At 44.0% G+C, this 105987-nt stretch carries 84 protein-coding genes, 1 tRNA gene and 4 pseudogenes; 44 read left to right on the top strand and 45 right to left on the bottom strand.

Going from position 1 to position 105987, the window contains the following annotated elements; all coding sequences use genetic code 11:
- The first annotated feature begins 736 nt into the window (after positions 1–736).
- Positions 737–1384: a glutathione S-transferase gene (locus BTW00_RS08630; RefSeq protein ID WP_083603611.1), complete on the top strand. Its 648-nt coding sequence runs from the start codon at positions 737–739 to the stop codon at positions 1382–1384.
- A gap of 115 nt (positions 1385–1499) precedes the next feature.
- Here the strand turns inward: BTW00_RS08630 and BTW00_RS08635 are convergent, their stop codons facing one another.
- From BTW00_RS08635 to BTW00_RS08645, 3 genes are all read right to left on the bottom strand, one after another.
- A complete protein-coding gene (locus BTW00_RS08635; protein ID WP_075107065.1) occupies positions 1500–2315 on the bottom strand; it encodes an IS3 family transposase in 816 nt (271 codons plus the stop codon).
- Between the two features lie 152 nt (positions 2316–2467).
- Positions 2468–3076 carry an FMN-dependent NADH-azoreductase gene (locus BTW00_RS08640; RefSeq protein ID WP_075107134.1) on the bottom strand — a complete coding sequence of 203 codons (609 nt, stop codon included), beginning with the start codon at positions 3074–3076 and terminating at the stop codon, positions 2468–2470.
- Between the two features lie 17 nt (positions 3077–3093).
- Positions 3094–4158 (bottom strand): TIGR03571 family LLM class oxidoreductase, encoded by a 1065-nt coding sequence (locus BTW00_RS08645; RefSeq protein ID WP_083603614.1) that lies wholly within the window; start codon positions 4156–4158, stop codon positions 3094–3096.
- 150 nt (positions 4159–4308) lie between these two features.
- Here BTW00_RS08645 and BTW00_RS08650 point away from each other — a divergent pair, with 150 nt between their 5' ends.
- Positions 4309–5214, top strand: a complete 906-nt coding sequence (locus tag BTW00_RS08650) for a LysR family transcriptional regulator (RefSeq protein ID WP_197707684.1) — start codon at positions 4309–4311, stop codon at positions 5212–5214.
- 245 nt (positions 5215–5459) lie between these two features.
- Here the strand turns inward: BTW00_RS08650 and BTW00_RS08655 are convergent, their stop codons facing one another.
- The 5 genes from BTW00_RS08655 to BTW00_RS08675 all read right to left on the bottom strand — a co-directional run bounded on the left by BTW00_RS08655 (position 5460) and on the right by BTW00_RS08675 (position 11159).
- The gene (locus tag BTW00_RS08655; protein WP_075107066.1) at positions 5460–5885 is read right to left on the bottom strand and encodes a transposase; all 426 of its coding nucleotides are present in this window, start codon (positions 5883–5885) and stop codon (positions 5460–5462) included.
- Positions 5886–6266: 381 nt separating this feature from the next.
- Positions 6267–7361, bottom strand: coding sequence for an NADH:flavin oxidoreductase/NADH oxidase (locus BTW00_RS08660; protein WP_075107067.1), 1095 nt, complete (start codon positions 7359–7361; stop codon positions 6267–6269).
- 132 nt (positions 7362–7493) lie between these two features.
- A complete protein-coding gene (locus BTW00_RS08665) occupies positions 7494–8339 on the bottom strand; it encodes an IclR family transcriptional regulator (RefSeq protein ID WP_071001513.1) in 846 nt (281 codons plus the stop codon).
- Positions 8340–8620: 281 nt separating this feature from the next.
- On the bottom strand, positions 8621–9889 hold the full coding sequence (locus BTW00_RS08670) for an MFS transporter (protein ID WP_075107068.1): 1269 nt from the start codon (positions 9887–9889) through the stop codon (positions 8621–8623).
- 115 nt (positions 9890–10004) lie between these two features.
- Positions 10005–11159 (bottom strand): acyl-CoA dehydrogenase family protein, encoded by a 1155-nt coding sequence (locus tag BTW00_RS08675; protein WP_075107069.1) that lies wholly within the window; start codon positions 11157–11159, stop codon positions 10005–10007.
- A gap of 361 nt (positions 11160–11520) precedes the next feature.
- Between BTW00_RS08675 and BTW00_RS08680 the strand changes: the two genes are divergently transcribed.
- From BTW00_RS08680 to BTW00_RS08705, 6 genes are all read left to right on the top strand, one after another.
- Positions 11521–12297, top strand: coding sequence for an enoyl-CoA hydratase (locus BTW00_RS08680; RefSeq protein WP_075107070.1), 777 nt, complete (start codon positions 11521–11523; stop codon positions 12295–12297).
- 70 nt (positions 12298–12367) lie between these two features.
- Complete coding sequence (locus BTW00_RS08685; protein WP_075107071.1) at positions 12368–13948, top strand: 3-hydroxyacyl-CoA dehydrogenase; 1581 nt, start codon at positions 12368–12370, stop codon at positions 13946–13948.
- Positions 13949–14014: 66 nt separating this feature from the next.
- On the top strand, positions 14015–15217 hold the full coding sequence (locus tag BTW00_RS08690; protein WP_075107072.1) for a 3-oxoadipyl-CoA thiolase: 1203 nt from the start codon (positions 14015–14017) through the stop codon (positions 15215–15217).
- 61 nt (positions 15218–15278) lie between these two features.
- A complete protein-coding gene (locus tag BTW00_RS08695; RefSeq protein ID WP_075107073.1) occupies positions 15279–16982 on the top strand; it encodes a fatty acid--CoA ligase in 1704 nt (567 codons plus the stop codon).
- A 165-nt stretch (positions 16983–17147) separates the two neighbouring features.
- Positions 17148–17627 carry a thioesterase family protein gene (locus BTW00_RS08700; RefSeq protein WP_075107074.1) on the top strand — a complete coding sequence of 160 codons (480 nt, stop codon included), beginning with the start codon at positions 17148–17150 and terminating at the stop codon, positions 17625–17627.
- A gap of 198 nt (positions 17628–17825) precedes the next feature.
- Positions 17826–18821: a hypothetical protein gene (locus tag BTW00_RS08705; protein WP_256714041.1), complete on the top strand. Its 996-nt coding sequence runs from the start codon at positions 17826–17828 to the stop codon at positions 18819–18821.
- A gap of 145 nt (positions 18822–18966) precedes the next feature.
- Here BTW00_RS08705 and BTW00_RS08710 read toward each other — a convergent pair whose 3' ends face one another.
- Positions 18967–19881: a LysR family transcriptional regulator gene (locus tag BTW00_RS08710; RefSeq protein ID WP_075107075.1), complete on the bottom strand. Its 915-nt coding sequence runs from the start codon at positions 19879–19881 to the stop codon at positions 18967–18969.
- A gap of 428 nt (positions 19882–20309) precedes the next feature.
- On the opposite strand from BTW00_RS08710, the gene BTW00_RS08715 reads away from it, so the two are divergent.
- Complete coding sequence (locus BTW00_RS08715) at positions 20310–22646, top strand: FepA family TonB-dependent siderophore receptor (protein WP_075107076.1); 2337 nt, start codon at positions 20310–20312, stop codon at positions 22644–22646.
- 168 nt (positions 22647–22814) lie between these two features.
- Here the strand turns inward: BTW00_RS08715 and BTW00_RS08720 are convergent, their stop codons facing one another.
- Positions 22815–23441, bottom strand: coding sequence for a DJ-1/PfpI family protein (locus tag BTW00_RS08720; protein ID WP_075107077.1), 627 nt, complete (start codon positions 23439–23441; stop codon positions 22815–22817).
- Positions 23442–23892: 451 nt separating this feature from the next.
- Between BTW00_RS08720 and BTW00_RS08725 the strand changes: the two genes are divergently transcribed.
- The 13 genes from BTW00_RS08725 to BTW00_RS08785 all read left to right on the top strand — a co-directional run bounded on the left by BTW00_RS08725 (position 23893) and on the right by BTW00_RS08785 (position 36202).
- The gene (locus BTW00_RS08725; protein WP_075107078.1) at positions 23893–24684 is read left to right on the top strand and encodes a putative hydro-lyase; all 792 of its coding nucleotides are present in this window, start codon (positions 23893–23895) and stop codon (positions 24682–24684) included.
- A gap of 77 nt (positions 24685–24761) precedes the next feature.
- Positions 24762–25277 carry an acetyl-CoA carboxylase biotin carboxyl carrier protein gene (gene accB / locus BTW00_RS08730; protein WP_075107079.1) on the top strand — a complete coding sequence of 172 codons (516 nt, stop codon included), beginning with the start codon at positions 24762–24764 and terminating at the stop codon, positions 25275–25277.
- 60 nt (positions 25278–25337) lie between these two features.
- Positions 25338–26684: an acetyl-CoA carboxylase biotin carboxylase subunit gene (gene accC, locus BTW00_RS08735; protein WP_075107080.1), complete on the top strand. Its 1347-nt coding sequence runs from the start codon at positions 25338–25340 to the stop codon at positions 26682–26684.
- 70 nt (positions 26685–26754) lie between these two features.
- Entirely contained in the window at positions 26755–27408 is a 654-nt protein-coding gene (gene pxpB, locus BTW00_RS08740) for a 5-oxoprolinase subunit PxpB (protein ID WP_075107081.1), read from the top strand.
- Between the two features lie 39 nt (positions 27409–27447).
- On the top strand, positions 27448–28371 hold the full coding sequence (locus tag BTW00_RS08745) for a biotin-dependent carboxyltransferase family protein (RefSeq protein ID WP_075107082.1): 924 nt from the start codon (positions 27448–27450) through the stop codon (positions 28369–28371).
- Positions 28361–29098: a 5-oxoprolinase subunit PxpA gene (gene pxpA, locus BTW00_RS08750; protein WP_083603615.1), complete on the top strand. Its 738-nt coding sequence runs from the start codon at positions 28361–28363 to the stop codon at positions 29096–29098. The genes BTW00_RS08745 and pxpA overlap by 11 nt, the downstream gene beginning before the upstream one ends.
- Before the next feature lie 69 nt (positions 29099–29167).
- Entirely contained in the window at positions 29168–30355 is a 1188-nt protein-coding gene (locus BTW00_RS08755; RefSeq protein WP_075107084.1) for an NRAMP family divalent metal transporter, read from the top strand.
- Between the two features lie 54 nt (positions 30356–30409).
- Complete coding sequence (locus BTW00_RS08760; protein WP_256714042.1) at positions 30410–30832, top strand: biotin/lipoyl-containing protein; 423 nt, start codon at positions 30410–30412, stop codon at positions 30830–30832.
- 194 nt (positions 30833–31026) lie between these two features.
- Complete coding sequence (locus tag BTW00_RS08765) at positions 31027–31479, top strand: DoxX family protein (protein WP_075107086.1); 453 nt, start codon at positions 31027–31029, stop codon at positions 31477–31479.
- 136 nt (positions 31480–31615) lie between these two features.
- Positions 31616–32440 (top strand): class III extradiol ring-cleavage dioxygenase, encoded by an 825-nt coding sequence (locus BTW00_RS08770; protein ID WP_075107087.1) that lies wholly within the window; start codon positions 31616–31618, stop codon positions 32438–32440.
- Between the two features lie 323 nt (positions 32441–32763).
- Positions 32764–33891, top strand: coding sequence for a M14-type cytosolic carboxypeptidase (locus BTW00_RS08775; RefSeq protein WP_075107088.1), 1128 nt, complete (start codon positions 32764–32766; stop codon positions 33889–33891).
- Positions 33892–34177: 286 nt separating this feature from the next.
- Positions 34178–35047 carry an SDR family NAD(P)-dependent oxidoreductase gene (locus BTW00_RS08780; RefSeq protein ID WP_143506573.1) on the top strand — a complete coding sequence of 290 codons (870 nt, stop codon included), beginning with the start codon at positions 34178–34180 and terminating at the stop codon, positions 35045–35047.
- Positions 35048–35152: 105 nt separating this feature from the next.
- A complete protein-coding gene (locus tag BTW00_RS08785; RefSeq protein WP_075107138.1) occupies positions 35153–36202 on the top strand; it encodes a zinc-binding alcohol dehydrogenase family protein in 1050 nt (349 codons plus the stop codon).
- Positions 36203–36344: 142 nt separating this feature from the next.
- Here the strand turns inward: BTW00_RS08785 and BTW00_RS08790 are convergent, their stop codons facing one another.
- The 7 genes from BTW00_RS08790 to pqqA form a co-directional block, all read right to left on the bottom strand.
- Positions 36345–37301 carry an EamA family transporter gene (locus tag BTW00_RS08790; RefSeq protein WP_075107090.1) on the bottom strand — a complete coding sequence of 319 codons (957 nt, stop codon included), beginning with the start codon at positions 37299–37301 and terminating at the stop codon, positions 36345–36347.
- Positions 37302–37415: 114 nt separating this feature from the next.
- Entirely contained in the window at positions 37416–38468 is a 1053-nt protein-coding gene (locus tag BTW00_RS08795; RefSeq protein ID WP_371915064.1) for a dipeptidase, read from the bottom strand.
- A 2-nt stretch (positions 38469–38470) separates the two neighbouring features.
- A complete protein-coding gene (gene pqqE / locus BTW00_RS08800; RefSeq protein WP_075107091.1) occupies positions 38471–39628 on the bottom strand; it encodes a pyrroloquinoline quinone biosynthesis protein PqqE in 1158 nt (385 codons plus the stop codon).
- Positions 39625–39921 carry a pyrroloquinoline quinone biosynthesis peptide chaperone PqqD gene (pqqD, locus tag BTW00_RS08805; RefSeq protein ID WP_058025981.1) on the bottom strand — a complete coding sequence of 99 codons (297 nt, stop codon included), beginning with the start codon at positions 39919–39921 and terminating at the stop codon, positions 39625–39627. Before pqqD ends, pqqE begins: the two co-directional genes overlap by 4 nt.
- Complete coding sequence (gene pqqC / locus BTW00_RS08810) at positions 39918–40679, bottom strand: pyrroloquinoline-quinone synthase PqqC (protein WP_075107092.1); 762 nt, start codon at positions 40677–40679, stop codon at positions 39918–39920. The genes pqqD and pqqC overlap by 4 nt, the downstream gene beginning before the upstream one ends.
- 21 nt (positions 40680–40700) lie before the next feature.
- Positions 40701–41612 carry a pyrroloquinoline quinone biosynthesis protein PqqB gene (gene pqqB / locus BTW00_RS08815; RefSeq protein WP_075107093.1) on the bottom strand — a complete coding sequence of 304 codons (912 nt, stop codon included), beginning with the start codon at positions 41610–41612 and terminating at the stop codon, positions 40701–40703.
- 79 nt (positions 41613–41691) lie between these two features.
- Positions 41692–41766: a pyrroloquinoline quinone precursor peptide PqqA gene (gene pqqA, locus BTW00_RS08820; RefSeq protein WP_075107140.1), complete on the bottom strand. Its 75-nt coding sequence runs from the start codon at positions 41764–41766 to the stop codon at positions 41692–41694.
- A 246-nt stretch (positions 41767–42012) separates the two neighbouring features.
- Between pqqA and BTW00_RS08825 the strand changes: the two are divergent.
- Positions 42013–42646: pseudogene (locus BTW00_RS08825) on the top strand (IS3 family transposase); the annotation flags it as partial.
- Positions 42647–42685: 39 nt separating this feature from the next.
- Here the strand turns inward: BTW00_RS08825 and BTW00_RS08830 are convergent.
- The 3 genes and pseudogenes from BTW00_RS08830 to BTW00_RS08840 form a co-directional block, all read right to left on the bottom strand.
- Positions 42686–42874, bottom strand: a pseudogene (locus BTW00_RS08830) (IS3 family transposase); the annotation flags it as partial.
- A gap of 155 nt (positions 42875–43029) precedes the next feature.
- On the bottom strand, positions 43030–44499 hold the full coding sequence (locus tag BTW00_RS08835; protein WP_075107095.1) for an ATP-binding protein: 1470 nt from the start codon (positions 44497–44499) through the stop codon (positions 43030–43032).
- Position 44500: 1 nt separating this feature from the next.
- Positions 44501–45223, bottom strand: coding sequence for a heavy metal response regulator transcription factor (locus BTW00_RS08840; RefSeq protein WP_075107096.1), 723 nt, complete (start codon positions 45221–45223; stop codon positions 44501–44503).
- 238 nt (positions 45224–45461) lie between these two features.
- Between BTW00_RS08840 and BTW00_RS08845 the strand changes: the two genes are divergently transcribed.
- From BTW00_RS08845 to BTW00_RS08890, 10 genes and pseudogenes are all read left to right on the top strand, one after another.
- Positions 45462–45746, top strand: a complete 285-nt coding sequence (locus tag BTW00_RS08845) for a hypothetical protein (RefSeq protein ID WP_075107097.1) — start codon at positions 45462–45464, stop codon at positions 45744–45746.
- 177 nt (positions 45747–45923) lie between these two features.
- Entirely contained in the window at positions 45924–46220 is a 297-nt protein-coding gene (locus BTW00_RS08850) for a hypothetical protein (RefSeq protein ID WP_075107098.1), read from the top strand.
- A gap of 104 nt (positions 46221–46324) precedes the next feature.
- Entirely contained in the window at positions 46325–46918 is a 594-nt protein-coding gene (locus tag BTW00_RS08855; protein WP_075107099.1) for a cytochrome c, read from the top strand.
- Positions 46919–47073: 155 nt separating this feature from the next.
- Positions 47074–47709 carry a DUF411 domain-containing protein gene (locus BTW00_RS08860; RefSeq protein WP_075107100.1) on the top strand — a complete coding sequence of 212 codons (636 nt, stop codon included), beginning with the start codon at positions 47074–47076 and terminating at the stop codon, positions 47707–47709.
- Positions 47710–47826: 117 nt separating this feature from the next.
- Positions 47827–49527 carry a copper resistance system multicopper oxidase gene (locus tag BTW00_RS08865; RefSeq protein WP_075107101.1) on the top strand — a complete coding sequence of 567 codons (1701 nt, stop codon included), beginning with the start codon at positions 47827–47829 and terminating at the stop codon, positions 49525–49527.
- A gap of 25 nt (positions 49528–49552) precedes the next feature.
- Complete coding sequence (locus tag BTW00_RS08870; RefSeq protein WP_075107102.1) at positions 49553–50545, top strand: copper resistance protein B; 993 nt, start codon at positions 49553–49555, stop codon at positions 50543–50545.
- 27 nt (positions 50546–50572) lie between these two features.
- Entirely contained in the window at positions 50573–51058 is a 486-nt protein-coding gene (locus BTW00_RS08875; protein WP_075107103.1) for a DUF305 domain-containing protein, read from the top strand.
- 56 nt (positions 51059–51114) lie between these two features.
- The gene (locus BTW00_RS08880; protein ID WP_075107104.1) at positions 51115–53532 is read left to right on the top strand and encodes a copper-translocating P-type ATPase; all 2418 of its coding nucleotides are present in this window, start codon (positions 51115–51117) and stop codon (positions 53530–53532) included.
- A gap of 69 nt (positions 53533–53601) precedes the next feature.
- Positions 53602–53763: pseudogene (tatA, locus tag BTW00_RS14265) on the top strand (Sec-independent protein translocase subunit TatA); the annotation flags it as partial.
- Positions 53764–54394: 631 nt separating this feature from the next.
- On the top strand, positions 54395–56011 hold the full coding sequence (locus BTW00_RS08890; protein ID WP_075107105.1) for an NAD(P)/FAD-dependent oxidoreductase: 1617 nt from the start codon (positions 54395–54397) through the stop codon (positions 56009–56011).
- Positions 56012–56338: 327 nt separating this feature from the next.
- On the opposite strand, the gene BTW00_RS08895 is transcribed toward BTW00_RS08890, so the two are convergent.
- The 3 genes from BTW00_RS08895 to BTW00_RS08905 form a co-directional block, all read right to left on the bottom strand.
- Positions 56339–56414: transfer RNA gene (locus BTW00_RS08895), tRNA-Arg, on the bottom strand.
- A 70-nt stretch (positions 56415–56484) separates the two neighbouring features.
- A complete protein-coding gene (locus BTW00_RS08900; protein WP_075107106.1) occupies positions 56485–57318 on the bottom strand; it encodes a hypothetical protein in 834 nt (277 codons plus the stop codon).
- 73 nt (positions 57319–57391) lie between these two features.
- Positions 57392–57892, bottom strand: coding sequence for a hypothetical protein (locus BTW00_RS08905; protein ID WP_075107107.1), 501 nt, complete (start codon positions 57890–57892; stop codon positions 57392–57394).
- Positions 57893–58297: 405 nt separating this feature from the next.
- On the opposite strand from BTW00_RS08905, the gene BTW00_RS08910 reads away from it, so the two are divergent.
- The 3 genes from BTW00_RS08910 to recD all read left to right on the top strand — a co-directional run bounded on the left by BTW00_RS08910 (position 58298) and on the right by recD (position 69676).
- Positions 58298–62812, top strand: a complete 4515-nt coding sequence (locus BTW00_RS08910; protein WP_075107108.1) for an exodeoxyribonuclease V subunit gamma — start codon at positions 58298–58300, stop codon at positions 62810–62812.
- Positions 62813–62884: 72 nt separating this feature from the next.
- On the top strand, positions 62885–67399 hold the full coding sequence (locus tag BTW00_RS08915) for a UvrD-helicase domain-containing protein (RefSeq protein ID WP_075107109.1): 4515 nt from the start codon (positions 62885–62887) through the stop codon (positions 67397–67399).
- Positions 67400–67471: 72 nt separating this feature from the next.
- Positions 67472–69676 (top strand): exodeoxyribonuclease V subunit alpha, encoded by a 2205-nt coding sequence (gene recD / locus BTW00_RS08920; protein ID WP_075107110.1) that lies wholly within the window; start codon positions 67472–67474, stop codon positions 69674–69676.
- A gap of 82 nt (positions 69677–69758) precedes the next feature.
- On the opposite strand, the gene BTW00_RS08925 is transcribed toward recD, so the two are convergent.
- Positions 69759–70322, bottom strand: coding sequence for a hypoxanthine-guanine phosphoribosyltransferase (locus BTW00_RS08925; RefSeq protein WP_058024833.1), 564 nt, complete (start codon positions 70320–70322; stop codon positions 69759–69761).
- Positions 70323–70413: 91 nt separating this feature from the next.
- Positions 70414–71082 carry a hypothetical protein gene (locus tag BTW00_RS08930; RefSeq protein ID WP_058024834.1) on the bottom strand — a complete coding sequence of 223 codons (669 nt, stop codon included), beginning with the start codon at positions 71080–71082 and terminating at the stop codon, positions 70414–70416.
- A 307-nt stretch (positions 71083–71389) separates the two neighbouring features.
- Here BTW00_RS08930 and BTW00_RS08935 point away from each other — a divergent pair, with 307 nt between their 5' ends.
- The 3 genes from BTW00_RS08935 (at position 71390) to BTW00_RS08945 (ending at position 74589) form a co-directional block, all read left to right on the top strand.
- A complete protein-coding gene (locus BTW00_RS08935; protein ID WP_075107111.1) occupies positions 71390–73072 on the top strand; it encodes a carbon starvation protein A in 1683 nt (560 codons plus the stop codon).
- A gap of 115 nt (positions 73073–73187) precedes the next feature.
- Positions 73188–73499 (top strand): cory-CC-star protein, encoded by a 312-nt coding sequence (locus BTW00_RS08940; protein ID WP_093070887.1) that lies wholly within the window; start codon positions 73188–73190, stop codon positions 73497–73499.
- 52 nt (positions 73500–73551) lie between these two features.
- The gene (locus BTW00_RS08945; protein WP_075107112.1) at positions 73552–74589 is read left to right on the top strand and encodes an ArsA family ATPase; all 1038 of its coding nucleotides are present in this window, start codon (positions 73552–73554) and stop codon (positions 74587–74589) included.
- Here BTW00_RS08945 and BTW00_RS08950 read toward each other — a convergent pair.
- From BTW00_RS08950 to BTW00_RS08960, 3 genes are all read right to left on the bottom strand, one after another.
- Complete coding sequence (locus tag BTW00_RS08950; RefSeq protein WP_075107113.1) at positions 74584–76266, bottom strand: DUF3482 domain-containing protein; 1683 nt, start codon at positions 76264–76266, stop codon at positions 74584–74586. The genes BTW00_RS08945 and BTW00_RS08950 overlap by 6 nt on opposite strands.
- A gap of 125 nt (positions 76267–76391) precedes the next feature.
- Positions 76392–77366: a sterol desaturase family protein gene (locus BTW00_RS08955; protein WP_083603617.1), complete on the bottom strand. Its 975-nt coding sequence runs from the start codon at positions 77364–77366 to the stop codon at positions 76392–76394.
- A 121-nt stretch (positions 77367–77487) separates the two neighbouring features.
- Entirely contained in the window at positions 77488–78879 is a 1392-nt protein-coding gene (locus BTW00_RS08960) for a DUF2868 domain-containing protein (protein WP_075107114.1), read from the bottom strand.
- Positions 78880–79065: 186 nt separating this feature from the next.
- Here BTW00_RS08960 and BTW00_RS08965 point away from each other — a divergent pair, with 186 nt between their 5' ends.
- Positions 79066–79845, top strand: coding sequence for an SDR family oxidoreductase (locus BTW00_RS08965; protein WP_075107115.1), 780 nt, complete (start codon positions 79066–79068; stop codon positions 79843–79845).
- Positions 79846–79891: 46 nt separating this feature from the next.
- Here BTW00_RS08965 and BTW00_RS08970 read toward each other — a convergent pair whose 3' ends face one another.
- The 13 genes and pseudogenes from BTW00_RS08970 to BTW00_RS09030 all read right to left on the bottom strand — a co-directional run bounded on the left by BTW00_RS08970 (position 79892) and on the right by BTW00_RS09030 (position 95921).
- A complete protein-coding gene (locus BTW00_RS08970) occupies positions 79892–81433 on the bottom strand; it encodes a bifunctional 2-methylcitrate dehydratase/aconitate hydratase (protein ID WP_075107116.1) in 1542 nt (513 codons plus the stop codon).
- A 152-nt stretch (positions 81434–81585) separates the two neighbouring features.
- A complete protein-coding gene (locus BTW00_RS08975; protein WP_075107142.1) occupies positions 81586–82212 on the bottom strand; it encodes a GNAT family N-acetyltransferase in 627 nt (208 codons plus the stop codon).
- Positions 82213–82283: 71 nt separating this feature from the next.
- A complete protein-coding gene (locus tag BTW00_RS08980; protein ID WP_075107117.1) occupies positions 82284–84137 on the bottom strand; it encodes an ABC transporter ATP-binding protein in 1854 nt (617 codons plus the stop codon).
- Between the two features lie 21 nt (positions 84138–84158).
- Positions 84159–84884 (bottom strand): DUF4145 domain-containing protein, encoded by a 726-nt coding sequence (locus BTW00_RS08985; protein WP_075107118.1) that lies wholly within the window; start codon positions 84882–84884, stop codon positions 84159–84161.
- Between the two features lie 14 nt (positions 84885–84898).
- The gene (gene prpF / locus BTW00_RS08990) at positions 84899–86152 is read right to left on the bottom strand and encodes a 2-methylaconitate cis-trans isomerase PrpF (protein ID WP_075107119.1); all 1254 of its coding nucleotides are present in this window, start codon (positions 86150–86152) and stop codon (positions 84899–84901) included.
- 80 nt (positions 86153–86232) lie between these two features.
- Complete coding sequence (locus BTW00_RS08995) at positions 86233–86493, bottom strand: Txe/YoeB family addiction module toxin (RefSeq protein WP_075107120.1); 261 nt, start codon at positions 86491–86493, stop codon at positions 86233–86235.
- A gap of 113 nt (positions 86494–86606) precedes the next feature.
- Positions 86607–86855 (bottom strand): annotated as a pseudogene (locus BTW00_RS09000) (type II toxin-antitoxin system Phd/YefM family antitoxin); the annotation flags it as partial.
- A 218-nt stretch (positions 86856–87073) separates the two neighbouring features.
- Complete coding sequence (gene acnD, locus BTW00_RS09005) at positions 87074–89707, bottom strand: Fe/S-dependent 2-methylisocitrate dehydratase AcnD (RefSeq protein ID WP_075107143.1); 2634 nt, start codon at positions 89705–89707, stop codon at positions 87074–87076.
- Positions 89708–89802: 95 nt separating this feature from the next.
- Entirely contained in the window at positions 89803–90768 is a 966-nt protein-coding gene (locus tag BTW00_RS09010; RefSeq protein WP_075107122.1) for a restriction endonuclease, read from the bottom strand.
- A gap of 93 nt (positions 90769–90861) precedes the next feature.
- On the bottom strand, positions 90862–91989 hold the full coding sequence (prpC, locus tag BTW00_RS09015; RefSeq protein WP_075107123.1) for a 2-methylcitrate synthase: 1128 nt from the start codon (positions 91987–91989) through the stop codon (positions 90862–90864).
- Between the two features lie 61 nt (positions 91990–92050).
- Positions 92051–92944: a methylisocitrate lyase gene (gene prpB, locus BTW00_RS09020; RefSeq protein ID WP_075107124.1), complete on the bottom strand. Its 894-nt coding sequence runs from the start codon at positions 92942–92944 to the stop codon at positions 92051–92053.
- 359 nt (positions 92945–93303) lie between these two features.
- Entirely contained in the window at positions 93304–94590 is a 1287-nt protein-coding gene (locus BTW00_RS09025) for an NRAMP family divalent metal transporter (protein ID WP_075107125.1), read from the bottom strand.
- Positions 94591–94907: 317 nt separating this feature from the next.
- Entirely contained in the window at positions 94908–95921 is a 1014-nt protein-coding gene (locus BTW00_RS09030) for a LysR family transcriptional regulator (RefSeq protein ID WP_075107126.1), read from the bottom strand.
- A 246-nt stretch (positions 95922–96167) separates the two neighbouring features.
- Between BTW00_RS09030 and BTW00_RS09035 the strand changes: the two genes are divergently transcribed.
- A complete protein-coding gene (locus BTW00_RS09035; RefSeq protein ID WP_075107127.1) occupies positions 96168–97130 on the top strand; it encodes a hypothetical protein in 963 nt (320 codons plus the stop codon).
- Between the two features lie 185 nt (positions 97131–97315).
- On the opposite strand, the gene ppc is transcribed toward BTW00_RS09035, so the two are convergent.
- Both ppc and BTW00_RS09045 read right to left on the bottom strand, forming a co-directional pair.
- Complete coding sequence (ppc, locus tag BTW00_RS09040; RefSeq protein ID WP_075107128.1) at positions 97316–100102, bottom strand: phosphoenolpyruvate carboxylase; 2787 nt, start codon at positions 100100–100102, stop codon at positions 97316–97318.
- A gap of 231 nt (positions 100103–100333) precedes the next feature.
- The gene (locus tag BTW00_RS09045; RefSeq protein ID WP_075107129.1) at positions 100334–101608 is read right to left on the bottom strand and encodes an integrase arm-type DNA-binding domain-containing protein; all 1275 of its coding nucleotides are present in this window, start codon (positions 101606–101608) and stop codon (positions 100334–100336) included.
- 672 nt (positions 101609–102280) lie between these two features.
- Between BTW00_RS09045 and BTW00_RS09050 the strand changes: the two genes are divergently transcribed.
- Positions 102281–103015 carry a hypothetical protein gene (locus BTW00_RS09050; RefSeq protein ID WP_371915065.1) on the top strand — a complete coding sequence of 245 codons (735 nt, stop codon included), beginning with the start codon at positions 102281–102283 and terminating at the stop codon, positions 103013–103015.
- Positions 103016–103594: 579 nt separating this feature from the next.
- Here the strand turns inward: BTW00_RS09050 and BTW00_RS09055 are convergent.
- Positions 103595–103936, bottom strand: coding sequence for an MgtC/SapB family protein (locus BTW00_RS09055; protein WP_256714043.1), 342 nt, complete (start codon positions 103934–103936; stop codon positions 103595–103597).
- A gap of 445 nt (positions 103937–104381) precedes the next feature.
- Between BTW00_RS09055 and BTW00_RS09060 the strand changes: the two genes are divergently transcribed.
- Together BTW00_RS09060 and BTW00_RS09065 are read left to right on the top strand one after the other, a co-directional pair.
- The gene (locus BTW00_RS09060) at positions 104382–104585 is read left to right on the top strand and encodes a CsbD family protein (protein WP_075107144.1); all 204 of its coding nucleotides are present in this window, start codon (positions 104382–104384) and stop codon (positions 104583–104585) included.
- 178 nt (positions 104586–104763) lie between these two features.
- The gene (locus tag BTW00_RS09065) at positions 104764–105234 is read left to right on the top strand and encodes a CinA family protein (RefSeq protein WP_075107132.1); all 471 of its coding nucleotides are present in this window, start codon (positions 104764–104766) and stop codon (positions 105232–105234) included.
- Positions 105235–105237: 3 nt separating this feature from the next.
- Here the strand turns inward: BTW00_RS09065 and BTW00_RS09070 are convergent, their stop codons facing one another.
- A complete protein-coding gene (locus tag BTW00_RS09070) occupies positions 105238–105921 on the bottom strand; it encodes a DUF421 domain-containing protein (RefSeq protein WP_075107133.1) in 684 nt (227 codons plus the stop codon).
- Positions 105922–105987 lie beyond the last annotated feature (66 nt).

The following is a 105987-nucleotide window of genomic DNA, read 5'->3' on the forward strand; positions in this document are numbered from 1 at the left end:
GGGCTGATGCTAAAATTGCCCCATACTGCGTTACAAATCTCGCTAAGGCATCTGCATTATCGTCGCTTTGTGCCTTGTCTGGAACAATTTTAGCGATCAGCAGTGCCTATTTGCGAATGTTCAACACGCCCTACTTTTAATTATCTATGAATGTCAGGTAGATTATTCACTATTTTAAAGTTCGAATTCTTAGTTTCCTAAGCTCCTCTTAAGGTTTGTTTGTTGTAATAGCGGTAGAGCAGACGATGTGATGGCGAGTCTACTAGGGTGTGTTGACAATTACCGTAAATGGATAATCGTCGCTGCTAAATAGATATTAGCAGCAAACGACTCATCCGTTTTTCAGCACGCATGGCAATTTTCTTGAAATCTTTCAGCTTACAGAAGAAGTTCTCGATTAAATGACGCCACTTTTACATTTCTTTATCGAAATCTCGTTGCTTTAAACGAGAGTGTTTAGGGCGTATGACCGCTTTGCTACCACCCTCTTTTCAGTCTAGCAGTAGCCAATCTGTGTCAAAGGCTCTATCAGCAAGCAATGCATCAAACTCTTTGTCTTTAATTAAAGGTTTTTAGGTGCTGCAAACGCCGTCAACATCGAGAGCGAAATCGGTGTGAATCTCATCGCGCCTAATAATATTTATCTACTCCCTAATAAAATCCATATCAGTGTGTTTGAGCCTACTGGTTCTTATTGATATGCTATTTAGTTTTTATTCAATTGTGGAAGACAACTATGACTTCACCGCTTCACCGCTTGTATTCTTTTCGCCGCTGTCCCTATGCCATGCGTGCCCGTCTCGGTCTTTTATTTGCCGAGCAGTCTGTAGCGCTGCGGGAGGTTACGCTGAAGAATAAACCAGAGCAAATGCTAGCGATTAGCCCAAAAGGGACCGTACCCGTTTTACAGTTGGCGGATGGGACCGTCATTGAAGAAAGTGACGAGATTATGATGTGGGCACTTGAGCAGAATGACCCACACGGCTTACTTGATAAAAATACATTACCGCAAGCAAATGACTTGATTGCACAAAATGACAATGAGTTTAAATATTGGCTAGATCGATACAAATATGCAGATCGGTATCCTGAGATGACCCAGAGCGAGTATCGACAGCGCGGCGAGGTGTTTTTGCAGGTATTGGAGACGCTATTGACAAAAAATGTCTATCTATTAGGAGACAGTGTGACCACAGCGGATATTGGTATCATGCCGTTTGTTCGTCAATTTGCGCATGTTGATCGTGAGGTGTTTTATGGTTTGCCATACCCTAAATTGCAGCAGTGGTTACAAGATTGGCTTGCGCATCCGTTATTTTTGCAAGTCATGACTAAGTTTGAACCATGGCAAGAAGGCGATGAGGTGGTGATTTTTCCTTGTTAATATCTGGTATTTGAAGTTATTTATATGATCACATGAGTGGTGAGTGGTAGGTAAAGTATAGATTTGAAAGAACGTAGGAGAATACACATTGTATACTTGTAGTGGTCAAATATTTTTAGACAGTACTTAAGAGGTTTTTGTTGAAATAAAGTCTCTTTTTCTCGCTCGGTGTTAAATACTCATTAAAGCTGTGTGGTCTTACACTTTGATAATAGCCCCAAATATAATCATTTACTGCCTGCCGAGCCTCATCAATATTGTCATAGCCGTTTTTTGGCATCCACTCTGTCTTAAAGCTTCTAAAGAAGCGTTCAGTGAGGGCATTGTCCCAACAGTTGCCTCGTCGGCTCATACTATGCGACATACCATTGCACTTGGCTACGCATTTAGCATACTCTTCACTGGTATAATGACTGTCTTGATCTGAATGAAACAGCACGCCTTTAGGCTCAAGTCTTATGTGATATGCCATTTTTAGTGTAGATGTGGTCAGCTGGGTATTCGGGCTATCTGACAAGGCAAAACCAACAATACGTCGAGCATATAAATCCATAACGATGGCTAAATAACACCATCCGGCTTTGTTACGGACATAGGTTACATCACCTGTCCAGACTTGGTTTGGTGCAGTGGGCGCAAACTGACGGTCTAGTATGTTTCCATAAGCTTTATGGAATTCTTCACAACGCCTGTACTTATGTGATTTTATCTGTCGACTAATCAACCCCATTTGTGCCATCAGTTTAACTGCTCTGTAGCGTGTGAGTTTAATGTCATGTTGATGCGTGACGATAGCAGATACCGTCCTTGCACCAGCCGAGCCATTTGACTGCTCAAATACTTCTCTGATTAAGGCTTTGAGCCTTATAAGTTCAATGTTTATAGACCTAGATTTAGTACTGTTGTAATAGCTGCTTCTAACAACCCCAATGCGTCATAGGAGCAACTACCAAACGGTTTTTGATGACGATGCCATTATTAAGGGTAAAAGGTTGAAATAAAGGGTGGTATTTTGATTTCATAAGAAAATTCTCCTAACAGTATATTGAGTAACTTGAGCTTATGTATCAGCTATCTTAAAATTTAATTAACTTGCCATTGGTTAAAATTTTCTAGCGTGGCTTGTAAAATTGCCTCTTTATCACAAATGGCCGTGCCTTCTGCTCGAATCAAGGTGCGTTTTTTAAAGCCCATTTTTGCAAACATCATATCCAAATAACGGTAAGCAAATTCCATTTGTTGGCATTCTTTATCCAATGAGAACATCGACCCACTAATTTGTAGAAACAACACGGCTCTATTATCGGTCAATAAGGGTTCAATTTTACCTGCCTCGCTGTACTGGAAAGTCTCTCGTGGCACCAACACCATATCCATATAATCTTTGAGTCGAGCAGGGATATTGTAGTTATACATCGGATAGATAATAACGATTTTTTGATGCGCTTTAAACTGCTGTAACATCGCTTGCCGAGTGTCGGCGATAGCTTGCTCCGCCACACTCAAAGCCTCCCCTGCTTTTTGTTTATAAATGACCGTTAGGGTTGCCTCATCCAAGGTAGGTAAATCCATGTCATTTAATGGCAAATAGGTTGTGCTTTCAGCAAATTGCTGTTTGATTTGTTGTAGTAACTGAGCCGAAAATGACTCAGTATGGGCATTGATTGTGGTATCAATGACAAGCGTTTTCATGGTTTTATACCCCATTTTTATTGGTTTAATTTGGCTAACACATTTTCTGCTAAGTCTTGCAACGTTTCTTTAACAGGGCGTTTGGTAGGCTTTAAATTAATGGTGACATGAGATAAGCCTTGTTCTTTTTGCTCTTGCCAAAATTCCAGCAAACTATGTGACCCGCCTCGTAGATAAATATTGCGAGATAATTGAGCAGGCTCATTCGGATTCTCACTAAGTTCGACAAAATTGGCATAACCAAAAGGATGCCAAGCGTCATCTTGATTTAAATCCGCCAAGGTTTGCACGATATTTTTGGTATCTTTTGGGTTTACCCCATGCCAAATCCACGCATCGGCAGTATTAGCAAGCCAATCTAGTTCCTGTCTGGCACGACCAATAGCAACCATCGGTAAGCGTTGTTCAAGGATAGGGATAAAGCCAATATTGCCTGTTAAATCCCCATAATGTTGCCCTTTAAACTGCGGAAATTTTTGGGTGGTTAAGGCACGAATCATGTCCCAACTTTCTCGAAAACGCTCGGCACGATTGTCAAAGTTTTGCTGAAACACAGGGTATTCCACAGGTCTATCGCCACTCGACATCCCCAAAATAAAGCGATTATTGCTTAATACTGCCGTACTTGCTGAGGCTTTGGCGATATGAATGGGACTCCGCAAAGGTGCAACGATGCCTGCTGAACCTATCGCAATTCGTTGGGTTTTCGCAGTCAAATAGCCCATGGCAACCATGGGGTCAAATGCTTGTCCAACATCGCCAAAACTTGGATCGTAAAATGGCACATCTCGCAACCATAGTGCAGAAAATCCAAGCTGTTCTGCTAAGACAGCGGTTTCCCCAAAGTCTTCTAAGCTCGGAATCGGACTATTGGGATAGCCTTTAAACGGGGCAATCAATCCCAAGGTGAGTTTATCCGCTTGAAACACCTCACTAAATGAAGGGTGATTGGCAAGATGAGGGGGTAGTTGTTTTTGTTGCGGGGTTATATTTTCATTCGTCTGAGCGGTGTGAAATAATTGGCTATTGTCTTGTCCAAGAACAGAGAGGTTTGGTACAGCAGTTTGTGAGCTTGTGGTCATGGGAGTCACTCCGTTAAATTAAGCATTAAAAAATATAGCCCTAGTATAATGCTTTTATTTTTAATGATAATTGGGGTAAAATTAGAAACAGTTTTGCTTTTTTTGCAAAAATATGTTTATTCAAAAATACACTTAACTGCTAACAAACCCATGACCATCAATTACTTCTATGCCCTCACTATTTTTCACCATGTGGCGAATACTAATAGCTTTACTGCCACGGCAAGTCAGCTTGGGCTGGCGGTGTCGTCTGTCACTCGGCAAATTGATAACTTAGAACAATCCTTGCAAGTTAAGCTATTGAATCGCTCAACCAGACATTTGGATTTGACCCATGCAGGGATGCGTTATTTACAACAGACCGAGCCGATATTAGCTGAATTACAACAGGTAAATGAAGCGATTAAAGAGGAGCAAATTGAGCCACAAGGGCGATTGTGCCTTACTTTTCCCAGTGCCTATGGGATTGAAAAAATCGCCCCATTGCTTGCCGAATTTGCCCATTTATACCCAAAAATTGAATTGGAGCTATTTGCCAGTGATGAATTTGTAGATTTATTTAATGAGAAATATGATGTAGGGGTGCGGTTAGGGCGTGTGGAGGATGACCGCTTGGTAGCAAAATTTATTGCCTCTCAGCAACGGCTGTTATGTGCCAGTCCCGATTATCTACGATTGCATGGAACACCACAAATACCGTCACAATTAGCCGAGCATAATTGTTTGCCGTTTATGTATCAAGGCTATGCGTCAAAGTGGTATTTCCATCAAACGGGTAAAACGCAAAGTTTGCGGGTGACAGGGAATTTGATGGGTAATAATATAGAAATGCTGAAACAAGCCACGCTTGATGGACAAGGGATTAGCCATTTACCTAATTGGCTGATTGAGAAAGCGTTGCAGTCTGGGGCGTTGGTACAGGTGTTGTCTGATTGGCAAGTGACCCCGTCTTTGGCGACAGATGACGGGATTTATTTGGTGTATCCGCCCACTAGCCGTAATGTGGTAAAAATTGGCGTGTTGGTGAATTTTTTAGCACAGCGTTTGATAGGTTAAACTGTAGATGGTGATATTGTGAAAAGCACTAGAATATTATGCGTATCTAATTTAGGAAAGGCTTTCTTCATCATACTATTCTGATTTAAGTAACTGAACAAATTTAAATTATAAAAAACCGTTCGTGGTGAGCTTGTCGAACCATAACGGTTTTCCTACTCTTCAACAGGCTCAGGGTGAACGGAAAACCATATATAATTTTGTTTCATTACTTACTAGAATAATAGTGTAGTGGTCAACTAATTTTAGACACCTGATAAGAGGTTTTGATTAAAGTAGCGTCTCTCTGTCTCTAATGGTGTTAAAGAGTTGTTGAAGCTGTGCGGTCTCACAGCTCGATAATAACCCCAGATGTAATCACAGATATCTTGTTTAGCCACGGTGATATTCTCGTAACCGCCTTTGGGCATCCACTCTGTCTTAAAGCTTCTAAAGAACCTCACCTGTTTTTCAAGCTCTTGTATACGCCGTAATTCAGGCGTTAGGGCTTTGCCTTCTAATGGCATGACACCTTGCTGTTCTTTACGGTATTTATATACCCAATTCTCTAAGGTGGTTTTGCCGATACCTAATGAGTTGGCTACTTCTGGTATCTTCCTGCCTTGATCTTCAACCAGTTTAATGGCTTCTAGCTTAAATTCTTGGCTGTAGCGTCCACGTTTGGTGGTCATATCTTCTCTCCAGTCTTGGTGATAGTATAACCTCTTATCTACTGTCCTATTTCATTATGCCACTACAATGACACCTGCTGAGTACAGGCAGGTGGCTTAATTATTCTACGATGATGTTGTGTTAAGAATGGGGTATTTACAATGAGGTAATTCCGCTTATGGAACATTTAGCAGGCCTAACAAGACCATAAGTTGACCTCCCTGCGCTACACTTCAGCCGGTAAATTATGGCAGCGTTGATATCACTACCACTTGTCAAGTTGAATACACTGATGACTATCTAACTTTTAAGCCATAATTACTTTAGTTTGAATTAAAGTGAGTTAATGCATAGACTGAAGCAAGTAATGTCTTCAGTCTATGTTCGTAGTTCGATTACACTTATTCTATAGGAGACGGCTTACCGTGCGGGCTTGAGCGCAGGTACTGTTTGGGTGCTTTTACTTTTGCACCAAGCTCTGCTGCTGCATGCCAAGGCCAGTGCGGGTCGTAAAGTATGCCGCGTGCCAAGGCAACCGCGTCCGCTTGCTGCTCGGTGATGATGCTTTCTGCCTGCTCGGCCTCGGTGATTAGGCCCACGGCAATGACGGGTATATTGACCGCTTCTTTTATGGCGGCAGCAAAAGGCACTTGATAGCTCGCTTCCACAGGGATTTGCTGCTCTGGGCTCAGTCCTGCGGTGCTCACATGGATATAATCACAGCCTAATGCTTCTAAGGCTTTAGCCAGCTCGATCGTTTGGGTAAGGTCCCAGCCGCCTTCGACCCAATCGGTTGCAGAAACCCGCACGCCCACTGGCTTGTCACTTGAAAACTCAGCCCGAACCGCTGTAAACAAGTCAAGTAACAAGCGCATTCTGTTTTCAAGACTGCCGCCGTATTGATCATCACGTTGATTAGAAAGCGGCGATAAAAACTGATGCAATAGATAGCCGTGCGCACCATGAAGCTCAATTAAGTCAAGACCCAGCGCATCGGCACGTCTTGCCGCATCGATAAAATCACTGATGAGTGTATCAATGTCATTTTGATCCATTGCTGTGGGTACAGTAGAGTTTTCGTCATACGCCAGCGCTGATGGTGCCACCGTTTGCCAGCCATTTACCTCATCAGGGGCAATCGAGCCGTCGCCGTCCCATGGTTTTTTGGTTGACGCTTTACGCCCAGCATGGGCCAACTGGACGCCTATCGGCATCGGGCTGTACTGTCTGATTGCCGTTAGTGTTTTATCCAGTGCCGCTTGCGTCCTGTCATCCCATAATCCCAAATCAGCATAGCTGATACGCCCTTGCGGATTGACCGCTGTCGCTTCCAAAATAAGTAGCCCTGCACCGCTCAAACTCATTTGGCCCAAATGAATCGTATGCCAATCGCTTGCCGCGCCATTGTTGGCAGAGTATTGGCACATAGGAGCAATGATAATACGGTTATCTAATGTGAGTTGCCCAAGTTGCAAAGGCGAAAAAAGCTGGCTCATGGTAAATCCTTAAAAACGTGCCTAAAGGCATGGAAAATAAAATACAAAAACAATATAAATGACTTATACGATTAGCGCTTGAATACATGATGGGGATGAATGGTTGTTTTTATAGGTTACATTTAAGTGACGCTAGCTGATATATAGATTACTCTCAATCATGTTTTTCATATGTAGCAGGCGAGGGGCAATATCTTCTTCTAGCTTGGTGCGACTCAGGATAAAACTTGGCGCGCCGCAGTTAAACGTGAGCAAACCTTCCGTCGGGTGCATCAGCGCAATGGCGACCGCATTGACATCCTTTTGCCATTCACTGATAGAAAAACAATAGCCGTAATCTTCATAATCTTGAAAGGCTTTGTCCAGCCCTCGTCTGATCTTTAGCCAATCATCCTTGTACTTATTGCGAATCGCATTTAGGATAAATTCTTGCTCAGCAGGCGGCATGCTGGCGAGGCAAGCGCGTCCCATCGAGCTTAAATGAATGGGGAGATATGAGCCGATATTGCGCTGCATAGTCGTACTACCAGCCCCTTGCACCACATTGAGATAGACCATCATCAACCGATCGCGCGTCGCCATGGCCACAGCACTATTGGCATAATCTGCCAGCTCTTCCATATAAGGGGTGGCGAGGTTATTGATAGAGATGTTGGTCATCATGGTATAGCCAAACCCAAGCACACCGGTTGAGAGCTGATACTTACTGCTCGTGGTAGACTGTTTGAGATAGCCTAATTTGACCAAGGTATAGGTGAGGCGAGTGATGGTACCCTTAGGAATCCCTGTCAGTTGACTCAGCTCTTGATTGCCCAGATAAGGTCGCTTCGGGGTAAAACAGCGCAGTAGCTCAAGACCACGAGCCAACGCGGTGACAAACTGTCTGTCGTTTTTGCCCTGCATCTCTGCAATGGGTTCTAACAACTCCATATGCATCTCATTATTAGGGTCGTCATTGGCAAGGGTGTCGTTCGTCATAGGCGGTCTATTATCCCCAATTCAGTCCATACAAGCATAGTAAAATTATCACTACCTAGCGTCACCGTGAGCCAGTATTGCTATATAGAACAAGTGTTTAGCAAATACTTATTACAGGCTTTATCACTGACTCACAGTCACATGCCAAAGGCAGTTTATCTTGTTCATTATACTATATTACCGTACATTTATATTCTCAGCATAGCATGATGTGGGTAGATTGTTTCGCTATGCGGTATGAACGGTCGTAATATAGGGGGTCAACGGCGTTATAAAAGATCTTATGAGGCCTCTTGTGGATCATACTGCTTTTCTTTGATAAACAAGGTTGGGATCAGACCACATAAGAAGTAAGCACCTGCCATCAGCAGCAGACCTGCACCGATGGAGTTATGCATCGCCATGTAGCCGATAGCGACAGGGGCAATCACAGAGCCAAGTCGCCCGATATTAAAGGCACCGCCAATGGCTGTACCTCGGATAGCTGTCGGGAAGCTCTCGGTCAAGTAGGTGGCGTTTATAGCATAAGGGATACCATACAAGAAGCCAAAGGTAATCATTAGCCAGCCGATATTTTCTGGAGTATGCATATAGACTAAGAAAGGAATGAATAGAGCGGTGCCCATGGTGCCAAAAGCAAAGACTATTTTTCGACCGATTTTGTCCGCCATAAACCCTGCTATTACTTTAGCAAACATCATCGTTAGGTAAGTGCCTGCCATATATAGCGCCATTTCTTTAAACTTGATACCCAGCTCAGTTTCGAGATAAGACGGTAGCCAATTACTCACACCAAAATAGCCAAACAGTAATAACCCTGAGCTCATCGACCACAGTATAAACATAATGCGATGTTTGGGATTTTCAAAGATAGCCTTGTAAGGGTTTTCTGCCTTTTGCAGTGTGGTTTTCTCGCCGCTTAATTTACGGGCACGCGCCTCTTTCCAAGATTGTGGTTCAGGTACTAGAAAATACATGAATATTGAAAGGAGAATGGGCAAAAAGGTTAAAAGGTATAGGGTACGCCAGCCATAGCTGGGAATAATCCATGCTGAAATGCTTGTAATGACCAAAGATCCGAGCGTAAAACCAGTCATAAGCGCGGCGAGCACAGTCGTTCGATGCTTCGTCGGCACCATCTCAGACATCAACGTGTTGGTGGCGATATATAAGCTGCCAAGCCCTAAGCAAGCAATAAATCGTAGTGCCACAAACTGCTCATAGCTCTGCACAAGCCCACTAAAACCAGATAGGATAGAAAACATCCCAGTAGCCAAAACAATCACGCGTACTCGTCCAAAACGATCACAGGCCCAGCCGCCAAAAACCCCGCCAATAGCCATGCCAAACAATGACCAGCTACCCAGCGCGCCAGCTTGCACATTGGTCAAGCCAAACTCTAGTTTTAGGCTAGATAAGGTAAAGGCAAGAATACCGATATCAGCCCCATCACATAATAAAACCAAGAAACAAAAAACAAAGGCCAGTTTCCAAGGCTGTTTTTGGACCGTGCTTGCGCTTGGGTCTGACGTTATAGCGACACTTTTCACAATGTATATCCTTATCGTTGTGAGAATCAAAGTCTGAGTTATAAAGAGAAGGGAACGGCATCAGCATCCTAGCAAATACCGCCTTGTGTTTTGGTGAGCACGCCTGCGAGATAGATTACTCGCTGGCTTCTTTGATCATATTGCGGGCAATGATGACTTGCTGAATTTGGGTCGTACCTTCATACAGACGATAGAGACGCACATCACGATAAAAACGCTCAATACCATAATCTGCGATATAGCCTGCGCCGCCATGGATCTGTACGGCTCTATCCGCCACGCGGCCGCACATCTCGGTGGCAAACATTTTGGCACATGAGGATTCGGTCACGACATCTTTGCCTTCATCACGTAGACGCGCCGCATCTAGTACCATGGATTTGGCAGCATAAATCTCTGCTTTTGAGTCAGCGAGCATGCCTTGAATGAGCTGAAAACTGGCAATAGGCTGCCCAAATTGCTTACGCTCGACGGCATAATGTAATGCATCATTTAGCATGCGAGTCGCAGCTCCAGTACTGGCTGCTGCAATGTGCAATCGTCCTTTATCTAAGACTTTCATCGCGGTTTTGAAGCCCACACCCTCGACACCGCCGATGAGCGCATCGGTTGGCACGACGCAGTTGTCAAAGATCACATCACAGGTATGCGCGCCTTTTTGTCCCATTTTTTTGTCAATTTTGCCCAAAGTAATACCCGGCGTGTCGCTTTCAACAATAAATGCCGAAATACCGCCAGCGCGTTTGTTTTGTGGGTCAGTACGTGCCATGACAGTGAAGATACCCGCTTGCGGGGCGTTGGTGATATAGCGTTTGGTACCGTTGATGATATAAGTATCACCATCTCTAACAGCGGTTGTCTTTAATGAGGCGGCATCTGAGCCTGAGTCAGGCTCGGTCAAGCAAAATGAACCAATGATCTCCCCACTGGCGAGGCGAGGCAGATACTTCTGCTTTTGCGCTTCTGTCCCATCAATCACAAGACCAGAGGAGCCAATACCGTTATTGGTCCCAATCAGTGATCGAAAGGCAGGAGAGGTACGTCCCAGCTCAAATGCCAAGGTCACTTCTTCTTCCATCGTGACACCAAGACCACCGTACTCTTCAGGAATAGTTAGCCCAAATAGCCCAAGCTCGCGCATCTGCTCGATGATCTCTTCTGGTAGGCGATCGTTTTCTGCCACCCAGTGCTCCAGAGGAACGAGTTGGTCATTAACGAAGTTACGGATGGTATGAGTGATATGGTCGAGGGTTTCTTTATCTCTAATCATATGAGTCTTCCTTGTTGGATAAATGCCTGTTTGATTGATGACTGATAGTCATAACGGCTTTTTGACGATGTTAGTCATGTGACGTCCTTGGATAATTAGCATAATCGATGAATAAGTAAATTACAATAGTTTTGGTTTAAAAAACCGCATTGCGGTATTTTTATTATGAATATGATAATTATTCTCTATAATTTTTCTCATTTAACCAATTTTTTCCCTTCACAAACCAAAATAAACAGTATATATTGATATTAAATACCGCATAGCGATATTTTTATTTCAAAAATAATCGTTTTAATATGTTTTTGTACTTTATTATGTATTTGTACTTTATATCGGAATGATGTCTAAGGAGGGGATCATGGAAGAGCAATTCATTATTTGTGAAAAACCAAAAGAGGGCGTGAGTGTCATGACGCTCAATCGCCCCAAAGTGCGCAATGCACTAAACGGCGAGCTACGCCAACAAATGGCAGATTTGTTCATTCAGTTAAATGATGATCCACAAACCAAAGCGATCGTCCTGACTGGCGGTGACAAGGTGTTTGCTGCTGGTGCCGATATCAATGATTTTTTGACGATCAGTACGGCTGATATGTATCTGCGTCGTAGCGAGCGCTATTGGGATGCCATCACTCATTGCCGCAAGCCCATTATTGCTGCCGTCAATGGCTATGCACTTGGCGGTGGCTGTGAGCTGGCCATGCATGCTGACATCATCATCGCTGGCAAATCTGCCAAATTTGGGCAGCCCGAGATCAAAATAGGACTGATGCCAGGAGCAGGAGGCACGCAGCGTTTGTTTCGTGCCATTGGCAAACACAAGGCCATGAAGATGGTACTCACGGGCGATATGATCAGCGCTGATGAGGCGGGCACAATGGGGCTGGTCTCTGAAGTCGTCGACGATGAGGCTACCATCACTCGTGCCATTGAGATCGCTGAGCAGCTATCAAAGTACTCTCCTATTGCCTTAGCGCAAATCAAAGAGGTGGCAACACTGGGTGCTGATATGCCTTTAGAAGGCGCGTTGGCCTTAGAGCGTAAAGCCTTTCAGATTCTGTTTGATACGCATGACCAAAAAGAAGGCGCCAAAGCTTTTTTGGAAAAGCGCCCTGCAGAGTATAAAGGCTATTAAGGGGCAGATGCCGCTTATCTCTTTTGCCCACGCCGACCAAATCCTATCGCAAATTATGTAGAGAATGATTATGACCGTGAATACACTTGCCATTGTTGGCACTGGCATTATGGGTATGGGTATCGCCCAAATTGCTGCCCAAGCTGATATCCAAGTTCTTTTATATGACGCCAAAGCAGGCGCAGCTGAGCAGGGACGACATTCGCTGAAAACCATGCTTGAAAAGCTCACCGCTAAAGGCAAATTCAGCGATGACGAGCTACAAGCTATGCTAAGCCGTTTAACCGTCGTCCAAGAGTTAAGCCAAATCGCGACCGCTGAGATCGTGGTTGAAGCCATTATCGAAAATCTAGACATCAAAAAACAGCTTTTCGCCCAGTTAGAAGAGGTCGTCACCCCTGATACTGTTTTGGCGACCAACACCTCCTCATTATCAGTCACGGCAATTGCTGCTGACTGCGATCATCCAGAGCGCGTGGCAGGGTTTCACTTCTTTAATCCAGTCCCTTTAATGAAAATCGTAGAAATCATTCCGGGCCTTTCTACTCGGCAATCGGTCGTTGATGCGCTCACTGATTTGGCCAAGCGGATGGGTCATCTGGGCGTGGTCGCAAAAGACACACCCGGTTTCATCGTCAACCATGGTGGCAGAGCCTATGGTACCGAAGCATTAAAAATATTGGGTGAAGGCGTCGCAAGTTTTGAGCAAATAGACCGCATTTTACGTGATGGCGCAGGGTTTCGTATGGGGCCGTTCGAGCTGTTAGATCTGACGGGTATCGATGTGTCACACCCCGTGATGGAGTCAATTTACAACCAGTTCTATCATGAAGCGCGCTATCGCCCGCATCCATTAACCCGTCAGATGCTGGTAGGCAAAAAGCTCGGCCGTAAGGTTGGCGGCGGTTTTTATCAATACGAAAAAGGTCAAAAGGTTTCCGTAGATAGTGCTCAAAATCAATCGTTCGAAGCGCTCATATCTGATGCCACTATTAGCTCAGTGTGGATTGGCGCTGATTTGGCAGAAGATAAGACGCAGCTGATTGATTACTTAAATGCTCATGACGTCACTATCGATGACAACGACACACCACACCCTGATAGTTTGGTGCTACTCGCCATCTATGGTGAAGATACGACCAATGCCGCGATTCGTTATCAGGTTGATCCCAAGCAAGCCGTTGCCATTGATATGCTTACCGAGCTTACAAAGCATCGTACGTTGATGCCAAGCATCGTCACACAAGAACGATTCGTGGCGCAAGCTTATGCGTTATTTGGCAGTAGCACGGGTAATAAAGGCTCAGATAGTCGTGAAGCAGATGCGCAGGAGGCGAGCAGTGCCACGCTGATTGCCGAAAGTACAGGCTTTGTGGCACAGCGGGTGGTCGCCATGGTAATCAATCTCGGCTGTGACATCGCCATGCAAAAGATTGCCACGCCAGAGGATATCGATAATGCCGTCAAGCTTGGGTTGGGGTATCCATACGGCCCGATCTCTTGGGGCGATCATCTTGGTGCCTCGCGTGTGCTGCTCATTTTAGAGCGTATCTACGCGCTCACAGGCGATCCACGCTATCGCCCAAGCCCTTGGTTACAGCGCCGCGCCAAGCTGGCTGTGTCATTGTTCACTCAGCAGGCCATTTATTAGTACAAACAACAAAATATCGTTATAAAACCATTTATTCAAAGTTAAAAAATACAACAAGGACACGTTATGTTAGATGCCTATATTTATGATGGCTTAAGAAGCCCTTTTGGTCGCTATGTCGGTGCATTGGCAACGGTACGCGCTGATGATTTGGTCGCTACCGTGATGAAAGCGCTGGTCGAAAAGCACCAATTATCTGCTGATATCTTTGATGAAGTGTTGCTAGGTAGTGCCAACCAAGCAGGTGAGGACTCTCGCAATATCGCGCGTAACGCTGCTCTGTTGGCAGGGCTGGATGTCACCACGCCAGGTCAGACAGTAAACCGTCTATGTGCGTCAGGTCTGTCTACCGTGGTCGATGCTGCTCGCAGTATTACGTGCAATGAAGGGGATATTATTTTAGCAGGTGGGGTCGAGTCGATGACGCGTGCGCCTTTTGTCTTTGCCAAGACAGAGCAGCCGTTTAGCCGTGACTTTAAAGTATTTGATACGACGATTGGTAGCCGTTTTCCTAACCCAAAAATTATTGAGAAGTTCGGCAGTGATACCATGCCGCAGACGGGTGACAATGTTGCTCATAAATATGGTATTACTCGCGAGGAAGCCGATAAGTTTGCAGCAGCATCACAAGCCAAGTACCAAGCTGCCAAACAAGCAGGGTTTTTTGACGATGAGATAACGCCTATCTCCGTCCCACAAGGTAAAAAGTTGCCCGAAAAAGTCGTTACGGATGATGAGCATCCTCGTGCCAGCTCCGATATTGCAGCGCTACAAAAGCTTAAACCTTTAAATGAAAATGGCATAGTCACCGCAGGTAATGCTTCCGGTATCAATGATGGTGCTGCTGCGCTCATCATTGGTTCAAAGCAAGCAGAAAAAAAGCTAGGCTTTAAGCCGATTGCCAGAATTTTGTCATCGGGTGCGATGGGGGTTGAGCCCAATATCATGGGTATCGGGCCTGTTGAAGCGATTAAGCTGGCGCTAAAGCGTGCAAATTTAACCCTCGATGACATGTCTGTCATTGAGATTAATGAAGCATTCGCTTCGCAAGTGCTTGGCTGCCTAAAAGGGTTGGATATTGATTTTGATGATAAGCGTGTCAATCCTAATGGCGGCGCCATCGCGGTCGGGCATCCACTGGGCGCATCTGGTGCACGAATCGCTTTGAGTACCGCTCGAGAATTACAGCGTACGGGCGGCAAATATGCAGTGGTTAGCCTATGCATTGGCATCGGGCAAGGGCTTGCCATGGTGATAGAGCGCGTCTGATATTAAAAGCACGCGCCACATTACTGATTATCAAGGACAGTTTATTATCAAGGATGACACTATGACAACCATACTCAATCAACATGACAACTACCATCAGGCCGAAGACGCGTATGGGTTTCCGTTAATTATTAAGCAGCTACTCAACCGTGCCAAAGTCGCCTCCACCAACCAAACCATCAGCTATGCGGACAAAGTCACGTTTACCTATGCTGAATTTTTTAAGCGTATCAATCGCTTGGCCAATGTCTTAAAAAACATGGGCTTGCAGGCAGGGGATGTGGTCGCGGTCATGGATTGGGACAGTCATCGTTACCTTGAGGCATACTTTGCCGTACCGATGTCCGGCATGATTTTACAAACCGTCAATGTGCGCTTGTCAGAAGACAAAGTGCTCTATACCATCAACCATGCTGCACCAAAAGCGCTACTGTTAAATGCTGAGTTTGAGCCGATGATCAAAGATTATCGTGATGATGCACCGTCTATTGAGCATGTGATCTGGGCTGATGATGCAGAAGATGACAATGCAGGTAGTGAGAAAGCAGGTAGTGAGAAAGCTGAGCTGTCTGACTATGTTGACGGTGAATATGAGGCGCTATTAGCAGCTGCTAGTGACGAGTTTGACTTCCCAGATTTTGATGAAAACACCATCGCGACCACATTTTATACCAGTGGTACGACAGGCGATCCAAAAGGGGTTTTCTTCACCCATCGCCAGATCGTACTACAGACGATGGCAAGCACTTTGGCGTCAGCGCTCAATGCCGAAGGTCAAGGCGCGCGCTATAACGATGTCTACATGCCGATGACGCCCTTGTTTCACGTTCATGCATGGTGCTGGCCATATGGCGCCACCATGATAGGGCTAAACCAAGTATATCCGGGACGCTATCTAGCACCAAAATTAGTCGATTTGATTGAGCAGCATAAAGTCACGCTGTCGCATGGCGTCCCCGCCATATTGCAGATGCTCCTCAAAGAAATGGCAGAGCGCGGTCGTAAGTTTGAGAATCTCAAACTACTGCTAGGGGGCTCAAAGCTCAACGAGGGCTTAGCTAAAGCCGCTATCGAGTGCGGTATTGAGTTTATGTCAGGGTTTGGGATGTCAGAGTCCTGTCCTGTGCTGTCTCGAGCGGTATTCGATGACAAAACCGAGTCAATGACCCTAGAGGACAATCTCAATTATCGTTGTCTGTCAGGTTCGCCCATCATGCTGGTATCGATGGAAATCTGGAACGAAAATGGTCAACCTCAACCGATGGATGGTGAGTCGACAGGCGAGCTTGTGATACGAGCGCCGTGGCTAACGCAAAGCTATTTTAAAAATCCCGATGCAGGCAATGCGCTATGGAAAGGCGGCTGGATGCATACGCAAGACATTGCCTGCATAAGCGCCGATGGTACGCTGAGCATCACCGATAGACTAAAAGACGTTATCAAGTCTGGTGGCGAATGGGTGTCCTCGCTCGAGGTTGAGACGATTCTATCCTTTCACCCAAGCGTTGCTGATATCGCGGTAATTGGTGTTCCAGATACGCGCTGGGGCGAGCGCCCTCTTGCATTGGTCGTGCTAAAACCAGACTATGCCGATACAACGTCGACAGATATTTTGGCACTGGGTCATCAAGCGGTTGAGAGAGGTCATTTGCCAAAATATGGCGTGCCAAGTGAAGTGAGGTTCTTATCAGAGATGCCAAAAACCAGCGTCGGTAAACTCGATAAAAAACGCATGCGCTCGATGTATTCAGAAAACATTATCTAGCCAAATAGACCTGTCACCATCACAGCGAGTTTACTAACAGAAAAGACGTATATAAACCCTAGTGTCTGCATAAATGCTAGGGATGGGGGAGGTGTGTGTCATGAGTACCCTGAGTCACACGCATCATCTATATAACAAAACCTGCCTAATAAAAAGAGACAAGCTATGGAAGCGGTTCCTACATTTCCAGAAATACAAGAGGCTGTCATAAGTGATGACAGTCATCCATTACACGACTTTACGGTTATCTACCCTCAGCAAGTTGAATGGGGTGATATGGATACCTTTGGTCATGTCAATAATGTGGTCTATTACGAATACTCTCAAAATGCTCGTATCTACTACAACAGGCGACTTGGTTTATTTAATGAAAAAACGTTTTCGGTGATGGCGGCCTCGTCATGTCGATACCTTACTCCAGTTGCTTATCCTGATACGTTGTGGATCGGCGTCAAGGTCAAAAAAATCGGCAACTCAAGTCTGGTGCACGAATACACCTATTATAGTACCGCACTAAAAAAAGCCGTTGCAATCGGTGAGTCGGTGCTGGTCTATCTCGATAAATTGAGCGGACAAAAAAAGCCAATTGATGTATTGCAAAAAGAAGCCATTGCAGCATTAGAGAGTATCGACCAAGAAGCATAACACCCAATAGAACATCAATTGGTTACTGACTCTTTGATGAGACAGCAGGCAATAGGTAGGAGGCAATTTATAAAAAACGCATTCACGGTTATGAAGTAAAGAGCACGTAATCGCCATTGGCATTGATAAGGATATCAACATATAACAGGGAAGAGAGGAATGATGCTTTATACAAAAAGGCTATCTATAGGATTGGCTATGGTAGCAACCTGCGCATCTGCGCAAGCAATCGATATTGTGACAACGGGCGATACAACATTGAGTATCGGGGGTTATATCAAAGCAGAAGGGGCATTTAATTCGCCTGATGAGGGAGATTCAGAATTTAAAGGAAACTTACGCCAGTCACGTATTAATGTGAAGACGACCAAGTCTGTGGAGGATAAAAAGCTCACAGGTTTTATTGAAGGCGATTTTTATGGGGATTATGCCAAGGGCGGATCCAACCTGCGCTTGCGCCATGCTTATGTGCAAGTGGATGATCTGACAGTGGGTAAAACGTGGAACGGTCAGTTTTTGGCAGTCGCGCCACTCTCCACCGAGCAGCTTGACTTCTGGGGTACAGGTATCGGCACAGCCTCCGGTGGCGGCTCATACATTCGTCCAGATTTGACGGTGCATTACACTTACAAGGGGCTGCGTTTTACCGCTCAAGACCCTGTGTATGACGATGCCAGCCTGCCTGATATGGTGGTCAGTTACAAAGATAAGATAGCCAATCTCGACTATAATGTCGCTGTCACGGCGCGTGAAGCTGAGAACGGAGAGGACTCGGATGTGGGCGTCGGCGTGTCTTTAGCAGGCAAATTGTCGTTGGGTCAAGACTCGCTCCATGCGAGTGTCTATAACGGTAAAGGGATGGGTGCTTATTCTGCCATATGTGTGGGCGGGCCGCTTATTATGAATGGTGGTGCTGATTGTGACGCCGAACATGGCAAACTGATCTCTCAGACAGGTTATAGTGTTGGTTATAAGCATCAGTTCTCTCAAAAACTGCGTGGCAACTTGCGTTATGGTGAGGTCAATGTCGATGACGCGGCAGATACCTCTGCCAATGTCAAAAGCGCTAACCTTATCTATGAGTATCTGCCAGATTTAGACTTGGGGATTGAGTGGCGAGAGCAAAGTGCGACGACCTTTCCATGGATGCCAGCAGGTCAGCAAATAGAAGTGATGGCCAAATACGAGTTTTGAGAGTGATGAATTGAGAGGGGTGCTATTTTTAATGATATTTATAATATAGCTCACGATAGACTTGCCATGCTACCAAGTGTATTAAACAACATCCCAGACATTTATCAATGCATGGGGTGTTTTGGTGAGGGTCGCTAATAGTTATCTACAAGTGTTGTATCGATTCATCCCAATAGGGCGGTGAACCGTAATACCCTTCGATAAAATCAATAAAACATCTGATCTTGTGTGGCAACAGCTTTCGATGGGCATACACTGCATACAAACCTAGCGTCTCGGGTTCGTAATCAGGTAGCACCATCATAAGATCCCCTTTACTCAGTGCTTCGCTTGCAATAAACGTGGGCTGTAGTGCTATTCCAGCTCCAGCCACTGCCGCATTGACAAGCAAATCTCCGTTATTACTGCTCAGCTCTGAGTTTGGTTGATTGGTGGTATCTAGCCACTGATAAATATCTTCTTTGCCGTATTTTTCCATATAACTGTAATGCAAATACCGATGGTTTTTTAGGTCTTCAGGTTTGCTGGGCACACCATATTTATCAAGATAGGCAGGGGAAGCACACAAGATGACGCGGACAGGCGCAACTTGCTTGGCAATCAGTGACGAGCTTTTGAGCTGACCGATGCGCAGCGCCACATCAAATCCTTCTTCAACGATATCTACTTTGCGGTCGTTCAGCTGCAAATCGACATTGACCGAAGGATAACGTGTCTGAAAATCCGTGACCAATTTTGCCATATGTTTGAGGGCAAAGGACACAGGCGCGCTTATTCTCAATGTGCCTTTTGGGTTCTGCTGAAACCCACCTAATTTGGACTCCATATCATCGATACTGAGTAACACTTGCTGTGCATGCTCGAAATAGTGAGTACCTGCTTCCGTCAGACTGACTTTACGGGTCGTGCGGTTCAGTAAGCGTATATCCAGTCGCTCTTCTAGCTTTGACACATATTTGCTCACCAACTGCGGCGACAGTTGCATGGCTGTAGCGGCATTGCTAAAACTGCCTTCAATCACCACTGATACAAACGCCCGCATCGCATCAATTCTATCCATTATTCAGGTTTTCCTTCCAGCGGTTATCAATATTCTCTCGTCAGTCATCTTACGCTGTTGCTTCACCGATAGTAAAGTCGTGCGTTCTATTGACCTTGGATGGCAGCGTTGATTTTTCATCTAAATTGTTTCTAGTTAATGTAAATGATAATAATTTTCATTATTGTTTGTATTATTTTTATAATGTTGCTAAAGTGTGCATGCTTTATTACTAAGTAGCGAACCATATTTTACTATCGCTGCTTTTGAGATGTGATCTATATCAATACATTCGCCATTGGGCTTATATCAATTGAAATAAAGGCAGCTCGTCTTAGCTTTTTGACAAGCGTAATCAATGCGCTGTAAAAGCCTTTTTTTGGTAACGCTGACGATATTGATAAAACTGACTTTTTTGATAAAACCAAGTACTTTCAGGATTGTGATTTATGCCGATACTATCAACACCTTCTAATGATAAAAATCATTTTCGTTCACAAAAGCTGCCACGCTTAACAACCAGTCAAGCCCTATTAAGCATTGCCATTGCCTCTATCCTTAGCACGACTGCTGTTGCTGCTGAGAATGACGTGACACAAACCACCGATGAGCAAGCAGCGCTACCCAGTACCACGCTAGATACCATTGTCGTACGTGCCGCTAGGGATGAGTTGGTACAAGCGCCGGGTCTATCAGTGATTGGTGAAGAGGCGATTGAGAAGGCGTCGTTGTCTAATGATATCTCAGAGATCGTGCGCAAAATGCCTGGGGTTAATCTATCTGGCTCGTCAACTTCTGGGCAACGTGGCAACCAGCGCCAGATTGATCTTCGCGGTATGGGTCCGAATAATACCCTCATTTTAATTGATGGTCGTCCTGTTACTTCCCGCAATGCAGTTCGCCCGGGTCGTGCTAGCGAGCAAGATACCCGTGGTGACTCTCAGTGGGTGCCGCCGAGCGCTATTGAACGTATTGAGGTATTACGAGGCCCAGCCGCGGCTCGCTATGGTTCTGGTAGTATGGGCGGGGTAGTTAATATCATCACCAAATCACCTGACAAAAAAGAGTTTTCTGTCACAGGGCATTACGAGATGCCAGAGAGCGATCTTGAGGGCAAAAACTGGCGCACCAATATCAATATGGCTGGCCCGTTGAGTGATAAGCTGTCCTTCCGTACCACGCTGGGTTACCACGACAGTGAAGGCGATGATCCCTATATCAATGCCGAAGACGCCCAGATTGTTGATGGGCGTGATGGGCCTGCGGCTTCGGTTGCGGCAGGTGTTGAAGGGGTAGAAAATATAGACGTCCGCCAGCTTTTTGAATACGCTATGGATGCGATGAACACGGTAGGTTTTGAGGTCAACTACAGCACGCAAGATAACCGCTGGGTGGGTGACTCGCAATTCCAAACAGTCAATGATGACTTGGTCGAAACTTTAGCTGGCGAATCTACCAATAAGATGCGCCGCTATGGTGCCGCTTTAACCCATCGTGGTGACTATGAAAATTCCCGTAGTAACAGCTACTTAGAATTTAGCCGCACCAATAATGAGCGCTTAGCTGAAGGTGCTGGTGGTGGTGTTGAAGGTCAGATTGTCATACCTGACGACGGCGAGGATTTTGAATGGGTAGAGGCAACCTACGATACGTTAAATGCCAAATCAGAGTGGGATATCTTCTTTGACCGCCATACCTTGACGGCTGGCGCTGAGTTCCGTGGTGAAAAACTCAATAATCCTGTGGTTTCAGATATAACTTTTGATGAAGGCTTTGACTTTGGCGATGTGGAAACTGACCCTGCTAAGCGCGATCCAAAATCAGATGCTTATCTTGTCGGTGCTTATTTAGAAGACAACTACCAAATCACTCCAGATTGGTATGTGACCCCAGGGTTACGTTTTGATTATCATAGCGAAGCTGGCAGCAACTGGTCACCGAGTATCAATACCACGTGGGACTTTAGCCCTAACTGGTCAGTCAAAACGGGCGTAAGCCGTGCTTTTAAAGCACCATCACTTTATCAACTTGATCCCAACTATATCTACTATACCAGAGGTAATGGCTGTCCTTCTTGGATTCCGAGCGATCAAATCGGCTGCTATGTCTTGGGTAACACTGATCTCGAGCACGAGACTTCTTGGAACAAAGAGCTGACTTTTACCTATGACGATGGTACAGGACTGAACGCCGGTTTGACTTACTATCGTAACGATTATGATAACCGTATCGGTGCGGGTATAGATCGTGTGGGTGTAGTTGGTGTCGTAGATGCTGACAGTATTGCAAAAGACCGCTCTGTTTTTCAATGGGAAAACCAAGGTGAGGCCATCATTGAAGGCCTTGAAGGCTTTGTTCAAGTGCCAGTGACTGACACGGTTTCTTGGTCTACTAATGTCACGGGCAACATCCGCTCAGAGCGTAAAGATACTGGTGAGCCGTTATCGCTAATCCCTAAATTCACCGTCAACTCTAACGTTAACTGGGACATTACCCCACGTTGGAATACCGACTTTGGTGTTAGCTATTACGGAACTATTGAAGCACCTGAAGTTTCAGTTACTACTGGCGATGCGTTGGAAACGCTAAAGCTTGATCGTAAACCTTACGCCCTTGCCAATATTAGCACTCGCTATAACTTGACAGATAGTGTCACCGTTGGTGCCGGAATCAAAAACTTATTTGATAAGCAAATTAAACGCGAAGGCACTGGTACCAATGCAGGTGCTCGTACGTACAATGAACCGGGTCGTTATTACCTCTTTGATATTAGTGTGAACTTTTAAACGCTAAAAATATCTTTTTACTCAAAGTATTTTTTCTACTAAAAAGACGCTCACTTATTAACATAAAAAAAGGTCTAAGCTCATTGCTTGGACCCTTTTTTATGGGGCAGGGCGATTTTTTGAAGTCTGAGTACATACAAGGTTAACAAGACAATTGCCTCTATAGCATTAAGCACCATGAATACTATTGTCAAAAAAATCATCCGTTTGACTGTCTTCTTGCCAATGGTACTCGATATCTTTAGCGAGCTGAAGAGCAGTGGCTGACCCATGCTGGTCTGCGATAAACCCCAAGGCCATGTCCATACCCGCACTAACGTCCGATGACGTGTAAAACTTACCGTCAATAACCCACCGTGCCTCTGGTATCCATTTAACCTGATCAGACTGCGAAATCACCCATGCCCATGCTCGCTTATTAGATGTGGCGCGCTTGCCATCTAACAGTCCAGCTTTTGCAAGTAAGGCACTGCCTGTACATACGCTTAGCACCCACTTGGTCTGCTTGGATAGTTGTTGTAGCGTCGTCAAAAAAGCGGGCACGTGAACCAGTTGCCGTGTCCCTTGTCCACCGACGATTAATAAAATATCAGTATGCCATGGCAACTCATCGACTTTCACTGTATGTAAAGCCACACCATGCTGATTGTTGATAATGCCACCTCTTAACGAGGCAAATTGAATACGATAAAGGGTTTTTAAGCGACCGAACATTTCTATAGGGCCGAACAAATCCAGCGTTTCATAGTCCTCAAATACCAAAGCAGTAATCGTTCTTATATTCGTTGTCTTCATAAGCGTGATTATCTCTTATAGTAGAGCCTTTATAAAAGTGGTACAGTGGTTTTAAAACAAGTGAAAAGTAAAAAGGTTATGACTTACTCAGCAGATTTTCGAGCATAAGTGCTTAAAAGTGATACGCCACCTACCAGACAGGCAGAAAACAATAGCGATTTCATTTTTGTAGATAACAAGGGCTTATGAGAGTTAAACATGGTCATGCTTCTAAAGGTCACCGATATGTATGAGATGGCTTTCATATAATGGCTCTCATATATCGCACGCTGTCATTATTAAGCGGTCGTTATCATTGTAGTGGTTAACGCATGGCTCAGCACGATATAAAGCGCGGTGTTTTTTGTAACAGTTTAAAGCCAAATCAATCACATCAATTTATATTTGCTATGATGTTTTTATCAGACAATAGCTTACTATTTTTTAGTATGACGCATAAAAAGGAACAACCATGCCAGACATAGGGAACTTGTCGCCACAAGAAATCAGGGCACTGATCAGAAATAACAAAATAGACAAACCTACCTCTGGTATGTGCAAAGGTCACATACAAGCCAACTTGGTCATTGTGCCCAAAGATTTGGCCTATGACTTTTTGTTATTTGCACAGCGCAATCCCAAGCCTTGTCCTGTGTTAGACGTCACCGATATCGGTAGCGCAGAACCTAAGCTAATGGCTAAAGGAGCTGATCTCAGAACTGATCTATCGAGATATCGAATATACCAACATGGTGAACTGGTCGATGAAGTATCAGACTTAACAGACTATTGGCGCGATGATTTAGTCTGCTTTCTTTTAGGCTGTAGCTTCTCTTTTGAGACGGCTATGTTGAATGCCTCCATCCCCATCAGGCATATCGAAGACAACCACAATGTACCGATGTACATCACTAATATAGAAACAGAGCCAGCTGGAAAATTTCACGGAAAAATGGTGGTCAGTATGAGACCGATACCTTATCCGTTAATCACTAAGGCAGTGCAAGCCACTTCTAGGTTTCCGCAAGTGCATGGCGCACCCATTCATATCGGCGATCCCAGCCTAATCGGTATCAAAGACATCAGTTCTCCGGACTTTGGTGATCCATCCATTATAAAAGCAGGCGAAGTGCCCGTATTTTGGGCGTGCGGCGTCACGCCGCAGAGCATCGCCATGACCAGTCGCCCTGAGCTGATGATTACTCATGCACCGGGATATATGTTTATCTGCGACCTCAGGGATGAAGACTTAGCAGTCTTATAAACCATCATATTTGTTTTGATTTTACGCCAGTTGTTTCAAGCCAACTTTTTATAAAAACTAAAGGAATAGTGTCCAATATGAATATCAATTTTGATGATTTAGAGAAACTGATAAAAATCGCAGAAAACGCTGATATACAATCGTTAGAGGTGACCGACGGTGATGCACGCATCGCTATTGTGTGTCACTCTACTGCGCAAAATACGAGCCAGTCTTCTACCAGCACTGTCAGCACCGCATCCCATAAGCAACAGGCTGAGACTGCATCTAGCGATAGTGATAATAATAAATATGAAAATAATACCAGTGATAGGGCAAATGAGAATGAAGAGACAGTAAGCACACCGCAAAAAAATGACATATCAGCGCCGATGTTAGGCACGTTTTATCGGCGTTCTGAGCCTGATGCCGATGAGTTTGTCAGCATAGGCGATCAGGTCGAAGTCGGGCAGACGCTTTGTATCATTGAAGCAATGAAAATGATGCATGAGGTCAAAGCAGAGACGGCGTGCATCATCCAAGATATTCTGATTGAAGAAGGGGATATCGTCGAATACGGTCAGGCTTTGTTCGTCACTGAACCTGTAAGCTAGCCTAGAAAGTAACTAGCAGTGGTTTAATAAACATCTGATCTCTCTTTTTTAGGAAAATATATGTTCTCCAAAATATTAATCGCTAACCGTGGCGAGATTGCATTACGTATCATTCGGGCTTGCAAACAACTGGGTATTGGGTCAGTCATCGTGTATTCAGAAGCAGATAAAGATTCCTTACCGGTACGTTTAGCGGATGAAAAGGTCTGTATTGGCCCTGCTAATGCGGCAAAAAGCTACCTGAACCAAAGGGCGATTGTCTCTGCGGCCAAAATGACGCAGGCGGAAGCTATTCATCCCGGCTATGGGTTCTTATCAGAAAATGCAGACTTTGCGGCATTGGTGGAAGCATCAGGTATTTGCTTCATTGGCCCAACGGCTGAAAATATCAGCACCATGGGTGATAAGGTCGCGGCCAAAGCGCAAATGGTTGCGGCTGGCGTACCTTGTGTGCCCGGTTCTGAGGGCGCGCTGCCAACAGACTCTGATGCTGTCATACAGATTGCCAGTGATGTGGGTTATCCAGTCATTATCAAAGCCGCAAGCGGTGGCGGTGGTCGCGGTATGCGTGTCGTTGAAAAAGAAGCCGATCTGTTATCTGCTATCTCCTTGACCCAGAGTGAAGCTAAAGCCAACTTTGGCAGTGCTGTGGTTTATCTCGAAAAATACTTACAATACCCGCGCCATATCGAGATACAAGTGCTGTCTGATACCCATGGTCATGCCATCTATCTGGGTGAGCGTGACTGCTCGATGCAGCGCCGCCATCAAAAGGTCATTGAAGAAGCACCTGCACCCGGAATTACCGATGAGCAACGGCAGCAGATAGGCGAGGCGTGTGCCACGGCTTGCCAGCAGATGGGTTATAGAGGGGCGGGGACGTTTGAGTTTTTGTACGAAAACGGCGAATTTTTCTTTATTGAAATGAATACGCGGGTGCAAGTGGAGCATACCATCACTGAGATGGTGACAGGCGTTGATATCGTCCGTGAGCAAATACGCATTGCCGCAGGGCTGCCGCTAGCATACCAGCAGCAAGACATCACCATAAGTGGTCATGCCTTTGAATGCCGCATCAATGCTGAAAACCCAAAGACCTTTTTACCCAATGCAGGCCACATTAACTATTGTCATCTTCCTGCAGGCTGTGGCGTCAGAGTGGACAGTCATATCGAGTCCAATTATACCGTGCCGCCCACTTATGACAGTTTGATCGCCAAAATATGTGTACAGGATGAGTCGAGAGCGCAAGCAATCACCAAGATGCAAGGGGCATTGTCAGAAGCGCAGATCACGGGTATTGATACCAATATTGAGTTGCATCAGCGTTTGTTTGCCGATAAAGGCTTCTGTGAGGGTCAAATGAGCATTCATTACTTAGAAAAATGGATCAAAGAAAATATATAAAACAGCTGTCCATAGCACGTTATCAAGATGATAACGAGTACATCTTATAAAAATAATGGAGCGTACAAGGATGACCCTACAATGGCAAATTGGCAGCGAAACCAACCTTGTGTTGTTTTTCCCAAAGCCTATCAGCCTAGACAAACAGAAAAAATGCTGGGCGCTGGCGGATATTATTGAAACCATGCCCGAAGTTATCGAAGTCATTATCGGTATGAATACACTCAGTGTGTTTAGTCACCCGCTAGCATGGGATGAGTTTAAAGCGCTACAAAACAAACTGACTGCGCTGCTTGAGGAGATGCCTGAGAAAATCATCGACGGCAAGCATATCGAGATACCCGTGCATTATGGTGGCAAATACGGTCCTGATTTAGCAGCAATGGCAGAAGCTTTGGGTATGTCTGTCGATGCTGTGGTCGATCTGCATACCAGCGCTATTTATACCGTTTATTTTATCGGTTTTCAGCCCGGCTTTCCTTATCTTGGTGGCTTGTCTGAGTCGTTACATTTTCCAAGGCATACTACACCAAGGACACAAGTCCCTGCAGGGTCGGTCGGTATCGGCGGCGAGCAAACAGGCATTTATCCTTTTGCCTCCCCCGGCGGTTGGCAGTTGTTGGGTCAGACAGACACCGCGTTATTTGACTTAGCCAAAGATTCGCCAACCTTGCTGAGTGCTGGTGATACTTTATGCTTTACCGCAATAGATATCCATGAATAAAACAAGACCCTGTAAAAAATGAGTCAATAGGTGGCAGCAATGAAGATTTTAACGACCAATGGTATGGCCAGTATTCAGGACCTAGGGCGTTTTGGTTATCGCAGTATGGGCGTGGGTAGAAGTGGCGCGATGGATCACTGGGCGCTGCAAGCAGGTAATGCTTTGCTAAAAAATGAGCGTGACGAGCCAGCAATTGAGCTGGCGATGGGTGAATTGACCATACAGTTTGAAGAAGACGTCAGCTTTTGTCTGACAGGCGCGCTTTATGAGGCATATTTGGATAACAAGCGTATACCCAGTTATTGGCGCATCAATGCAAAAGCGGGGCAAACCCTCAAGCTACTACGTCCGATAGAGGGCATGTATGCGTATCTTTGCATGCACGGTGGATTTGATATTGCGTCTATATTGCAATCGGGTAGTACCAATTTAAAAGCTGGTTTCGGTGGCTTTAACGGTAGGTACTTACAAGCGGATGACAGGTTAAAGGTAAAAGTACCGTCACACTTGCCCATTATCGGTGTGACTCCTCTTGCACCAACTAATACTATTCGTGTGATTAAAAGTAGCGAGTATGATTGCTTCACAGCATCTGCACAGACGGCTTTTGTCTCCCAATCGTGGCAGCTACAGACTAGCAGTAACCGTATGGGTTATCGCTTGGCAGGTGAGTTATCCCTTGAGTTAACAGAGCCCAAAGAGATGAGCTCGCACGGTGTCGATATGGGTATGATTCAAGTGCCGCCGCAAGGTCAGCCAATCGTGCTGATGGCGGACGGGCAAACTACTGGTGGTTATCCTAAAATTGCTACCGTTATCGATGCAGATATCGGATTAATGGCACAAATAAGGTTTGGTAAAACCTGTCAATTTACCCTCGTAGATAGCGAACAAGCGTACCGCGCACGCCAAAACCAACAACATTATATCGATCAGATACAGGAGTATGGTTATGAACATTGATTTGAATGCAGACGTTGCCGAAGGCTGCGGACAAGACGATAAACTGCTTACCATCGTCAGCTCTGCCAATGTCTGCTGCGGGCTGCACGCAGGCTCTTATGCGGAGATGATCGCGACCTTGCAATTGGCCAAAAAAAACAATGTTAGAGTTGGAGCACACCCAGGGCTTGACGATAGAGAAAACTTTGGTCGCACCAATCAGTCTTTGGGCGAAGAGGAATATCGGGCGCTGATGGCCTATCAGCTTGGTGCTACCAAAGCGCTGTGTAATCTGGTCGGTGTATCATTAGATTATGTCAAACCGCATGGTGCTTTATACAACCAAGCAGCTGTTGATGAGTCGCTCGCTGATATTTTGGTCAGTGAGATCAAACGCTTTGATCCCAATTTAAAAGTCATGGGGCTGTCAGGTGGTCATTTGGTTGCTGCCGCCAAACGTCAGGGGCTGGTGTCGATATCCGAGGTGTTCGCGGACAGAAGCTACGAAAAAGATGGCTCATTGGTCTCGCGCAGTAAAGACAACGCGCTTATCACCGATACCCAAGCGGCTATTGACCATGTATTGCAGATGATTACCCAAGGGACGGTGACCAGTGTCTGCGGTGAGGTGGTGCCCGTTGAGGCAGAGAGTATCTGTCTGCATGGCGATGGTGAGCATGCCATTTTATTTGCGCAGGAGATCAAAAAACAATTAGAACGAAAGGGTATCACGATATCCGCTCAATAATCATTTGACCGATAGCTGTGTGAACGTTAATGGCTAAAGTCAGTTGTTCTGTACAAAACAAGGATGTTTATGAGTACCTTAAAAAAGCACAATACCGCCATTTTGGGCGCGGCCTTTTTGATGGCCACTTCAGCGGTTGGGCCGGGTTTCCTAACCCAAACCGCTACTTTTACCGAAAGTTTAATGGCAAGCTTTGGCTTTGTTATTTTAATATCAATCATTATGGATATCGGCGTTCAACTCAATGTCTGGCGCGTGGTAGCGGTATCCAAAAAACGCGCACAGGAAATCGCCAACTTGGTGTTTCCTGGGGTCGGTTATCTGCTGGCCTTTTTGATCATTGCAGGCGGGCTTGCCTTTAATATTGGTAATATCGGCGGTGCTGGCCTTGGCATGCAGTCGATGTTTAATATCTCACCCATCACGGGTGCCCTGATTAGTGGTGTGATTGCCGTCGCGATATTTTTAGGCCGAGAGACAGGGCCTTTAATGGATAAGTTTGCTCAGCTCATGGGCTTTATCTTAATCGTCTTAATCATTTATGTGGTATTCAAATCAGACCCACCTTTGGCAGAAGCGGCGACCAAAACTATCATGCCCGATAAAATTGATGCGGTGGCCATCGTGACCTTGGTCGGTGGTACGGTCGGTGGTTATATCACTTTCTCCGGCGCGCATCGCCTGCTAGAGGCTGGCGTGACGGGTGAGGAAAATCTAGGCTCAGTGACCAAAAGCTCAGTCACGGGTATTTTGGTCGCCTCAGTGATTCGGGTATTTTTATTCCTTGCTGTGCTGGGCGTGGTATCACAAGGCCTAACTTTAGATCCGTCAAACCCAGCGATGTCACCTTTTGAGCATATCTTAGGTAACGTCGGTAAAGTGATCTTTGGTATCGTTATTTGGGCGGCATCTGTGACTTCAGTCATTGGCGCTGCTTACACCTCAGTGTCGTTTATGACCAATTTCCATCCCTTTATCGAAACCTATAAGCGCTACTTTATTATTGGATTTATCGTCACTTCAACCTTCGTATTTGCCACCATTGGTAAGCCTGCTCAGGTACTGGTATTGGTAGGTACATTGAATGGCTTGGTCTTACCTATTGCGATGGTGATTATTCTGATTGCCGCTTATCGAAAAAACATCGTTGGCAACTACAAGCATCCTATTTGGATTGCTGCTTTTGGTTGGCTAATCGCTATTGCGATGAGTGTGCTGAGTATCATGACCATTGCCAAATACCTTGGACTAAGCTAAAAATTGGGCCGGGCTAAAAACAGTATCGACTAAAAAATATAATATAAGGAGAATATGATGGATATCAAACAAGTCGAGCGAGTGGTCAAGCTCTTCGAGCGCAGCCAATTACAGGAAATGACGGTCGTAGAGGGTGGTCAGTCAATCAAAGTGGTTAATGCTATTTATTCGCAGCGCCATCGTCCACAGCTTGTAGCAGACAACGGTGAGAATATCTCTGAAAATGATAGCAATGAGTCTGCGCAAGTGCGTGCCACACATGTGGGTATCGTGCATCTAAGTGCTGACGCCGTGACGGATAATCTTATTAAAAAAGGCGATCGTATTGAAAAAGGCCAAACCGTTTGCTTTATTGAAGAGCTGACGCGCCTGCTCCCTGTCGTGAGTGAGCATGACGGTATTGTTAGCGATATGGTGGTTGAGGATGGGATCGGTGTGGAATACGGTCAGCCTATATTGGATGTAATAATACATTAATGAGTAATGCGGCGATGGCATTTTGTCTGTGTCTTTTGCATACTTATTAAGGTTTATATCCAACCAATTAACAACACTACGTTGATAATTATTCAATATAAATTGGCTTACTCTTCCATAACGATGATAGTAAAGTATGTTTATACCAATATCTAAACACTTTATCTTACTACTACGTTATGGAGTACTCATCAATGCAATCCTCATTATTCAATAGAGTTTTAACATCGAAAGCTGGCGCTGCTGCCTTAATCCTTCGTGTACCTGTGGGCCTAATTTTGATGGCACATGGCGCGCAAAAGCTTTTCGGCTGGTTCGGCGGCAATGGGCTGGCAGGTACGGCTGGGTGGATGAGTAGTATGGGTATGGAACCTGGCTACCTGATGGCTATCTTAGCAGGCGGTGCTGAGTTTTTTGGTGGTCTTGCGTTAGTATTAGGATTATTAACGAGACCTGCAGCATTGATCGCCGCTTTTACGATGTTAGTTGCTATTTTTTCTGTCCATATCGGTAGTGGCTTATTCATTGCCAATGGCGGCTACGAATATGCATTGACCTTGATGGTAGCGCTGCTGGCACTGATGGTACAAGGTGGCGGTGCGATAAGTATGGACAAGGTATTATCAAAAAATCTAGGGCGAGCTTAAGCGGATTGTGTAATAGTTACCTTTAATGGCTATCAGTAACGCTAAAAAAGTGTCACCTTCAAGATCGTCATGACTCACGTTAACCGCTTCATATCAACCAATAAAACCATCTTATAAAAGTGACAAGGAGAAAGTGATGAGCATATACGCATCTAACGGGGCAGTAAGCCTGCCTGTATTCTTTATACCGCATGGCGCAGGACCTTGTTTTTTTATGGATTGGCAACCTGCGGGTACATGGGACGGTATGGCAAGTTTTTTAGCGAGCATTACCACTCGATTACCTGAGCGACCAAAGGCTATTTTAATCATTAGCGGCCATTGGCAGACGCCTGAATTTCGTATCACCTCTGGCGCAAAACCTGATCTGATTTACGATTATTATGGCTTTCCTGAGCATACTTATGATTTGGCTTACCCAGCATCAGGTGCGCCAGTGCTGGCCGAACGGGTCAGTAAAATGCTAACTGAGGCGGGTATAGCGAATATGCAAGATGCGTCACGCGGTTTTGATCACGGCGTCTTTATACCGTTAAAGGTAATGTTCCCTGAGGCAGATATTCCTGTAGTACAGATGTCACTACGTAATGATCTCGACCCAGAAGCGCATCTGGCAGCAGGTCAAGCCCTGCAATCATTACGCCAAGAGGGGGTGTTGATTATTGGTAGCGGTATGAGTTTTCATAATATGCGCGGCTATGGTGATGCAAAATTTACCGCACCATCAGAGGGTTTTGACGACTGGCTGACCAATACTGTCGCAGCGGATTGGGAGACGCGATGGTCAGCACTAGCTAACTGGTCAAAAGCCCCTTATGCAACAGCCTCACATCCATTAGGCGCAGAGGAGCATTTGCTACCGCTGATGGTGGCAGCAGGTGCAGCAGGCAATGATAAGGGGGATAAAATTTACTCTGAGCAAGTGCTAAAAACGCAGTTATCTGCTTTTCAGTTTGGATAAATTCCAAGTAGAGAACGCCATTCAGCTGATCACTTGAAAAAGAGGACGTGATGACCAATAAAATAATACGCTACTGTATAGTGAAACCATTATAAAAATGGTATAGCAAGATTAAACGCTATTTTTCGCAGCCTCTGGAGATGCAGTCTCAGCAAGCAAGAAAAGTAGCGTTTAATCGAGCGCGTTTCCTATGCTGTATCAATTTTATTGAGGTTCTACTATATTAGATTGGCCCATATCTAGCATAAAACAGACTATCATATGTCTTTATGCCTCAATTGAGCTTATCAAATCCACTCATCACAACCCATCAAGGAGCGATCATGCGTATCACTGCCAATTTTGACGCAGGTAATATTGACGTACTTAATATAGAAGATAAAAATAATATTCAGCTCGCCATTCGTCCAGACGTTGGCGAAGAATTTTTCCAATGGTTTAACTTCCGTCTCTCTGGCGAGGTTGGAGAGAAGTACGTTCTTCATATTATGAATGCAGGGGAGGCTTCCTATCTCGAAGGGTGGGAGAATTATCAAGCAGTCGCTTCCTACGATCGTCAGCATTGGTTCCGTTTGCCTACTTCTTACCAAGATGGCAAATTAACCATCGTGGCAGAGCTGGCGTGCGAGACCATTCAAATTGCTTATTTTGCCCCTTATAGCTATGAGCGTCATCAAGATTTATTAGCCGCTGTACAGACACATCCGCTAGTGACATTAGAGCATTTAGGCGACACGCTTGATAAGCGTGACCTTACTTTGGTCAAAATTGGTGATGGAGATAGTAGTAAGCGCAATATTTGGATCACTGCGCGTCAGCATCCGGGTGAAACGATGGCCGAATGGCTGGTCGAAGGTTTGCTCTATAGCTTGTTAGACAGCGACAATGCCAATAGCAGGCTATTATTAGATAAAGCCAATTTCTATATTGTGCCCAATATGAATCCTGATGGCAGTGTACGCGGGCATCTACGTACGAACGCCGCAGGTACGAATCTAAACCGTGAGTGGGCAAGTCCAAGCTTGGACAAAAGCCCTGAAGTGTTTTATGTGATTAAGAAGATGGAAGAGACGGGCGTTGATCTGTTTTATGATGTGCATGGGGATGAAGCATTGCCTTATGCATTCCTTGCGGGCTCTCAAGGCACGCCAAGTTATAATGAGCGCCTCGCACATCTACGTGATCGGTTCTCAGACGTATTGAAATTAGCCAGTGCTGACTTTCAGACCGAGGTCGGCTATGAGATTGATGCGCCAGGTGAGGCGAACATGACACTGGCAACCCATTGGGTCGCTGAGCGTTTTAATTGTCTTGCCAATACGTTAGAGATGCCATTTAAAGACAACGATAATCTACCTGATGAAGAAATGGGCTGGTCACCAGAGCGTTCTATTCAGTTAGGGGAAGCATCGCTTATCGCCATGCTAGCCGTCGTTGATGATTTACGTTAATTGACGCTAACTGAAGATTTAGATAGACAGTCGTTGCTCAAACGCTAGTAAGTACTCACTTCCTAGCGTTTTTTATTTATCAGATATTTATGTGTATAGTTATGATTTTCCTATAGTAAACAATTATATAAAGCGTTCGCCACTTTTAAAATAATACTGAAAAATGATCAATAGTGTCTGTATGAAGTACAACACTTTCATAACAATGGATACCATGACGGCGGATAAAATGTAGCGTGTACCTAATAATATAACCATAAGTTAAATAATCAGGATGGTTGCAATCATGAGTAAAACTAAAACAATTTTAATTACCGGTAGCACGGATGGCATTGGTAAGTTGGCTGCTTTAAAGCTAGCAGAGGCTGGGCATCAAGTGTACCTGCATGGCCGCGATGCTGAAAAGCTGGCCAATGTGATTACAGAAGTCAAAGCAGTAGCGAGAGGCGAAGCAGTAGATAGAGTTGATGGGTTTGTAGCGGATTTCTCTGATTTAACTGCTGTACTTAAAATGGCATCAGACGTGAATGAAAAGTTGCCAAAGCTTGATGTCTTGATAAACAACGCGGGAATTTATACCACATCAGCGGCAACGACCAAAGATAATTTGGACATACGATTTGTGGTCAATTACTTAGCGCCTTATGAGCTGACCAATGCGCTATTACCGTTACTCAAACAATCTGGCGAATCTTATATTGGGAATCCGCGCATCGTCAATCTAAGCTCAGCCGCTCAGACGCCAATATCATATGAAGCATTTGCAGGACAAACCAGCTTGGAGGACAAAGCTGCTTATGCACAAAGTAAGCTGGCGCTCACGATGTGGAGTATGGCCTTGGCTGACAAGGTTATCAACGACGATATCAATGTGATTGCTGTGAATCCAGGCTCCCTTCTCAATACTAAGATGGTTGATGAAGCGTATGGTCAGTACTGGTCATCAGCAGACAAAGGCGCAAATATCCTAACAGAATTGGCTGTCTCGGATGAGTTCGCTAATGACACGGGTAAATACTTTGATAACGATATCAAAGATGGTGCACATGGTGATGCGAGAGGCGAATTTGGTCAACCGCATGCCGATGCGTTAGACAAAGAAGCCATTGCAGAGCTGGAGCGTCAAACACAGCAGGTATTACAGTCGTTGTATTAAAAATATATTACCTCCTGTTAATCGCTATGTATTTCAGTACTGCCCACATGAGAACTTTGCTCAATTTATTTATTATTAGGAATAAAAACAATGCAAAATCAGACAATAAAAGCCATTGGCTATCAAGACAATCTCGCCATCGATAACGAACAAGCGCTACAAGACATTACCCTTGATAAGCCAACTGCGACAGGCCATGACATTCTGGTAGAGGTAAAAGCCATATCCGTCAATCCCGTAGATTATAAAATCCGTCAATCGCGTCCTGCACCAGAGGGTGAGTACGCAGTGATTGGTTGGGATGCGGCGGGCATCGTGACAGCGGTTGGCGACGAAGTCAGCCTATTCTCAGTCGGGAATAAGGTTTATTACGCAGGGGATTTAACCCGTTCAGGTAGCAACGCTGAATATCAACTGGTTGATGAGCGCATCGTTGGGCGTATGCCATCATCGCTATCTTTTGCGGAGGCCGCTGCATTACCACTCACCACGATCACGGCTTGGGAGATGTTGTTTGAGCGCCTGCAAGTACCTGTTACTAATAATTCGGCAGACAAAAACGGTAGTGATGAGCGTGCTAATGACGTCTCGGTATTAGTTATTGGTGCAGCGGGCGGGGTTGGTTCTATCTTAACGCAGTTATTAAAAATACGAACTTCTGACACGATTATCGGCACTGCATCACGAGATGAGAGCGTAAAGTGGTTAAAGGATTTAGGCGCAGATCATGTCATCAATCATCGTAACCCATTGTTTGAAGAGCTACAGAAGACAGGTATCACTGAGGTGGATTATGTCATCAGTCTAAACAACACCGAAGAGCATTATGAAGAGATCATTAAATGCTTAAAGCCACAAGGTAAATTAGGGCTCATCGATGATCCTGACTCACTAGACGCCAAGCTGCTTAAAACTAAATGTCTGAGCTTACATTGGGAGTTTATGTTTACGAGATCTATGTTCCATGCACCAGATATGATTGAGCAACATCGCTTATTAACGGACGTTGCCAACATGATTGATGCAGGCAAGATCAAAACCACCGTTGCCTATCATCTTGGCACTATCACGGCTGAGCATGTACGCCATGCACACCAAATGCTAGAAAACCAGCAAGCACATGGCAAGATAGTGTTAGAAGGTTGGTCTGCGTAGGACTTAGAGCATTAGAAAGGATGAATTTAAAAACAAAATAGAAAACCACCCCCGCTTGAATGGCTAGGGTGGTTTTTTTGTGTGTAATGAGAGCACATGTTTTTAACGCATTTTTTACTTCTTTTAAGTAAAGTAGCTAACGTCATATTGATTGATGCTTTCTTTGTAATTTTAGCTTCACATTCGCCAGTAATAATCCAGATAAAATCAATAACATTGCTAACATCTTCCACCATGTTACGATTTCTCCTGTGAGCAGCACGGAGGTCACCATGCCAAACAAGGGTACCAGTAGGGCAAAAGGCATAACCTTGGACGCAGTATTTTGACTGAGCAAATGCGCCCATAGTCCAAAGCCGATGAGTGTTGAGATGTATACAATAAATGCAAGCGATAGCCAAGATTTTAGTGAGGCTTCGGTAAACGTTGCTAGTTGCCAGGCTTCGGGCTCAAAGATGAGAGAAGATAGAGTCAATATCACGCAAGCAATGAGACCGCCCCAAACTACTAATGCTAGAGCAGATAATGCAGATGCCTTGTTTTTGTCAGTGCTAGGCGAGACAATACTCATTTTTGAACCCTGTTGCGCAGTTTTTAAGGCTGCTTGCGCTGATGCTTGTTTTGATGCAATGTTGCCAAAGCTCCAACCTATTGCCGCAATCAATATGCAAACAAATCCAGCTAAAGGCATATCACCACCAAGGTTTAGCGCAATCACACTGAGACCAAGTACACCAATCAACATACCAATGATTTGCACTCGACTTACTGCCTCACCCAATATAAAGTAAGCCAGTAATACAGTGATAAAAATCTGAATCTGTAGTAATAGCGCCGTCAGGCCCGGTGATGCGCCCAGATGCATGGCAGTGAATACAAAAGCGTACTGCATAACAAATGTACCGATGGCGTATATTAATAAAGTACGGTTAAATTTAGGTGGCTTTAGAAATAAAACTAATGGCACAGCAGTAAAGAAAAAACGAAGCGCAGTGAGCATCAATGGCGGAAAGCTCTCAAGCCCCCATGCAATAAAAGTAAAGTTTACGCCCCAAATAAAAGTAACTAGTATAGCCAACGCGGTATATATGGGAGTCATGTAATTAACCTAGGAAGTTATGGCTGGTTATGATTTTAATAAACTATTTAGGAAGTATAGAATTGTATATGAATTTATAAGGTACCAGCCACTCTTATGGATTCCTTATATGACTTATTTCTGCCATATCTTACCCAACACCCTAAACCAATTCTTTGACGTGATCTTTTCAATAAGCGCATCAGAGAAGTGACGTTGTTGCATCTGCTCAATCAGTTTGGAAATTTGACTGATATCAGACAATTCATCAGGCAATAAACAGCCATCGAAATCAGAGCCAAAGCCAACGTGATCTTCGCCCAAATGGTCTATCAGATAAGCAAGATGATCGACGATCACATCAAGTGAGGTCTGCGTATCTCGCTGCCCATCCGCACGAATAAATGCCACATCGAAGTTCACCCCAACCATACCACCATTTTGTTTAATGGCAGCCAGTTGTCGATCAGTCAGGTTTCTTGCTTGCGGACATAAGGTGTGCGCATTGGAGTGGGTTGCGACAATGGGCTGATCGGCAATTTCTAACGTATCCCAAAACGCGCGCTCGTTCATATGCGATACATCAATCAGCATATGCTTATCACGACACGCCAAAATAAGGTCTTTGCCTTCGCGGGTCAGACCAGAGCCTGTATTTGGTGAGTGCGGAAAAGACGCATTTAAACCATCACCGAATAGGCTTTTCCTATTCCACAGTGGGCCAATACTTCTGAGTCCTGCTTCATAAAACACATCCAGTAATTCAGGCTCAATAGCCAAAAACTCAGCGCCTTCAAGATGCAAAACGATGGCCAGTTGCTGGTTCTGCTGACAGGCTTGAATTTGTGCAACAGACGTACAGATCTGAATCTGACCATCTGATCGCGCCTGTAATTGCTGAGCAAGTTCTAGTTGCGCACAGCAAATATCAACGATTTCTTGCGGAGTGAAATCTGAATGTGAAGGATTGGCTAATTTGTCAGGATGGTTGTTTTTCACATAAGCGTAGGGCGGTAAGAAAATAGAAAACAAGCCGCCCATCCATCTTGCTCGTCGGCAACGCTTTAAATCTAAATGTCCCGGTAGTGTGCCATAAATAAAATCATGCACCGGATCGTCAGCAGAGCTTAGCCATAGGCGGGTTAACAGATCATTATGACCATCAAAAATTATAGGCTGGTTATTCATCATTAATCCGTGACCATACGCGTGGGAATCAGTTGCTCTTGACTCATACTTAATCGTTTAGAATTTTTAGGGTTCCTAAAGCGCAGATCTTCAAACGGAGTTGGCGTCTCGCTATTAACACGTGCTTCCTCGATCAGGTAGTGATAAGGCGATTTGCCGCACACAGGATCGGCGTTTTTGGCATCGCCCGTCAGCATAAACGCTTGGCAACGACAGCCGCCATAATCGCGCTCTTTATCGGGGCAGCTTTGGCACATGTCAGGCATCCACTCATCACCGCGATACTGATTAAAGCTTGCAGAGTCATACCAAATATCTTTAAGTGGTGTTTGGCGTACATTAGGAAATTCTATAGGCAGCTGTCTGGCAGCATGACAAGGTAGGGCAGTGCCATCAGGTGCCACGGTCAAGAAAATCTTACCCCAGCCATCCATACAAGGTTTTGGACGTTCTTCATAGTAATCAGGCACCACAAAAATGAGTTTGCATTTGATACCACGATCTTCGATTTTTTGACGATATTCATTGGTGATGCGTTCGGCTCTGACCACTTGCTCTTTGGTCGGTAGTAGGCCTTCGATATTTGCAAACGCCCAACCATAAAACTGACAAATAGCCAGCTCAACCGTATCCGCTTCCAGCTCTAAACACAGATCAATAATCTGGTCAATCTGATCGATATTTTGCCGATGAATCACAAAGTTAAGTACCATCGGATAGTCGTACTGCTTGACCAGACGTGACATCTCATATTTTTGCTCAAAGGCATGTTTGGAGCCTGCCAAGGCATTGTTCACCGATGGATCACTGGCTTGGAAGCTGATTTGGATATGCTGCAATCCTGCGTCTTTTAAACTGGCAATGCGTGCTTCAGTCAGTCCCATACCTGAGGTGATGAGATTGGTATAAAAGCCTTTTTGATGCGCATAAGCGACCAGTTCTTCTAGGTCTTGACGCACCAGTGGCTCACCGCCAGAAAAGCCCAGCTGCACCGCGCCCATTTGCCGCGCCTGATCAAACACATCAAACCACTCCTGTGTCGTCAGCTCGTCTTTATAGCGCGCATAGTCAATGGGGTTGGAGCAATACGGGCATTGTAAGGGGCAGCGATAGGTCAACTCAGCGAGTAACCATAGCGGCAGTCCGACGGGTGCAGTCATACTAAATCAATCCAATGTTCACGCTGGGCGACCAGCATATATTCGATAATGTCTTGCTCGATTTCAGGCACGTCGCCAAACATGGCTTGCACCTTTTGGATAATATCAGCAACCGATGCGGTGCCATCGATATGTTGTCCAATGATGCTGGCGCTGTCATTGAGTTTTATCATCCCTTCAGGGTAGAGCAGGACATACGCGTCTTGCGCTGGCTCAAACTGAAAGCGATAGCCATGACGCCATGTGGGAACCAGAGATTGATCCAGCTCAGGTAAACTCGCGGGTATACTCATTTGAACAATCCTTTATGCCAGACATGGTCAGTGGTGACGCTTTGATAAGGCGCTTGGTCATGGACATAAGCGAGGCTCAAGGCATCCAATATCGTCCATAAAATATCGAGTTTAAATTGTAATATCTCAAGCATGCGTTCTTGCTGCTCTGCCGTTTTGAATGAGTCTAGGGTGATGGTCAGGCCATGCTCAACATCGCGGCGCGCTTGGCTGAGGCGCGAGCGAAAATAGGTATAGCCTTCTTCTTTGATCCAAGGATAGTGCTTGGGCCAAGACTCTAAGCGTGATTGGTGAATCTGCGGGGCAAACAGTTCGGTCAATGAGCTACTAGCGGCCTCACGCCATGAGGTACGGCGAGCAAAGTTCACATACGCATCGACCGCAAAGCGCACCCCTGGCAAGACCAATTCTTCCGAAATCACCTGCTCACGTGTCAGGCCAACCGCTTCCGCCAGACCGAGCCATGCTTCGCGCCCGCCGCCATCAGGATAGACGCCATCTTGATCAATCATGCGCTGGATCCACTCTTGACGCACGCGCTGATCGGGACAATTGGCCATAATCGCCGCATCTTTTAGTGGGATATTGATTTGGTAATAAAACCGATTGGCAACCCACGCTTGGATTTGCTGCTGGGTCGCGCGCCCTTCATGCATCATGATATGAAAAGGATGGTGGATATGATAATACTGACCTTTGGCCATAATTGCTTGTTCAAACGCTTCTGGACTGAGTGCGGTTTCTTCTGTTGTTTTCATTTTATTGCCTTACCGTTTGTCTTACAGTTCTATCTGCATACCATCAAAGGCCACTTCAACACCATGCTGTTTTAATGTCGCCGCTTGCTCTGATCGCTCGTTCAATATCGGGTTGGTGTTATTAATATGAATGAGCACTTTGCGAGCATTGTCGAGCTGATCGAGATAATGCAGTGATCCATCGTCACCACTGATATGCAGATGCCCCATGTCTTGGCCTGTTTTGATGCCGACGCCGCGCTCTTGCATCTCGTTGTCTGTCCATAGCGTCCCGTCAATCATCACGCAATCAGACGCTTTCATGATTTGCATCACTTCGTCATCAATTTTGCCCAAGCCTGGCGCGTAGAACAGCTGCTTTTGTGTTTTTAAATCTTTCACAATCAGCGCGATATTATCGCCATCATGAGGGTCATTGCGATGCGGCGAATACGGCGGCGCTGAGCTTCTAATGACCAAAGGCGTTAGCTCTAAATTGCTGTAACTGTCAATTTGAAAGCTTTGCTTTGGATCGATTTGATTATATTGTAGACCGCCATTCCAGTGCTTTAGCATATTAAAGAGCGGAAATCCTGTGCTGAGGTCGTCATGCACCATGTCCGTACACCAAACAGAGATGGGGCAGCCTTCACGTAGGGTCAACAATCCCGTGGTGTGGTCAAGCTGACTGTCCATCAATACCACATCGGTGATGCCCGTGTCTCGCAATTGACGCGCTGGCTGAGCCGCTTTAAAGTCAAATAGCTGCTGGCGAATGTCTGGTGAAGCGTTAAACAAAATCCAGTCAACACCATTTTCTGATATGGCGATCGAGGACTGGGTACGGGTCTTTGCTTCGATGGTGCCTTGGCGTACGCCGTGGCAGTTTTCGCAGTTACAGTTCCACTGCGGAAAACCGCCGCCCGCTGCTGAGCCTAAAACGTGAATATACATAGCGCAATATTTCCAAATGTCAAAAAAAGTAAAAGCCCTAATCATCTAGGGCTTTTAATGTATTCAGGTCTATGAGTTTTTAGCGTGCTTCAAAATACATAGTGATTTCGAAACCGATACGGATGTCTTGAAAAGCGGGTTTAGTCCACTGCATGGGATTGCTCCAAAAAATTATTATAGGACCATCGTTGAGATGAATGAAAGTAATTATCAATGGTATTATAAGCCGACCCTGAATGTCAATTTGTTAGATGTTAACTTTCAAACTCAACACACTCTAATATTTAGACTAAAAGCGATAAGTCACTCTACCGACTACATTTAAAGGCTCGCCATACGTTAATCCAAAAAAATTTTCGCCAGCAAGATATTTTTGGTTGAATAAATTGTTGACGTTAAGCTGTGCTTCTTATATCTAAGAAATGTACTCGGACTGCCTTATAACCATAAGCGTGTTTATCGTATCTACCGTGAGCTTGAATTAAACCTTAGAATAAAGCCTAAACGCCGTATTAAGCGAGCGAGACAAACCGCAAAAACTTGCTGTGCTCACTTGTATCAATCAAAGCTGGAGCATGGAATTTATGCACGATGCCTTAACTGATGGTCGTGCTATTAGACTGTTTAATGTCATTGATGATCATAACCGTGAAGCATTAACCATAGAGGCTGATTTCTCACTACCGGCTCAAAGAGTGATACGCAGTTTAAACCAGCTTATAGAGTACCGAGGTAAGCCTAATCAAATCAGGTGTGACAATGGCCCTGAATATATCAGCAATGATTTAAAGGATTGGGCAACTAAGCAAGGTATCGTTATCGAATACATTGAGCCTGGCAATCCTCAGCAAAACGCTTATGTTGAACGATTTAATAAGACAGTGCGTTATGATTAGCTTAATCAAGAACTGTTTGATAGTTTAGATCAAGTGCGGCACCAGGCTGAAGCTTGGCTGTATCACTATAATAACGAAAGACCCAATATGGGTAACGGTGGCTTTACGCCGATTCAGAAACTTAATATGGCAGCTTAGTTCTACTTATTTGGTGTTTTAAATTTGGGGGTATTTCCCTTGAATATTTGGAGGAATGGTTTTATCAATGTGCTTTTTATGCCATGATCGTAGGGTCTCAGGCGTGCAACCTATCTTTGGCGCTATGGCTTTGATGGCTGACCAAGTGGATGGGTAGTCGTCTTTAGCTTCAATTAGCATACGGACGGCGCGCTCTTTCATTTCAGGGATATAGTTTCGTGTTTTCATTGTCGTATTCTCTTGGAGCGTTGAGTCTCCGACAATCCCGGGGCGGTTCAATATTCAAGTCCTCACTAGGGTACTGTTATTACTATCTTAACATTCTATTAATTCATCGATCTTTAAAGTTCATAAAATCCAAGCTTCATAGAAGATAGTCAATACTAGGCCATCAATAACTCTACAGTGACCTCAAAATAATACTCATCTTTGATAGCAATATTTACTTTGCCTTTATGGGCATGAGCGATAGCCCGAACAATAGACAATCCTAGTCCTGTCCCTAAATGTTGACTGCTTGTCTTATCATGACGATAGAATCGTTCAAACAGCTTTTCAGCTTCACTCTGCTCTAGTGGTTTGTCTAAGCGATTAGTTAGGACGATTTTTAACAATCGTTGTTTTGCGGCTAGAGCCTCTTCTTTTGAACCATCAAGGCCGATGCCTGAGGTAATGATGGTAGCTGATACTGTGATAGTACTGGCACTAGCAGCGTAATAGATGGCATTTGACAGCAGATTAGCAAATAATCGCTGAAGCAAACCTTCATCACCTAATACTGTCACAAATTCACCCGATTTTTCAAAAGTGATCTCACGATCCTCGGCCAGCATTTCATAGTAGTCAACGAGCTTAGTAATTAAGCGCTCAGTATTTACATTACCAATTTGCGTGTCGCTTAAGCCTTTTTGAGTTTTTGCCAGCAGCAACATATTATTAATCATAGCCGATAGCTGCTCTAACGTGTCATGTTGATGATGTAGCTGCTCAATGTATTCATTGCCATCTCTTGGCTTATTCAACATGACTTGCGTTTGCGTACTAAGCGTCGCTATTGGGGTACGGAGTTCATGGGCAATATTATCTGAAAACCGAGACAAAGATTCAAAGTTACTCTCAAGTTTGACCATCATCGAATTATAAGATTGTGCTAGTGATCGTAGCTCTAAAGGCATATCACTGACGGTTATTCTTTCATCCAGTCTTTCAGGGTTAATTCTTTTCATTTTTTGTACGATAGTGGCTAAAGGTGCAAACCCCCAGTACACACTGAGTGCAGCTACTGACACCAGTAGTAAGGTGATCGCGAATAAAATCATACTAAGCTGACGATTAAAATGCATGAGATAGTGGTGATGGACATCGATGGGGAGGGCAATAAGTGCCAACAACTCTTGGTGTTCGATGATGATGGCTCGGTAATTTCTATTTTTTATCTCAACCGTGAATTGTTGATCACGATAGACTTGCCACAATTGTGGCAAGCTGAAATCTGAAGGTAGGTCGTTGGCAAAGCTGGTTGGATCGCTAGATAATAGCGCACCGTTTTTATTTGCGATGACAGTCTTTAAGTCATAATCACGCTGAGAAGAATGTAGATGATTGGCGCCAGTTAATGACTGAGATTTTGAAGCTGCTGCTGACTTTGTCTGAGCATCAACATTATTGATGCTTCTGCGCAGGTTAAAAGCTGCATGCGTGAGAATCTCAGAGTCCATTTGTTCAAAGTGCCCACTAACAGAACGTTGCACCCACGCATAAATAATCATTTGAGAGATAATCACGAATACAGTGAGTAGAAAAACGGTGCGCCACAGTAGAGGCAAGCGTCGATTATCTAATCGATGTTTCATATTAAATAGTGCCAGTGTCGTCAGATTGATTGCTATCAAGTGCTGTATCGATAGCCTCTAACCGGTAGCCCATCCCACGCACCGTATGAATCAGCTTTGCCTCATGGTCATCGTCTATCTTTATGCGCAGACGTCTTATCGCCACATCAATCACGTTCGTATCATTTTCAAAGTTCATATCCCATACTTGCGAGGCGATGACTGAGCGTGGAAGCACTTCACCTCGGCGCTCTAATAAAAACTGTAATAACGAGAACTCCTTTGCCGTAAGCTTAATAGGCTTCACTCCTCTATGCACCGTGCGCTTGGCAATGTCCATCTTGAGATCCGCTATTTGTATAATCGTACTTTGATAATCGGTTTGATTGGCACGTCGCAATAAGCTTTTTATTCTGACTACCAATTCTGCAAACGCAAACGGCTTGGTTAAATAATCATCGCCACCAATCTCAATCCCTTTTATCTTGTCACTCAAGTCATCTTTTGCCGTTAAAAATAGCACGGGAGTATGCTTACCTGCCGCTCGGTAATTACGCACCAGCTCAAAGCCACTAACATCCGGTAGCATGACATCCATCAGTATCACGCTAAACTCTTCTGTCATCAATGCGTGATAGCCATCTAGGCCTGTTAGATGATGATCCACAATAAACCCAGCTTCGGTTAAGCCCTTTTTTATATATTCGCCAAGTTTCAACTCATCTTCTACCAGCAGTACTTTCATTGTAATTCCTCAATACGGTCAAGATTGTCTAACGTTCTAACCAGCACAAGTGACAGCATTGATTGGTAGCTGACAAAGATGTCATGTGCTCGTAATCAAACTGTCAGTTTTATTTTGCTAATCTATATAAACGTTATATAGGTGCTCGTTTCCAATACCTAGCTACTATCCAATACTTAGCTACGATGAATTATTTTTATCGGTAATCAATGTAAACAACTTAAAAAAGAGGTTTTATATGAAAATTCACGGTTCATTCAAAAAAGTAGTATTGCTGTCGGTATCTGTACTTATCGGTACTACCACTGCCAATGCGCATACGACTGATCTAAGCACTTCAATCATCAATAACTGCGATGCTGTGACTGAGTTTGCAAAAAACTTGGATCATAACGATGCTCAGCTCTCAAATTCACAAATGAAAAGCTATATCGATGCGAGAGTGGCTTGTGAGATTGAACACAAAGATCAACATCTACAGTCTGAAAAATACTTCATCAACAAATATGGTAGCGATAAGTAACATCAGCTCTGATGTCATACTAAAGGATTACTGACAACATTAAAAACCATAAATAGTAAGATGACAGAATTGTAATCTTACCGTCATCTCTCTGTCAGAATCACTAAAGTATGCTTTAAAGTAACTTAATATCTTAAAGTCTTTTCGACTACATACCAAATCAAATAAGGATTTACCATGTCACTATTCAAATCAATGCAACTGCTCAAATCAATGTCACTGTCTAAATCGATCGTAGCAACAGCTATAGCATTGGTCGTTTCAACGTCAGCCTTGGCACACGATCCAAAGATGCATGCTGAAAAAGACCAAATGAATTGCGAAAAAATGGAAAAGCACATGCAGATGATGGGCAAAATGGATCATAGCAAAATGGATATGAACGATCCTGCTATGAAAGCCATGATGACTAACATGGACAAAATGAAAGCGATGTACCAGAAGCACTGTGTTGCTAGCAAAAGTGACTCTTAGACATTGATCTTATAGAAGTGGATCATAGAAATTTAATATTATTATTAGATGGTTTTGTCGAGCCGTAATTGGGTATTAATAAAATGGATTTTTAGGACAAACCTATGAAGTTTTTACTAGGAATACTGTTTACTGTCTTTGTCGCTATTGTGGGCATTTTTATGGTGGTGACCAGTGGTGTGATAAATGTCGGCGCTGATCAAGCCCATAGTCCGCTGGTTTACGATTTTTTAGAGACCGCTCGCAATCGTTCGATAGCAAATGCTAGTAAGGACATTGCAGTTCCAAACTTAGAAAAGACAGACATGATCAGCTCGGGCGGGGCAGACTACAAAGATATGTGTGCAGGCTGTCATTTGTCTCCTGAGGTAGAAAGCACTGATTTTAGTGCAAGTTTATATCCAAAGCCGCCCAGTTTTACCAATACTGAATTGGTTGAACGCTATAAAACAGAAGCAGGTGCTCAGCAAGCCTTTTGGGCCATTAAACATGGCATTATGGCGTCTGGCATGCCCGCTTGGGGCGCTACTCACGATGATGACAGGATATGGGCAATGGTCGCTTTTATTAGATCGTTACCTGACCTAAATGAAAACCAGTACACCATGCTAACGACTCGGTTAGACGATAGTATGTTGGATATGTCGTTTGATGGTGAGATGGATATGTCAGGTGATGGATCCGAAATGCAACATTGATTTTTTGTACAAAATGCAGTGCTCAATAGTGCTGCTTTTTGCGATTTGAGTTTTAAGCTTTGCTAGCACTATTTTGTCCAGTGCTATTTTATCCAGTGATGTGGCTTTAATTTTTATAATATTTAATCGTCAGACAGACGCTCGGGAGTGGTTTCATGAGACGCTATACTAATAGATTTATTAATGAACATAATCTGATATCTGGCCGTGTGCTCTCGGCGATCGTGGTATTGCCATTATCGTTAACGATTGCCGCTTGTAGTCAACCTAACTCCGCTGCTACTGACTCAGCACCAGCTACTGAGCCAACTATTGCTACGCACACGGAGCAACCAACAGCTGAAATGACACCTATCAGCGCTCCTTCAGATACACCATCAACTATCCTAAAAAAAATCTCAGCCACCGTCTACAAAGATGCTAATTGTGGCTGCTGCAAAGAATGGATCGGTTATGCCGAAGGTCATGGTCTAAACGCAACCGCACAGAATGTCGAAGACGTGTCCTTGTTCAAAGAGCGATACAGCGTACCGCAGCAAATGCGCTCATGCCATACCACCGTCACTACTGATGGCTACGTTTTCGAAGGTCATGTGCCTGCTAAGTATATGGCGCAGTTCCTAAAAAACCCGCCAAGTGATGCAATCGGACTTGCTGTACCGAGTATGCCAGTCGGTAGCCCAGGTATGGAATACCAAGATAAATTTATGCCCTATAAAGTGATGCAGCTTAACAAAGATGGCTCAACAGCTATTTATGCAACTATTGACACACCGCAGCAGCAAATCTAGCTTGGTTATCGTTTAAATAGCTTATAAAGCTCTATTAATAAGCGGCCAAAGGCATAGACTTAGCTGATAAATATAGACTCAACTCTCACTTTATGGATATAAATCAGGTGAATAATTATGAACAAAACTATGCTTAACCGCAGGCGTTTTTTGACAGGATCTTCTACCTTGTTAGGGGCATCCATGTTGTCCACCCTACCGTCTATTGCCAATAGTGCGCTCGGTAAAGGTCAACAAAACGTCGCCGTCAATAGTGACAAAGCCGACCATGTCGTACCCATCTTAACCGGTAATGAGTTTGACCTTTATGTCAGCAAAAAGCCGATTACCGTCAATGGCAAGTCGAGTATAGCGACACTGATTAATGACTCGCTACCAGCGCCAACGCTAAAGATGCAAGAGGGCGAGACTGTCACCATCCGTGTCCATAATCAGATGAATGAGTCGACCTCTATTCACTGGCATGGTCTGCTCGTACCTTTTGAGATGGATGGCGTACCAGGCATCAGCTTCGATGGTATTCCCGCGAACAGTACCTTTACTTATAAATTCAAACTTAAACAATCAGGCACCTATTGGTATCACTCACACAGTGGCTTTCAAGAACAAACCGGTATGCTGGGCGCTATTGTCATTGAGCCAAAAGGCCGTGAGCGTCACCCAGTCGCAGAAGACCATGTGATCGTGCTGAGTGATTGGACGCACCGCGATCCGCATAATTTGTTAAAGCTATTAAAGCAACGTGCTGACTTTGATAACTACCACTTGCCAGATTTCAAAAAGCTACTATCTGATATTGCCGCAACAGATTTAGAAGCCGCTTATGACAAGCGTAAAATGTGGAATCAGATGCGCATGATGCCAACGGATTTTACCGATCTATCTGGTGAAAAGACCTTTACGTACCTGATGAATGGTAAGACGACAGCCGCCAATTGGACGCAGTTAGTGAAAGCGGGACAGCCTGTTAAACTGCGCTTTATCAATGCCTCAGCACAAACCATCTTTGATGTGCGCATACCTAGTCTCAAAATGACTGTGGTGGCAACCGATGGTATCGACGTCGCACCAGTCCCGATTGATGATTTCCGCATTGGCGTGGCTGAGACCTATGATGTCATCGTCACGCCTACTCAAGATGCACATACGATATTTGCCCAAAATATCGATCGTTCAGGCTATGTCGCGACCACGCTTGCGACCAAAAAAGGTGCTCGTCCTGCGATACCTGCGATGGATCAGATCGAATGGCTGACCATGGCCGATATGATGGGTGCGATGGGTGATAAAGGCTACAAAGCAAAGCATGCCAAGACCGAATATGACTTTAAATCTGATATGCGTGTCGACAGTCCACGTATGAACCTTGATGATCCGGGTATCAACCTGCGCAATATCAATCGTGATGTGCTGAATTACAGTCAGCTGCGCTCTGTCGATGAGGCAATATTTGCGGAGCAGCGCAAGCCTACCCGAGAGATTGAGCTACATTTAACGGGTAACATGGAGCGTTATATTTGGGCTTTAGACGGGGTGATGTTTAAAGATGCGACGCCTGTCAATATTAAGCCGGGCGAGCGCGTGCGTATCACCTTAGTCAATGACACGATGATGAACCATCCTATGCATCTGCATGGAATGTGGAGTGACTTACGAACGCCATCCGGAGACTTTCAGGTACGTAAGCATACGATTGTGGTTCAGCCAGCGCAAAAGATTAGCTTTGATGTGACAGGAGAGGCTGGACGATGGGCTTGGCATTGCCATCTGCTATACCACATGGAAGCCGGCATGTTCAGAGAAGTTGCCGTCGTTTAACAAACTTTTGGATATGAGGCTTATTATGAAAACATCTAAGAAAAATCTGCCATTCATTGGTTTGTCATCGTTAGTTTTGTTCGCATCATCGCTTGCAACAGCTGCTGAAACGTCTCATATGGATCACAGCGGTATGGACATGTCTGGCATGGATCATAGCAGCATGGATATGTCTGGCATGGATCACAGCAGCATGGACATGTCTGGTATGGATCACAGCAGCATGGATATGTCTAGCATGGATCACAGCAGCATGGACATGTCTGATATGGATCATAGCAGTATGAACATGTCTGGCATGCAGGGTGGTGAACCACCAGCCGATGCTCGTAGTCCAGACTATTCAAATGGGGTTCCCTACGGGCAGTATGGTAAGCCAATGATGATGGGCAGCATGCCGTTATGGGGAGTGTCAGTAGACGACTTGGGCTATCAGTTTGATGACGATCAAATCAACTTCGAAGCGACGGGTTGGTACGGTACGGATAGTAATCGTATAAGGCTACGTACCGAAGGTAGTGCTCAGACCAAAGATGATAAAGAAATCGATAGCTTGAGCTCGCTCGCTTATTGGAAACCACTGAGTATCTTTTGGAACGGTGAGGCCGGTGTCGCTTACGATACTGAAAACGACAAATCTGCAGTGATGGCAGGTATTGTCGGTACCGCGCCGTATTTCATCGAAACGGACGCTAGGGCGTACTTATATACGGATGGTCAGATTCGTCTTGATTTGGGCGCAGAATACGAGTGGCGTTTGGATCAGCATTGGGTAGTTATACCGGAGGTGGGGTTGACTGCCTTTAGTAAAGATGACCATGATAATGACATTACCAAGGGCTTTAATGAGATGGAAACTGAGGTCAGGCTTACTTATGAGACATTCAGTCGCCAACTCGCGCCTTACATCGGTGTGAGTTATGAGACAGCGCTTGGCAAGGCTCGTGGTCAACGACGTCAACATAATGAATCGGTTGATAGCAGTAGTTTGACAACGGGGGTTAAATTCTGGTTTTAATATTATTAAAATAATAGGAGATATACTATGAATGCTTCAGATCAAAACAACATGAATCATCAACAGGGCATGAACCCTTATGTAAAGTTCACTCTGATGATCGTGACGTCTACGATTGTGATGTATATCATGATGTACTTCAATACCTACCAGTGGGATCACATTTACTTTAGTGAAACCAGGGCTTATATGGCGCTCTACATGGGTGCCGGTATGGCAGTCGTCATGTTGGCATTTATGACTAATATGTATAAGAAGACCAAGATTAACTTGATGATTTACGGTCTGAGCGTATTGATATTTGCTGTCGGCATTTGGGGCGTGAGATCGCAAGCAACGGTTAATCAAGTCGATTGGATGCAGGCCATGATACCGCATCACTCGATTGCTATTCTCACCAGTAGTCGTGCTGATATTGAAGATCCGCGTGTACAACAGCTTGCTGACGATATTATAAAAGCACAAAAGCGTGAAATTGATGAAATGAAGCAGTTGATTGATGAGCTGGAATAAAGGGTATTGATATCACTGTTTGAACCTTTACACATTGTCCTTAAGGAGTCGTTTTTATGAAACATGTGGCCAAGCAAGCGCATATCACAAGTAGTAAATACGACAAAGTGCCAGAAGGTTATAACGGTGCGGTCTATATTTGCCCAATGCATCCTAAAATCAGAGATGTTGAAGCTAGTGATTGCCCAATATGCGGTATGTTTCTTAAACCTGAAGATGAGGTTGCTGATTCAAACGATAACGATAACAATCATGCACATTGTCATGGAAGTGATACGGAAACTACCAGCACCGAAGTAAAATCTGTCAAAGGTGGCAAATACGACAAAGTGCCAGCTGATTATGATGGTACGGTCTATACTTGTCCTATGCATCCTGAAGTTAGAGATGTTGAAAACAGTGGCTGTCCTATTTGCGGCATGGCACTGGAGCCTGCAACGCTCACTATCGGTGAGGAAGACACTTCAGAGCTTGACGATATGCGCCGTCGTTTTTGGATCTGTACGGTACTTACTATTCCGCTATTTTTATATGCCATGAGCGATATGGTTGGAATAAGTTTAGACACTATTGGTCAGTATGATATCTCATCACAAGTCGCTCAGTGGGTACAATTGGCTTTAGCAACCCCAGTTGTTGTATGGGGTGCAGCGCCATTCTTTGTACGCGGTTGGCAGTCAATAAAAAGCCGCAATCTAAATATGTTTACCTTAATCGCCATAGGCATTGGCGCGGCCTATGGTTTTAGTATCGTAGCTACTTTCCTTCCCAGTATTTTCCCCGATAGCTTTAGAGACTCGGCTGGTCAGGTCGGTGTCTATTACGAAGCAGCCGCAGTTATCACCACTTTAGTCCTATTAGGACAAGTGTTAGAGCTGAAAGCCAGAAGTCAAACTTCAGGTGCGATTCGAGCATTACTTGAGTTAGCACCGCCAACAGCAAGACGCGTGGATGAAAACGATGCTGAGGTAGAAGTGCCTCTAGAAGAGGTCGTCAGTGGCGATAAGCTACGAGTCAAACCTGGTGAAAAACTCCCCGTAGATGGCACAGTCATTGAAGGTAGTAGTAATGTTGATGAATCGATGGTCACTGGTGAACCGCTTGCTATCTCTAAAGTGACAGGCGACTCTGTGACTGGAGGCACTGTAAATGGTACTGGTACCTTATTAATCGAAGCGGTCAATGTTGGTGATGACACGGTTTTGTCCAAAATCGTCAAAATGGTCGCCGAGGCTCAGCGTAGTCGTGCGCCAATACAAAAGATAGTCGATCAAGTAGCGGGTTGGTTTGTACCGATTGTTCTTATCTGTTCCGTCATCACCTTTATCGTTTGGGCGATCTTTGGTCCTGAACCAGCGATGACCTTTGCTTTAGTGAATGCTATCGCCGTATTGATCATAGCGTGTCCTTGTGCGCTTGGGCTTGCCACACCTATGTCCATTATGGTGGGGACGGGCCTAGGCGCCCAAAACGGCGTGCTTATCAAAAATGCTGAAGCGCTTGAGAGTATGGAGAAAGTCGACACCATCGTCGTTGATAAGACTGGCACATTGACCGCAGGTAAACCTGAGTTAACCGCAATCGATGCGATGGCAGGTCAAAATGAGGATGAACTGCTAGCATTAGTTGCCGCAGTAGAAAGTGCTAGCGAACATCCTTTAGCAGAAGCTATCGTTAGAGCTGCTGAGGACAAATCACTGACTATTCCCAAAGCCCATGACTTCAATTCAACGACTGGTGAAGGCGTGCAAGCTATCGTCAATGGCAAGCAAATCGCTATTGGCAACTCAAAACTGATGCAAAGCTTAAACAGTTTTGATAGTGAATTGTCGAGCAAAGCTGATATCCGCAGAAAAGACGGTGAAACGGTGATGTTTATTGCTATCGATGACAAAGCCGCGGGTCTGGTCTCAGTGGCTGATCCAATCAAGCCAAGCACTTCCGATGCTATAAAACTTCTACATGACGCAGGGCTAAAAGTAGTCATGCTAACGGGTGATAATGAAAAAACTGCTCAAGCAGTCGCTAATAGATTAGGCATTGATGAGGTACACGCTGATGTATCACCAGAAGATAAGAACCGCATTGTCAAAGAGATGCAAAACAGTGGCAGAATAGTGGCTATGGCAGGGGACGGGATTAATGATGCTCCTGCACTGGCGCAGGCTAATGTAGGTATTGCTATGGGTACAGGTACCGATGTGGCGATGGAAAGTGCAAGCGTCACTCTCGTTAAAGGAGATCTGATGGGTATTGCAAAAGCCCATAAGTTGAGCCACTCAACCATGCAAAACATTAGGCAGAACCTGTTTTTTGCCTTTATCTACAACACCATTGGAGTACCGATTGCTGCTGGTATTCTTTATCCTACTTTTGGACTGCTGCTTAGTCCTATGATAGCAGCGGCTGCGATGAGCTTATCGTCAGTATCAGTTATTGGCAATGCTCTAAGATTGCGTCGCTTAGATTTGTGATACTAACAGATTGCTAAGGCGCCGTTGTAGGCATTGGTTTTACGGAAATTTCAAAATAAGGAGGGCATTATGGGTAGTTTTTCTATTACGCATTGGCTAATTTTATTAGTGGTAGTGGTTGTCGTATTTGGTACTGCCAAGCTTAAAAATGCAGGTAAAGATTTGGGCGGTGCGGTAAAGGGATTTAAAGAAGCAGTCAAAGACGAAGAGGTTGAGATGTTACGAAAGAATTGAGGGCTAAAATATTAAAGTAGCATGCGATTGGTAAGTAGTGACTTAAATAGGTATGTAGGCATTTAGATGGAAGATATGAAAATAAGACCAGTTACCACTGGTGATTAGCTCAAACTCCGATATTAAGAAAGTCACCTAAATAATTTTAAAGATAATAAGTTTTTGGTAAGCTATAATATAGTAGAACCTCAATAAAATTGATACAGCATAGGAAACGCGCTCGATTAAATGCTACTTTTCTTGCTTGCTGTGACTGCGTCTCCAGAGGCTGCGAAAAATAGCGTTTAATCTTGCTATACCATTTTTATAATGGTTTCACTATATCAGCGGCTAGCGATGACTCTGCACTCAAGATTTTATCTCTTATATCACCAAAACTACAAAACAAGATTTATAGCGATTAACGATATCATTGGGCATATCTAGCTTGATTATAATGAGGAGCGATCAGCAAAGGACTGCTTTGCAGCGACGCAAGACAAGAGCTGTGCTCGTAGTGGGACTAGAATTAAAATAAGTGTGGCCTGACCTTTACCATCAGACTGCGTAAGCAAAATATTTATTCGCTTATTTGTATCAGTACCAGTAAAATGCGAGACTGTTTTCTACACGAGTTTATGAGTAACCAATGATACGTTTAACTGAAATTAAATTGCCATTAAATCATGCACCTGAAGATCTAACGACTGCTATAACGACAAAACTTAAAATTTCTGCTGAGCAAATGGCGTCATTTGTGATGTTTAAACGTGGTTATGATGCTCGTAATAAAAGAAATATCCAATTAATTTATACGCTAGACATCATACTGACCGACTCAGATTTGGCCAATGATTTACTGGTGCAATTTGAGTCAGACAACCATGTTAAACCAACGCCAGATACCAGCTACAAGTATGTAGGTGAAGCGCCAAAAGAGTTAACTGAGCGTCCTGTTGTTATTGGTTTTGGACCTTGTGGTTTATTAGCAGGACTTACTCTTGCTCAAATGGGTTTTAAACCTATTATCATTGAACGTGGTAATGAAGTAAGACAGCGCACCAAAGACACCTTTGGCTTTTGGCGTCAGCGTAAATTAAACACAGAATCAAACGTACAATTCGGTGAAGGCGGCGCGGGTACCTTCTCCGACGGTAAATTATATAGCCAAGTGAAAGATCCAAATCATTATGGCCGTAAAGTAATGACAGAATTTGTAAAAGCTGGCGCACCAGAGGAGATTTTATTTGTTAGTAAACCGCACATAGGCACTTATAAGTTAGTCAGCATGGTAGAAAAAATGCGTGCCCAGATCATAGAGCTTGGCGGTGAAATCCGTTTTGCTACTCGCGTAGACGACTTACATATAACTGACTCAAAAATAACTGGGGTAACGCTTAATAATGGCGAAACCTTAAAAACTAACCATGTTATTCTTGCTGTTGGTCATAGTGCCCGAGACACTTTTGAGATGATCCATGATAAAGGCGTGTATGTTGAAGCAAAACCTTTCTCAATTGGCTTTAGGATTGAACATAAGCAGTCAACCATAGATAAAGCACGCTTTGGCGACAATGCTGGAAACGAAATACTTGGCGCTGCGGATTACAAATTGGTTCATCACTGCAAAAACGGTCGTTCTGTTTATAGCTTCTGTATGTGTCCAGGCGGAACCGTTGTTGCCGCCGCATCAGAAGAAGGCCGTGTAGTCACTAACGGCATGAGCCAATATTCAAGAAACGAGCGCAACGCCAACAGTGCTATTGTTGTAGGTATCGACCCAGAGCGAGATTACCCAAATCACCCTCTTGCCGGTATCGACTTACAAAGACAACTAGAGACTTTAGCGTTTGAATTAGGCGGCAAAGACTACAGTGCACCAGCGCAAACCATTGGTGATTTCTTAAAAGGTAAACCAAATTCAGAATTAGGCGATGTAAAACCCTCCTACACACCGGGCATTACCTTAACCGACTTAAGCAAAGCACTACCAGACTTTGCCGTAGATGCCATACGGGAGGCCATTCCAGCATTCAATAAAAAAATACAAGGATTTTCATCTGATGACGGTTTGCTAACTGGCGTAGAAACCAGAACATCGTCACCAATAAGTATAAAACGCAATAAAGACTTTCAAAGCATTAATACCAAAGGCTTATTCCCTGCAGGCGAAGGCGCTGGCTACGCAGGTGGCATATTGTCAGCAGGGATTGATGGCATTAAAGTAGCCGAAGCTGTGGCGAAATCGATGTTGAATATAGAGTAAGAGTGGCTTTAGGCAAACCACAATATTAACCCTATTACCCAGATAAAAATATGTGATCGAAAAAGCCTTTCAAGCTATTAAGTATAAAGCTTGAAAGGCTTTTTTTATTTTGAAGATGGAGAATCATTCTCATGCTTTCAATAAGTTTGGACATCCTAAAAGCATGAGCTGATTAGGTTAATAAGCGATGCCGGATATTTTATGTTTTGACGATATGCTGTACGAAAATACATCGTAATTTATGCAATGTTATGATGCGATAAGAAATAAAAAAGCCTCATAACCAAAAGGTTATGAGGCTTTAAAATAAGCTAAAAATACAATGATTGGTGCGCCCACAGGGACTCGAACCCCGATCGATCGCTTAGGAGGCAACTGCTCTATCCTGTTGAGCTATAGGCGCATTATGGAGTGCCATTGTAGGAAAAAGCAGTCATAAAAGCAATCAACAAAAGACAAATAGAGACAATTTATCATTTATCTCCATTGCTAAGAGCATCAGCGACATCTACTGGATTATCGCCTGATGCTTTTTTTGCCCGTGATGTTGGTTGAAACAAGTCGTTTACGCTATTCTCATAACCATTAATATTATAATAATCGTATTTCTCTAAAATACCTTGGCCCGTACTTGAGAGTAAGAAGTTGCGAAAACTAACGGCAACCATACGGTCTGTCAAAATAACGCCTTCGAGTTCTTGCTTATCCTTCAAGGCATAATTAAAGGAGGTTAGTGTACGTGCCTCTTTATTATCGTTCTCGGCAGTTGCCTGTTCACTATTAGCATTTTCACTATCAGTATTTTCGCTATTGGTTTCATCCTCTGTAATAACTGTATTGGCGTTTGCCTTACTCTGGTTATCTTGGTGTTGAGACGCTGTCAGCTTTGCTTGTAGTTGCGCGAGACGTTCTGCCGATAGCCTATCATTTGCGATAATGACGTCTGTACTAAAAGCGGCGTCGCTGTCGTTGTTAGCATTGATATCATTATCTGATAAGGTTAAAAGTGTGTTTGGTGGCACATAGCTTGCTAACACTTGAATATGAGGATAACGAGATTCAAAACTGACAATGATATCGTCCAATGGCACTTGCAGGCTTTTTGCTGCACGGACATACAGGATGCTATCAGGCACAGCTTTGGCAGTCTTATCGCCTTTGGCAGCGGCAGATTCATTCTCACTTGCCATGATAGGTAGCGGATCTATACTTTTACGATTGTGGGTCCACAACCATGCAATCAGAGCGATAAAAATTGCTAGCAGCAATAAAATTAGCCCAGCCAGTAGCAGCTTGTAGTCTTTCATATATTACCGCTCTTTTATTAATGGATTCAGTTCAAAATTTACATAAGACACTATAGGTGATATATGGCTTGAGTCAAAGCTTTTGATCGAGTATTTCATTGGTTAACTCTGTCAACATCTCTGCAAACACATCTGTATTCACAAAAGAAGACATAGACGCTGGAGTTTTATTCTCAGTACGGTTATTACCGGGCGATGCAGGCTGGCTATCAATCGCTTTTGTATAAGCTATTGCTTGATGTGCAGCCAATGGCGACTGACCGATCATAAGCTTGTCTTTTAGCCATTTAAACCCATGCGCCTCCCACCACGCTTCAAAACGCGATAAGGTGCTACCACGCACTGCAACAGGCAAATCTAATGTACGTAATTTTTGTGCCAACACAGGATCGCTGATGGCTTGGTGAATGCTCAGATAAAGGGAGCTACTATCGTCAGTATAAGGACGTCTGTTTTGCCATGATTTATCATCGATTTTCATACGCGGTAATTGCCATAGCTCACCACGATAGTAAACAACGTATAAACGCTGTTTCGGATGAACAAAGACGGCATCAATAGGACGCAAAGGCATAATGTTAAATCATCTCGTGATAATGGATATTAGGTCTAGATAAGGTATAGAAAATAACTTAAAAGAGCGGCAATGTATATTTTATTATCATAATTATAAGCAGTGCCACAAAACGACATTAGATGTCGCAAGATAGTATAATGCTGATATCTATACTGGTAAACATCGAACATCAGTGGCACACTGACAGAGCATATACGTGGCTTATGAAAGCGTATTGTACATCATATAATGCTAGCAGAAATGCATTACAGTGACGACTGCCAAAGATGTATTGATGAGTATCAATTCGGGCTTCACTGCTACTTTCTGTGGCACTTTTATTACAAGTGTAGTGATTGACAGGTTAGCTGTAACCAACAGTAGCCCTCAGCGCTTACGCTTATTCTAATCAGATTATTATCTATGTTTACTATCATTCAGTCACATCGTACCGAAAATCTCGTTGACCAACTACTGGTGCAATATCAGTCAAAGAGTCAGAACATTTTTGAACCTTTTATTGTTATTGTACCGTCAATGGTATTGGGCGACTGGTTGGATAAAACCATTGCTAGCCGTGCTGGCATCAGTACATTGGTGCGTACCAAATTTTGGGGTCAGTATCAGTGGACACTCATGCAGGATGTGCTAACTCGCCATAATGCTTATTTGTTAGAGGTTAATCCTGAAGCAGCAACCTTGAATGTACCTGAAGTTGCCGTGCTGTCGCCAACGGTGATGCAGTGGCGCCTGTTCGGCTACCTAACTTACTATCAAGCGTTGATTGTCAATGATGACACGCATCCTGTGAACCCATTGTTGGCATCTTTGATTGACGAGCCGCAAGAAGGGGTCAAGCAAGATAAGGCGCAACAAGACGCGCGCATTTGGCAGCTGGCAAGTGACTTGGCAAGGGTGTTTAACCGTTACTTGACTCATCGTGAGGATTGGCTGGCGCTATGGTCGGATAACAAGCCACTTGATGTAGACAAGCTAATCGCAGATAAAGATGCGTTGTCCCTACGTTTTGATCAGTATGCACGCGGTACGCCTGAGTGGCTAGTGGCGCACTATGTAGAGTTAGAGATTGCGCAGCGCTTTTTGTGGTCGCATTTATTTGCGGATGTACATCAGCACCGTGTGGCCATTGAGAATACTTTTTGGTCAGCCTTAGAAGATAACAAAGCAAATGAACGTGAGCAGTTGCCCAAAGTATTGCGTATTTTTACTATTCAGCAATTGCCACAGACTGAGCTTGATTTTTTGCAGCGCTTGTCGAAATATATGGACATCACGTTACTACACTACAATCCCTCAAAGTTATTTTGGGCAGATATTGTTGATAAAGCGTGGCTACAGCGTCAGCAGATTATTAATCCCCAAAGCGTGTTTTTACGTGATTACGGGCACAGTTTACTGTCGCGTTTAGGCAAACAGTCTCGTGATACTTTTGCTATGTTGGCCAATTTGTCAGGTAATGAGCAATACCAAGAGGCGCTGGTGGAGTGGCAAGATAACTTTAGTGATAGGTTTGATGATGAAACTGGTAGCGTCATCGATGGCAGTGCCAATAACAGTGATGACGATGATAGGTTGCAAGCAGCAGAAAACGGCCCAAGTTTATTGCGCCGTTTGCAAAACGATGTGTTGATGCTTGATGAGCAATCAACACAACAAGCGACAGCGGCAAAAGTCTCAGAGGCCGTCAGCAACCAAATAGCATTGGATTTTGAGCAAGAAACGTCATGGTACGACGATGAGGTACTAGAGAATAAGCGCTTTGAAAAAGACCGTTTTTGGGCTATCTCTTCTCAAGATAATAGCCTAAGCATTCATTCTTGTCATAATTTACAGCGCCAACTTGAAGTACTGCGCATTATGATTGGACGCTGGCTCAATGAGCCCATTAAAGCTGGTGAGAAAAAGCGCCATATATCAGACATTGTGGTGTTGCTACCTGATGTTGAGCGTCATCATGCGCTAATTAGCTCTATTTTCGTCAATGGTAGGGGACAAGATGGCCTGACCTTGCCTGCGAAGGTGACTGGTGTTGTCGATGCTGATATTCGCCAGTTATGGGAAGCGATTATTGGTTTCTATAAGCTGCTTGGCAGTCATAGCGCTCGTTTTGAAGCGGCTGAGGTGTTGGACTGGCTGATGCTGCCACCCTTATTTGAGAGTTTTGGGTTGACCCATGAGCAAATGAGCCGTGGTTGTGATTTGTTGGTGGAAGCTGGATTTATCCGCGGGTTTGACGAGCTGCATCTAAAGCAGACCCTAGACGTCAATGACTATGATTATCGCTTTAGCTTCGCACAAGCGTTAGACAGACTGACTTTGGGATTAATCATGCCAGAGGCGGGTCTGAGTGATTGTTTATACCCTTTGCATGAAGATGAATGGCCAAGTACGGCTGTACCTGAGATGAGCTTACCACTCGCGCAAGTGAGTCTAAATGACGCCATGATTGTAGAAGCGCTTTGCCGTATTTATACTGGCTTGGTGGCAAGGCGTGATGACCATACACAAAAAATGAAAGCGGAAGATTGGCTAGATCAGATTGAGACCCAAGTTATCCATCGATACTTTGGCGATGTCGATCAAACGCGTACGATGCGCGCTATCTATAATGCGATGAATGGCTTTAAATCGAGCTTACGTGCCAATCGTCATTATAGACAGTATTCTAGTGGTGATAGCAGTAGGGTAGAGGTGGAGCAAAGGCTGGCAGGGGTCGAGCAATTACCGCTCAAGCTGAGCTTTATGCTAGACAGTATCGAAGCTGAGCTTGAAAGCCAGCAAGTCAGTGCTGAGCCGACTGGTGTAATTACTTTTGGTCGATTTGGTGCACTACGGAACGTCCCTTTTGAGCTGGTGGTCATGCTTAATATGGATCTCTCTGAGTTTCCTGGGCGCGACCGAGACAACCGATATGATTTGATGAAAGCGACCAATTCACGGCGCGGTGATAGAGTCAGCGAGGATGATGATAATGGGGCGTTTTTGGATGCGCTACTATGTGCGCGTAGTGCATGCTGGATATTCTACAATGGTCAAAGCTTGACTGACACTCACGAGCATCTACCAGCGAATCCTGTGAGTGAGCTGCTACAGTTCTTACAAGGTGAGGTGCAGTGGCAGGTCAACTCGCTTGATACTTTGCCTGAAAGTATTGATTCAACGGCAGAAAGCCTTAAGCGTTATTTACCAAAGCTCATAAAGCAATGGCTGGTTACTGAGCATCCAGCACTACCTTTTCACAAGAGCTTGTTTGAAGCAGATATTGAAGAGGCTTCTGAGCAAAAGACTAACACGTCTAATACCAATATTGATCCAAGCAATACGTCTGATGATGTTAGCGATAGTAACCTTGATACTGCTGTAGCCGATGAGCTAGATAGGTTGCTAAATAAAGCCATGCGCAAAACCAAGCTGGCTCAGAAAAAACAATTTCCTCCAGCGCCGCTATGGCAGGCTGTGTTTGAGACACTACAGAAAAGAAGATCTAGCGAGCATCCACAACTGATTGGCTTACCCACAAAAACACAGTACGAAGCCATTGCTCAAATGCTGGGTCATCGCTTGGGTGGACTGGGGAACGTAAATCATCAAATCGTGTCTACATTAGCCAATATGCTGGGACTTGATACTTCTACTGCTGCTAATGATATGAGTGATAGGACTCAGGTGCTCACCCGAATGGTGCGTGATACCGTATTTAATATTGGCGAGATAGATATTGAGGGTATGCTGGTGTATCAAGTGCGCCATCCTGCCAAAGCGTTTTTACGGTCTCAAAAAGTGCATGTGGTACAAGGTGAGGAAGCGATGGCGCATCAAGAGCCTTTGTTTTTGGATCACCTGACAACTTATCAGATTAAAGATCATTTGATTAAAGGGCTGGCCGCCGATAAGCGTACTGACAATACGGTCCAGCAAGATAGCTCAACGTTGATGTATCAAAAAATTATACCAGCAGGGGTAGCGCGCCAAACCACGTTACCCAATCAACAACAACAATTACAGCAGCAGTGCCTAGAGTTTGAAGAGCAGTTGATCACTAATGGTTTCGGTGAGCGTGTTATGCCTAATGCAGGTAGAACAGAGGACATGCCAGATTTGCAGTTACTTACCCCCACCATAGAAAAACCCGTTGAATTGTCAGATTTGGCGGCTGTGCTCAGTCATGTGAATAACGACGCAAACAGCCAGATAGATACAGACGCATGGCTTAAAATTCTGCCAAAATCTATCAAAATAAAAGGCCTAGTGCCGCTGTTAACGCCAATGCTATCACCCACATCAGTACTATTAGATACCCATAATAAAAATGCTCATATTCAGGCAGGCATGACCTATGCCGAGCAATCACCTAAGCAATGGTTAAATATACTGCCTAATTCTGCCAGTCCAAAACATCTCCTTAAGTTTTGGTTGTCCCATCTATACTGGCAAGTAGCCAGATGCACCACGGCTGAGCAAGTGGCAGCAAATGATGGCGTGAGTATCTGGCGCTTTAATAAATCCAGCTCAAAAGTAGATGCCTACAAAAATGTCATCGCATTTAAACTAAGCCCAATCGTCTATGAAGATGCGGTACTGGAACTAATAAAGTGGGCGATTTTTGGCAATCTATCGGGTCAAACCCCCATCACATTACTGCCTGAGTATGCGCTCAATTATCTGGCTAAGTGCTCAAAATCGCAAGCAGATGATAATGAAAATAGCTGTTATTGGCCAAAACGAGCAGACTTCTCAGATTGGTTAAGACCTAATTATAACTCAGACACGGTATACGATACTTGCTCTCAGCATGCCATCTGGCAATATGTACTGCGTGACCAAGATGCCTTTAGAGCCTTATCAGCAGCGTTGACCACCTTGGCGCAACCACTGTATAGGCCGATGTTTATCGCATTAGATGGGTTAGACAATTAGCTATAGCAGTTGTTTTTAGTTTTCTTTTTATCCTCTAGATTTTATAGATAATAATTAAAAGTATGCGCTTATATGACAGATTTTACTGACACAACCGACATTATCGAACCTACTGTACAACCAAATTTATCTGACGATCATCCAGATGTTTCGGGTGACTCAGGGGCTATAGTTGAGGAAAAAGAAGAAATAACACCGGCGGTTGCGGTTGCATTAACGGGAAGGTATCTTATCGAAGCCTCAGCAGGTACAGGCAAAACGTGGACGCTGACAGGCATTGTGTTGCGTCTCCTGATTGAAGCGCGACGTGCGCCAGAGCAAATCATTGCCACCACCTTTACTCGAGCCGCCGCCGCCGAAATGCGTCAGCGCATCCACGACCGTCTGGTAGAGTTCTATCAGCTATTACAATGGGTCAATAATCTGAGTGCAGATACCAATAATAAAGACAACTTATATCCCAACCTATTGCAGGTACTGCCTGATAGTGGCGATAACAAGAATAACAAGGATAAGCCAACAAGCAACGACTCAAGTAACGAATCAAATGCTAAAACAGAGACTGATGAGTTTAATCAAGATATTGACCATGACCATAAACATGCTCAGCAGGTGGCTCGAGAAAAGCGCGCGCAAGTCAAAAAATATCGTGAAAAATGGTTGATAGAGCAAGCCAAACATGCACGCTTAGATACCATCATGCAAGATCCTGTGAACCTACACTTGGTCGGTTATTTGCTCGATCATGTGTATAGCTATCCGATGGCAGAGGCGATTCGGCGCACCGCATTAGTATTAACCACGTTGGATAAGCTGTTTGTCGGGACACTTGATAGCTTGGCGCAAAAGTGGTTGACCGAGTACAGTAGCGAGACGGGTCATCAGCAAGGTATGGCAATCATTGAAGACAGCAGTATCGAGCAGATCACCGATAGTATCATTCACGATGAGCTGCGTCAGTTTCAAAGCCGTTTGTATCATGAGCAGCCCAAACTGTATGCGCTTATGGATCAGCAAGGTAAGCTGACTGCAGTAGGGGATCATAAAAACTTTGTTTCTCGCTCGCTGAATTTTATTTCTGCGCCGATTGATGAGATTGTGATGAGTGACTTTTCACTCGAGGGTTACGAGCGGCTTATAAATACTATTATTGAACGCCGCGATGAGCTTGATATTTTCTTCAAACCTGACGGCGAGTATTATGAAGTTCCAAAAGGACAGCTGCAAAACAATAGAGATTCGTGGCCTAAAATTATTCAAGCATTAGAAGATTTTGGTCCAGCTGCTTATAGGTTTATATCAGACTCGAAAAATTATACGGGAAAGTTGATTGAAGCTTTTCAGAAGACTGATGATATAGGAAAGCAATTCTATAAGCCAAAGGATGGTGAAAGAGTTAATTTAATATTTAACGAGCTGCAAGTCGTTCGTGATTTTAAACGATACATCGAACAAAGCAAAAAGTTGGATGAATACATAATCACTGTCCTAGCCAACCTTAACCGCCATATCGTGCTTGCGGTACGCAATAGACTGCCAGTGATTTTAGAGGAGCGAGGGGAGACCACCTTTAGTCTGCAAATGGTACGCTTAAACCAAGCACTAACGGGTCGGCAAGGCGATAAGCTAGCACGTTATATACGTCACCATTACCCCATTGCATTAATTGATGAGTCGCAAGATATCAATGGCGAGCAGGCCATTATGATCGAGAGCATTTATTTGCCAAAGCGTAAACGCAAACAGTCGGATAATGACAAGCAATCCACCACCAAAAAATCCAGCCATGAGTTTTTGCTACTGGTTGGTGATCCGAAGCAGGCGATCTATGGGTTCCGTGGCGGTGACGTGACCAACTATAATTATATGAAAGGGCAGTTTGACAAAAGTACCATTTGGACGCTCAATACCAACCGTCGCTCAAATGCAGGGGTGATTCATGCACTAAACTGCTGGTTTGGTATGCCGACAGCAACGACTGCTGAAAACAAGCTGGCACAGTTGGGCAGTGATATTTATTACCAGCATACGAGAGCTAGGAAAGAAAAAGAAGGTGAGGAAGCCAAGAGCAAACTATCTTGGTTTAGAGATTCAGACGCAAAAGATAGTAGCTTGGTGACAGACGTGCTCTCTGCTCAGCCAGTGAGTGTATTGCACCTGCCTAATGGTAAAGATGGTGAGCTTGATTATGATGAGTATGAAATCACCGCTCGTCATATTGCTAGCTTGCTCAGCAGTGGTCAAACATTAAACGATCAGCCGATTCAGCCCAGTGATATCGGGGTGCTGGCACGAACCAAAAAAGATTTAAAGCAGGTTGAGGATGAGCTGGTCAAACTGGGCGTACCAACCTTGACTACCAGTGATGTCAGTATCTTCGAGACGATTATGGCAGAAGATATCGCAGCGCTACTTAGTGCCATGCTATACCCGTATCGTCATGACATGATTAATCGGGTTTTGACCAGCCATCTATATGGCCTAAGTATTAAAGATATCAAAGCGATGATGACGGATCATGAATCAGGTGTGGCTGAGAGTGACGATAGACTTAATAGTATCAACTCAAATAATAGCGATGTTCAAAATAGAGAACATAAAAAGAGCTATCAAGATTTTATTACTTATCTAAAAGAAGGTGCACAGCGTTGGCAGCATTTTGGTGTTTTGTCGGCGCTACACTATTTATTGGATAAAAGCCCCATACAGTCACAAGGCGTTTGGCAAGCACTGGCCGCTCATCCAGAAGGTGATCGACATATCGTGGATTTACGTCATGTGATGGACGTGTTGGCGCAGTATGGCCTAAGTATGGGTGAGCATGAGCTATTAGCTTGGTTTAGACAGCACATAGAGGCTGCTCCCAATAGTGATTGGGCGAAGCAATATCCGCTACCCACAGAGTCTGGCGTGCAGCTCATGACCATTCATAAATCAAAAGGGCTTGAGTTTCCGATAGTCTATGTACTGGGTATGGGAGATGCCAGTAGGAAATCAGGTAATAATGAGAAGTATGGTCTATATTTATATAACGTCCAGAAAGCGCCTTCAGCGTTAGTGCAGCAATCAGCAGAGGATCAATTTATAGGTAATCAGCGCCGCTTCTCACCATTGCAAGGCTCTGCTACGGTAGAGGACTATTATACTGATATCGAAACAAAAGAAGGCTTTGATGAGCTGCGCCGACTTGGTTATGTGGCATTTACGCGGGCTAGCGAACAACTTTATGTGGTGTTGCGAGACCCTAATGACACAAGAGATATGAAGCGCAAACCAGTATTTTATTGGTTTGACTCTCCAGAATCAAAGTTTGAATTACCTGATAGGCTAAAAGGCACGATAGGTATGCTTAGAGGGCATAATATTAATGAGTTCTACAATAGCAATTATGCTAAGACAGTAACGTCAACAGATACCAAACTTACCATAGAGCCCACGACACAAGTGATTGAGTACGTTCCTTTTTCTGATGTTATGAAAACGAGTTATTTTTATGGTTGGGCTAAGACCAGCTTTACGGCATTGGCTCGTCAGCTAGACGAATCAACGCAAGCAATGGCTGTTGTAGATGAGCGTATTGATGATGCGATAGATATTGATATGGCAGACGCTGCAATGTCGTTAGAACCTTATCCTAATAGTAGCCTTGATAGTAATACGTCTCTCGAAAAAATTGATGAGATAAGTCTCAAGTCAGAAGAGGATATTCGCTTTACCTTTATAAAAGGTGCTAATGCAGGTACGTTTTTACATGAGATATTTGAAAAAATCGATTTCACTAATAAATCCCAGTGGTCTGGGGTGATCGATAGAGCGGTAAGTAGTTATCAATTACCGCTGGTGTACAGCAGTGCTGAACATCAAAGCCGTAGAGCACAAGGCAACCGAGAAGAGAGTTCTGTCTCATTTAACGCTGATGCAATAGACACAACGAAGCATGAGGCATTGATTACTTGGGTTGAAGAAGTGTTGCGTACTCCGCTATTGGCCTCCAATCAACCCTTATATGCTTTGGATACAAATCAGCGATTTGCCGAATTAGAATTCAATATGGGATTGTCAGAGCGCTTTAAAGCAGAAGATATCAGTCAGTTATTTCAACAGTATCTACCTGATGAGACAGACAAACATGTCAATCTTGTGCCGCAAAATAGAACGCACTTGTATCGTTACTTACGTGGTGAGATTGATTTGGTTTATGAGTATGCTGGCAAGTACTATGTGGTCGATTATAAGAGTAATTTTTTAGGAAATAGCCTAAGCGATTACAATGAAAATACACTTAAAAAAATCATGTCCAAAGCAGGGTATTGGCTACAGGCAGCAATTTACCAAGTAGCATTGCATCGATTCCTTTCGATGAGAATTGCTGATTATGTAGGCAATGAGTCTAGGTATTTAGGGGCGGTAGAATATGTCTTTCTAAGAGGGGTATACAGCCCCGACGCTCAAGCAACTGCTACCGTATCACAAGAGGCTATTAAAACGAGCGAATCACCACATAACGGCCGTTATGGACTCGTGACGTGGGATATACCAATCGAATTTATCAAAGGTTTAGATACGCTATTTGGTGTACCTGATTAGTAAGCTTATATAGCGAATATTATTAATCAAAGATTCTAAAAAGATCAAACAAATCAAAACAGAGATAAATATATCATGAGCAATAATAATAAAAACAGTGCAGTAATTGGATGGCAAGAAAGCTGGGCCAGTAATATCAGTGATTATATTTTGCTACGCCGTGAGCAAACGCGTATAGCGTACGACGCAACGTATGCAAAAGCGAATAATGAGAGCAAACAAGCCGATAAGAAAGAAGACGATTATTTATTTAACGCATTGTTCATGATGTTAGCGACGCATTTGGAAGAGGGCCATACCGTACTGACCATTGAGTCCTCTGAGAATGAAGAGGTATTGCAAGGTGAAATCAATAATGAGTCGGTCACATTATACACTTGGCAGCAAAAGTTATTAGAGATGCTAGCAATGCCAATCTTTGCGCTCATAGATACCAAATCAAATACTCAACCAGAAGATCAATCTACCGCCGAAACGTCGATATTTACATTGCTAAGCACATTATTTGATAAGCGGAATCAGCTATGGACACAGTTGGCGCTGAGTAATCATGAAAAGGACATGCTAACCAAGCGTTTTGATACAATTGCCAAGGTATTTCAGCTACTAAAAAATACCGATTTTAATTTTTTCATGAATCTAGTTAATAAGCATGCTTTGTTTGCTGAGGTTAAGGCTAACACTAATAATAACAATAAAGAAAATAGCCTAAGCAATAATAACCAACCTATCATTTACGACATAACTAACAGCCAAAATTCAAAAGAATCTATTACTTTTTGGCTACATCGCGCATGGCAGGCCGAATTTAATTTGGCAAAAAATATTAACAATATCTTGAATCAAAAAGTAAAGCCTTTACCAATAACAATACCTGAAAGTCTTCACGAAAATCAAATAAAAGCAATTAATGTCGCTAATAACAACGCGTTTAGTATCATTACCGGTGGTCCAGGGACAGGTAAAACATACACCGTTGCTCAGTTAGTTATTGCACTGCAACAAGCGACAGAGAGTGGAGGGGAGGGTTCTGAAAATATTAGATTTAGTACGGATAGTGCGAGTCTAGCACTAGCGGCGCCTACTGGTAAGGCTGCACAGCGTATGCAGGAGTCATTACAGGCTGCTTTGGATACAGCGGGCATTGATTTGCAGCTGCAAGAAGCCAAAACCATTCACCGTTTGCTAGGTATTGGGCTGACGGGCAGACCTCGTTACAATGCCGATAATCCACTTGGCGAAGATATTATCATTGTTGATGAAGCGTCGATGCTAGGGGTTGAGTTGGCTAATTACTTGGTGAGTGCAGTGAAACCAGGCGCAAGGCTCATACTGTTAGGTGATGCTAACCAGTTGGCAGCAGTCGATGCAGGGGCGGTATTGGCGGATTTATGCCGCATACCATTGCTACAATCCATTCATGCAGAGCTGACTGAGAGTCGCCGATTTGGCGCGGACTCAGGTATTGGCAAGCTGGCTATCCAAATCAATAGAGCAGAGACAAATCTTCAAACTATTTGGCAATTATTAAGGCAAGACGATGCCTTGAGTTTCCAATACGTTAATACGTTGCAAGTAGACTCTGTACCAAGCAATCAGATAAAAAATAGCCTAAGCAATAAAAAAAATATCTCAAAGATCTCCCAAAATTATCAACCATATATGAAAAGAGTTAAAAATTTGCCAAGAAATCCAGTAGAAAAATCTATGCCAGAATCAATAAAAAGCACTATTGCATCATTGATGGAAATATTTAGTGAGTTCAGAGTATTAACCGCTGGTCACAATGGTGAGTGGGGCGATCATTACATTAATAATTATCTCACCCAATGGCATCTCACTGAACTAAAGCTCCCGCTGGGTCAAAACGCATGGTTCCACGGTCGCCCTATTATGATTTTGCAGAATAACTATGAATTGGGGTTATTTAATGGTGATATTGGTTTTTGCTTACAGACATCAGATGACAAAAGTCGATTGGAAGTGTTTTTTGAAAATAAGACCCAAGGGATTGCGGTCAATCTACTCAACGAGGAGGTAGTTGCTACTGCGTACGCTATGACGATTCATAAGTCGCAGGGATCTGAATTTGATCATGTCGCAATTACGTTTGATGATAGTCATGCAAGATTATTAAGCAAGGAGCTTATTTATACAGCGGTGACTCGTGCCAAAAAACAAGTGACTATATACAGTACAAAACACGCTTTTGAGAAAGCTGTCCAAACACCGACCGAAAGACATACCGGTTTGTCTCTACAGTTTGAGTACTTATGATTATCATTCTGAGCATAAAAAAAGCATCCAAATTGGATGCTTTTTTTGAACTTAGATATTGTTAGTCACTTAGAGGTAAGACTTAAACCTTATCTTCTTTGATAGCATAGATACCTGGCAGGTGACGCAAGTAACCATGGAAGTCCATACCACAGCCATAGACATAACGATCTGCGACATTAATACCGACGAAATCAACATCAAAATCGGCAACTTTGCGGTCATGCTGCTTGTTTAGCAGCACACAAGACTCGAGAGATAATGGTTTTTCTTTATTTAGCTCTTCGACAACAGCCTTTAGAGTGATGCCTTCATCAAAAATATCATCAATCAACAAGACATGCTCGCCCTCGATACTCACATCAGGCTTGAATTTCCAATCAAGATCGCTAGTACCTTCATTATCACGATAGCGTGTCGCATGGATATAATGCATACGATGATAGAATGTCAGATGCGTCAATAATTGACCAGCTGGAATTAATCCACCGTTCATAACAACCATCACAATTGGGTTCAAACCAGCGTAGTGTAGGTTAAGCTGAGCGGCCAAGCGCTCATAAGCGGCAGCAACTTCAATGCTGCTGATCAGGCACTCTGAGTTACGTAATGTTTTTTCGATTTCTTGATTGCTGATTTGGGTCATCGGGCGCACCTTTGGTGAAAAATGCCAAGTATTTTAACAAGTTTTGGTAAGTTTTCCCAATGTTATATAACCATTTGTCAAAATTTAGCAATTACTCTGGTTTTTCAATGATAAATGGACGGTAATAATTTGCCAAACGATTGAGCGAGTCATTTGGTAGATCAGGTAGTAGCTTGTTAAGCGCCATATTCATTCCTTTATCAATCGCAGATTTGGCAACTGGCACTGATTTGCGTTTGATCATACCTAATTTTAACGTTTCAGCGTAGCGGCTGACGAAGTGGGTTAATGTCGCATCATTCATGGTTTCGAGCGCTGTTTTAAACTTGGCTCTATCTACGTGCTCTGGTGTGATAGCAGCAAAGCCTTCAACGATAGTTCTAGCATCTGCTTCTGACAATTTAAAGCCAATACGTTTTACGCCTTCATTATCAATAAAAGTTGCCTGATCTTTTAGAAAGTGAAAGCTTGGCAGCACTTCTTCGTTACTTTCTTTACCAAGTAAGATATTAAGCAGGGTATCGGTTGAGCGCTCTATCATGGTGACGATTTTACGCATCGCGGCTTGGCGCTCAGGGTTGGGAATAATCTCTACCAAACCGACTAACAAATTGTCCGTTAGATCACGAGCTGTCTGATGAGTGAGCGCGTCTCGGTAAGGGTAATAATCTACTTGCTCATTTGAAGCAACGACTTGTTCGGCCTCGCTGATTAATACTTTTAATTTATCTGAAGGTACGAATCCAAAATAATGTGCCATTGTGCTTCCTTTATTTGTTGTTTTTCATGTCTCACTTGCGTTACATTTGTCGTGAAATCGGTTACCATTTAACCAGAATTTGAAACAAAGACTCACCACGCTATATGCTACTTAGTGACGCACCATCATTGTGTAATGCAAAAATTTATTGGCTAATACTCATTTCACATGATTTTTACAATTTATTCGGTGACGGGTCAGGTTATATGAATGACTCGCTGCACACTAATTTAGCATATTTTTTATATTTTGATTTAAAAAGCTTGAACTTATAAGACTACCTACTACTTGTCTAGGGAGAGATAAGATGAATAGTGCTATTGTACTGATATTCGGCGTTGCTGCTATGCTTTGTGGCTACGTGTTTTACTCAAAATTCATTGCTACCAAAATTTTAGCATTGGATGACAGTCGTCCCACGCCAGCGCATACGATGAAAGATGGGGTCGATTACGTTCCTACCAATAAATATGTACTATGGGGGCACCATTTTACCTCGGTGGCAGGCGCTGCACCGATTATTGGTCCCGCAATTGCGGTTATTTGGGGCTGGGTACCTGCTATCATTTGGGTGGTGCTCGGTACGATTTTTATGGCTGGTGTACATGATATGTCGGCCATTTGGGCAAGTATGCGCAATAGGGGGCAGTCAATTGGCTCTATTGCGGGTACGGTCATGGGCACACGTGTCCGCAGTTTGATGATGGTTGTGATTTTCTTATTACTATTGATGGTCAATGCGGTGTTTGGTGTTGCTATCGCTAATATGATGATCAAAACGCCATCTGCTGTACTGCCTGTTTGGGGCGCCTTGGTGGTTGCCTTTATCATCGGTCAATGTATTTATCGCTACAAGATGAATTTGGTTTGGGTATCTATTCTCGGGGTAAGCGCTTTATATGGGCTGATCTATCTTGGCCCTATGTTCCCGATTGTGTTACCTGAGACCGTGATGGGCTTACCTGATAACGCTGTATGGATTCTTATTTTATTCGCCTATGCGGCGATTGCTTCGTTGTTGCCCGTATGGATGCTGCTTCAACCTCGTGATTATATTAATGGTTTGCAGTTATTTGTCGGTTTGATTTTATTATACGCAGCTATCTTTATCGGCACGCCAAATATTGTCGCGCCAGCAATAAACACAGCACTGCCAGTTGGCACGCCATCACTAATGCCGCTGTTGTTTGTGACGATTGCTTGTGGGGCGATATCAGGATTCCACGGATTGGTTGCGACAGGGACGACGTCTAAGCAGATTGATAAAGAGGAAGACGCGCGTTTCGTTGGTTATTTTGGTGCGCTAGGTGAAGGTATGCTGGCACTCGGCGCAATTCTAGCAGCAACCGCAGGTTTTGCTACCCTTGGTGATTGGCAAGCGGTCTATCAAAAATTTGGCGACGGTTCTATCGGTGCCTTCATTGATGGTGGTGCGACCATATTAAATGCGGGTGTTGGCATCGACATGGTACTGTCACAGACGATGCTTACGGTCATGGCTGCCTTGTTTGCAGGTACCACTATGGATACTGGTGTACGCCTGCAACGCTATATTTTCCAAGAGTTCGGTGAGTTTTATAACCTGCCAGTCCTCAATAAAAGCGTGGTCGCAACATTGCTTGCTGTCGGCAGCTGCTTGCTATTAGCATTCGGCGCGGGCGGTATTGATGGTGCTGGTGGTATGATTATCTGGCCACTATTTGGTACGACTAACCAGCTAATGGCGGCGTTAACACTAATGATCGTAACGGTTATCTTGTTACGTAAAGGCAAACCAGTTTGGTACACTTTAGCGCCATTGTCGTTCTTGCTAGTCATGACGGTATTTGCACTACTTATTCAGCTTAAAACTTTCTTCACTGATGGCAATTGGCTGCTGATCATTATGGATATCATTATCTTGATAGCAACCATCTTAGTAACGTTTGAGAGTCTGTCTGTATTACGCAAAGAATGGTCGATACACAAAGGCAAAAGCGGTGACATTTAAACGCTAAACCATATTAAATATTTATCAACTCAAAAACGCTAGCAGCAATTGCTGGCGTTTTTTGTATCACATAGGCATGATAGGCAATAAGAAATAAGTAGGGTATAAGCGAATTATGGAAAATAAAAACACATCAAATGATATAGAAAACGCCCAACCACCAGAGAGTACTCAACCATGGTGGCAACGATTTGTGGCTGGGTTGAATGAGTTTTATCATGCACCTTATCGCCAAACGATGGCACGTGCTGCCCGTGATGAAGAAGATTTCTTTATGCTGCTGATGTTTGCTGAAAGCTTAGGCATTGATAATCCTGCCAGCTTTTATACCTTAGAGTTACAGCCGTTATTTTTAGAAAACTTTCACGAATGGCACACGCGCATGGGTATGGATAGATGCCCATTTGACCATGTTGGCTGCTGCTAATCGTTTATTTATGATTGAAAAATAAAAATAATATAAGAAATGAGATGAAAATATGGCATTACATCCTCTACATACATTAGTAGAACAACTAAAAGCACAGCCAATTATATTTATCGGCGGTAAGGGCGGTGTGGGGAAAACCACCACTGCCGCCGCACTTGCCAGCTATTACGCAAGCCAGCAGCAAAAGACGCTGATTGTCTCAACCGATCCAGCACATAGTTTGGGCGACGTGTTGGATACACAGCTTAATAACGCAAAAACAGCAATATCACCTTATTTAGATGCCATTGAGTTAAATCCTGATGTAATCGTTGACGAGCATTTTTCTCAAGTTGAGCGTACGATTAAATCCTATGCCAATCCAGATATGATGCCCAAAATTCGTGAGCATCTGAGGCTATCAAAATCAGCACCCGGCGCCCAAGAAGCAGCGATGCTCGAATCCATGTGCCAGCATTTAGTCGAAGCGGCAGATGCAGGCTATGAGCATATTATCTTCGATACTGCACCGACAGGGCATACGCTACGGTTGCTAGTACTACCAGAAATGATGGGTGCATGGACAGATGGACTGCTTGCTCAGCAACGACGGCAAGCCAAGCTACGCTCAGTAGCGACGCATTTGGACAGTCACAATCAAAAAAGCAGTCAAACGGATAGCGCTCAAAAGAACCATGTGGCCAATCCGTTTGCCGCAAAAAAGCCTGATCGCTGGGAGCAAGCGGTATCCGTGCTAGAAAAGCGCAAGCATTTGTTTCGCCAAGCAGGACTGCTGCTGCATGATCGTACACAAACAGCAATTGTGTTGGTTATGACGGCTGACGTGTTGCCGTTGGCTGAGACCAAACGGGCTATCGAACAGCTAGAGGACAGCAAGCTCACGCCCGCAGCAATCGTCATTAATCAGTTGATATCAACAACGCAGTCGGATGAGTTTTGGCGCCGCCGTGCTGAGCGTCAGCAGGATTTACTGCAAGATATTGAAAACAATTTTTCTAAATATCCGCTGTATCCAATTTATCTGCAGCAAACAGACGTACGTGGCACAGAGGCATTGAGTGCGTTGTTAAATGATAGCAACTCATGACTCACGCTTGTAGGACTGTAATTTGCCCGACAGCGACCATGCCATATCTGCACGAAGTAGTTGCGCCTGTTCAGACTTACCACTGCTAAGCGATGACCATTGCGGTTTGCCGCGAGCCTTTTTTAGCTCACTGGGTAATTTATTCGCAGGCCATACGGTGATTGGATTATTGTCTTCATCGGCATTGTCATTGCTATTATTATGGTAACTGCCATCATTTGACGATGTCTCAAGGCTGCTTTTCTCGCCTTTATATAATAGCTGGGTGGCATCAGTCGCAGCATGGCCGCGATGGCGTAGGGCAGTGAGTAAGTCGATCGCTCGCGTTGCTAGCAATGTCAACGTCGCAGGATCGATATATAAGCGTTTTACCCCAGTGAGCCTATCGGCAATACTACTGGTGTTAGATAGTAACCCGCCTGCGATACCACCTATCGCTGCACCCAAACCCAATGTCGTACCTAGCGCTGCTGCATCAATACCCAAGCCTAACAGCGCACCCGCTGCTGCGCCAGAAGTGGTACGGATACCATAGCTCTTGAGTAACTCAGGATCAAATGGATCTTGCTGATAGGCTTGTAATTCAAGCGGGGTGGCTGCAACGGCATTATCATAGAATTTATACAAATTAAGTAAATTGTGCTGCATTGCACGCTCACTTTGCCTCACCGCTTCTTGCATTTGCGCTAAGACAGGCATCGGGTCATCATCTTCATTAATCTCGCGTACAAAAGAAGCGACATTCAATAAAAAGTCAGCAATAATAATATTGGCCTCATCATACAACTGCGCCCAATCTTCAGTCCGGCGCTGCATCAATTGCTCAAGCATCTCAGAATGAGTGAGCATGGTCGCTAAGTTCTGCCAAAGATGCATCTCATCTTCAAATTCAAAAGCGACGGAATCAAAACGTGTGGAGATATGTAGATTACGTCTTGCCAGCATGGTTTGCCAATCATCAATATTGGCATCCTGACTGTCGGTAAAGTTAAAGACAGGCATCACCGGAATGGCAGCCCACGATAAAATCGCTAGCTCATCTTTATACTTGCCCAATACCGGCTCACGCGCATCTACCACATAAATGGCCATATCACTTGCCAACAGCTGACGAATCACTTTTGCTTCTTGGCTATAATCATAGCTGTCTAGAACACCGCTATCTGCACCTTGAGCGATATCTGATGCCAAAAACTGCTGCAATCGCTCAATACCATCACGGCGACTGGCGGTGTTGTCCTCCAACCAGTCCATGAGTCCTGAAGCGTCCTCTAGGCCAGGGGTATCATATAGTACGACCAAGTCTTCACCGGTTTGGCTGTCTGTGAGTTTGGCTTGCTCCACATGACGCGTGGTGGCCGCCTCATTTTTGACTTCACCAAAATAGACATCACGCAGTAACGTGCGCAATATGGAGGTCTTACCGGTATTGGTGTGTCCCACGACCGCCAATTTTAGCGCCTCACCACTGGCGATGGTTTTTTTTGTCACATTTGTGGTGGCTGGCGGTACTGATTCAGTTGATATGGATTGATTATCATGAGTCACTTTCGAATGAGCGGCCGGTGATTGCGAGGTGTCAGAGTTATTATTTGAGTCGCTGGGCAACGCCTTGTCTGCAAAAAGACCTGTAGGCGTGTGATGCTCGTAATTTTCTTTTTTATTGTCATTATTCATAGTCGCGTCTTATTGTTATTGATGATCAAACTTTAGCCATTTATTGTAAAACAAATCTGGTGGCAGGTTGGTTCTGGATGCGTAGTGTCCATATCGTAAACTGTATTTTATGTATCCATGATACGCTATGAGATTGCTGTAGGTGGTCGCAGCAGTACCTTGATTTTTTTCTTAATGCCCTTGGCACGAAAAAACCGCTGCCACATTCGGTAAAACACCCCAAATATCAGACCAATAATATTATCGTGACTGGTCTCACCAACAGCCCCATATTTGACGGGATTATTGACCGCGTCTTCTTCTACATAAGTGCCAAACCAGCGATCAAAAATAATAAGAACGCCGCCATAATTTTGGTCAATATATTCACTATTGGTAGCATGATGAGCGCGGTGATTGGATGGGGTGTCAAAGATATACTCAACCCATTTTGGAAATTTCCCCACCGTCTCGGTATGGATAAAGAACTGATAAATCAAATCTAACGCATAAAAGAAAAATACCCAGACAGGATGCACACCCAATATCATCAGCGGGACGAAAAATAACCACCAACCTGTCACCGAGTACAGCAGGCTTTGGCGCATGGCGGTGGATAGATTCATCTTATCATCTGAATGGTGCACAACATGCGCTGACCAAAACCAATTCATGCGGTGTGAGGCACGGTGAAACCAGTAATAGCTGAACTCAACCGCGACAAATATGGGTATGGCTGTCAGCAATGTCACCTCAATAGTGAATAGTCGGTATTGATATAGCCACAGGCAAATAGGCAGCACAATAAGTGCTTGGACCATCAATTCAAATCCGAGATAAGAGCCGCCCAAGCTAAAATTGGTCATCGCACGGCGCCAGCTAAAGCTTTCATTTTTCCCACGCTTAGACTGATAAAACCACTCTGCCAAAAACAATAAGAAAAATGGACCACCAGCCAGCGGTAACAGCCATTCTTGCCAGTGAGCAGGTAAGATACTTGCCAGCATTGGCTGCCATGACTCTGGTGCAGCGGTTAAGATACTTTGGTTTAACGCCTCTTTGTAATTATCCAATATCTGACCATACTCACCTGATGTTAAGAGGGTGTTGTCTGTTGACATATTTGGCTCCTAGCCACTATAAAACATCCTTGTTACCCAAGAGATAACTATTTTCTATATTACTGGTTTATTTTGTCCCTTTTATAAAAATAATTATTATTAAGTATCGCATTCAAAAACTTTAAGAATCAATATCTACCAAGCCAATTTTTCGCGCAGAGAGCGCTGTCTGCCACTGCTGATAGCGAACGGCTTGTTTATTTACTGGTTCATCATCCGTACGAGCGTCAGTCAAGCCAGCAGAAGGGGTGGTATCACTAAGCAGCTGTACAATAAGACCATCTTTTGCATGAGCAGCGATTTGATCAAGTTTGCGTAGCGTACCGCGGTCAGGCAGTGCTTTGCTATGGATACCTAATAGGACTTGTACAGGGTGCTCGTCTAAGTAGTGTTTGAGCCGTGCCATATCCTCACGGTCATCGACGATACCAAAATCCTCAACCTCACTTGATTGTTGAAAACCATGATGACTGCCATCAAGCCCTGACTGCCACCATTTATCCTGATTTGAAGGATATTCAAGCAAGGCGACCAGTTTCTTGCCTGCACTCACCGCCGCTTTGGGCGCGACAGGTGCGGGTGCTTCCGTAAAGTCATCTGCATCAACCACCTGACGCTGCCAAAAATTTATGATCTTTTGGTAATACGGTTGTTTGATGTCTAAGCGCATCTTTTTGCGGCGGAACATCAAGGCACAAAATACCCACGCTATCGCACGCGGGACAATACCGTACATCAGCAAGCTACCGACTAGCAATCCTGCCCACTGCCGCGCCACAGACAATGGCATCGCTTCTGTGACCAGCCTGCTTTGTGCAATCGCTGTACTATCTGGCACATCAAAACCAACCATGCCTGGTAGCCAGCCGAGTATTTGCGTTAAGCTCACCAGCGCCTGATCAGAGAGTAGGGTCGACTCCCAGCTAAAGCTATACTGACGCACAATCAATAAAAATATAATCGCAAGCAGCATGCCAGTCAACGTCGCAAGCCATAACTGATGGCTAAACCGGCCCAAATACCAGCGCATACCGCTATGCTGTAATTGGCGCTCATACAGATCGACGGCCGCCTTGGTCACATCGTCTTTACCGCGTATGAGATAGCTGGGACTGGCAAACCAACTGGGCGCTTGCTGGTCTCGATTGATAAGTGTCATGACCAACCAGCCACCAAGCATAATAGTATGAAAACCAAGCAAGCAAACCAATACATAAAAGAAGTTCACCACATTGGACTGCAATAGCGTGAACAGTCCTAAAAATCCCGAGATGCACCACACCACACTCATGACGATCATGATGCCTTTTATGCGGCCATCTATTTTGCCCAGTACCCGCGCAAGCGCCCCATTGCTATCGATGCGTGAGGCCCGTCGATGCAGCTTTTGAATAGGTGTGCCATCCTCACTCTGTAGCTTTTCCGTGATCAGTAACGGGTCAGTGGCAAAGACGTGCTGATCAGTCTCTAAGGCACGTACCAGCTCGGTCAGTTGGTCTTGGGGTGATAGCATAAGGCGCTGATATCCGTATAAGAACGTCAATATAAGTAATGGAAAGCAAAAAATGCGGGTTTAATCGCTAAAAAGTATTGTAGCGTATATAGAATGAGAATAATGTCTATTATTTTTATCATAGCAAACGCTTATAAAATCAGCCAAAATGAATCTATCAAGGTTTGTAAAAAAGGACGCTTCTAGATGAATAATAAAATCTATCTGATCATCGGTGGCACAGGCGGTATCGGTCAGGCCATGGTCAAGCAGCTGGTACAAGAGTCAGTTGCCGATCAAACTGACGGCGCATCTGCTAAAAAACATAGTACACAAGTATTCGCCACTTATCATCGCAATGAGCCGAACTTTGAAGCAGAAAATCTACACTGGTTACCCATGAATATCAGTGACGAAGAAAGTATCCAAAAAGCGGCCGACACCATCAAGCAGACAGTGGGTCATGTCGATTGGGTAATCAACTGCGTGGGACTATTACATACCAAGACTGCGCAGCCAGAAAAGGCCTTGAGGCAGATTGAAACGGCGTTTTTTTTACAGAACATGCAAATCAATGCACTAGCAAGCTTGCTGATAGCCAAGCATATCAAACCGTTGCTCGCCAAAGCTGAACGCAGCGCTGAGCATCCAGCTATTTTTGCGACCATATCAGCTCGTGTCGGTAGTATCACGGACAATCAACTTGGCGGCTGGTATAGTTATAGAATGAGCAAGGCGGCGCTCAATATGGGGATGAAAAACTTGAGTATCGAATGGGGCCGATCACTCAAAGAGGTGTGCGTAGTCGTTATGCAACCGGGAACCGTGAATACCCAACTGTCCGCGCCGTTTCAAGGCAATGTCGCTGAAGGACATCTATTCTCGCCAGCGTATAGCGCCGAGTGTTTATTGGAAGTGCTATCAGGGATGACGGCTGCCCAATCAGGCAGTTTTGTCGATTGGGCAGGAGAGTCGATACCTTGGTAATGATACAAATGATAGGGTGGTTTAGGATGGCTATCCTGTTAAAACACTAATAAGCCATAAATAAGTCCATAAACTCATTCACTGGCGTTTGCTCCAATTTTTCTTGATCGTCACACAGCTCAATGATTTGCTGACACCGACTGTCGATAAAGCGAGTAGCCAAGCTGGCTCGGAACTTAGCCTCAAGTATAGGAATGCCCTCGGCACGGCGGCGTTTATGACCGATAGGATACTCGATGGCGACTTTTTCTGTGCTACTGCCATCTTTGAAGAATATTTGAATGGCATTGGCAATAGAGCGCTTACTGGGGTCATGGTAATCTTTTGAATACTGAGCGTCTTCTTCTACCACCATTTTTTCGCGTAGCTCATCGATTGATAAATGCTCTTCATGATAGTCATCCTCGTAGTTCTCCGCCATCAAATCGCCTGTCAATAGTGGCACAGCCACCATATATTGTAAGCAGTGATCCCGATCAGCTGGGTTAGCAAGCGCGCCTTCTTTTGAGATGATGCGAATCGCTGAATCATGCGTGGTTAGGACAATTTTTTCGATCTCATCAATTCGACCTCTCACATGTGGATGCAAAATAACCGCCGCTTCACAAGCAGTCTGCGCATGAAATTCAGCGGGAAAGCTGATTTTAAATAAGATGTTTTCCATCACATAACTGCCAAAGTCACGCTGAAAGGTAAATCGACGCTCGTCTTCGGGTTTGGTCGCAAGATCCTTATTGGTATGGCTAAACAGCACATCATAAAACCCCCATTGCGGTGCAGTTAGTGCGCCAGGGACACCCATTTCACCACGTGCAGTGATATCTACCAGACGTACCGCACGGCTGGTTGCATCACCTGCCGCCCATGATTTTCGGCTGCCCGCGTTGGGTGCATGACGATAGGTACGTAGTGCCTGACCATCGACAATGGCTTGTGAGATGGCGGCCATGATGCGCTCGCGTGGCAGCTGATAGAGTTTGGCGACGACCGCAGTTGAGGCTAATTTTACCAAAAACACATGATCAAGACCCACGCGGTTGAATGAGTTTTCGAGTGCCATGACGCCTTGAATTTCATGCGCCATGATCATCGCCTCGAGCACGGCCCTCATGGTTAGAGGTGCTTGCCTTTGGCCGATATTTTTTTGACTGATATAGTCGGCGACCGCCAAGATGCCGCCCAAGTTATCAGACGGATGACCCCACTCAGCAGCGAGCCACGTATCATTATAGTCAAGCCAGCGTACCATACAGCCGATGTCAAAAGCGGCTTTGATGGGGTCTAGTCTATAGGAGGTGCCAGGGACGCGAGCGCCATGCGGCGTTATTTGATCAGGGCAATCAGGCCCCAAGTGCTTGGTACACTCAGGGAAGCGCAGTGCCAGTAGTCCGCAGCCGATGGTATCCATGAGACAGTGGCGTGCAGTACGCCATGCATCAGTGGGATTTGGTGACTCGTTATCTATGGAATAATTGAGCACATAATCGGCGATTTTTTGGATTTCATCGTCATATTCTGGACGGATATTGCTCTCTACCGTTGCCTCATTTGTATTTGAATGGGCTGTATCTGAATTGGTATTTGACATGGTTGTTTCCTCTTCCTTGAGTGTGCTAACTTTTCGCTTTTTTGACCCATGCTCGCAGTCATCCTTTTAAAGCGGTTATCATTCAAAAGTAGCATACTCAATATGGAACAACCAGACTGAATTGTGTTAAGAAGTAAAACTTTGTAGGCCGTTTAAATCATCAAATAGAGCAGACCTAAAATAAACAGCGCTGCTATAATAAACAGCAGGAAGCTTAAAACTTTGGTCGTGGTTGACGCAGTATCCACACTTTCTTTTCTTACTTTGTTTTTCTTAGCAACGTATAGCACCATCTTCACGTGCTCAATATTATCTTCAAGATAATGCTCACCTTCAGGTACAAAACCCAAAGACTCATAAAAACTAAGCAGGTAAGCCTGTGCCGAGATAATAATCGGACGTTTTTTACCGTATTTTTTGCGGCAATGAGCAATAGCCTGAGTCATTATTTGACGTGCTAGGCCGTCACCTCTGTGCTCTGATAACACAAGCACTCTACCGATGGCAGGCATGGCAGTGTGGTTGATCTTGATCGTAGGGTCGGCGACCGATAGATTGGATTTTAGTTTATTGAATTCAGGCGGAACAATGCGGCAATAGCCCACTAACGCTGCGTTTTGATGAGCAATCAAATGCAAGCAATCAAAATCGACTTCATCCATATCTTGATAAGCACAGTTTTGTTCGACGACAAAAACCTGCGAGCGTGCTTTTAGGATATGGTAAAGGTCAACTGAGGTCAGCTCATCAAAGGTTTTGATAGAAAATTCACAATTCATAATGGGCAAGCTTCTGGCAATAGGCGGTAAAATAGGGGCATTATAACGATTTAGGCAGTCATTAACCATTCCTAACCCTTTAGGGTCTGACTGATTTTGTCTAAATTTAAGCTATCAGACATGGCACTAAATATCTCAAAGTATTTGCCGCGTTGGGCATAGAGCGCCTCGTGTGTGCCTGTTTCGACGACTTGGCCGTTTTCTATCACCACCAAATCATCGGCATCAATGATTTGAGCGATATTGTGCGAAACCATGATGACGGTACGATCTTTTTTGATCAGATCAAGGCTTTTTTTGACCTGTTGACTGGCGATAGCATCGAGACTGGCGGTCGGCTCGTCCAAAAACACAATCGGCGGATCTTTTAAAAACATCCTTGCCAGCGCGATACGCTGCTGCTGCCCACCTGATAACGACTTGGCAGTACTTTCGTAGCCATCAGCTAACCCCATAATTTGATCGTGTATCGAAGCTTTTTTTGCCGATACAATGATGTCATCAATGCTAGCATTCATATTCCCATAACGGATGTTTTCACTGATCGTGCCCGAAAATATATGATTGCTCTGTAGTACTAGGCCGATGCGCTGGCGCAACTCGTGGGTATCACAGTCAGCCAAATCACGCCCGTCTAGGCATATCGACCCTGCGTCTGGCGCATAGAACTTGACCAATAGATTGATAATCGTGCTCTTGCCAGCGCCAGAGAGGCCAACCAGCGCCGTGATACGGTTGGGCTTGATGGTAAAGCTAACATCTTTGAGCGCTTGCGTCCCATTCGGATAAGTAAAGTCGACATGTTTAAGCTCGATATGACCTTTTAAGTTGTCGCTACTGATACCAGCGATGCTCTCGACTTGGCTGTCATCTTCTAAAATATCAAAAAAACCTTCGGCATAGGTCAATGCATTATTTATCTGGTCGTAGATGCGGTGCAGCTGTCGAATAGGGGCGGCGACATTTTGAAACAGCATGACATGAAACAAAATCATACCAATGGTCATCTCACCTTGTAGGACAAAATAAGCGGTGAGCAAGATAATAACTACCACACCAATCTGCTCGATAAAGGTTTTGATGGCATCATACACAAACCCAATACTGCGAATACGCAGCTGATTATCGGTCATTTCCTTTTGAATGGCTAAGTGCTTTTCTGCTTCTATCGACTCACGGACAAAGGATTTCACCACGCTGATCGAATTGATCAAAGATATTACCAAACCGCTTTTGGCTTCTCTATAGCCACGCATCTGCCGACGAAACCCTTGTAGGCGCTGCGCTTGTTTTTGACTGATAAAAAAGTAAATGGGAATGATAATAAGACCGACCAAGCCTATCCAAAAATTGGTCGAAAACATAATGATAAGCGCCACGATCGCATTGGCAAACAGCGGTAGCATATCGATAAAGAAGTTTTGCACTAAACTGGTTAAGCTGCTGACGCCATAATCGATACGGGTTTGCAACTTGCCACTGTCGTTTTCGCTACTGGTATAAAATGCCATCCGATAGGTCAAGATGCGCTCAATGATTTTTTGCGATAAATCACGTGATAGATTGATACGAATCTTTTCGCCGAAGAAGCGTTGCCCAAACGAGATGAATATCGATAATATCTCTTTGGTTAAGAGTACCGCACTGATAATGGTCAGCATGCGCACGCCAGCTTCCCAAGGCTCAGCGAGGGTAGCGATTTCGGTCAAGGTATCAACGGCATAGCGCAGCACAAAGGCATTAACTTGCGCGGTAAAGGAGCCTAGAGCAGTCAGCGCTAAGGTGGCGATGATAAGCAAGCGATAAGGCTTAGCAAATACCGCCAGTTTTTTGAGGATATCCCACAGCAGGGCTCGCCGTTCTTTCTTTTCGACGGGAGGTTTTTTGTCTAATTGTACGCGGCGGGGTTGGGGAGATGTCGGCATTTTTTCATTTTACCAAAGCTATTATTTCTTTGGACCTTTCAAGGTATTTATTTTATTTGCTAGCATGTTCAGCTCATCATCTTTTGAGCTATATATCTTTAACAGTAAATCTTCGACTAACTCATAAGCATCCATAGCATCATCATCAGTTATGCTGTCACCAGAATGACTTCCAGCATTCCCCAACCACTTTAATGCAAAAAACTTAGTTTTTAAGCTCTCATGCTTTTTTGGTAGCTTTTCAATTCTTCTATGCAAATTATTTATCTTCTCAACACCTTGGTTTGTAAGGATTTCTTCGATAGATACTCTTACTAGATTGGCCGCTGCGGAAGGAGAGGTAAAAAATAATTCAAATGATTTGTTTAACAATTTTTTGATATTATCAGGAGTGTCTTCTGGAATAGTGATTAATTTGAGGTTTGGATAGAAAAATAAAGGTTTGTAATAAGTATAATACTCATTAGGCTGACTAAAATCATCGTAATCAATATCTACGCCTGCATGCCCAGTACAAGCAACAATCTCACCACATTTATCATTGATGCATTTAAACATACAATTAAAAGTTATTTGCACGTCCTGAAATTCAGAATATTCATTACGTTGATATATTTTTGAATCAACTGTTTCAACCGATTTTAAGGTATCCTTATTTAGTCGCAACAACCCTTTATTACAGCGGGGGCACAAATAGTCAGGTACATACTCTTCTGTGAAGGTGTTTTTATACAAATCTCTTTCCATTTATTAACCCCTAATTAAAAAGCATCTGCTGGCACAAAAACTTCACCGACCATGATACGCCTTGCTGAGCGGCTCATCGACACTTTTTTGGCTTGCCAGCGTCCATCGACCAGTTCGGTTTTTCCACCGACAAGTAACGTCCCTGATGGATGACCAAAACGTACCTCTGACAAGTCGCCACCACCAGCAGCTTTGTTAACAAGCGTGCCTTGCGTGGTTGCTGCTGCAGCAATAGCGACTGCTGCTGTCCCCATCATGGCGTGATGCAATTGCCCCATACTCATGGCACGGACGACTAGATCAATCTCTTCTGCATCGACCGATTTACCACTAGAGGCGCTATAGCTCTGTGCTGCACCAACCCAAGCGAGTTTGGGAATATGCTGACTGGTTTGCGCCTCACTCTCATCTTTAAACAATCCCATCGCCACACCGCCTGTGGCACGGATTTTTTCAAGCTTGGTAAGTAGCTCACTATCACTATTGATGTCGCCTTGTAGCTCAGTACCCGTAAAGCCCAAATCTTCTGCGTTCATAAAGATGGTTGGGATGCCTGCGCTAATGAAGGTCGCTTTGATGCTATCAGCATTTAGACCGCAGCCTGATACATCGAAATCATCGACCAAATTGCCCGTCGGGAACATGTCGCTGGTGGCATCAACAGGGTCGATAAACTCAATTTTGACTTCAGCTGCTGGGAAGGTGACACCGTCTAATTCAAAATCACCTGTCTCTTGAACCTGTACTTTGTCATTTGCATCTTTATAGACTGGCACATGGGCAATAATGGTTTTACCAATATTTTCTTGCCAGATACGCACTTCACAAATCCCGCTTTCAGCATTGTCATCGATACTATTAGCAATTTTGTCGGCATCAACTAGACCCATATTAATGGCACAGGCACCGACGGCTGCAGTTAAGTTACCACAGTTACCCGCCCAATCAATCATTGGCTTTGCAATATTGACCTGCCCGAACAGATAGTTCACGTCATGATCTGGTCTGTCAGAGGCCGATAAAATAACCGTTTTTGATGTGCTAGAGCTGCCATTGCCGAGACCGTCAATTTGCTTACCGTAAGGATCAGGGCTACCGATGACACGTAATAGGAAGTTATCCCGCGCAGAGCCTGCGACTTGGCAACGCTCAGGTAAATCAGATAATTTAAAGAAAGTGCCTTTTGAGGTGCCGCCGCGCATATAGGTGGCAGGGATGGGGATTTGCGGGGCGAAAGAAGCTTTTGATTGAGAGTTGGTTTGGGTCACTGTATTGAGTCCTTTTTATATTGTTATAAGATTGGGTATGGCGTCATCAGCAAGTAAACACGAACGACTAAGAACGCTCATTAATAATGATAGCGACAAGAGATAATCGTCAGATAGTTATCATCGACGGCATATACCAATCGATTGGCGTCATCGATGCGTCTTGACCAAAATCCAGATAGGTTTTCTTTTAAAGGTTCAGGTTTACCAATCCCTTCAAACGGATTACGCTTACAGTCGGTGATGAGTTTATTAATACGCTTGAGTGTTTTTTTGTCTTGCGTTTGCCAGTACAGGTAGTCTTTCCACGCAGCGTCTGTCCATGCTAGTTGCTCACTCATTGTTAGACCCTTTGGATTGATTAAAGCCTTTGAGTTCAAGCACTCTCAATATCGCTATCCGTGTGCTCATTGTTATCGCTGCGACCGTCACTTTTATCACTATTTTCTGCCGTATCAATTAACTCACGCGTCACGGTCTTGCCAGCTTTATATTGGGCAATAGAGTCCGCTAAGTGCGCCGCATTGGCAGGGGATTTTAGCAGATAGACGGTTTCCATCAGGCTATTGTAGTAATCAAGTGACATCACAACGGCATCATCAGCGTCACGGCGGGTTACGATAGTGGCATTGGCATCATCGTTTACCGTATCTAGGACAGATTTTAGATGCTTTCTGGCTTCTGAAAAACTAACGACTCTCATGGTTTACTCCTTTCATAATACGCTTCATGAATTGTACAATATATAGTACATATTACGCCATTGGTTAAGCAAACTCAATATTTAGCTGCTATCTAGTACTTAGGAGTAAGTAACAAAACTCAGTGTATAGAACGCAAAAGCAAATAAAAGCCGATGTCATATAAGGCTATACAACATCGGCGTCTTCAGAAGAGTTGGTTAATCAGAACAAATGACACTTAGACAATATCCAGCGTACCTTCGATAAACTCTTTAGCAAAGCGTTGTAGCATACCGCCAGCATTGTACATTTTTACTTCATCAGCCGTATCTAAGCGGCAGATAATAGGCGTCTCAGTGGTACTACCATCGGTACGATGGATTACTAGAGTCATCAACCCGCCAGCCGAGACTTCACCTGTGACATCAAAGGTTTCCGTGCCATCGATATTTAGCGTATGACGAGTCACGCCTTCCTCGAACTGTAGCGGCAGCGCGCCCATGCCCACTAAGTTTTGACGATGAATACGCTCAAAGTCTTCAGCGACAACCGCTTCCACACCAGCGAGACGGACGCCTTTGGCCGCCCAGTCACGGCTTGAGCCTTGACCATAGCCATCACCTGCGATGATGATCAGCGGCTGCTCACGGTTCATGTAGGTTTCAATCGCTTCCCACATGCGCATGACTTGACCTTCTGGCTCAACACGCGCCAGTGAGCCTTGGATAACTTCACCATCTTCATCGCGTACCATCTCGTTCAATAGTTTAGGGTTGGCAAAGGTGGCACGTTGCGCGGTTAAATGGTCGCCGCGATGGGTCGCATATGAGTTATAGTCTTCGGCAGGCAAGCCCATAGTGTCCAAATACTCGCCAGCTGCTGATGAACCAAGAATAGCATTTGATGGCGACATATGATCGGTTGTGATGTTATCACCTAATACGGCAAGCGGACGCATACCTTTTAGTTTGTTCATCGCTGCCATTTGACCTTCCCAATACGGCGGACGGCGAATATACGTGGTCATTTCACGCCAGTCGTACAATGGGCTTAACGCTTTGCCCGTATCTTTTTTGGCCTCATCAAACATGGGGATATATACGGCATTAAACTGCTCAGGCTTAACAGCCGACGCAACAATGGCATCCACTTCTTCGTCATCAAACCAGATGTCTTTTAGATAGACATCATTGCCGTCTTGGTCTTTACCCAACGAGTCTTTTTCAATATCAAAACGGATGTTACCAGCGATGGCATAAGCGATAACCAGTGGCGGCGATGCCAAAAATGCTTGCTTGGCATACGGATGGATACGACCGTCAAAGTTACGGTTACCAGATAGCACTGCCGTAGTGAACAAATCATTGTCGATGATTTCTTGCTCGATGTCAGGGTCAAGTGCACCGCTCATGCCGTTACATGTCGTACAGGCAAAGCCTACTACATCAAAACCGATTTCTTGTAGCTCTGGCATTAGACCTGCTTCTTCTAAATACATTTTGACCGTTTTTGAGCCGGGTGCGAGTGAGGACTTAACCCACGGTTTACGCAATAGTCCCTTGGCATTCGCGTTACGGGCAACTAAGCCTGCAGCTACCATATTTCGTGGATTTGAGGTATTGGTACAGCTGGTAATCGCCGCGATAATCACTGCGCCATCTGGCATGAGACCATCTTTTGGTTCAGGGAGTTTTTGATCAGGCGCGTGGGCGATGCCTTTGGCCACCAAATCATCAGTAGATACACGCGCATGGGGACGCGACGGGCCTGCCATGTTACGACCGACTGATGACAAATCAAACTCAAGGACGCGTGCGTATTCGGCTTTTTCCATGCCGTCAGCCCATAGACCTGTCTGCTTAGCATACTGCTCAACCAGTTTAATCTGTTTTTCAGAACGACCCGTCAGACGCAGATAGTCAATGGTTTGCTCATCGATATAGAACATCGCAGCAGTGGCGCCATATTCAGGCGTCATATTGGAGATAGAGGCGCGGTCACCAACACTTAGCTGACGGGCACCGTCACCAAAGAATTCAATATAGGTAGAGACCACACCTGCATCACGTAAAAATTCCGTCATCGCCAGTACGAGATCCGTACCAGTAATGCCTTTTTGCAGTTTGCCTGTTAATTTGACCCCCACATAATCAGGTAGGCGCATATAAGAGGGGTTACCTAGCATGACGCTTTCGGCTTCTAGACCGCCCACACCGATTGAGATCACACCTAGGGCATCGACCATCGGCGTGTGACTATCCGTACCGACCAACGTATCGGCAAACGCGACTTCTTCACCCGCTTTATTGTGTACGACTTGTACAACAGGTGACATTTTCTCTAAGTTAATCTGATGCATGATGCCGTTACCAGGCGGTACGACGTTGACATTGTCAAAGGCATACTGGCACCAGTTGATGAAGTGAAAACGGTCATCGTTGCGGCGCTCTTCAATCGCACGGTTTTTCTCAAAGGCGTCGTCTTCGAAGCCTGCGTGCTCAACGGCCAATGAATGGTCAACAATAAGCTGAGTGGGCACGATAGGGTTTACCTTGGACGGATCACCGCCTTGCTCAGCGATGGCATCACGCAAACCTGCCAAATCCACAAACGCGGTTTGACCCAAGATGTCATGACACACCACGCGGGCAGGATACCAAGGAAAGTCAAGGTCTTGCTTGCCTTCGATGTGCTGCTTGAGTGCAGCGGTCAAGTCCTCTGGCGGACAACGGCGGACAAGGTTTTCGCACAATACTTTGGAGCAAAAGGGCAGTTTGTCATACGCGCCAGCCTCAATGCTGTCAACGGCTTCACGCGCGTCAAAATAATACAAGTCAGTATCTGGTAGCGGCTTTTTAAAGTCGTCATTCATAGGTTGTACGAGGGTGTTGTCCATAAGTCACCTTTGGCGGTTGGCTGGTTGGAATGGGAAATTGGTTTGTAGTATGAGGATTAGAAGTTTAGACATTAATCTTCATACCCTAGTCCCCCTAAATATGAAGGGATCATGCTCAGCATTTTTATTCGCTCTTGTTCTTTGCTTGTTAAATGGCGTGACACATATGGAAATATCTGTATTAAAAATTCTTTAAAGTTTTCAAATGCCTCATCAGAATGAGTCTTACCGTTACGCTGTTCATTTAAAGTAGCAAAAATCCACCTAATAAAAATTGTCGGCATTATCACATCAGAAATATCTTCCCATCCAGATTCAACAGCATCATTATTGTATTGACTAATTTTATACTTTAATTCGTTATCGCAACTACCTTTACAAACCCAATGTATATACTCATAATGTTCTTTTTCTTCTATAAAATCCGTCCTTTCTTTAGAGTAGAAAACGACTATGCCTTCGTAATTGTTTTTTACTAAAAGCTCTTTTTTACAAATCTCACATTTTAAAGTAGAGTCATTAATGAAAAGTCTTGCTGGTTCAGGATTTTCTACTTTCCAGCTTAATAGAGATTTAGGAAAGTATCTTTCTGCTAGTTCTATGCCTCTTGAAGTATGAAGCAACTGGTTCTCTATTTTCTCTTTATCAAATATTTGATACTCGATTAAGTTTCTCAAACCTTTCAAACTATTTGATAAGCCAGAGCTGGCGAGTGTAGAGTAAAAACCAATGAAGCCATGGCAACTATTGGCATCAACTCTATCTCTAATATTGTTATCATCTGAAAAAGTTACTGAATTTCCGCTAAAAGCTTTATGTTTACAGCTGACTAGCCAACGAATAACAGTTTCACCTCCAACTCCAGTTCTTCGTTCTTCAACAACTAAGTCCACACCTCCGTCAGCACCTCTGTCAGGGTCCGTAATAACGTGATAGCCCATAAACTCTAAGAAGTCTCGAGCAAAAAGCTCAAAAGTATCTTGTAAGCCATTAGATTCATGAGCTTTTGGTATTTCTTTAAAATCTAATACAGGCATTTCATACTCCTAAAAAAGCTAAGATAAGCAAGTTCTTTGAAAATTACTCATCTTGGCTGGATGGAAACATAGTCTAAATTTTAATTAAAACGATTAACGCGCACTCATATCTGGTACAGGGCGCAGCTCTTCACCGGTATATTCTGCACTTGGGCGAATAATGCGGTTATTGGCACGTTGCTCAAATACGTGAGCGGCCCAACCAGTCAAGCGTGAGCAGACAAAGATAGGGGTGAATAGTTTGGTTGGGATACCCATGAAGTGATAGGCAGAAGCATGGAAAAAGTCAGCATTACAGAACAGTTTTTTCTCACGCCACATCACTTCTTCACAGCGTACCGATACTGGGTATAGCACTTCATCACCTACGTCAGCCGCTAGCTTCTCAGCCCAGCCTTTAATCACCACGTTACGTGGATCTGATTCGCTATAGATGGCATGACCAAAGCCCATGATTTTGTCTTTACGTGCCAGCATTGCCATCATCTCTTTTTCGGCTTCGTCAGCTGAGCTAAAGCCTTCAATCATATCCATTGCCGCTTCATTCGCGCCGCCATGCAATGGACCACGTAGTGAACCGATTGCGCCAGTGATACAAGAATGAATGTCCGATAAAGTAGACGCACACACGCGCGCAGTAAAGGTCGAAGCGTTAAACTCATGCTCTGCATAGAGGATAAGCGAGACGTTCATGACTTTTTCGTGTAGCTCGTTTGGTTTTTCGCCTTTAAGCAGATGCAAGAAATGACCGCCAATCGTTGCGTCATCCGTATCGGTATCGATACGAACATTGTCATGGCTGAAGCGATACCAGTAGTTGATGATCGATGGGAAAGCGGCCAGCATACGATCGGTTTTATCGTTTTGCTCAGCGAAATCCGTTTCGGTCTCAAGGTTGCCCAGCATCGAGCAACCAGTGCGTAGTACATCCATTGGATGCGCGTCGCTTGGGATACGCTCAAGCACATCTTTTAACGCTTGTGGTAGGCCGCGCAGGTTTTTGAGTTTGCTTTGATAAGCATCAAGCTCACTTTGGGTCGGTAAGTTGCCATATAGCAGCAAATACGCCACTTCTTCAAAGATGCACTTATCCGCCAGCTCTGATACGTCATAGCCGCGATAGGTCAGACCAGAGCCCGATTTGCCAACGGTCGATAATGCCGTCTTACCAGCAACTTGTCCGCGAAGTCCTGCGCCTGAAAGTTCTTTCTGTGCTGCCATGTCTACATTCCTTTTGTGGGTAGCTTTTTATATTGTTAAGTGAAAATACTGCTTATTATGATTATTTATTATCTGCAAACAGCTTGTCTAAGGTTTGCTCAAACTCGTGATAGTTTAAGAAATCATAAAGCTCCATGCGCGTCTGCATGGTATCGACGACTTTTTCTTGCGTGCCGTCATCTAACAGATGTTGATAGACATTCAGTGCGGCCTTATTCATGGCGCGGAAAGCGGATAGTGGGTACAGCACCATATCGACGCCCACACCGTACAGCTGGTCAGTGGTATACAGATCGGTCTGACCAAACTCGGTCATATTGGCGAGGACGGGAATGTCGAGTACATCGGTAAATTTACGATACATCTCAATATCCGTCAGCGCTTCTGCAAAGATCATGTCTGCACCTGCTTCGGCAAAGGCAACGGCACGTTCAACAGCAGCGTCTAAGCCCTCGACTGATAACGCATCAGTACGAGCCATCACCACAAAATCAGAGTCCGTTTTCGCATCCAATGCCGCCTTTAGGCGATCAACCATTTCTGAGATACTGACGATTTCTTTGTTAGGACGGTGACCACAACGCTTTTGCGCGACTTGGTCTTCGATGTGCACCGCTGCCACGCCTGCCTTTTCCATTTTTCTGATGGTTTGAGCAATATTAAACGCACCGCCAAAGCCGGTATCAATATCGACAAGTAGCGGGGTATCGACTGCATCCGTAATACGGCGCGCGTCTTCTAGTACATTATCAAGGCTGGTCATGCCCAAGTCAGGCAAACCAAATGACGCGTTTGCCACACCGCCACCAGAGAGATACAGCGCTTGGTGACCGACTTGGGTCGCCATCATCGCGGTGTAGGCATTGATCGCGCCTGCAATTTGTAGTGGCTGGTTATTATCATTTTTTTGTTTAAGCGCACTGCGAAAGCGTGCACCTGCTGAGAGTGAGGTCATGTGAGTATCCTTTCATGAGCTTGTATGGATAGAAAATAATCTTATTGTTGTCACTGATTATACCCAATTATCCACGTCTGCAAAGGTTGGCTTATAGATCATTGTTTATTATTTTTAATAGTTAATTGTAGTTAATTTAATATTATTCATAAAACAAATAGCATTATGTATTTTTCAATACTTCGCTATGATAAGTATTCATATTACCCAAATATTCAAATATTAAGATGTTTTATAACTTACAATTAGTTACAATTACAATAGGCGTATTGCTCTACAAATTGTCCTTTTTCCACCAAAAAGCCCTAACAGCTAAGCTATTAGGGCTTCATTTATCATGAGCTTAAAAAAGACTAAGTTTAAGCAAATAAACCTGCCAAATTGGCCAAAAACAATAAGGCAAATCCTGCCAAGAATACCAAGCCTGCGATAGACAGAGCGTTCATACCTGCGGACAGTTTTTTATGTTTCTTAACCAATGAGTAGTTGAGCCAACCAAAGATAGGCGCAGAGACAAACGCAGATATCATGGCAAACTTAAGCATCGCGCCCAATTGTCCCGTAAAGAACGTAATAATCACAAGCCCGCCACCGATAGCGTATGTCGTCCAAAAAGCGATTTGCTTTTTATTGATTTCGCTTTCGCCTTTTAGCAGACGCCAGCACTCAGCATTGGCACGGCCGTAGCCGTCGGCACAAGTAATCGTGGTGCCAAACATACACATGAAAGCGACGAAGGCTACCAGCAATCGTGACCATTCACCGATAGTTGCCGTATACATATTGATTAACTGGTTGATATAAGCACCGCCGACCAACTCAATCTCTTGTCCTGAACCATACTGGACAAACACACCAAGCGATAAGAAAAACAAGGCTAGAAACGCTGAAACGGCATAACCGACATTAAAGTCGAGCAAGCCTTGCTTGTGCGTGGTGTGATCGGCTTTGACTTTGGCAGAGGTCCACATAGAAGTAATCGCGGCAAACTCAAGCGGTGCTGGCATCCAGCCCATGAGTGCGACGATGAAACCGAGTGTCGCTAGGTTCCAAGGAGACACAGCAATAAAATCTGCTGCCATAACCGTGGGCTTGCCAGCGGCAATCATGACTGCGGCAACGGTAGCTGCCGTCAAAGCAATCATAATCCATTTAGTCACGCCATCGAGCAATTTATAATGACCGGCTATCAAAAAGAACCAAGAGACGGCTACGATGAGCATAGACAGCACCATCGTCGATAACTCAAGAGAGGCGGGTAGCATAAAGCCTAAAATCACCGCTGCAATTAGCGAGACCGCACCCGTACTGATGACCGCTGATAAGATAGAGAGGATAAAATATACCCAAAGATACACCTTTGAGCGCTTGGCGTAGCCTGCAATCAAGCTCTCGCCCGTATCGTAAACATAATCAGTTGCAAAGCGAAAAAACGGATATTTAAATACGTTGGCTAAAACAATCATAATCGCCAACTGCCAGCCATATATAGCACCAGCCTGCGTCGATGAAATCAGATGCGAGCCACCGATTGCAGCGGTCGCCATCAAAATACCTGGGCCAAAGATACGCCAACTAAAGCCTTCTTGTTGCTCAGTAACGATATCGTCAGTGGTACTTGGGTTGTTGAGTGGTTGTGTGGACATGAATACCTCGAAATGGTTAAAACGGCAAATCATCACTTACCTGTGTCAGTTTGCCAGTGATCATTAGACAACCGCTTTATACGTGTTTATACGTGATTTTTTATAAAACGATTAATCTTGTATCGACTTTAGCACACCAATACGATTCAGGAGAATGATTATTCTATTTATTAACAGTGATAGTTATTACTATTTGTTTGCATTGCCATTCTTTTTGGTTAGCATATTAATCTGATAATATCAAGTATTAGTGCAGATTATTTTTTGGCGTTTCTTTATAACACAATATCCACGCAATATCTGGTCATTTAAGGACGTTACACAAATTTTTGTCGCCGGTAGGTGATGCCTCGTTCTTCATAGACCTGATAGATAGCATTCAATAACTCAGAGATACTTGGATGCACAAAATCTTTGAGAGTATGCAAATAAATAGGAGAGGTGACGTTTTCATGTACCAAACGCTGGTAGCTGATTTGTTCTGTACGTACCGTGGTTAAGCTGGCAGGTACAAGTGTGATACCTTCGCCCGCAGCGACTAAGCCTAGAGCTACTTGCAAGTCACTCACCGTGGTGGTCATAAAGGGTGAGATACCGTATTGTGCAAACAAATGTAGTAACGGCTCTGTAATCGGCTCACTGAGTGCAGATTTTTCATTGGTGACACGTCTGGTTTTTGTATTAGCTTCCTGCTTTGCGCTAACTGACTCTGATGTTGGCAGTGTGGTGGCAATCGGTAAATGCGTTTGATGGTACAAAATCAAGCGATTGTTCGCCAAATCTATTAATCGCTGCTCCTTTACATAGGCGAGAGGATGCGACTTTGGCAAGGCCACCACGTAGCGCTCATGACGCAGTAATATTTGTTGAATCCATGGATCTTGATGGGCAAAACGCCCAAACCCGATATCAATCTCACCAGATTTGAGTGCCTCCATTTGCTGATAAGAGCTGATATCTTTGAGGTTGACCTCTATATCAGGATTGGACAGCTTGAGCATGGCGATGATTTCAGGGAGTAACCCATATAATACTGATGGCACAAAGCCGATATTTAGCGCACTACTTGGCGCTGATAAGCGCTGGGTCATACTCGTGACGGTCTCGATTTCTGTCAGTATGGTGCTTATCTTATCGTAAAAAAATTCGCCCGCTTCAGTCAGATGTAACGGCCTGTGGTAACGATCGATAAGCACGACATTCATATCGGTCTCGAGCTGTTTCAGCAGGCGGCTCAAACTTGGCTGTGACAGTCCTGTCTTTGCTGCGGCTGCACTAAAGCTGCGTAAATTCGCGACAGCAATAAATGCATTGAGCTGTTTTAAATCCATGTTATTAAGCCTGTTATGGTATATGTTGTCTCTATACAAGCCGTTTTTGATAAGCTTCTACCTCATTACTTAACTTAAGACGAGCTGTGCAAATATTAGCGACCTAAAATAAATTGTGCTTGAAGATAGGGGTGTGAGCAACTATATTGGGGACTAGTGATGCTGTTACATTTTAGCAATAAAAATCACAATTTCATTTTATCAGTCATTTACTGTCAGTAGCATAAACTGGCTTGGTTTTATTTTATGAACGACGAAAAAAAAGACATCGGTACTGATTTTGACGAAGAGTTGTCTCAACTCGTTCATAAAAAATCGCGTAAGCGTGTCAAAAACAATATTTACGAACGTTTTATCAGTCGAGTCCAAAGCGCTGAAAATGATACCCAAAATGATAATGATGATTCAACATCCTTAAAAACGGCCAGTAAGTTACCTGCTTTTGAGCCTCTAAGCGTAGAAGAGTTGCAACTATTCGAAGATGAAAATAACGATAAAGAGCCAAGATTAGAGTTTGCCGACATCGTCACAACAAACGCTACTTTTGATTTTCCAGGTCAAAATGCATCGACACAAAACAAGGTGTCAGATACACGAATGGATAATTATGCTGGTGTTGAACATAACTTAAATAGTGATTTAAGTAAGAATAATGAAGAAAAAAAGCCATCTTCTGTCGTTCTCGATCAAGCGATGCCTTTATCTAACACAACGATCGATAACCCTTTAGATACTAAATCCAACCCATTGGAACCAGATCATAGGGATGCTATAAAACCACAAAAGACAGTGGTCAGTAGTAAAAAACCTCTCATTATTGGTATGATTTTTGGTTCACTACTCATTGCTATTGTCGTACTTACCCTTATTTTTACAGGATTTTTATCGACTTCTATTTCTGATACTACTGTTAGCAATGATAGTGGCTTAAATGGGACAGCGCCTGCGCCGACCACTAGCACGCCAGTGGTCGGCGCCGAACCTGTAGTGAATAGCGATGACGATCCATTACCTAATGACGCCAATACGGTCGAGGAGCCGTTAGTGTCAGCACAATCGATTAATGCAGACAATAGCGAGCAAAACGTGCCCGCAGCTGAAGTTGAGCCTATAGAACCCTCTCCAGCTCCAGAGAGTGATGCTGCCATTACCTATGAAGACTTTAGGCAAGAGTCACAAACCACGTTGTATCGTGAGACTAACGATTAGAATAGTTAGGTTTAGGCGCATTTTAATTACAGCAGAGGCATATAGTACCTTGTACCGTGCCACAGAAAAATAATGGGCGACGGTACATTTTTTTATCACCATCGTGCTGGCAAGCACACTGAAAATAACTATGACAGTAGCAATCTATCAGAATATTCTCGTTGGTTGGTCAGTCGTATCGTCTCTTACCCCGTATTACGTAAACCCGCTGCCAGCGCATTGATACTACGGATTAATGGATCTTCTACGTTGAGATCGCCATCTGTATGGTTATCTGCCGTATTGTCATCTTGCTGTCTGGCACGTTTTAACAGCTCGATTTGGATATAGTTGATAGGATCCAAATAAGCATCTCGCCACTGCAGTGAGGCAGCCAGATTTTGCTGGCTAGCTAGCAAATCCTCTTGATCTAGCAAAGAATTCAGGCCAGAGGAGGTTAGCTCATGCTCATCGAGTACTTCACTCATGATCTGCTCACGTAGCGCGTCATCTTCACACAGCTGACTATAAGCACGAGCGATACTCATCTCAGATTTGGTAAAAGCCATCTCAATATTACTGATAAAGACACTAAAAAATGGCCAGCGCGCATTCATCTCTTTCATCAAAATCTCGTTGTCTCTGACACTATGCAGAGCACTACCAACGCCATACCAAGCAGGTAGGGTAAAGCGTGCTAACGACCAGCCAAATACCCAAGGAATCGCTCGCAATGTGGTTTTACTTGGCAAGCCTTTTTTGCGATGGGCAGGACGTGAGCCAATGTTCAGTAAAGAGATTTCTTGTACTGGGGTCACTTGTGAGTAGAATTTATAAAACCCTTCCGTATGATCGGTCAGCTCTCGATAACGTTGTTCGCCTGCTTCTGCTAACCGTGCAAACAAGGCTTCATACTCTGGCAACTCAGTCGGTTGCACGACAAATCTTGTCGAGCAGGCTTTGAGTGTACCCGTGATTGCCATGGTCAGCTCAAACACGGCAGTATCCGTATTGGCATATTTGGCATAAAGCACTTCGCCTTGTTCGGTCACTTTAATCTGACCATGCAACGTGCCAGCCGGCTGTGCCGCAATGGCTTTGTGCGTTGAGCCGCCGCCGCGACTCACCGAACCGCCGCGACCGTGGAATAATCGTGTTTTTATACCATATTGCTCAGCAATACTATTAATGGTTTGCTGCGCACTATACAGCTGCCAAGCCGAGGTGATGATACCGCCATCTTTTGATGAGTCCGAATAACCTAGCATGATCTCTTGCGTATTATCTGTATTCTGTAGCAATCCGCGATATAGTGGATTGTCTAACACAGCAGGCAAGATTTTATCGATGTTTTTAAGATCTTCGATGGTTTCGAACAACGGTGCGACAGGTAGGTCAGCAGACAATTGACCGTCAGCATCAATCGTACATAAGCCTGCAAATCGCATTAACAGCAACACTTCTAGTAGCTGGCTGGCATTGTTCGTCATTGAGATAACATAGCTGCCAAAAGTCGCCTGTCCCACCAGTTTGCGTAAGGTGGCGACCGAATTCATCAGTGCCAATTGCTCACGCGTTTTGTCTGTTAAGTTATCGGTATAGATGAGCGGCGTACCCGGTTTTTCTAACAAGCGTGTGAGCCACTCTTGACGTTCGGTTTCGCTTAGCGTTTGATAATCAGGCAGGTTGGAGGCACTCGCAAAGATATCTGCAATCACTTCACCATGGTATGACGACTCTTGGCGGATATCGAGCGCTGCCAAATGAAAGCCGCAAGTTTTTACCAGGCGAATCACATCAAGCAATAATCCATCTGCATGCGCCTTGTCGTGAGTAGTGACACTTTGACGGATAATGCGTAGGTCTTCTAATAGATCTTCTGGATTGGCATAGGCGTCTTTTTCAGCCTCGATGTCAGTCCCTTTGCTTTGAATGCGGCGATTGGTGGCATTAACCTTGGTAAGTATTAAAGAAAGCAATCGACGATATGGCTCGTTGCCATAGTCATCGAGGTTATAGTCAAACACCCGCTGATCGAGCTCATCATAACTTTTGATCTTGGCATATACGTCGGGAGACACGGTGACAATAGTGTCACTATGAATGAGCTGTCGGCGCAGTTTTTTGAGTAGTACTTGATAGTGACGCAGTACGGTATCCGCATGCATTAAGACGGCAAGTTCTGTGGTCTCAAACGTCACAAAAGGATTGCCATCTCTATCACCGCCAATCCATGAACCGAAGCTCATAAAGGCAGGCAGTGGATAGTCGGTGAGCTCTGGATAGATATCGACAATGGCTTTTTTGATATTGCGATATACTTTGGGAATGGCATTGAACAAACTGGCATTAAAGTAATGCAGGCCGTTGTTAATCTCGTCATAGACCAATGGCTTGCGGGTGCGCACTTCATCTGACGACCATAATAAGTCAATCGTTTGCGCGGTTTGCTCTTTGGCTTGCTCGTAGGCGAAACTGTTTTCAGACACGTTGTTTAAGGCATCGCTATGTGTGAATAGGCTTTGTAAAATATTCATCGTGGTACGGCGCCGCGCTTCGGTAGGATGCGCCGTAAATACAGGCGTAAACTTTAGCTGATCAATCAGCTCTTGCATTTGAGCGGGCTCGATATTGCGCTCACGACATTCAAGTAAAGTACGACGAAACGATCCTTCCCAGCTTTGCTCCGATTGCATACGCAGCTCATGACGTTGCTCACGCAAGTAGTTCTCTTCGCTTAGATTGGCAAGGAAAAAATAGATAGAAAAGCCGCGTATGACATCCTTTAAAGTTTGATTGTCCAAAGACGCAATAAAGTCGATGAGCTGCTGCTTGTGCGCCTCATTAGGTTCACGGCGCTGTTGAATGAAACCTTTACGCAAGGTCTCAATGGTCTTTATTGTCTGCTCTCCAGATTGGCGAGAAATGGCATCGCCTAGCAATGAACCCAATAAGCTGGTGCGTTTACGTAGTACGTTATTATCTAAAGTCATCCTTAACCTTCTTATTAAATGAGTGAGTACAGTGTTAACGAGTATAATATTAGGGCTATCATAGACTTTTTATCTCTACAGATATCCCTACCGTTTTTTTACAATTTAACATGAATGGGTAGTTATGTTTGACGCTCAAAGCAATTTTTTATCAATTGATGTTCATCATATTATAGTGTATTTAACGCCCCGTCTATTTTTCAAACGATTCTTAGCGCGAGTTCACTTGGCTTACATCTTAGCGTAATCTCGCAGCTTATCTATATAATCCGCCCAATCTTGCATCATCTGTACCCTAGTATCGATTTCATCAAGTCTGTTGTAAGCCCCGCCGTGCGTGTCTTTTATCCTGTGACCCAGCTGTAATTCTGTGACGATGTCTGAGTAGCGTAACTCTGGCTGTTCCATAAGCAAGGTTTTGGCCGATGCTCGAAAGCCATGCGCGCATTGCACGTCTTTGTATCCAAGCCGGTGAAATATCTGTACCAGTGTGGCTTTGCTGATATAAGCATTGCTTGAACCGCGCATTGAGGCAAAGACATACTCTTTATGTCCTGTGATGGATTGAATGTTTCGTAATCGCGCAATCACCTGTGTGGCTAATGGAACAACCAAGTGCGATACCATGTCGTCGCGACCTTCGCCTTTGGTCGGGGAGAATGCCCATGTATCATTATCCCAGTCGATATCCTGCCAGCGCATAGAGCGCAAATCAATACTACGTACAAACACATAAGGCAGTAAATTCATGGCTTCTAATGTGAGCTTGCTTGCCCCTTTAAAATTGGACATATCATATAAAAGCGTCGCAAACTGATCCGGCTTGGTAATAGCTGGCAAGTGATTGCCTGAATTGGCAGGTGCCAACTCGCCACGAGTGTCAATCGCTACATTTTTATCGCATAATCCTCGTGCGACAGCGAATGAAAATACTTTTTCCGTATAAAGCCGCGTACTGGCGCCAACGAAGGTCGCTTGATTGTCGTTATGTTGGATTGCTTCACACACACTTAATATCATCTCACTGGTGATATCGTTCATTCTCAGATCACCAATATCACGGCACATGTATCCCAAGCACAAATCCCAAAATTTGAGTGTCGACTCACTAAACGCAGTTTTTTTTGATTTGCTTTGCTGACGACTGGATGTTTTGTGATCTCGCCATGCTTGTGCAATATCAGCGAACGTGGCGTTCTTTAAGTGAGCATACTTATTCACTTGCTCTTTTTGCTGTATGGCTTTGGGGTCAGAGCCGTTTGCGACTATGTTAAGTATGGTCTCTGCTTTGTACTTGACCTCATATAGACTGATGTCCTCAACCTTGCCGAGCATCATTCTGGGCCGCTTGCCATCGACATGTGGATGAGAGTAGCGCAGGTAGTATTCTTTTTTACCGTTTGGATAGACGCGTAGACTTAGACCCGCGATGCCTGAGACACTGACCGAGTAATCCTTATCTCGACATTCAAGTTTATTGATATCATTTATGTTGTCGACAGCCATGTTCTTATCCGTAATTTTTATGAGGTAAATGCGTGATGGTTTATGCAAATTCGATAACTTATGAAAATACCCTCCTGTAAAAAGCCAAAGAGTATTTGGTCACTGATATGGACACCGATATTTATGATGATAATATTACAGGCCTTTTATATAAAAGGATTTATGTGCTAATTATCCCCAAGGCTCACTTGGGGATAATTGTAGCATATTGGGGAAATAAGAAGCAGATCATACGCTTATTGGGTTAGTATCGTTTTTTGCTCATCATTTCGGCACATAATTAAAGGGATTGATAAGGCGAATCGTCCATTTGGTAAGCGATAGAGCAGATTTATTATAAAAAACACGGTCGCGTACGCGCACAGAATATAAAAATCAGGGTCATAGTACTGTTCTATGCAAATCTGGAAGGTACTGTTTTAAGGTTTAATATCAGTGCAGGCACGTAAAACGACTAAAAGCCAATTTTCTAGGTATTCATAGAAACAAAACTCAGCAAGTCTATTGGCAAATTTAAAATAGGGCAGATAAATGATGCATAATAAGATAAACTGCCTCGCGAACGCTAATGGCGTTCAGTATCTGTCAAAATGCGTGAGCAGCTACCATTTGGCGACCAGATCAACTGTGAAAGAAAACTTATAAAAGACTATTGATATAAGGCACATCGTTATGGAACAAAGAAGCAACTCTATGGCAAAAAGCCAAAACGCTATAGAACATAAACCTGTATTTATGCCCAAGGTCAACAGTGATAATCTGGTAAAAACAGATATGGTAAGAGTTGAGCGGCATGTAGGATTTGCGAGTAGACAAAAGAAAAAAACGATCAATGATTTGCATCAAGTCATTCGCAAAAAGTATGGGTTTAAACAAGTGCTAGAGCTGTCGAGTAAATCGGGCAATAAACTGAGTTTTCCACTGAGCCCATTTAGCTTAAAGATCACTGATGAGCATGACGGTAATCAATATAGTGTCGAAAATGCTTTTCAATCTAGTATGGTTTTTGAAGATGGTGGCCCTTACATTGATTTGCTGACAGCACCGCCAAGACAAGCCAGAAAGGACGAGCGATTAATGACATCAGGAGAGCTCACTGGTTACAATTATTTTGGTATGGAATGGGGCGTAGAGCCATTGACGACGTTTTATGATTGGCTATATGTGAACGCGCTAAAGCAAAACCCTCACTTACATGAAGAAGTGATGCAATACCAAGCCTTTACTGATATTACTTTTAATCCTGCAAAGTCTATTCATAATGCAGCTTACGCACTGGCTCTATTTGTGTCCCTAAACAAACGTGAGCTGCTCGGCAATATTGAAGATCCAATGACATTTTATGACTTATGCAATGAGTTCAAAGTCAGCAATACTGAGCATCTGTTGGAGGAAGGCTGGGTTTAAGAGATAGGCTAGCGCTCGATTGGTTGTAAACAGTTTGAAATAAAGGTTTGGTTGCAGAGAGTAGGGCTAATCTAGATCTGAATCATTCCGAAAAATGTCATTTTCGAAACTGAGACTACCGAAGATTACTCGGTAGTTCATTAGTAGTGACAGCGATTACTTATTAGGTACTTAGAAAGCAGCTGTCGCAAAATTTGCGACAGCTCAAATGATAGGAAAGTTTCAATTTATTTGGTTTTTATGTGCTAGATATATAAAGAGCTGGAAACTCCCTCCTATAATGTATGCTTAGCTAATTACTCGCTACCGCTTCTATGGAATTATTTATTTCTAATCAGTTAAGTAATGAACTACCCACTTCAAGCCTAAAACAAATTTTCCTTAGAAAACACAACAAGTTACATTTATTGGTCTAAGTATCAAAGAGACTCGATCATTAATACTCTCTAAAAAACGAGTAAGTATGAGATTTTCGCTAAGGTAGCCATTCATTACTTATTTTAATGACTTTGAGTTGCAACATTAAGATTTTAGTTTAAAAGGTTTTGAGAAGTGTAGGCTTAAAAAGCCAACTATAGATCATATAATAGCAATCTCGTAACGGCTATAAGCTACTAATATCTCAATTGCTGCTGTATTCCACAGTCCAGCCGCAGTACCCTTTGCCTCATCCTCATCCTCATCCTCATCCTCATCCTCATCCTCATCCTCATTCTCATTCTTAAAGATAGCGCCACCGCCGATAAAGCCCATCCCAGTAATAATGCCGTACATAATCCTAGCCTCAGCATCAGAGCCATGGTAAATATCCCTACCAACCAGCATAAAAGCACATGAAACAATCGTCACCAATGGAGATGTTCTAAGTCCAGCACCATTGTCTTCAAGTTCACGATTGAGTGCAATTGGTAGCGACAGCAAAAAATCAATACTTAATTGAATTACATGGTAGAAAAAATTTTTAAGCTAATATCAAATTCAAACATAATTTTCGTCTGTTAATATGGGTAATGAGTAAGCAAAATATATATTTTAAGAAGTTTGATTAAATGTAAATTAAGAATAATAGTGCTATTTGGAGTAAAACTTAATTTATTCACATTGATTAAATATAAGAATTAATTTTGTTAGAGTATTAATGATATTATATAAACAAAAACACTCTTTATACAGAAAGTATTGGATAAAATGTATTATATTATTTTTATCAGTCAGTATTAATTATGGCTGATACAAAGTCTCTCACAAAAGGATAATTGTAATGGGTAATCCAAATACTAACGAGCAAAGTATGGACACGCAATATAAAAACAACCAAAGAATGGACGATACTAATATGGATAACACTAATATGAATGACACTAATATGAACAGTCAAACCTTAAAAGGCAACTGGAATCAAATGAAAGGGGCCGTCAAACAAAAATGGGCAGACTTGACAGACGACGATATGATGCATATTGAAGGTGATCGTGATAAATTGGTTGGACGTGTACAAGAGCGTTATGGCCATTCAAGAGAAGACGCTGAGCGTGACGTAGATGAGTGGCGTCGCGAAAATCAGTACTAAGGTCAGTTTTTTGACAGAGTTTTCTTATTTGTACATAGATAATGTATGGATAGAAGAACAAAATGATAAAAGACCGCATTGAAATAGGATGCGGTCTTTTTCTCTTTAAAGGGTTGATAGTAAGATGACAGATTAAGACACATACAGTATTTGGTTCTTTATTTTTTAAGGAGATATCATGTCTGACAGTTGCGCTAAGGTACTGGCTGATAAGAATTTAACGATCGTTTTTATTGAAAGTGCAACCGCTGGCTACCTTGCCCATCGTTTTTCTGTCAGTCCTTATTCAGGCGATGTACTGATGGGAGGATTGGTATGTTATGACGCGGTGATTAAGAAGAATGTGTTAAACATATCGAGTCAGCTGATTGACAAATATACGCCCGAATCCTTGGAAGTGACCCAAGAGCTCGTCAAACAGTCTCCAGAAAAGTTCGAGGCAGATTTACACGTGGCATGTACTGGGCTATTAAAGCCTGGAGGCTCTGAAACTGAAGAGAAGCCAGTTGGGACGTTTTTTTATTGCATTGGCTATAAGGATGAGGTGTATAGTTTTCGCAGCTTGTGTAATGGGCCATCCCAGCAAAAATTACGGAGTATCTATAGTCTGGTTTGTAAAGGTATTATCGATGTAGTGAGCAAGCATTGACGATTAGTTCACAATCTTATTATTAAGGGCTTTTGCCCAGCCCACAGTATTATGATGACAACGTTCGCAGATTTTGTTTAGATCTGAGATATATTCGACTTGACCGCAATGCATACAAGCATAGGGATGCCCCTGTTTTATAAATTGGGCTGGCTGAAACTCTTTAGGGAAAATGGGTAAGCCGTATTGAGTCTCATCATCTGGAAACAATAATACGCTAAATTCCCCGTCGGTTTCTAATAGTCCCATATGTACTTGACCTAAATGACGTACGCCTTGTTTACGCATTTCAGTAAAAAACTCATCATGAGACATCCTGCCTTTTTCGATATCTTCTAACACAAGCAATCCGTTTTCGACAATGTAAGTAGGCTTGCCCTCTAGTAATAGCTCAAATGCTTTATGTTTGGAGGCAAACCAAGTACATAGTCTATAAAGTAAAAGCACGATACTCATGATAAGTGCGGCTTGGATCAGCGGTAAGTCTTCAGTGAACATAGGGTCACCAGCGATAGAGCCGAGTGATAAGATAATAGTTAGCTCAAAAATAGTCAGTTGCCGAACACCGCGCTTACCCGTCAACCGCAGTAATAAAATCACCAGACCGAACATGATAACAGTACGTATGACTATTTCTGCGGCAAAGGACCATGTCGTATCGTAAATAAAGATACGGGAGTTTCCCAAACTCTGTGTAACTGCTTATAATCCACTAACAGGAGAATAAGCAATGACTACTCAATCTGACCTTAA

This window comes from Psychrobacter sp. C 20.9, assembly GCF_001921765.1.
Lineage (GTDB): Bacteria > Pseudomonadota > Gammaproteobacteria > Pseudomonadales > Moraxellaceae > Psychrobacter > Psychrobacter piscatorii_B.

Bases quoted from the DNA above. Each gene is read 5' to 3' on its own strand.
- BTW00_RS08630 (WP_083603611.1), top strand. From the start codon at position 737: ATGACTTCACCGCTTCACCGCTTGTATTCTTTTCGCCGCTGTCCCTAT.
- BTW00_RS08640 (WP_075107134.1), bottom strand. From the start codon at position 3,076: ATGAAAACGCTTGTCATTGATACCACAATCAATGCCCATACTGAGTCA.
- BTW00_RS08645 (WP_083603614.1), bottom strand. From the start codon at position 4,158: ATGACCACAAGCTCACAAACTGCTGTACCAAACCTCTCTGTTCTTGGA.
- BTW00_RS08650 (WP_197707684.1), top strand. From the start codon at position 4,309: ATGACCATCAATTACTTCTATGCCCTCACTATTTTTCACCATGTGGCG.
- BTW00_RS08655 (WP_075107066.1), bottom strand. From the start codon at position 5,885: ATGACCACCAAACGTGGACGCTACAGCCAAGAATTTAAGCTAGAAGCC.
- BTW00_RS08660 (WP_075107067.1), bottom strand. From the start codon at position 7,361: ATGAGCCAGCTTTTTTCGCCTTTGCAACTTGGGCAACTCACATTAGAT.
- BTW00_RS08665 (WP_071001513.1), bottom strand. From the start codon at position 8,339: ATGACGAACGACACCCTTGCCAATGACGACCCTAATAATGAGATGCAT.
- BTW00_RS08675 (WP_075107069.1), bottom strand. From the start codon at position 11,159: ATGATTAGAGATAAAGAAACCCTCGACCATATCACTCATACCATCCGT.
- BTW00_RS08680 (WP_075107070.1), top strand. From the start codon at position 11,521: ATGGAAGAGCAATTCATTATTTGTGAAAAACCAAAAGAGGGCGTGAGT.
- BTW00_RS08685 (WP_075107071.1), top strand. From the start codon at position 12,368: ATGACCGTGAATACACTTGCCATTGTTGGCACTGGCATTATGGGTATG.
- BTW00_RS08690 (WP_075107072.1), top strand. From the start codon at position 14,015: ATGTTAGATGCCTATATTTATGATGGCTTAAGAAGCCCTTTTGGTCGC.
- BTW00_RS08695 (WP_075107073.1), top strand. From the start codon at position 15,279: ATGACAACCATACTCAATCAACATGACAACTACCATCAGGCCGAAGAC.
- BTW00_RS08700 (WP_075107074.1), top strand. From the start codon at position 17,148: ATGGAAGCGGTTCCTACATTTCCAGAAATACAAGAGGCTGTCATAAGT.
- BTW00_RS08705 (WP_256714041.1), top strand. From the start codon at position 17,826: ATGGTAGCAACCTGCGCATCTGCGCAAGCAATCGATATTGTGACAACG.
- BTW00_RS08710 (WP_075107075.1), bottom strand. From the start codon at position 19,881: ATGGATAGAATTGATGCGATGCGGGCGTTTGTATCAGTGGTGATTGAA.
- BTW00_RS08715 (WP_075107076.1), top strand. From the start codon at position 20,310: ATGCCGATACTATCAACACCTTCTAATGATAAAAATCATTTTCGTTCA.
- BTW00_RS08720 (WP_075107077.1), bottom strand. From the start codon at position 23,441: ATGAAGACAACGAATATAAGAACGATTACTGCTTTGGTATTTGAGGAC.
- BTW00_RS08725 (WP_075107078.1), top strand. From the start codon at position 23,893: ATGCCAGACATAGGGAACTTGTCGCCACAAGAAATCAGGGCACTGATC.
- accB (WP_075107079.1), top strand. From the start codon at position 24,762: ATGAATATCAATTTTGATGATTTAGAGAAACTGATAAAAATCGCAGAA.
- accC (WP_075107080.1), top strand. From the start codon at position 25,338: ATGTTCTCCAAAATATTAATCGCTAACCGTGGCGAGATTGCATTACGT.
- pxpB (WP_075107081.1), top strand. From the start codon at position 26,755: ATGACCCTACAATGGCAAATTGGCAGCGAAACCAACCTTGTGTTGTTT.
- BTW00_RS08745 (WP_075107082.1), top strand. From the start codon at position 27,448: ATGAAGATTTTAACGACCAATGGTATGGCCAGTATTCAGGACCTAGGG.
- pxpA (WP_083603615.1), top strand. From the start codon at position 28,361: ATGAACATTGATTTGAATGCAGACGTTGCCGAAGGCTGCGGACAAGAC.
- BTW00_RS08755 (WP_075107084.1), top strand. From the start codon at position 29,168: ATGAGTACCTTAAAAAAGCACAATACCGCCATTTTGGGCGCGGCCTTT.
- BTW00_RS08760 (WP_256714042.1), top strand. From the start codon at position 30,410: ATGATGGATATCAAACAAGTCGAGCGAGTGGTCAAGCTCTTCGAGCGC.
- BTW00_RS08765 (WP_075107086.1), top strand. From the start codon at position 31,027: ATGCAATCCTCATTATTCAATAGAGTTTTAACATCGAAAGCTGGCGCT.
- BTW00_RS08770 (WP_075107087.1), top strand. From the start codon at position 31,616: ATGAGCATATACGCATCTAACGGGGCAGTAAGCCTGCCTGTATTCTTT.
- BTW00_RS08775 (WP_075107088.1), top strand. From the start codon at position 32,764: ATGCGTATCACTGCCAATTTTGACGCAGGTAATATTGACGTACTTAAT.
- BTW00_RS08780 (WP_143506573.1), top strand. From the start codon at position 34,178: ATGAGTAAAACTAAAACAATTTTAATTACCGGTAGCACGGATGGCATT.
- BTW00_RS08790 (WP_075107090.1), bottom strand. From the start codon at position 37,301: ATGACTCCCATATATACCGCGTTGGCTATACTAGTTACTTTTATTTGG.
- BTW00_RS08795 (WP_371915064.1), bottom strand. From the start codon at position 38,468: ATGAATAACCAGCCTATAATTTTTGATGGTCATAATGATCTGTTAACC.
- pqqE (WP_075107091.1), bottom strand. From the start codon at position 39,628: ATGACTGCACCCGTCGGACTGCCGCTATGGTTACTCGCTGAGTTGACC.
- pqqD (WP_058025981.1), bottom strand. From the start codon at position 39,921: ATGAGTATACCCGCGAGTTTACCTGAGCTGGATCAATCTCTGGTTCCC.
- pqqC (WP_075107092.1), bottom strand. From the start codon at position 40,679: ATGAAAACAACAGAAGAAACCGCACTCAGTCCAGAAGCGTTTGAACAA.
- pqqB (WP_075107093.1), bottom strand. From the start codon at position 41,612: ATGTATATTCACGTTTTAGGCTCAGCAGCGGGCGGCGGTTTTCCGCAG.
- BTW00_RS08835 (WP_075107095.1), bottom strand. From the start codon at position 44,499: ATGAAACATCGATTAGATAATCGACGCTTGCCTCTACTGTGGCGCACC.
- BTW00_RS08840 (WP_075107096.1), bottom strand. From the start codon at position 45,223: ATGAAAGTACTGCTGGTAGAAGATGAGTTGAAACTTGGCGAATATATA.
- BTW00_RS08845 (WP_075107097.1), top strand. From the start codon at position 45,462: ATGAAAATTCACGGTTCATTCAAAAAAGTAGTATTGCTGTCGGTATCT.
- BTW00_RS08850 (WP_075107098.1), top strand. From the start codon at position 45,924: ATGTCACTATTCAAATCAATGCAACTGCTCAAATCAATGTCACTGTCT.
- BTW00_RS08855 (WP_075107099.1), top strand. From the start codon at position 46,325: ATGAAGTTTTTACTAGGAATACTGTTTACTGTCTTTGTCGCTATTGTG.
- BTW00_RS08860 (WP_075107100.1), top strand. From the start codon at position 47,074: ATGAGACGCTATACTAATAGATTTATTAATGAACATAATCTGATATCT.
- BTW00_RS08865 (WP_075107101.1), top strand. From the start codon at position 47,827: ATGAACAAAACTATGCTTAACCGCAGGCGTTTTTTGACAGGATCTTCT.
- BTW00_RS08870 (WP_075107102.1), top strand. From the start codon at position 49,553: ATGAAAACATCTAAGAAAAATCTGCCATTCATTGGTTTGTCATCGTTA.
- BTW00_RS08875 (WP_075107103.1), top strand. From the start codon at position 50,573: ATGAATGCTTCAGATCAAAACAACATGAATCATCAACAGGGCATGAAC.
- BTW00_RS08880 (WP_075107104.1), top strand. From the start codon at position 51,115: ATGAAACATGTGGCCAAGCAAGCGCATATCACAAGTAGTAAATACGAC.
- BTW00_RS08890 (WP_075107105.1), top strand. From the start codon at position 54,395: ATGATACGTTTAACTGAAATTAAATTGCCATTAAATCATGCACCTGAA.
- BTW00_RS08900 (WP_075107106.1), bottom strand. From the start codon at position 57,318: ATGAAAGACTACAAGCTGCTACTGGCTGGGCTAATTTTATTGCTGCTA.
- BTW00_RS08905 (WP_075107107.1), bottom strand. From the start codon at position 57,892: ATGCCTTTGCGTCCTATTGATGCCGTCTTTGTTCATCCGAAACAGCGT.
- BTW00_RS08910 (WP_075107108.1), top strand. From the start codon at position 58,298: ATGTTTACTATCATTCAGTCACATCGTACCGAAAATCTCGTTGACCAA.
- BTW00_RS08915 (WP_075107109.1), top strand. From the start codon at position 62,885: ATGACAGATTTTACTGACACAACCGACATTATCGAACCTACTGTACAA.
- BTW00_RS08925 (WP_058024833.1), bottom strand. From the start codon at position 70,322: ATGACCCAAATCAGCAATCAAGAAATCGAAAAAACATTACGTAACTCA.
- BTW00_RS08930 (WP_058024834.1), bottom strand. From the start codon at position 71,082: ATGGCACATTATTTTGGATTCGTACCTTCAGATAAATTAAAAGTATTA.
- BTW00_RS08935 (WP_075107111.1), top strand. From the start codon at position 71,390: ATGAATAGTGCTATTGTACTGATATTCGGCGTTGCTGCTATGCTTTGT.
- BTW00_RS08940 (WP_093070887.1), top strand. From the start codon at position 73,188: ATGGAAAATAAAAACACATCAAATGATATAGAAAACGCCCAACCACCA.
- BTW00_RS08945 (WP_075107112.1), top strand. From the start codon at position 73,552: ATGGCATTACATCCTCTACATACATTAGTAGAACAACTAAAAGCACAG.
- BTW00_RS08950 (WP_075107113.1), bottom strand. From the start codon at position 76,266: ATGAATAATGACAATAAAAAAGAAAATTACGAGCATCACACGCCTACA.
- BTW00_RS08955 (WP_083603617.1), bottom strand. From the start codon at position 77,366: ATGTCAACAGACAACACCCTCTTAACATCAGGTGAGTATGGTCAGATA.
- BTW00_RS08960 (WP_075107114.1), bottom strand. From the start codon at position 78,879: ATGCTATCACCCCAAGACCAACTGACCGAGCTGGTACGTGCCTTAGAG.
- BTW00_RS08965 (WP_075107115.1), top strand. From the start codon at position 79,066: ATGAATAATAAAATCTATCTGATCATCGGTGGCACAGGCGGTATCGGT.
- BTW00_RS08970 (WP_075107116.1), bottom strand. From the start codon at position 81,433: ATGTCAAATACCAATTCAGATACAGCCCATTCAAATACAAATGAGGCA.
- BTW00_RS08975 (WP_075107142.1), bottom strand. From the start codon at position 82,212: ATGAATTGTGAATTTTCTATCAAAACCTTTGATGAGCTGACCTCAGTT.
- BTW00_RS08980 (WP_075107117.1), bottom strand. From the start codon at position 84,137: ATGCCGACATCTCCCCAACCCCGCCGCGTACAATTAGACAAAAAACCT.
- BTW00_RS08985 (WP_075107118.1), bottom strand. From the start codon at position 84,884: ATGGAAAGAGATTTGTATAAAAACACCTTCACAGAAGAGTATGTACCT.
- BTW00_RS08995 (WP_075107120.1), bottom strand. From the start codon at position 86,493: ATGAGTGAGCAACTAGCATGGACAGACGCTGCGTGGAAAGACTACCTG.
- acnD (WP_075107143.1), bottom strand. From the start codon at position 89,707: ATGAATGACGACTTTAAAAAGCCGCTACCAGATACTGACTTGTATTAT.
- BTW00_RS09010 (WP_075107122.1), bottom strand. From the start codon at position 90,768: ATGCCTGTATTAGATTTTAAAGAAATACCAAAAGCTCATGAATCTAAT.
- prpC (WP_075107123.1), bottom strand. From the start codon at position 91,989: ATGGCAGCACAGAAAGAACTTTCAGGCGCAGGACTTCGCGGACAAGTT.
- prpB (WP_075107124.1), bottom strand. From the start codon at position 92,944: ATGACCTCACTCTCAGCAGGTGCACGCTTTCGCAGTGCGCTTAAACAA.
- BTW00_RS09025 (WP_075107125.1), bottom strand. From the start codon at position 94,590: ATGTCCACACAACCACTCAACAACCCAAGTACCACTGACGATATCGTT.
- BTW00_RS09030 (WP_075107126.1), bottom strand. From the start codon at position 95,921: ATGGATTTAAAACAGCTCAATGCATTTATTGCTGTCGCGAATTTACGC.
- BTW00_RS09035 (WP_075107127.1), top strand. From the start codon at position 96,168: ATGAACGACGAAAAAAAAGACATCGGTACTGATTTTGACGAAGAGTTG.
- ppc (WP_075107128.1), bottom strand. From the start codon at position 100,102: ATGACTTTAGATAATAACGTACTACGTAAACGCACCAGCTTATTGGGT.
- BTW00_RS09045 (WP_075107129.1), bottom strand. From the start codon at position 101,608: ATGGCTGTCGACAACATAAATGATATCAATAAACTTGAATGTCGAGAT.
- BTW00_RS09050 (WP_371915065.1), top strand. From the start codon at position 102,281: ATGGAACAAAGAAGCAACTCTATGGCAAAAAGCCAAAACGCTATAGAA.
- BTW00_RS09060 (WP_075107144.1), top strand. From the start codon at position 104,382: ATGAACAGTCAAACCTTAAAAGGCAACTGGAATCAAATGAAAGGGGCC.
- BTW00_RS09065 (WP_075107132.1), top strand. From the start codon at position 104,764: ATGTCTGACAGTTGCGCTAAGGTACTGGCTGATAAGAATTTAACGATC.